The 115,343-nt window shown below is 60.9% G+C and carries 97 protein-coding genes (1 of these 97 cut by a window edge); 48 read left to right on the top strand and 49 right to left on the bottom strand.

All coding sequences use genetic code 11. The features are described 5' to 3' along the window. On the top strand, positions 1-88 hold the end of the coding sequence (gene nuoN, locus AC07Y2_RS14735) for an NADH-quinone oxidoreductase subunit NuoN (RefSeq protein ID WP_064597748.1). The gene continues 1,376 nt to the left of window position 1, outside the view; 88 of the gene's 1,464 nt are visible here — the last part of the coding sequence; its start codon lies off the left edge, out of view; the stop codon is at positions 86-88. A gap of 58 nt (positions 89-146) precedes the next feature. Here the strand turns inward: nuoN and AC07Y2_RS14730 are convergent, their stop codons facing one another. Beyond that, positions 147-620: a GNAT family N-acetyltransferase gene (locus AC07Y2_RS14730; RefSeq protein ID WP_103386163.1), complete on the bottom strand. Its 474-nt coding sequence runs from the start codon at positions 618-620 to the stop codon at positions 147-149. Positions 621-946: 326 nt separating this feature from the next. Between AC07Y2_RS14730 and AC07Y2_RS14725 the strand changes: the two genes are divergently transcribed. Both AC07Y2_RS14725 and AC07Y2_RS14720 read left to right on the top strand, forming a co-directional pair. Continuing rightward, a complete protein-coding gene (locus AC07Y2_RS14725) occupies positions 947-1,126 on the top strand; it encodes a hypothetical protein (protein ID WP_134333884.1) in 180 nt (59 codons plus the stop codon). 147 nt (positions 1,127-1,273) lie between these two features. Continuing rightward, positions 1,274-2,599: an OprD family porin gene (locus AC07Y2_RS14720; protein ID WP_103386164.1), complete on the top strand. Its 1,326-nt coding sequence runs from the start codon at positions 1,274-1,276 to the stop codon at positions 2,597-2,599. A gap of 149 nt (positions 2,600-2,748) precedes the next feature. Here the strand turns inward: AC07Y2_RS14720 and AC07Y2_RS14715 are convergent, their stop codons facing one another. From AC07Y2_RS14715 to AC07Y2_RS14695, 5 genes are all read right to left on the bottom strand, one after another. After that, on the bottom strand, positions 2,749-3,081 hold the full coding sequence (locus AC07Y2_RS14715; protein ID WP_103386165.1) for a DUF2790 domain-containing protein: 333 nt from the start codon (positions 3,079-3,081) through the stop codon (positions 2,749-2,751). A gap of 79 nt (positions 3,082-3,160) precedes the next feature. After that, positions 3,161-3,361, bottom strand: coding sequence for a co-regulatory protein PtrA N-terminal domain-containing protein (locus tag AC07Y2_RS14710; protein WP_103386166.1), 201 nt, complete (start codon positions 3,359-3,361; stop codon positions 3,161-3,163). Positions 3,362-3,495: 134 nt separating this feature from the next. After that, positions 3,496-6,648: a CusA/CzcA family heavy metal efflux RND transporter gene (locus AC07Y2_RS14705; protein ID WP_103386167.1), complete on the bottom strand. Its 3,153-nt coding sequence runs from the start codon at positions 6,646-6,648 to the stop codon at positions 3,496-3,498. Positions 6,649-6,663: 15 nt separating this feature from the next. Beyond that, positions 6,664-7,857, bottom strand: coding sequence for an efflux RND transporter periplasmic adaptor subunit (locus tag AC07Y2_RS14700; protein WP_103386168.1), 1,194 nt, complete (start codon positions 7,855-7,857; stop codon positions 6,664-6,666). Between the two features lie 49 nt (positions 7,858-7,906). Further along, the gene (locus AC07Y2_RS14695) at positions 7,907-9,154 is read right to left on the bottom strand and encodes a TolC family protein (RefSeq protein WP_085667532.1); all 1,248 of its coding nucleotides are present in this window, start codon (positions 9,152-9,154) and stop codon (positions 7,907-7,909) included. 408 nt (positions 9,155-9,562) lie between these two features. On the opposite strand from AC07Y2_RS14695, the gene AC07Y2_RS14690 reads away from it, so the two are divergent. From AC07Y2_RS14690 to AC07Y2_RS14655, 8 genes are all read left to right on the top strand, one after another. Further along, positions 9,563-10,237: a heavy metal response regulator transcription factor gene (locus AC07Y2_RS14690; protein WP_007951475.1), complete on the top strand. Its 675-nt coding sequence runs from the start codon at positions 9,563-9,565 to the stop codon at positions 10,235-10,237. Continuing rightward, positions 10,234-11,643 (top strand): heavy metal sensor histidine kinase, encoded by a 1,410-nt coding sequence (locus AC07Y2_RS14685; RefSeq protein WP_103386169.1) that lies wholly within the window; start codon positions 10,234-10,236, stop codon positions 11,641-11,643. The genes AC07Y2_RS14690 and AC07Y2_RS14685 overlap by 4 nt, the downstream gene beginning before the upstream one ends. 373 nt (positions 11,644-12,016) lie before the next feature. Next, a complete protein-coding gene (locus AC07Y2_RS14680; protein WP_256574470.1) occupies positions 12,017-12,145 on the top strand; it encodes a hypothetical protein in 129 nt (42 codons plus the stop codon). A gap of 50 nt (positions 12,146-12,195) precedes the next feature. Next, on the top strand, positions 12,196-13,419 hold the full coding sequence (locus AC07Y2_RS14675) for a YcaO-like family protein (protein ID WP_103386170.1): 1,224 nt from the start codon (positions 12,196-12,198) through the stop codon (positions 13,417-13,419). Then, positions 13,416-14,366 (top strand): class I SAM-dependent methyltransferase, encoded by a 951-nt coding sequence (locus AC07Y2_RS14670; protein WP_103386171.1) that lies wholly within the window; start codon positions 13,416-13,418, stop codon positions 14,364-14,366. Before AC07Y2_RS14675 ends, AC07Y2_RS14670 begins: the two co-directional genes overlap by 4 nt. Then, positions 14,363-15,241: an alpha/beta fold hydrolase gene (locus tag AC07Y2_RS14665; RefSeq protein WP_103386172.1), complete on the top strand. Its 879-nt coding sequence runs from the start codon at positions 14,363-14,365 to the stop codon at positions 15,239-15,241. The genes AC07Y2_RS14670 and AC07Y2_RS14665 overlap by 4 nt, the downstream gene beginning before the upstream one ends. 158 nt (positions 15,242-15,399) lie before the next feature. Continuing rightward, positions 15,400-15,831, top strand: a complete 432-nt coding sequence (locus AC07Y2_RS14660) for a type II toxin-antitoxin system Phd/YefM family antitoxin (protein WP_178082852.1) — start codon at positions 15,400-15,402, stop codon at positions 15,829-15,831. Further along, positions 15,828-16,205 carry a type II toxin-antitoxin system VapC family toxin gene (locus tag AC07Y2_RS14655; RefSeq protein WP_039767456.1) on the top strand — a complete coding sequence of 126 codons (378 nt, stop codon included), beginning with the start codon at positions 15,828-15,830 and terminating at the stop codon, positions 16,203-16,205. The genes AC07Y2_RS14660 and AC07Y2_RS14655 overlap by 4 nt, the downstream gene beginning before the upstream one ends. A 55-nt stretch (positions 16,206-16,260) precedes the next feature. Here the strand turns inward: AC07Y2_RS14655 and AC07Y2_RS14650 are convergent, their stop codons facing one another. Genes AC07Y2_RS14650 through AC07Y2_RS14625 form a run of 6 tightly spaced genes read right to left on the bottom strand, consistent with a single transcriptional unit; the run spans position 16,261 to position 22,213 of the window. Beyond that, entirely contained in the window at positions 16,261-18,003 is a 1,743-nt protein-coding gene (locus tag AC07Y2_RS14650) for an ABC transporter substrate-binding protein (protein ID WP_007951484.1), read from the bottom strand. Between the two features lie 47 nt (positions 18,004-18,050). Then, positions 18,051-18,323, bottom strand: a complete 273-nt coding sequence (locus tag AC07Y2_RS14645; protein WP_039767461.1) for a DUF2160 domain-containing protein — start codon at positions 18,321-18,323, stop codon at positions 18,051-18,053. Between the two features lie 10 nt (positions 18,324-18,333). After that, positions 18,334-19,134 carry a carbohydrate ABC transporter permease gene (locus AC07Y2_RS14640; RefSeq protein ID WP_007951486.1) on the bottom strand — a complete coding sequence of 267 codons (801 nt, stop codon included), beginning with the start codon at positions 19,132-19,134 and terminating at the stop codon, positions 18,334-18,336. A 9-nt stretch (positions 19,135-19,143) separates the two neighbouring features. Continuing rightward, positions 19,144-20,010, bottom strand: a complete 867-nt coding sequence (locus tag AC07Y2_RS14635; RefSeq protein ID WP_007951487.1) for a carbohydrate ABC transporter permease — start codon at positions 20,008-20,010, stop codon at positions 19,144-19,146. After that, complete coding sequence (locus AC07Y2_RS14630; protein WP_103386173.1) at positions 20,007-21,119, bottom strand: ABC transporter ATP-binding protein; 1,113 nt, start codon at positions 21,117-21,119, stop codon at positions 20,007-20,009. Before AC07Y2_RS14630 ends, AC07Y2_RS14635 begins: the two co-directional genes overlap by 4 nt. Beyond that, positions 21,119-22,213, bottom strand: a complete 1,095-nt coding sequence (locus tag AC07Y2_RS14625) for an ABC transporter ATP-binding protein (protein WP_064597764.1) — start codon at positions 22,211-22,213, stop codon at positions 21,119-21,121. The genes AC07Y2_RS14630 and AC07Y2_RS14625 overlap by 1 nt, the downstream gene beginning before the upstream one ends. A gap of 270 nt (positions 22,214-22,483) precedes the next feature. Between AC07Y2_RS14625 and AC07Y2_RS14620 the strand changes: the two genes are divergently transcribed. Then, a complete protein-coding gene (locus AC07Y2_RS14620; protein ID WP_103386174.1) occupies positions 22,484-24,334 on the top strand; it encodes a sigma-54-dependent Fis family transcriptional regulator in 1,851 nt (616 codons plus the stop codon). A gap of 16 nt (positions 24,335-24,350) precedes the next feature. Here AC07Y2_RS14620 and AC07Y2_RS14615 read toward each other — a convergent pair whose 3' ends face one another. The 3 genes from AC07Y2_RS14615 to AC07Y2_RS14605 all read right to left on the bottom strand — a co-directional run bounded on the left by AC07Y2_RS14615 (position 24,351) and on the right by AC07Y2_RS14605 (position 28,946). After that, a complete protein-coding gene (locus AC07Y2_RS14615) occupies positions 24,351-25,562 on the bottom strand; it encodes an MFS transporter (RefSeq protein ID WP_103386175.1) in 1,212 nt (403 codons plus the stop codon). Between the two features lie 280 nt (positions 25,563-25,842). Continuing rightward, entirely contained in the window at positions 25,843-27,225 is a 1,383-nt protein-coding gene (cysS, locus tag AC07Y2_RS14610; RefSeq protein ID WP_039767472.1) for a cysteine--tRNA ligase, read from the bottom strand. A 20-nt stretch (positions 27,226-27,245) separates the two neighbouring features. Next, positions 27,246-28,946: a glutamine--tRNA ligase/YqeY domain fusion protein gene (locus AC07Y2_RS14605; RefSeq protein WP_039767474.1), complete on the bottom strand. Its 1,701-nt coding sequence runs from the start codon at positions 28,944-28,946 to the stop codon at positions 27,246-27,248. A gap of 250 nt (positions 28,947-29,196) precedes the next feature. Here AC07Y2_RS14605 and AC07Y2_RS14600 point away from each other — a divergent pair, with 250 nt between their 5' ends. Together AC07Y2_RS14600 and lpxH are read left to right on the top strand one after the other, a co-directional pair. Continuing rightward, entirely contained in the window at positions 29,197-29,703 is a 507-nt protein-coding gene (locus AC07Y2_RS14600) for a peptidylprolyl isomerase (protein WP_039767476.1), read from the top strand. Beyond that, complete coding sequence (gene lpxH, locus AC07Y2_RS14595) at positions 29,700-30,455, top strand: UDP-2,3-diacylglucosamine diphosphatase (protein WP_039767478.1); 756 nt, start codon at positions 29,700-29,702, stop codon at positions 30,453-30,455. The genes AC07Y2_RS14600 and lpxH overlap by 4 nt, the downstream gene beginning before the upstream one ends. Positions 30,456-30,595: 140 nt before the next feature. Here lpxH and AC07Y2_RS14590 read toward each other — a convergent pair whose 3' ends face one another. The 4 genes from AC07Y2_RS14590 to AC07Y2_RS14575 all read right to left on the bottom strand — a co-directional run bounded on the left by AC07Y2_RS14590 (position 30,596) and on the right by AC07Y2_RS14575 (position 35,377). Next, on the bottom strand, positions 30,596-32,125 hold the full coding sequence (locus AC07Y2_RS14590) for a DHA2 family efflux MFS transporter permease subunit (RefSeq protein WP_102717016.1): 1,530 nt from the start codon (positions 32,123-32,125) through the stop codon (positions 30,596-30,598). Between the two features lie 92 nt (positions 32,126-32,217). Beyond that, positions 32,218-33,420 carry an HlyD family secretion protein gene (locus AC07Y2_RS14585; RefSeq protein WP_007951497.1) on the bottom strand — a complete coding sequence of 401 codons (1,203 nt, stop codon included), beginning with the start codon at positions 33,418-33,420 and terminating at the stop codon, positions 32,218-32,220. Positions 33,421-33,435: 15 nt separating this feature from the next. After that, entirely contained in the window at positions 33,436-34,905 is a 1,470-nt protein-coding gene (locus tag AC07Y2_RS14580) for an efflux transporter outer membrane subunit (RefSeq protein WP_103386176.1), read from the bottom strand. Further along, positions 34,895-35,377 carry a MarR family winged helix-turn-helix transcriptional regulator gene (locus AC07Y2_RS14575; RefSeq protein ID WP_011334990.1) on the bottom strand — a complete coding sequence of 161 codons (483 nt, stop codon included), beginning with the start codon at positions 35,375-35,377 and terminating at the stop codon, positions 34,895-34,897. Before AC07Y2_RS14575 ends, AC07Y2_RS14580 begins: the two co-directional genes overlap by 11 nt. A gap of 355 nt (positions 35,378-35,732) precedes the next feature. Between AC07Y2_RS14575 and AC07Y2_RS14570 the strand changes: the two genes are divergently transcribed. The 8 genes from AC07Y2_RS14570 (at position 35,733) to AC07Y2_RS14535 (ending at position 48,828) form a co-directional block, all read left to right on the top strand. Next, positions 35,733-36,737, top strand: a complete 1,005-nt coding sequence (locus AC07Y2_RS14570) for a fimbrial protein (RefSeq protein ID WP_146040481.1) — start codon at positions 35,733-35,735, stop codon at positions 36,735-36,737. 93 nt (positions 36,738-36,830) lie between these two features. Beyond that, positions 36,831-39,641: an ATP-binding protein gene (locus AC07Y2_RS14565; RefSeq protein ID WP_103386178.1), complete on the top strand. Its 2,811-nt coding sequence runs from the start codon at positions 36,831-36,833 to the stop codon at positions 39,639-39,641. Then, positions 39,628-40,815 (top strand): response regulator cyclic di-GMP phosphodiesterase PvrR, encoded by a 1,188-nt coding sequence (pvrR, locus tag AC07Y2_RS14560; RefSeq protein WP_103386179.1) that lies wholly within the window; start codon positions 39,628-39,630, stop codon positions 40,813-40,815. Before AC07Y2_RS14565 ends, pvrR begins: the two co-directional genes overlap by 14 nt. A gap of 87 nt (positions 40,816-40,902) precedes the next feature. After that, a complete protein-coding gene (locus AC07Y2_RS14555; RefSeq protein WP_103386180.1) occupies positions 40,903-44,064 on the top strand; it encodes a hybrid sensor histidine kinase/response regulator in 3,162 nt (1,053 codons plus the stop codon). A gap of 22 nt (positions 44,065-44,086) precedes the next feature. Continuing rightward, a complete protein-coding gene (locus tag AC07Y2_RS14550; RefSeq protein ID WP_085612682.1) occupies positions 44,087-44,734 on the top strand; it encodes a response regulator in 648 nt (215 codons plus the stop codon). Between the two features lie 109 nt (positions 44,735-44,843). Beyond that, complete coding sequence (locus AC07Y2_RS14545; RefSeq protein ID WP_103386181.1) at positions 44,844-45,431, top strand: fimbrial protein; 588 nt, start codon at positions 44,844-44,846, stop codon at positions 45,429-45,431. Between the two features lie 72 nt (positions 45,432-45,503). After that, positions 45,504-46,253 (top strand): fimbrial biogenesis chaperone, encoded by a 750-nt coding sequence (locus tag AC07Y2_RS14540; protein ID WP_103386182.1) that lies wholly within the window; start codon positions 45,504-45,506, stop codon positions 46,251-46,253. A gap of 85 nt (positions 46,254-46,338) precedes the next feature. Further along, entirely contained in the window at positions 46,339-48,828 is a 2,490-nt protein-coding gene (locus tag AC07Y2_RS14535; RefSeq protein WP_103386183.1) for a fimbria/pilus outer membrane usher protein, read from the top strand. 184 nt (positions 48,829-49,012) lie between these two features. On the opposite strand, the gene AC07Y2_RS14530 is transcribed toward AC07Y2_RS14535, so the two are convergent. From AC07Y2_RS14530 to AC07Y2_RS14520, 3 genes are all read right to left on the bottom strand, one after another. After that, on the bottom strand, positions 49,013-52,687 hold the full coding sequence (locus AC07Y2_RS14530) for a translocation/assembly module TamB domain-containing protein (protein WP_103386184.1): 3,675 nt from the start codon (positions 52,685-52,687) through the stop codon (positions 49,013-49,015). After that, positions 52,684-54,411: an autotransporter assembly complex protein TamA gene (locus AC07Y2_RS14525; protein ID WP_039767489.1), complete on the bottom strand. Its 1,728-nt coding sequence runs from the start codon at positions 54,409-54,411 to the stop codon at positions 52,684-52,686. Before AC07Y2_RS14525 ends, AC07Y2_RS14530 begins: the two co-directional genes overlap by 4 nt. A gap of 66 nt (positions 54,412-54,477) precedes the next feature. Next, a complete protein-coding gene (locus AC07Y2_RS14520) occupies positions 54,478-55,128 on the bottom strand; it encodes a GNAT family N-acetyltransferase (protein WP_085612687.1) in 651 nt (216 codons plus the stop codon). Between the two features lie 174 nt (positions 55,129-55,302). Here AC07Y2_RS14520 and xthA point away from each other — a divergent pair, with 174 nt between their 5' ends. Both xthA and AC07Y2_RS14510 read left to right on the top strand, forming a co-directional pair. Continuing rightward, positions 55,303-56,115 (top strand): exodeoxyribonuclease III, encoded by an 813-nt coding sequence (gene xthA / locus AC07Y2_RS14515; RefSeq protein WP_085667520.1) that lies wholly within the window; start codon positions 55,303-55,305, stop codon positions 56,113-56,115. A 116-nt stretch (positions 56,116-56,231) separates the two neighbouring features. After that, positions 56,232-57,566, top strand: a complete 1,335-nt coding sequence (locus AC07Y2_RS14510; RefSeq protein WP_103386222.1) for a substrate-binding domain-containing protein — start codon at positions 56,232-56,234, stop codon at positions 57,564-57,566. Between the two features lie 203 nt (positions 57,567-57,769). Here AC07Y2_RS14510 and AC07Y2_RS14505 read toward each other — a convergent pair whose 3' ends face one another. Continuing rightward, positions 57,770-58,999: an acyl-CoA dehydrogenase gene (locus AC07Y2_RS14505; protein WP_074688994.1), complete on the bottom strand. Its 1,230-nt coding sequence runs from the start codon at positions 58,997-58,999 to the stop codon at positions 57,770-57,772. Positions 59,000-59,175: 176 nt separating this feature from the next. Here AC07Y2_RS14505 and AC07Y2_RS14500 point away from each other — a divergent pair, with 176 nt between their 5' ends. The 5 genes from AC07Y2_RS14500 to AC07Y2_RS14480 all read left to right on the top strand — a co-directional run bounded on the left by AC07Y2_RS14500 (position 59,176) and on the right by AC07Y2_RS14480 (position 63,390). Further along, the gene (locus AC07Y2_RS14500) at positions 59,176-60,120 is read left to right on the top strand and encodes a LysR family transcriptional regulator (RefSeq protein ID WP_064380747.1); all 945 of its coding nucleotides are present in this window, start codon (positions 59,176-59,178) and stop codon (positions 60,118-60,120) included. Positions 60,121-60,175: 55 nt separating this feature from the next. Further along, positions 60,176-60,577: a MerR family transcriptional regulator gene (locus tag AC07Y2_RS14495; RefSeq protein WP_007951507.1), complete on the top strand. Its 402-nt coding sequence runs from the start codon at positions 60,176-60,178 to the stop codon at positions 60,575-60,577. Positions 60,578-60,606: 29 nt separating this feature from the next. Next, positions 60,607-61,506 (top strand): hydroxymethylglutaryl-CoA lyase, encoded by a 900-nt coding sequence (locus AC07Y2_RS14490; protein WP_064380750.1) that lies wholly within the window; start codon positions 60,607-60,609, stop codon positions 61,504-61,506. A 1,071-nt stretch (positions 61,507-62,577) separates the two neighbouring features. Further along, positions 62,578-62,943, top strand: a complete 366-nt coding sequence (locus AC07Y2_RS14485; RefSeq protein ID WP_039767501.1) for a DUF6124 family protein — start codon at positions 62,578-62,580, stop codon at positions 62,941-62,943. An 87-nt stretch (positions 62,944-63,030) separates the two neighbouring features. Beyond that, a complete protein-coding gene (locus AC07Y2_RS14480; RefSeq protein WP_103386186.1) occupies positions 63,031-63,390 on the top strand; it encodes a DUF6124 family protein in 360 nt (119 codons plus the stop codon). Between the two features lie 51 nt (positions 63,391-63,441). Here AC07Y2_RS14480 and AC07Y2_RS14475 read toward each other — a convergent pair whose 3' ends face one another. Next, positions 63,442-65,139 (bottom strand): AMP-binding protein, encoded by a 1,698-nt coding sequence (locus AC07Y2_RS14475; protein ID WP_103386187.1) that lies wholly within the window; start codon positions 65,137-65,139, stop codon positions 63,442-63,444. Between the two features lie 201 nt (positions 65,140-65,340). Here AC07Y2_RS14475 and AC07Y2_RS14470 point away from each other — a divergent pair, with 201 nt between their 5' ends. From AC07Y2_RS14470 to AC07Y2_RS14455, 4 genes are read left to right on the top strand one after another with little or no spacing between them, the layout of a single operon-like run. Further along, positions 65,341-66,504 carry an isovaleryl-CoA dehydrogenase gene (locus AC07Y2_RS14470; RefSeq protein ID WP_039767508.1) on the top strand — a complete coding sequence of 388 codons (1,164 nt, stop codon included), beginning with the start codon at positions 65,341-65,343 and terminating at the stop codon, positions 66,502-66,504. Between the two features lie 12 nt (positions 66,505-66,516). After that, on the top strand, positions 66,517-68,124 hold the full coding sequence (locus AC07Y2_RS14465) for a carboxyl transferase domain-containing protein (RefSeq protein ID WP_007951515.1): 1,608 nt from the start codon (positions 66,517-66,519) through the stop codon (positions 68,122-68,124). 13 nt (positions 68,125-68,137) lie between these two features. Beyond that, positions 68,138-68,953, top strand: coding sequence for a gamma-carboxygeranoyl-CoA hydratase (locus AC07Y2_RS14460; protein ID WP_103386188.1), 816 nt, complete (start codon positions 68,138-68,140; stop codon positions 68,951-68,953). Then, entirely contained in the window at positions 68,953-70,902 is a 1,950-nt protein-coding gene (locus AC07Y2_RS14455) for an acetyl/propionyl/methylcrotonyl-CoA carboxylase subunit alpha (RefSeq protein ID WP_103386189.1), read from the top strand. Before AC07Y2_RS14460 ends, AC07Y2_RS14455 begins: the two co-directional genes overlap by 1 nt. A gap of 39 nt (positions 70,903-70,941) precedes the next feature. On the opposite strand, the gene AC07Y2_RS14450 is transcribed toward AC07Y2_RS14455, so the two are convergent. Continuing rightward, the gene (locus AC07Y2_RS14450) at positions 70,942-71,598 is read right to left on the bottom strand and encodes a LexA family protein (RefSeq protein WP_039767691.1); all 657 of its coding nucleotides are present in this window, start codon (positions 71,596-71,598) and stop codon (positions 70,942-70,944) included. A 129-nt stretch (positions 71,599-71,727) separates the two neighbouring features. On the opposite strand from AC07Y2_RS14450, the gene AC07Y2_RS14445 reads away from it, so the two are divergent. Next, positions 71,728-72,066: a DUF6124 family protein gene (locus AC07Y2_RS14445; RefSeq protein WP_039767517.1), complete on the top strand. Its 339-nt coding sequence runs from the start codon at positions 71,728-71,730 to the stop codon at positions 72,064-72,066. A 163-nt stretch (positions 72,067-72,229) separates the two neighbouring features. Here AC07Y2_RS14445 and AC07Y2_RS14440 read toward each other — a convergent pair whose 3' ends face one another. Continuing rightward, entirely contained in the window at positions 72,230-72,448 is a 219-nt protein-coding gene (locus AC07Y2_RS14440) for a hypothetical protein (RefSeq protein WP_134333879.1), read from the bottom strand. A gap of 97 nt (positions 72,449-72,545) precedes the next feature. On the opposite strand from AC07Y2_RS14440, the gene AC07Y2_RS14435 reads away from it, so the two are divergent. Both AC07Y2_RS14435 and AC07Y2_RS14430 read left to right on the top strand, forming a co-directional pair. After that, positions 72,546-73,697, top strand: a complete 1,152-nt coding sequence (locus tag AC07Y2_RS14435; RefSeq protein WP_103386190.1) for a M14 family metallopeptidase — start codon at positions 72,546-72,548, stop codon at positions 73,695-73,697. Positions 73,698-73,843: 146 nt separating this feature from the next. Then, on the top strand, positions 73,844-75,052 hold the full coding sequence (locus tag AC07Y2_RS14430; RefSeq protein WP_103386191.1) for an MFS transporter: 1,209 nt from the start codon (positions 73,844-73,846) through the stop codon (positions 75,050-75,052). A 7-nt stretch (positions 75,053-75,059) separates the two neighbouring features. On the opposite strand, the gene AC07Y2_RS14425 is transcribed toward AC07Y2_RS14430, so the two are convergent. Then, positions 75,060-75,605, bottom strand: coding sequence for a cytochrome b (locus tag AC07Y2_RS14425; protein ID WP_011335009.1), 546 nt, complete (start codon positions 75,603-75,605; stop codon positions 75,060-75,062). Continuing rightward, a complete protein-coding gene (locus AC07Y2_RS14420) occupies positions 75,602-76,696 on the bottom strand; it encodes a catalase family peroxidase (protein WP_074689016.1) in 1,095 nt (364 codons plus the stop codon). Before AC07Y2_RS14420 ends, AC07Y2_RS14425 begins: the two co-directional genes overlap by 4 nt. Before the next feature lie 157 nt (positions 76,697-76,853). Between AC07Y2_RS14420 and AC07Y2_RS14415 the strand changes: the two genes are divergently transcribed. Both AC07Y2_RS14415 and AC07Y2_RS14410 read left to right on the top strand, forming a co-directional pair. Beyond that, entirely contained in the window at positions 76,854-77,360 is a 507-nt protein-coding gene (locus AC07Y2_RS14415; protein ID WP_011335011.1) for an RNA polymerase sigma factor, read from the top strand. Then, positions 77,357-78,109, top strand: coding sequence for an anti-sigma factor family protein (locus AC07Y2_RS14410; RefSeq protein WP_039767526.1), 753 nt, complete (start codon positions 77,357-77,359; stop codon positions 78,107-78,109). The genes AC07Y2_RS14415 and AC07Y2_RS14410 overlap by 4 nt, the downstream gene beginning before the upstream one ends. 5 nt (positions 78,110-78,114) lie before the next feature. Here AC07Y2_RS14410 and AC07Y2_RS14405 read toward each other — a convergent pair whose 3' ends face one another. The 7 genes from AC07Y2_RS14405 to AC07Y2_RS14375 all read right to left on the bottom strand — a co-directional run bounded on the left by AC07Y2_RS14405 (position 78,115) and on the right by AC07Y2_RS14375 (position 84,538). Continuing rightward, the gene (locus tag AC07Y2_RS14405; protein WP_103386192.1) at positions 78,115-79,086 is read right to left on the bottom strand and encodes a Csu type fimbrial protein; all 972 of its coding nucleotides are present in this window, start codon (positions 79,084-79,086) and stop codon (positions 78,115-78,117) included. After that, the gene (locus tag AC07Y2_RS14400) at positions 79,083-81,440 is read right to left on the bottom strand and encodes a fimbria/pilus outer membrane usher protein (protein WP_103386193.1); all 2,358 of its coding nucleotides are present in this window, start codon (positions 81,438-81,440) and stop codon (positions 79,083-79,085) included. The genes AC07Y2_RS14405 and AC07Y2_RS14400 overlap by 4 nt, the downstream gene beginning before the upstream one ends. 84 nt (positions 81,441-81,524) lie before the next feature. After that, positions 81,525-82,307 carry a fimbrial biogenesis chaperone gene (locus tag AC07Y2_RS14395; RefSeq protein WP_039767533.1) on the bottom strand — a complete coding sequence of 261 codons (783 nt, stop codon included), beginning with the start codon at positions 82,305-82,307 and terminating at the stop codon, positions 81,525-81,527. 24 nt (positions 82,308-82,331) lie between these two features. After that, positions 82,332-82,832, bottom strand: a complete 501-nt coding sequence (locus AC07Y2_RS14390) for a Csu type fimbrial protein (RefSeq protein ID WP_039767535.1) — start codon at positions 82,830-82,832, stop codon at positions 82,332-82,334. Between the two features lie 4 nt (positions 82,833-82,836). Continuing rightward, positions 82,837-83,373, bottom strand: coding sequence for a Csu type fimbrial protein (locus AC07Y2_RS14385; protein ID WP_039767536.1), 537 nt, complete (start codon positions 83,371-83,373; stop codon positions 82,837-82,839). Positions 83,374-83,393: 20 nt separating this feature from the next. Then, positions 83,394-83,927, bottom strand: coding sequence for a Csu type fimbrial protein (locus AC07Y2_RS14380; RefSeq protein WP_039767539.1), 534 nt, complete (start codon positions 83,925-83,927; stop codon positions 83,394-83,396). A 101-nt stretch (positions 83,928-84,028) separates the two neighbouring features. Beyond that, entirely contained in the window at positions 84,029-84,538 is a 510-nt protein-coding gene (locus tag AC07Y2_RS14375) for a Csu type fimbrial protein (protein ID WP_039767541.1), read from the bottom strand. Between the two features lie 287 nt (positions 84,539-84,825). Between AC07Y2_RS14375 and zapE the strand changes: the two genes are divergently transcribed. Next, the gene (gene zapE / locus AC07Y2_RS14370) at positions 84,826-85,959 is read left to right on the top strand and encodes a cell division protein ZapE (protein WP_103386194.1); all 1,134 of its coding nucleotides are present in this window, start codon (positions 84,826-84,828) and stop codon (positions 85,957-85,959) included. A gap of 62 nt (positions 85,960-86,021) precedes the next feature. Further along, entirely contained in the window at positions 86,022-87,335 is a 1,314-nt protein-coding gene (locus tag AC07Y2_RS14365) for a leucine-rich repeat-containing protein kinase family protein (protein ID WP_103386195.1), read from the top strand. Positions 87,336-87,373: 38 nt separating this feature from the next. Here the strand turns inward: AC07Y2_RS14365 and AC07Y2_RS14360 are convergent, their stop codons facing one another. Further along, entirely contained in the window at positions 87,374-88,078 is a 705-nt protein-coding gene (locus AC07Y2_RS14360) for a YebC/PmpR family DNA-binding transcriptional regulator (RefSeq protein WP_011335021.1), read from the bottom strand. 220 nt (positions 88,079-88,298) lie between these two features. Here AC07Y2_RS14360 and AC07Y2_RS14355 point away from each other — a divergent pair, with 220 nt between their 5' ends. After that, positions 88,299-89,705, top strand: a complete 1,407-nt coding sequence (locus tag AC07Y2_RS14355) for a type VI secretion system Vgr family protein (RefSeq protein ID WP_103386196.1) — start codon at positions 88,299-88,301, stop codon at positions 89,703-89,705. A 3-nt stretch (positions 89,706-89,708) separates the two neighbouring features. On the opposite strand, the gene AC07Y2_RS14350 is transcribed toward AC07Y2_RS14355, so the two are convergent. Next, positions 89,709-91,106 (bottom strand): FAD-dependent oxidoreductase, encoded by a 1,398-nt coding sequence (locus tag AC07Y2_RS14350; protein WP_170844910.1) that lies wholly within the window; start codon positions 91,104-91,106, stop codon positions 89,709-89,711. A gap of 66 nt (positions 91,107-91,172) precedes the next feature. Then, positions 91,173-92,498 carry an MFS transporter gene (locus tag AC07Y2_RS14345; RefSeq protein ID WP_007951542.1) on the bottom strand — a complete coding sequence of 442 codons (1,326 nt, stop codon included), beginning with the start codon at positions 92,496-92,498 and terminating at the stop codon, positions 91,173-91,175. A gap of 270 nt (positions 92,499-92,768) precedes the next feature. Between AC07Y2_RS14345 and AC07Y2_RS14340 the strand changes: the two genes are divergently transcribed. Next, positions 92,769-93,641 carry a LysR family transcriptional regulator gene (locus tag AC07Y2_RS14340; protein ID WP_103386197.1) on the top strand — a complete coding sequence of 291 codons (873 nt, stop codon included), beginning with the start codon at positions 92,769-92,771 and terminating at the stop codon, positions 93,639-93,641. 136 nt (positions 93,642-93,777) lie between these two features. Here AC07Y2_RS14340 and AC07Y2_RS14335 read toward each other — a convergent pair whose 3' ends face one another. After that, a complete protein-coding gene (locus AC07Y2_RS14335) occupies positions 93,778-94,638 on the bottom strand; it encodes a LysR substrate-binding domain-containing protein (protein ID WP_103386198.1) in 861 nt (286 codons plus the stop codon). Between the two features lie 113 nt (positions 94,639-94,751). Here AC07Y2_RS14335 and AC07Y2_RS14330 point away from each other — a divergent pair, with 113 nt between their 5' ends. The 3 genes from AC07Y2_RS14330 to AC07Y2_RS14320 all read left to right on the top strand — a co-directional run bounded on the left by AC07Y2_RS14330 (position 94,752) and on the right by AC07Y2_RS14320 (position 97,496). Continuing rightward, positions 94,752-95,861: a 2-aminoethylphosphonate--pyruvate transaminase gene (locus AC07Y2_RS14330; protein ID WP_103386199.1), complete on the top strand. Its 1,110-nt coding sequence runs from the start codon at positions 94,752-94,754 to the stop codon at positions 95,859-95,861. Positions 95,862-95,918: 57 nt separating this feature from the next. Beyond that, positions 95,919-96,746, top strand: a complete 828-nt coding sequence (gene phnX, locus AC07Y2_RS14325) for a phosphonoacetaldehyde hydrolase (protein WP_103386200.1) — start codon at positions 95,919-95,921, stop codon at positions 96,744-96,746. A gap of 195 nt (positions 96,747-96,941) precedes the next feature. Then, positions 96,942-97,496, top strand: coding sequence for a cytochrome b (locus AC07Y2_RS14320; RefSeq protein ID WP_039767559.1), 555 nt, complete (start codon positions 96,942-96,944; stop codon positions 97,494-97,496). Here the strand turns inward: AC07Y2_RS14320 and AC07Y2_RS14315 are convergent. After that, the gene (locus AC07Y2_RS14315) at positions 97,493-98,401 is read right to left on the bottom strand and encodes a 1-aminocyclopropane-1-carboxylate deaminase/D-cysteine desulfhydrase (protein WP_103386201.1); all 909 of its coding nucleotides are present in this window, start codon (positions 98,399-98,401) and stop codon (positions 97,493-97,495) included. The genes AC07Y2_RS14320 and AC07Y2_RS14315 overlap by 4 nt on opposite strands. Before the next feature lie 41 nt (positions 98,402-98,442). After that, positions 98,443-100,482 (bottom strand): NADPH-dependent 2,4-dienoyl-CoA reductase, encoded by a 2,040-nt coding sequence (locus AC07Y2_RS14310; RefSeq protein WP_103386202.1) that lies wholly within the window; start codon positions 100,480-100,482, stop codon positions 98,443-98,445. Positions 100,483-100,687: 205 nt separating this feature from the next. Between AC07Y2_RS14310 and AC07Y2_RS14305 the strand changes: the two genes are divergently transcribed. After that, a complete protein-coding gene (locus AC07Y2_RS14305) occupies positions 100,688-101,818 on the top strand; it encodes a nitrilase-related carbon-nitrogen hydrolase (protein ID WP_103386223.1) in 1,131 nt (376 codons plus the stop codon). A 3-nt stretch (positions 101,819-101,821) separates the two neighbouring features. Beyond that, positions 101,822-102,862, top strand: a complete 1,041-nt coding sequence (locus AC07Y2_RS14300) for an AraC family transcriptional regulator (protein WP_103386203.1) — start codon at positions 101,822-101,824, stop codon at positions 102,860-102,862. A gap of 320 nt (positions 102,863-103,182) precedes the next feature. Here the strand turns inward: AC07Y2_RS14300 and AC07Y2_RS14295 are convergent, their stop codons facing one another. Together AC07Y2_RS14295 and AC07Y2_RS14290 are read right to left on the bottom strand one after the other, a co-directional pair. Beyond that, positions 103,183-104,040 carry a DUF2242 domain-containing protein gene (locus tag AC07Y2_RS14295; RefSeq protein ID WP_039767568.1) on the bottom strand — a complete coding sequence of 286 codons (858 nt, stop codon included), beginning with the start codon at positions 104,038-104,040 and terminating at the stop codon, positions 103,183-103,185. A gap of 92 nt (positions 104,041-104,132) precedes the next feature. After that, complete coding sequence (locus tag AC07Y2_RS14290; RefSeq protein WP_103386204.1) at positions 104,133-105,032, bottom strand: LysR family transcriptional regulator; 900 nt, start codon at positions 105,030-105,032, stop codon at positions 104,133-104,135. 122 nt (positions 105,033-105,154) lie between these two features. Here AC07Y2_RS14290 and AC07Y2_RS14285 point away from each other — a divergent pair, with 122 nt between their 5' ends. Continuing rightward, complete coding sequence (locus AC07Y2_RS14285) at positions 105,155-106,360, top strand: MFS transporter (RefSeq protein WP_103386205.1); 1,206 nt, start codon at positions 105,155-105,157, stop codon at positions 106,358-106,360. 60 nt (positions 106,361-106,420) lie between these two features. On the opposite strand, the gene AC07Y2_RS14280 is transcribed toward AC07Y2_RS14285, so the two are convergent. The 6 genes from AC07Y2_RS14280 to tig form a co-directional block, all read right to left on the bottom strand. Then, positions 106,421-108,292, bottom strand: coding sequence for a SurA N-terminal domain-containing protein (locus AC07Y2_RS14280; protein WP_103386206.1), 1,872 nt, complete (start codon positions 108,290-108,292; stop codon positions 106,421-106,423). A 231-nt stretch (positions 108,293-108,523) separates the two neighbouring features. Next, entirely contained in the window at positions 108,524-108,796 is a 273-nt protein-coding gene (locus tag AC07Y2_RS14275) for an HU family DNA-binding protein (protein ID WP_002552737.1), read from the bottom strand. 148 nt (positions 108,797-108,944) lie between these two features. Next, positions 108,945-111,341: an endopeptidase La gene (gene lon, locus AC07Y2_RS14270; protein WP_039767614.1), complete on the bottom strand. Its 2,397-nt coding sequence runs from the start codon at positions 111,339-111,341 to the stop codon at positions 108,945-108,947. Positions 111,342-111,503: 162 nt separating this feature from the next. Then, positions 111,504-112,787, bottom strand: coding sequence for an ATP-dependent Clp protease ATP-binding subunit ClpX (clpX, locus tag AC07Y2_RS14265; RefSeq protein ID WP_007951558.1), 1,284 nt, complete (start codon positions 112,785-112,787; stop codon positions 111,504-111,506). Between the two features lie 113 nt (positions 112,788-112,900). Beyond that, positions 112,901-113,536: an ATP-dependent Clp endopeptidase proteolytic subunit ClpP gene (gene clpP, locus AC07Y2_RS14260; RefSeq protein ID WP_007951559.1), complete on the bottom strand. Its 636-nt coding sequence runs from the start codon at positions 113,534-113,536 to the stop codon at positions 112,901-112,903. Between the two features lie 92 nt (positions 113,537-113,628). Then, positions 113,629-114,939, bottom strand: a complete 1,311-nt coding sequence (tig, locus tag AC07Y2_RS14255; protein ID WP_074689056.1) for a trigger factor — start codon at positions 114,937-114,939, stop codon at positions 113,629-113,631. Positions 114,940-115,343: the final 404 nt, after the last annotated feature.

Here is a 115,343-nt window from a genome sequence, read left to right as displayed (position 1 = left end):
GCTGGCGATTGCCGTCCTGGCGTTCTTCCTCGGCTTGTACCCACAACCGTTGCTGACCCTGGTTCAGCAATCGGGCCTGGCGGGCTGATCGCTCAGCGATAGTTGGCTACAAACAGAAACGGCACCTTCGGGTGCCGTTTTTGCGTCTAGACCGTCTTGAGTTTTTTCACCATTGGCACGCAAGCCAGTTGCAGACCTGAAGGCGATTGGTAGATCGCACTCCCCTCCCCGACGTAACCGCAACGCCGATAAAAATCAGCGGCATTCAACGTCGCATCCAGACAAACCTCTGCCAGTCCCAGATCCTGTGCCAGCGCTTCCAGAAAGTGCAGCACACGCTTACCCAGACCGCGCTGCATGAAATCCGGATGGATGAAGATTGCGCCGATTTCGCGGTGCTCCAGATCGAGCATGCCGGTTGCCACGGGCTCACCCTCAACGCAACCCAGATAGAAATGCTTTTGCATGAGCGTGTCATAACCGTCTGCCGCCGAGCCCTTTGTCCAGTCGAGCATTTGCTGCTCGCTGTAGGCACCGATGCATTGATGCCGGATCGCCAGTCGCCGAATCTCGAACGCTATCCCGGCATCGTCCGGGTCGGCTCTTTTCATTTCGAACATTTCTCTCTCCTTGAGCCATGTGCGGACGGGCATGAAAAAGCCCCGTCCATTTCTGGCGGGGCTTTGGGTAACACGTCATTGACCAGACATGCATGACCTTATGGCCCGCCGGAAGCGGTCATAGAGGAGCACATCATGATCATTCGGTGTTGGGCAGTCATGGCTGGATAGTGCTGCGGATTGTTCGGTCACGTCAATTGCGAAGCTTCTTCTCTTCTTTATCGAAAGCTCTCGCCAGCATATCCGTTTCGTCCTACAGCCAGCCCAGGGGCAATACCACTATGTTGTTTGCCTGCTCAAGAGCTCAATCGAGACGAGGACGAACAATGAAACGCGAAATTTTTTCGGAACTGATGGATGGCCTCAGAGACTTGGCAGCCGCACGCGAAGGCAAAATCACTCTGAAAACCCACACGCTGAATTTGCCAAAGCGAATACCGATCACCAGTGGGGAAATAGAAATCTGCCCCAAGCTGAATAGTCGAACACCAACCAAATCCACCTAACGAAATTGTAATTCCCCAATCACCTCCGCGTTATCTGCAGCCTGCAACGATGTCACCCGGCGATCCTACCGGCGGGCCTTTGCCCGTTCGAACAATAAAACCCACGCCGAAGCTCGTTCCCGTTCTGCCGAACCCAAGGAGTGATTGATGGTTAACAACACAAAAATGTCGATGGCCGCTCTGGCAGTGGTTGTCGGCGCCGGGCCGTCCACGGTGTTTGCAGAAGAAAAACCCGAAGGGTTTATCGAAGGCAGCAGCCTGACGGTGCTCAACCGTAACCTTTACTTCAACCGTGACCACCGCAACGGCCAGTCCAGTCCCACCGGCAACAGATATTCGGAGGCCTGGGCCCACGGCATCATCGGCAAGTTCGAATCCGGCTTCACCCAGGGCACCGTCGGGGTCGGGGTGGATGCGTTTGCGATGATCGGTCTGAAACTCGACACCGGCGACGGCCGCAACGGTGGCCGCAGTTCGTTCGACGTGTTGCCAGTCAACGGCGACGGTGAAGCGCGGGACGAATACACCAAGGTCGGTGGCGCCGCCAAAGTGCGCGCTTTCGATACGGTGGTGAAAGTCGGTGATGTGTTCCCGGCCAACCCGGTGGTCGCGGCAGGCGATTCACGATTGCTGCCGGAAAGCTTTCGCGGTGTGACGGCGACCAATACCAGCGTCGAAGGTCTGTCGATCCAGGGCGGCCGGTTGCATGCGATGAGTCAACCGGTGTCCAGCGACCTGCGCGAAAACTTCGCGACCTTCTACGCCGGCCCGGTCAATTCGCCATGGATTGCTTACGGCGGCGGCGATTACGCGCTGAACAAAAACCTGAGTTTCAGCCTGTACTCCAGCCGCCTCAAAGATGCCTGGAACCAGTACTACGCCGGCACCGCCTGGACGTATCCACTGTCGGATGACCTGTCGCTGTTCGGCGGCCTGAATTACTACAAGGCTGTCGACGAGGGCAAACAATTGCTCGGCGAGTTCGACAACAACATCTGGAGCGGCCGCGTCGGCGTGAAACTCGGCGCCCACTCCGTCGCCATTTCCCACCAGCGCAACAACGGCAATGACGACTTCGATTACCTGCGTCAGTCCGACTCGATCTTCCTCGACAACTCGATCCAGTACAGCGACTTCAACTCACCGAAAGAGCGTTCCTGGATGGTGCGCTACGACCTCGACATGACTACTTACGGCGTACCGGGCCTGTCGTTCATGACCCGTTATGCACGCGGCACCGACGCCGATTACTCCAACGCCAACGCCGTGTACATGCGCCGCGATGCCGAGGGCAATCCGCTAACTGACCAGAAGCGCTGGGAGCGTGACATCGAAGTCAAATACGTGGTGCAGAGCGGTTCGATGAAAGACCTGTCGCTGCGTCTGCGCCAGGCCACGACCCGCGCCACCGCATTCGAGTCAGACCTGGATGAGGTGCGGGTGATCGTCGAATACCCGCTGGCGATTCTCTGAGTTTCACGAGCGATGCCCATTCACCTTTAGAAGCTCCTTGCTCCTTTGGTAAGAGGTGAATCTTTGGCGTCCTTCGGGGCGCCTTTTTTGCGCCCGAAAAAAAGCCCGACTCACTGCACATGAACCGGGCGTTTCAGCAGGGATTAGCGTCAGCCACCCTGCTGACGACAATTGCCCATCACGTTGTAAGTGACCGTATTGAGCTGCCCCTTGGAGTCCTCGTAAGTCATCGCAGCCGGCACGACCGCGCATTCATTTTTCGGCCGGACAACGCTCACCACCTTCTTCACATCCAGCTTCATTCCGTACTCGTATTCCTTGACCACCGGCGCCGCTTTGCCCTGACTGGCCGCGTACTGCTCCATGGCTTTGGTGTTGGCACTGAGCGCCCGGTCGAACGTTCTGTCGCCACCGCCTTCGGCCAACACATTCAAGGACATCGCCATGACAGCGGTGAACGCCAACAGCTTTAGAGTTTTCATATTCGTTTCCTTCAAAACACGACTCATAAAAAAGCCCACCATCGATGCGCGATGACGGGCTCATTCACTGGCAGCACGCTTACAGGTCTTGGGTCTTGTCGTCCTTCTTGTCGTTCACAACGACCGGATCACGGGCCTTTTCCTTCGCAGCAAACACCTCCATCGAGTGGTCATTGGCGGCCATCATTCGGTCGAAAGTGCGGTCGCCGCCACCTTCGGCCAACACCAGGGAAGACATCATCAGAGCCACGGCAAACGCGCCAATCTGTGCAAATTTCATCGTTCATTCCTCATTCAAGTCACTGACGGGATCAAGGTAACAATCCGAACCTTTCGTGACGGTGGCGCCGAAATTACATATCCGTTATGTAGAAAGGCCCGCAATGGCGGGCCTGTTGTTGAGGGAAAAATTGACTAGGCCGCCGTAGGCGCTTCCTCATCCCGACGATGCGCCAGCTGATACAACGCTGGCAGGATCAGCAGCGTGAGAATGGTCGAGGACAGAATTCCACCAATCACCACCGTTGCCAGCGGTCGCTGCACCTCGGCCCCGGTGCCGGTCGCAAGCGCCATCGGAATGAAGCCCAAAGACGCCACCAGCGCAGTCATCAATACCGGGCGCAATCGCGTCAGCGCACCTTCGTGAATCGCTTCGGACAGCGAACGTCCCTCCTCCCGCAAGTTGCGAATGAACGCAATCATCACCAGCCCGTTGAGCACCGCCACGCCGGACAGCGCGATAAACCCGACACCCGCCGAGATCGACAGCGGAATATCCCGCAGCCACAACGCCATGACCCCGCCGGTCAGCGCAAACGGAATCCCGGTGAACACCAGCAAGCCGTCCTTGAGGTTGTTGAACATCATGAACAGCAACCCGAACACCAGCAGCAACGCCACCGGCACCACGATCTGCAAACGCTTGGCCGCCGATTGCAGTTGCTCGAACTGCCCGCCCCAGGTGGTCCAGTAACCTGCCGGCACCTGCACGTCGCGCTCGATCGCATCGCCCGCCTCGGCGACAAAAGAACCGATGTCGCGCCCACGCACGTTGGCGCTGACGATCACCAGGCGCTTGCCGTTCTCGCGACTGACTTGATTCGGCCCCAGCACCAGATCGAGGCTGGCAACGTCCTTCAGCGCAATGAAGCCAATCTGACTGGAAGCATCACCACCCGCCGCCGGCACCGGAATCAGCAGTGCCGACAACCCGTCGATGTCCTTGCGCATGGCGTCGGACAAGCGCACCACCATGTCGAATCGACGGTCCCCCTCATACAGAGTGCCGGCCTTCTGCCCACCGACGGCCACCGCAATGGTGTCCTGCACATCGCCGACGTTGAGCCCGTAACGCGCGGCCTTGTCGCGGTCGATATTGATGGTCAGCACCGGCAGACCGCTGGTTTGCTCGACCTTGACCTCGGACGCGCCGTTGACCTTCTGCATCGCGACGGCAATCTTCGCCGCCGTGGCGTTGAGCACGTCCATGTCATCACCGAACACCTTGACCGCCACGTCGCTGCGCACGCCGGAGATCAGCTCGTTGAAGCGCAACTGGATCGGCTGCGACAGTTCATAGTTACTGCCCGGCAGCGTTGCCGCGGCTTGTTGCAGCTCGGCCATCAGGGTTTCGCGGGACTTGCCCGGCTCCGGCCATTGCTCTTTGGGTTTGAGCATTACGTAGCTGTCGGAGATGTTCGGCGGCATCGGGTCAGAGGCGATTTCCGCAGTACCGGTGCGGGCGAAGACGCGCTCGATCTCCGGCACTTTATTCAGGATCAACGCTTCCAGCCGCTGCTGCATGTCCACCGATTGCGTCAGGCTGGTGCCCGGCACGCGCAGCGCCTGCAAGGCAAAATCGCCCTCGCTGAGACTCGGCACAAACTCGCTGCCCATGCGGCTGGTGACCACGCCACTGAGCACAATCACAGCCAACGCCGCGCCGACCGCCATCGTCCGATGGGACATGACCCAGTTCAGCGCCGGCGCATAAACGCGACGCGCGCCGCGCATCACCACGCCCTCCTCTTCCTTGACCTTACCGGTCACGAACAGCGCAATTGCCGCCGGCACAAAAGTCACGGACAACAGCATGGCGCCAAGCAACGCGATGACTACGGTAAACGCCATCGGGTGGAACATTTTCCCCTCGACGCCGCTCAGGGCGAAGATCGGCAGGTACACCACCATGATGATCAACTGGCCGAAAATCAGCGGTCGCCGCGCCTCTTTCGCTGCTGCAAACACTTCATGGAAACGTTCGGATCGCGTCAGCAGACGCCCGTGATGCTGCTGCGCATGGGCCAGTCGTCGCAGCGTATTTTCGACGATCACCACCGCACCATCGACGATGATGCCAAAGTCCAGCGCGCCGAGGCTCATCAGGTTGGCGCTGACCTTGTTGCTGAACATGCCGGTGAAGGTGAACAACATCGACAGCGGAATCACCATCGCCGTGATCAGCGCAGCGCGGATATTGCCGAGGAACAGAAAAAGGATTGCGATCACCAGAATCGCGCCTTCGACGAGGTTCTTCTTCACCGTGGCGATGGCCTTGTCGACCAGATGCGTGCGGTCGTACACCGGCACCGCGATCACGCCGGCGGGCAACGACTTGTTGATCTGTTCGAGCTTCGCGGCGACGACCTGGGAGACCGTGCGGCTGTTTTCACCGATCAACATGAACACCGTGCCAAGCACCACTTCCCGGCCATTTTCCGTGGCGGCGCCGCTGCGCAGTTCGCGGCCGATGTCCACGGTGGCGACGTTCTTGATCCGGATCGGCGTGCCGTCGACGTTGGCCATGACGATGTTGGCGATGTCCTCGGTGCTCGCTACCTGGCCCGGCGCGCGAATCAGCAATTGCTCGCCGCTGCGCTCGATGTACCCGGCGCCGACGTTGGCGTTGTTGCGCTCCAGCGCCGTCACCAGATCGATGAGGGTCAGTTTGTAGGCCGCGAGTTTTTTCGGATCGGGCGCGATCTGATATTCCTTGGCAAAACCGCCGATGGTGTTGATCTCCGCCACGCCGGGGACGTTGCGCAGTTGCGGCTTGATGATCCAGTCCTGAATCACCCGCAAGTCGGTCGGCGTGTAGGGCGTACCGTCGTCCTTCAGTGCACCTTCCTTGGTCTCGACCGTCCACAAAAAGATCTCGCCGAGCCCGGTGGAGATCGGCCCCATCACCGCTTCCACGCCCTCGGGCAACTGCTCCTTGGCGGACTGCAATCGTTCGTTGACCAATTGCCGGGCAAAGAACAGATCGGTGCCTTCCTTGAAGATCACCGTGACCTGCGACAACCCCGAACGCGACAGCGAGCGGGTCTGCTCCAGCGCTGGCAAACCGGCCATCGCGGTTTCAATCGGGAACGTAATGCGCTGCTCGGTTTCCAGTGGCGAGAATCCCGCTGCACCGGTGTTGATCTGCACCTGGACGTTGGTGATGTCGGGCACGGCGTCGATCGGCAGTTTCTGATAACTGGCGATGCCGAGGCCGGCCATGAGCAGAACGGCGAGCAGCACGATGATGCGCTGCTCGATGGCAAACTGGATCAGGCGTTCGAACATGGGAGTCTTCCGCGATTAATGACTGTGCTCGGCCGAGGCTTTGCCCAGCTCCGATTTGAGGACGAAGCTGCCGGTACTGGCGACTTGCACGCCCGGTTCCAGTCCGGCGATGACTTCCGCCTGGCCTGCCGCGCGACTGCCCAGCTCCACTGCTTGCGCCTTGAAGCCGTTGTCGGTGCGCACAAACACCGTGGGCTTGTCCTCGACGGTCTGGATTGCGGTTTCCGGTACGGCGACTTTGGCCTGGCGGCTGTCGGTGGCGACCAGCGCGGTGACAAACAGGCCCGGGCGCCAGGAGCCTTGCGGGTTTTCCAGGGTGACGCGCACGGTCGCGGTGCGGGTCTGTTCGCCGAGCAGGCTGCCGACGTAGGTCACGGTGCCGCTGACTTCGGCGTTCAATTCCGCCGCACTGACGGTGACGGGTTTGCCCACTTGCACCTTGTTCAAGTCTTTCGGTGACACGCCGAACGTGACCCACACCCGCGACAAATCCGAGAGCGTGAACGCCGCCGTGGTTTCATCGACCACCTCGCCCGGCGTCAGGTGCTTTTCCACTACCACACCTTCGAACGGCGCCCGCAGCTCATAGCGATTGCCACCGGTGGCGACCACGCTGCCACTGAGCACGCTGATCTTTTGCCGGGCATTGCTCACGGCAATTTCGGCTTCCTCCAGGGCCTGACGTGCCTGGAGGAAATCCTGTTCGGCGGAGATCCTGTCCTGCCACAGTTTCTTCTCGCGTTCGAACGTCGTGCGGGCCAGGGCCAAGCGGCGTTGCGCGGCTGCCTGCTCGCTGCGCTGATCGGAAATCTGCTGACTGGCGATCACCGCCAGCAACTGGCCCTTCTTCACCGACTGCCCAAGATTGACCGACACTGACTCGACCACGCCCGGCACACGCGGCACCACATGCGCGGTGCGGTCTTCGTCGAAGCGCACTTCGCCGGGGAACGACAGACCGAGGCTGAAGTTCTGCGCCTGGGCGGAGGCCAGTTGAATCCCCGCCGCCGCGATCTGCTCGGCCGTCAGTTCGATGTGCCCTTCTTCGTCGTGCCCGCCGTCAGCGGCGGCGCCTTCTTCGGCATGGTCGGCGTGCTCCGCCGCTTCATCGGCATGCGCATCGACAGACGCATTGCCGCTCCACATCGAGCCGATGCCAATGCCCAGCGCCAAGGTCGCCGCAGCAACCACGATCAGTTTTTTATCCATGGAAACTCCTCTGCGCCAAACCATCGCGCAGTAATCAGAACGTTGAAATTCAAGGGTTGGCGCTGAGGTCGCCGAAGATGCGTTCGATGCGGACCCGGGCGTCGGTCGCCTCGCTCACCGCCTGGATGTATTGGCTGCGAGCGGCGATCAATGTGCGCTGGGCATCGAGCACGTCGAGGAAGCCGAACTTGCCCATTTCGAAACCGCGAGTGGCGTTGTCGACCGCACTTTGCGCGGCGGGCAGGATGGTCCGGTCGAATGCCTGGATTTCGCCGTTGGCGGTCTGCCATTGCGCCAGCGTGGTCTGGATTTCCGTGCGCAAGCGCAGTTCGGTGGCGTTGCGCAGGTCCCGCGCCTGATCGGTACGCCGCGCCGCCGCCAGCACGTTGCCCTGATTGCGGTTGAACAGCGGAATCGGCATCGACAGCCCGACCACGTTGACCCGCTCGCGCTCGGTTTCGCTGTACTGGCTGCCGATGCTGACGGTGAGATCGGGAATCCGCTGGGACTTTTCCAGCCCCAGCGACGCTTCGCGCTGGTCGATCTGCAACCTGGCCAGCCGCAGCTCCGCGGTCTCGTTCAGACGCTCAAGCAAACGGGTGGGCGGCGGTACGCTGGGCAGACTTTGAGTTGCGGTCTGCACCGTGGTCGACGTCGGCAACGGTGCGCCCATGACCTGCGCCAGCTGCTGGTACGCATTGGCCTGATCACGCTCGGCGCGGCTCAATTCCAGGCGCACTTCCGAAAGCTGCACTTGCGCCCGCGTGCCTTCCACCGGCGACGACTTGCCCGCCTCGATCCGCCCCTGAGCCACACGCAAACCGTGCTCGGCGAGTTGCAGCGACTGCCGGGCCAGTTGCAAACGTTGCTGCGCGGTCTGCGCGCCGTTGAACGCTTGAAGCACGTCGGCGCGCAGGACGTTGCGCTTGCGCTCCAGTTCGATGCCGGCGGCATCCTGGGCACGACTCGCCACATCAATCCGCGCACCCCGCTTGCCGCCCAGCTCGATCGGCTGGCTGAGCATCACCGTGGTGGTGCGTGATTCACGCCGGGTGTCTTCGGCCTCCCACGACACCTCGGGGTTGGGGATCAGCCCGGCCTGCTTGCGGTCACCTTCGGCAATGCCGATTTCCCACTGCGCGGCGGCCAGCTCCGGGTTGCTGGCGAAGGCGGTTTGCAACGCCTGATCCAGCGTCAAAGTCGACGCACTGGCAAGGCTGGTACAAGCCAGCAACAACAGGCCGCTGGCGGTTTTTTTCAGGCGTGAGCGCGCCGTCAGTTCAATTAAACCGGGCAATGGAAGACTTCCTTCAATCAAGAATCGTTGATGGCGCCACGGTAGGGTTTTGAACTTATCGACAAGGTGACGTGAACATTACAAATCCGTTATCCACGGTTAATCGAAGTTGTTTTGCTCTAGGATTCGAAGTTCGAATGGCTTTGCTGCAACACACCGAAACAAATGCATGTTAGTTATCAGCCGAACAGCACTTGCCGAAAAGGAAGTCATGAAAAATTGACCACTTCGCTGCGACAGGCTGTCGCGGATGGCCGATTTAAAGGGCTCAGGCGTTGACTCTGTAGCCACTACAGCCTTTACGGTACACGCCACTCAGCTCCAAAGTCCGTCAGGAAGTCCCTGCAAAAACTGCAACTTCCAGACTCACTTACTTAAATACCCATTCATTAAAAGTGGTGAAACATCATGCGAATCCTTGTCGTCGAGGACGAGCTTAAAGCTGCCGAATACTTGCATCAGGGCCTGACCGAAAGTGGTTATATCGTTGATCACGCGGTCAATGGCGCGGATGGTTTGCACCTGGCGCAACAACAGGTTTATGACCTGATCATTCTCGATGTGAATCTGCCGGAACTCGACGGCTGGAGCGTGCTGGAACAACTGCGTCGCACCCACTCCACCCGGGTGATGATGCTCACCGCACGCGGGCGGCTGGCGGACAAGATCCGGGGTCTGGACCTGGGCGCCGACGATTATCTGGTCAAGCCGTTCGAGTTTCCGGAACTGCTGGCCCGGGTACGCACGTTGATGCGGCGCAGTGAAAATATTCCGGTGCCGCAGGTGCTCAAGGTCGCCGATCTGGAACTCGATCCGGGCCGTCACCGGGCCTTTCGCGGCACCCAGCGCATCGACCTGACCACCAAGGAGTTTGCCCTGCTGCACCTGCTGATGCGCCAGTCCGGCGAAGTGCTGACCCGCACCCAGATCATCTCGCTGGTGTGGGACATGAATTTCGACTGCGACACCAACGTGGTCGAAGTTTCGATCCGTCGCTTGCGGGCGAAGATCGACGACCCGTTCGACAGCAAACTGATCCACACCCTGCGCGGTGTCGGCTATGTGCTGGAGGCGCGGGAATGAAGCCTGCGAGCCTGTCGCTGCGGCTGGGTCTGACGGTCAGCATTCTCGGCGCGCTGCTGGTGGTGTTCCTGGCGATCCTCGCGTATTTCGCCCTGACCCACGAGCTGAACGCGCTATCGCGCGACAGCCTGGAAAAGAAGCTGGAACAGGTCGAGCACAGCCTGACGCTGTACTTCGACACCGGCGAGATCAGCGCCAAGCCGCACATTCTGCTCGATCAGGTCATGGGGCACGACAACCTGACCCTGACTATTTATGACCTGAACAACCTGCGCACCCCGCTGCTCAAGTCCGGTTCGGGTCTGACCGATCCGCGCGTTGAACTGAAGGCGGTACGGGCGACAACCGATCAGTTGACCCACACCGACAGCGCCGATGCCGAAGGTGCGAAGTTTCTCACCGTCTCCAAGCTGATTCGCCTCAAGGACGGCAGCAGCGTACCGGTCCTGCTGTCGATGGATAACGCCCACGATCAGGCCTTGCTCAGTGCTTATTTGCGCTCGACATTGATGGCTTTGCCGTTGCTGCTGGTATTCATCGGCCTGACCGCATGGGGTGCCGTGCAGCGAGGGCTGGCACCGTTGCGCGAGTTTCGCAAAGTGGCGGCGCGAGTGACGACGCAGGATCTCGACCATCGCCTGTCGGTGCTGAACATGCCCCAGGAACTCAGCGAACTGGCGCAGGGCATCAACGTCATGCTCGATCGACTGGACAGCGGCGTGCAGCAGTTGTCGCAGTTCTCCGATGACCTGGCCCACGAGCTGCGCACGCCGATCAACAACCTGATGGGCAAGGCCCAGGTGACGCTGTCGCGCGAGCGGTCGGTCGAGGAATACACCAACGTTCTGGTGTCCTGCACCGAAGAGCTGGAGCGGGTCGCGCGGATTGTCTCGGACATGCTGTTCCTGGCCCAGGCCACCCAGCCTGCGGCGCACGCCTCGTTCGAGCCGATTGCGCTGGAAGAAGAGGCGTCCAAGGTGGCTGACCTGTTTTCTCTGACGGCGCAGGACAAACAGATCGACCTGAAAGTCATCGGCAGCGCTCAGGTGTCGGGCGACCGGCTGATGATTCAGCGAGCGATTTCCAATCTGCTGTCCAATGCCCTGCGCCACTGCCCGTCCGGCAAGACCGTTTCGCTGTTCATCGAACAGGCGCCGAACGAGGTGTCATTGCGGGTGAGCAATCCCGGTGCGGGCATCGAAGCGCAGCACCTGCCGTATCTGTTCGACCGTTTTTACCGGGTCGACAGCAGCCGCACCCGGTCACAGGGCAGTACCGGTCTGGGACTGGCCATCGTGCACTCGATCATGACCTTGCATCAAGGCTCTGCGCAGGTTCAAAGCCGACCGGGAGCGATGACGATATTCAGTCTGGTGTTTCCCGTGACGCACCCGGAACGGCACTGAACCTTCAAGCCGATTTGTGCGGTGTTTTCTCAAACCTCATGGGAAAAATCGCCGCACAAGTGCTGCATCCATCCCCGTAAATCCTTCAGCACGAATTTGCGTCGCCCCTGCGCTGAAACGTCTGACAGCGGCAAAAGACAGAACGCCTCAAACCGCTGATTCCTTTCGCGTGGCTCGCCCGTTGCAATGCAGTGCTGCCCCCTCAGAAACACGTCCTCGCGGCGTCAATTCACGTTTTATCAGTACGTATTTCGACACCGCTGAAACCCGCGACTGGAAACGTCCGGACATTTTTGACCCCGCCCTCACCGCCCTTTTAGATTCGGCTCGTGCTTGCAACAGCACTCCCAAACAACAACCAAGGAGCAACATCATGGGCTACATGGGCAGCTGGAACGCAAACCCTATCGATGAACTGGAAGAGCAGGAAGCGCCCTCGCCAGAGCAGATCGAAGCGCTGCAACTGACCGAGGAAGAACAGGCGGAACTCAACGCCGAGTGACAGAACCCGCGGGGGCCTTGCGCCCTCGCGGGCTTTCCAGGAAGGAAATCATGCACAAGACAACGTTGGCCGAGCGTGAGCTCACGGCCGATCAGGCAGAACGGCGTATTCACACCGAACTTTCACGCCTGGGCCTCACACCGCACACCCGCACCCTCGGCAGCAAAGTGGTTGCAGTTCAGGCGAGTCTTCATGGCGGCGACAACCGTCATGCCCGTGGCTCCGGCAAGGGTTATGCGGATCAGGCGCACCTGGGCGCGCTCTATGAAGCGCTCGAGCATTACTGGACGGATGAGCTCTGTACCTACGATGTTCACCACGAAACGGAACGCTATTTCAAAGACACGCCGGTGTTTGCCGATGACTCGCTTCTGCACAGGCTCACTTGCCAGCAAAACGTGCGCATCCCCTGCCGGACCTATGTCTGTCCGCCGTGGCATGACCGGTTTTCCTACCCGGTGGCGCTGACCTCGCCGAACGGCTCACGTTTACCCTCGTCACCGGGCATGGCGGACTACCGTGCCGTGCAGCGCTACGCCAGCAACAGCGGCACCGCCATTGGCGCCACTTACCACGAAGCGATGCTGCACGCCGCCAACGAATGCATCGAGCGCGACGCCGTGTCGTTGTTTCTGCTCGATCATTTTTATTATCAGAACCATCCACCACTGCGACGGGTGGCGCGTCTCACTGAACGCGACGATCTCGATCGTCTTTGGGCTGATGCCGAACAAGAGATCGACGGCGAAATCGTGCTGGTGGATATCAGCACCGAGTTCAAGACGCGAACCTTTCTGGCCTTCACCACGAAGCCGGGCGCTCACCCACAGGTATTCGGCAGCGGCAGCTCTCTCGACCCGCGTCACGCGGCGTGGCGGGCGCTTACTGAACTGGTGCAGCTGCAACTGAGTGCCGCCGAACCCGAATACCGTCAGACACTGGCCAATGCGCTGCGCAACCTGCAACCGTTCCCGCGCCTTCTGCGCTGTTCGCAGTTTGATCCGCACACGCTTCTGCATCGCTGCGTTCAACACGAGGTGAGACTGCCGGATGCCGCCAAAGACCTGTCGGTGCAAAATCAACTGCACCTGCTGACTCAAGACCTGCGGATTCATGGCCGTTCGCTGGGTGCAGCGGTCCTGCAGCGAACCGAGCTCGGCACGACCCTGCTCAACGTGGTGATCCCCGGACTGGAACGCTTCTTCGTGGTCTGCAGCGGTAACGTCGTCATACCGCAAGCCCGGGGCCGTACTCTGGAGAGGCCCGCCCCATGAGCCGACCCGATCGCAACCGGGAGCTGACACTGGCCCGATCCATGCGCCTTTACCTCAACGAGAACGGCGCTGTTGGCCACTTCCTCGAACCGCGAGGCAGCGGACTGCATCACGTTTTTTTCCTGCGGGTAAACGATGAGCTCTGGGTCGGCCGCAAGCTCCTGCAACGTGACCGGCATTTTCGATGGCAGGCCAGCAGCTCGCTCAAACCCGACATGTTGTTTGGCCCGCATCTGCATTCATTGTGGGGGGATGACGGGTTGTCGATCGGCTATCGGACGGCCTCACCCGCGGAGAAAGCGCAGGTCTTTGAACATGCATTGCATCAGGCTGACAGCGAGATCCTGGTTCCCTTCCCGCTGCTGGATGAGGCGGGCCGGGAAGCGGTCTGCCCGGCAGACTTCTGGCAATGCAACGAATCACTGGCCGAACAGCTGAACACTGACGAGCAGCACTTGCGCGAATACTGCGCCGGGCTGCTCCAGGCCATCACTGAAAAAGGCGCACTGATTTACGACCCGGCCTGTTCGACCGGCGCGTTCATCGCCCACCTCGCCCGCGCCCTGCCCGACTGTCTTTGCCTGGGCAGTGACCGTTCGGCCTCGATGATCGAACATGCCAGGCGCTGGCACAGCGGGACATCCGTCGAATTTGACGTGCTGGAGGCGAGTGAAGCTTTCAATTCCGGAATTCGCTGCGATGTCTTGATCCTGCGTTTCCTCAACGCCGAAGTCTTGACCCGCCGTGAGGCCCACGTAGCGTTCGAATCGCTGATCCGCTGCGTCAATCCCGGTGGCACGATCCTCGTCTTCGGTCACACCCCGGTGCTGATTCCGGTCACCTGGCTTGCCTCCATCCATCACCTGAAACTTGAATCCAGTGTCGCGGCACGACCAGGGCAAATCGAGCTGTTCCAGTTCTATCGTCTGACGGTTCCGGCGCCATGAGCTTTTCCCTGCATAGCCGAGGTTATTACCCGACCGGCGACGGCCATCAACTCTATTGGGAACGGCATGGTGTTCCGGGACACGAACCGGTGTTTTTCCTCCATGGCGGGCCCGGCGGACGTATCAGCCGCCACCATTTGCAGTTCTTCGAACCGGGTCGGTTCGACATCATCCTGTTCGACCAACGGGGCTGCGGGCGCTCGACGCCTTACGGCGAGCTGCGGGACAACACTACCGGGCTGTGTGTCGAAGACATCGATGCCCTGCGCCAGTATTTCGGCTTCGAAAAAATCAGCGTGCTTGGCGTGTCATGGGGTAGCTGGCTGGCGATCCAGTACCAACAGCGATATCCGCAGCACCTGCTGAAAACCACGCTGGTTTCGGTATTCGTGCCGTTTGCCGCCAATGTCCGGGCCTACGATCAGGCACTCAATGACGGGTTGGCACAATCGCCTCACATGTCGCCCGGCCACCGTGCCAGGGACATCTACCGGATCCTCGGCGAAGGCTGTCCATCGCAGCAACACCGAGCCGCCATCGAATGGTTGAACGCTGTTCTACGTCGCACAGGGCAGACGATCTGCCCCGACACTCTGGAGCGCTTTGTCGATCAGGAAGCGGTGCTCGCCATCCGTCTCGAGCTGCATTACCACCTGCAGAACTACTGCTTCACGCCAAAGGATGAAGACCTGACCCTCGATGACAACACCCTGCTGATCCAGGGCATCCGCGACACCCATGGCATGGCCAGCGTGCGCTGGCTCAGGCAACGCATGAACATCCACTGCCGGCTGCTGCACGCCGGGCACAACGCCTTTGAAAACGCCCTCCTCAAAGCGGTGCGCCGGGCGGTGAAACGTGAAATCGAAAGGTGAGCGTTATATGGCCGTAGGATCTTTTTCCGTTACTGGCCCGTCCCGCCGGGAACACAGAAAGCTCTCTCCAGAATGCCCGTCTCGTCCTACAGCCACACCAGGAAACAAGACGTTATCTTGGGTCACGGTTTACCAAGCGGCTTAGGCCAGAACGGACAATGAAACGTGAAATCTTTTTTGAGCTGGTGAGCAGCTTCGATTCATCGGTGGTCGAGCGACGGAGCAAAGTCATGCAATTTCCCTATATAGCGCGACGTGCAGGTTTGCCCCCCACCTGCACAGAAAAAATCCGGGACTTTGCGGGCCCCCTTGATTCTGGCTATATTTGTCCAGAATATGAGGAAAACATGATGATCATCGTTCCGTTGGCCGAAGCCAAAAACAATCTATCCAGACTCGTCGATGAGGCCGCCTCGGGGCAGATCATTACAATTGCCAAACATGGGCGTGCACTCGCTCGTCTGGTTCCTGTCACCAAGTCTCACGGTCCGCGCATAGGTGCGATGAAGGGCAAACTCGTGCTTCCCGAAAACTTCGACGCGCCACTATCGGATGACATGCTCGACGCATTTGAGGGTGGCCAGTCATGAGGGTATTGCTCGACACCCACATTCTGCTCTGGACGCTTTCAGACGATTCCAGACTCTCCGCAAAAGCCAGAAAACTGATTGAGAACGCCACCGAAATCTATATCAGCGCTGCGACCTATTGGGAGATGGCAATCAAGGTCGGGCTCGGTAAGTTGAATGTAGATCTCGAAGAAATAAGGCAATACAGCCTCGACAGCGGCTTTATAGAACTCCCAGTGACCTCAGAACACGCCATTGCCGTAAAGGAGCTTGAACACCACCATCGCGATCCATTCGATCGGCTTATTGTTGCAACCGCCATGATTGAGCCGATGAAGCTGCTAACCGCCGATCCCCTGGTGGCTCAGTACACAGATCTGGCTGTTCTGGTCTGAATCCCGCACAAAGAAAAACGGCACCCAAAGGTGCCGTTCCGTCCCGCAAAAGCGCTTACTTGCGTGCCGCCTCCCACGACTTGAGCAGTTCGTTGTAGCTCACGGTTTCGCCTTTCGGCTTCTCGTTGGCCAGTTTCGGTTTTGGTGCGCCCGGCTGGTCGAACCAGTATTGCGCGTCGCGCTCGGGGTTCATTTTCGGTGCGCACACCGCTTGGGCCTTGGAGCGTTCCAGACGGGTCATGATCGCGTCCTGATCCTTGGCCAGACCGTCGAGGGCCTGTTGCGGGGTCTTCTCGCCGCTGGCGGCTTCGGCGATGTGGCTCCACCACAATTGTGCCAGGCGTGGGTAGTCCGGCACGTTGGTGCCGGTCGGCGTCCATTGCACACGGGCCGGGCTGCGGTAGAACTCGACCAGACCACCGAGTTTCGGCGCCAGATCGGTCATCGCTTGCGAGTTGATGTCCGACTCGCGAATCGGCGTCAGACCGACGATGGTTTTCTTCAGCGACACGGTTTTCGAGGTCACGAACTGCGCATACAGCCAGGCCGCGAGTTTCTGTTTCTCAGGCGTGGACTTCATGAAGGTCCACGAGCCCACGTCCTGATAACCGAGCTTCATCCCCTCTTCCCAGTACGGCCCGCGTGGCGACGGTGCCATGCGCCATTTCGGCGTGCCGTCGGCGTTGACCACCGGCAGGCCCGGCTTGGTCATGTCGGCGGTGAACGCGGTGTACCAGAAAATCTGCTGGGCGATGTTGCCCTGGGACGGCACCGGGCCGGATTCGGAGAAGGTCATGCCCGCCGCTTCCGGTGGCGCGTACTTCTTCAGCCAGTCGACGTATTTGGTGGTGGCAAACACCGCCGCCGGGCCGTTGGTGTCGCCGCCGCGGGTCACGCTGGAACCGACCGGGTGGCAATCCTCGACACGAATTCCCCACTCGTCCACCGGCAAGCCGTTGGGAATGCCCTTGTCGCCGCCACCGGCCATGGAGAACCAGGCATCGGTGAAGCGCCAGCCCAGCGACGGGTCTTTCTTGCCATAGTCCATATGCCCGTAGATGCGTTTGCCGTCGATTTCCTTGACGTCTTCGCTGAAGAACTTGGCGATGTCTTCATAGGCCGACCAGTTCACCGGCACGCCCAGTTCATAGCCGTACTTTTCCTTGAACTTGGCTTTCAGGTCGGCGCGTTCGAACCAGTCGGCGCGGAACCAGTACAGGTTGGCGAACTGCTGGTCGGGCAATTGGTAGATCTTGCCGTCCGGCGCGGTGGTGAAGGAGATGCCGATGAAGTCCTTGATGTCGAGGGTCGGCGAGGTGAAGTTCTTGCCTTCATTGGCCATCAGGTCGGTGATCGATTCGGTCTTGCCGTAGCGAAAGTGCGTACCGATCAGGTCCGAGTCGTTGACCCAGCCGTCGTAGATGTTCTTGTCCGACTGCATCACCGTCTGCATTTTTTCCACCACGTCGCCTTCCTGCAGCAGGTCGTGGGTCAGCTTGATGCCGGTGATTTCGCTGAAGGCCTTGGCCAGCACCTTGGATTCATATTCGTGGGTGGTCAGGGTTTCCGAGACGACCTTGATGTCCATCCCGCGAAACGGCTCGGCCGCCTTGATGAACCACTTCAGTTCTTCGAGTTGCTGCTCGGCCGTCAGGGTCGACGGCTTGAATTCGCTGCCGATCCATTTTTTTGCGGCATCTTCGTAGGCGTCGGCCCAGGCGGACGCGCTCAAACCGCTGAGTGCCAGCATGGCTGCCAATGAAATGCTATGTCGCAGCTTATTTTTCTTATCGAACATAGAGACCTCCTGTTAGGTTTTCGGAGCACGATTGCCGAGCGATTCGACTAGCCCCAACGCATCACAGCCAACAGCCACACCAGGGACAACGCGGACGCTACCCAGATGCTCCAGTCGGTCACGCCGATTACCAGCAGATGCAGGTAGGCGCTGCCGAGAAGACCGATGAACAAACGATCGCCACGGGTGGTGGCAATCGGCAGAAACCCTCGCCGCAAGATGCTCGGCGAGCGCAATTCCCAGGTGGTCATGCCCACCAGGATCAACCCGATCACGATGAAAAACGCCGCCGTCGGGACGGTCCAGCTCATCCATTCCATCATCAGTTCCTCAGACCCGGCCCAGGGCAAAGCCCTTGGCCACGTGGTTGCGAACAAACCAGATCACCAGCATGCCGGGGAGAATAGTCAACACCCCCGCTGCCGCCAGTACGCCCCAGTCAATCCCGGATGCCGACACCGTGCGCGTCATCACCGCCGCGATCGGTTTGGCGTTCACCGAGGTCAGCGTGCGCGCCAGCAGCAGCTCGACCCAGGAAAACATGAAGCAGAAAAACGCTGTCACACCGATGCCGGAGCCGATCAGCGGAATGAAGATCTTCACGAAGAACTTGGGAAAGCTGTAGCCGTCGATGTAGGCGGTTTCGTCGATTTCCTTCGGCACCCCGGACATGAAGCCTTCAAGGATCCACACCGCCAACGGCACGTTGAACAGGCAGTGCGCCAGCGCTACGGCGATGTGGGTATCGAACAGACCGATCGACGAATACAGCTGGAAGAACGGCAGCAGGAACACCGCCGGCGGTGCCATGCGGTTGGTCAGCAGCCAGAAGAACAGGTGCTTGTCACCGAGAAAGCGGTAGCGCGAAAACGCATACGCCGCCGGCAGCGCCACGGTCAGAGAAATGATCGTGTTCAGACTGACGTAGTACAGCGAGTTGATATAACCGGTGTACCAGCTCGGGTCGGTGAAGATCACCTTGTAGTTCGCCAGCGTGAAATCCTGTGGGAAAAGGGTCAGTCCGCCGAGGATTTCGGTGTTGCTCTTGAACGACATGTTCAGCAGCCAGTAGATCGGCACCAGCAGGAACAGAATGTAGAGCAGCAGGGGAATCAGCTTTCTTTTGCTCATGGCCGGGCCTCAGCGGTTGGCATCGTTGTGGGTCATGGCGGTGTAGAACAGCCAGGACACCAGCAGGATGATCAGGAAGTACACCAGCGAGAATGCCGCCGCCGGCCCCAGGTCGAATTGGCCTACGGCCATCTGGGTCAGGGTCTGACTCAGGAAGGTCGTCGAGTTGCCCGGCCCGCCACCGGTGAGCACGAACGGCTCGGTGTAGATCATGAAGCTGTCCATGAAGCGCAGCATCACCGCGATCAGCAGCACGCTCTTCAACTTGGGCAACTGAATGTGCCGGAACACAGCCCAGGCCGAGGCCCGGTCGATGCGCGCGGCCTGGTAATACACATCGGGAATCGCCCGCAAGCCGGAAAAACACAGCAGCGCCACCAGCGAAGTCCAGTGCCAGACGTCCATCACCAGCACGGTGACCCAGGCGTCCATGGTGTTGGCCGCGTAGTTGTAGCTGATGCCCATGGCGTTGAGGCTCGACCCGAGCAGACCGATGTCGGCGCGGCCGAAAATCTGCCAGATGGTGCCGACTACGTTCCATGGAATCAGCAACGGGATCGCCAGCACGATCAGCACCACCGACGACCAGCGACCCTTGGTCGGCATGGTCAGGGCAATGGCGATCCCGAGGGGGATTTCGATCAGCAGCACACACGCCGAGTAGATGAACTGGCGCAGCAACGAGTCGTGCAGACGCGGATCGAGCAGCACCTGCTTGTACCAGTCGGCACCGACGAAGTAGCGGCTGGACTGGTCGAAAATGTCCTGCACCGAATAGTTGACCACGGTCATCATCGGGATCACGGCACTGAACGCCACCAGCAGGAACACCGGCAACACCAGCCACCACGCCTTGTTGTTCTGCACCTTGTTCATGGCTGTACCTCGCTATCGGTGGCATCCAGCAGAAACTCGTCGGCGTAGACCATCAGCCACTGCGCCGGAAAACTGATGTACGCAGTGCCCTGGGGCACCGGTTTGTCCTCGGCCAGGCGCACTTTCAGCGGTGCGCCGTCCAGATCCAGGGTCATGATCTTGTAGGTGCCGAGGTCTTCGACGTGTACGACCCGCGCCTGCATCGCGTCATCAAACGGCTCGTCCCACACATGGATGAACTCGGGACGGATGCCGACCTTCAGATTTTTCCACTGGCCGTGTTCGATATGGCGCTGCAAGCCGTCGGACAGCGGCAGATGGGTTGAATTGAAACCGACCCCGCCCGGTTGCGGTTGCACTTCGATCAGGTTCATCCCCGGGCTGCCGATGAAATAGCCGACAAAAGTGTGGCTCGGCCGCTCGAACAATTCCCGTGGGGTACCGAACTGGACGATCTGGCCGCCGTACATCACCGCGATCTTGTCGGCAAAAGTCGAAGCCTCCAGCTGATCGTGAGTTACGTAGACCATGGTGATGTTGAACTGCTCGTGGATCTGCTTGAGCTTGCGCCGCAGTTTCCATTTCAGGTGCGGGTCGATCACCGTCAGCGGCTCGTCGAACAGAATCGCCGAGACGTCATCGCGCACCAGGCCACGGCCCATGGAGACTTTCTGTTTTTCGTCGGCGGTGAGGTTGCGCGCCTTTTTGCTCAACAGGTTTTGCAGGTCGAGGACTTCGGCGATTTCCTGCACCTTGCTGTGAACTTTCGCCTCGGCCAGGCCCTGATTGCGCAGGGGAAAGGCCAGGTTGTCGAACACGGTCATGGTGTCGTACACCACCGGGAACTGGAACACCTGGGCGATGTTGCGCTTCTCCGGCGTCAGGTCGTTGACCGCTTTGCCATCGAACAGCACATGGCCCTGGGACGGGCTGAGCAGACCGGAAATGATGTTGAGCAACGTCGACTTGCCGCAGCCCGAAGGGCCGAGCAAGGCATAGGCGCCGCCCTGCTCCCAGATGTGGTCCATCTCGCGGATCGCGTAATCCTCGGGCCCGCTCGGGGCTTTACTGTAGCTGTGGGCGAGGTGCTGCAAACGGATTTCGGCCATCAGGCAACCCTCGCGACGCGCCGGCCCGGTGCCTGCACCAGACGGCCCTGCGCATCGAACACAAACAGTTTATGGGTCGGAATGTAGATGCGGATCGGCGCATCGACGTCGTATTCGTGAACCCCCGGCAAATGCAACACCAGCAGAAAATGCTCGTTGCGCACGTGCAGGAAGGTTTCCGAACCGCTGATTTCCGCCACCTCGACGGTCACCGCCAGTTCCAGGTCGTCGTCGTTGCTCGGCACCAGCGAGATATGACTCGGGCGCACACCAAAACGGAACTCGCCCTCGCCCACTGGCCGCAGATCGACGTTCAGCGGGAAGTGCACGAAGTTGGCGAAACTCACTTCGTTACCGGCGATGCGCCCCGGCATCAGGTTGATCGGCGGCTCGGAGAACAATTCGGCGGCCAGCACCGTTTGTGGCTGGTGGTAGACCTCGGTCGACGGGCCGCTCTGGATCACCCGGCCCTCGTGCAGAATGGTCGTGGTACCGCCCAGCGCCAGCGCTTCGTTGGGTTCGGTGGTGGCATAGATGGCGATGGTGTGGCGCGCCTTGAACAGCTCGCGCATTTCCTGACGCAGCTCTTCGCGCAGCTTGTAATCGAGGTTGACCAGCGGCTCGTCGAACAGAATCAGCTCGGCATCCTTGACCAGCGCCCGCGCCATCGCGGTACGCTGCTGCTGGCCGCCGGACAGTTCCAGCGGATAGCGCTTGAGAAACTTCTCGATGCGCAGCATCTTCGCGGTTTCCTGCACCTTGCTCTGGATCTGTTCGTTGGAGATCCCGGCCTGGCGCAGCGGCGAGGCGATGTTCTCGAACACCGTCATGGTCGGGTAATTGATGAACTGCTGATAGACCATCGACACGTTGCGCAAACGCACCGGGCGCTGGGTGACGTCGACGCCGTTCATCAGGATGCGGCCGCTGTCGGGCTTGTCCAGACCGGCCATCAGGCGCATCAGACTGGTCTTGCCGGACAGCGTGCGTCCGAGCAAAACGTTGAAAGATCCAGGTTCGAATTTCAGGCTCGCATCGTCGATCCAGGTCTGGCCCTCGACGGTACGGCAGACGTGCTCCAGGGTGAGTGACATGGCTCGGCCTTTTTATTATTGGAGTCAAGCGACCTGTCCTGTAGAGCGACATTCGTGCCAGAAACGGCAAGCTGTTGATTTACCGTTAGATTCGCTGAAAGCCACGCAAACCGTGGTTCGTAGCTGAACACAAGTGAACAGTCGCGACTGAACAATTGAACAGTTTGGCGATTGACAATGAACAATAGTGAACAACACTCTATGGATGCTTTTTGCTCGTCGAACGAGCCATAACAAAAACAACAAAGCACCCTTCAGAGACTGCCAATCATGGCCGCAACTGCCCCGCCGCTGTCCCACGACGCCCTCGTCCAGAGTTCCTGGCAACGTTGCCGCGCGTTCGGTCTGGATCACCAAAGCGCCCCGGCCTTTGATCAGTTGCCCGCCGCCGGCATCGCGCATCTGCTCGACAGCCATCACGCGCTGGTGCAGACCACCCACCAGGAAGTCTTGCCCTACTACGAAAACATCCTCAGCAATTCCAACTGCCTGATCATGCTCGCCGACAATCAGGGCCAGGTGCTGACCTCGTGGGGCACGCAACGCTTTATCGAGCCGAGTCTGGCGCGGGGTTTTCAACCGGGAGCGAGTTGGATCGAACGCGCCAGCGGCACCAACGCCATCGGCACGGCGCTGGCCTGCGAGCAGGCGGTGCACATCGAACACGATGAACACTTTCTCAAGGCCAACCGCTTCATGACCGGTTCCGCCGCACCGATTTTCGATGCCGAGCGCAAGGTCATCGCCGTACTCGATGTGTCCAGCGACAGCTACCTGCCGCCCTCGCACACCCTCGGCATGGTCAAGATGATGAGCCAGACCGTGGAAAACCGGCTGATCCTCAACCTGTTCCATGGCCAGCACTTTCAACTGACCTTCAACACCGGGTTGAACAATCTCGACAGCCAGTGGGCCGGGCTGCTGATCTTTGATGAGAGCGGTCAGGTGCTGTCGGCCAACCGTCGGGCCGACAATCTGCTGGGTGTGCGCTTGTCGCGGGTCAGCGTTGAAAGCCTGTTCAAGGTGTCGTTGCTGGAGTTGATCAATCAGCCGGACGGTTTGCCGTTTGCCTTGCAGACTTCCGGGCGCAATCGTTTCCAGTGTTTGTTGAAGCGACCTAAACAGGCGCCGGTTCAGGCGCGGGTCTTCACTGAAACAAGAACCGCCGAACCGAAAGTCGCCGCACCCACGGCCATCAGCCTGAGCACTTTGCACTTCGGCGACAGTCGCGTGGAGAAAGCCGTGCGCCAGGCTGAACGTCTGCTGGAAAAGGACATCCCGCTGCTGATTCACGGCGAAACCGGGGTCGGCAAGGAAGTCTTCGTCAAGGCCCTGCACCATGCCAGCTCCCGCAGCAAACAGGCGTTCATTGCCGTCAACTGCGCAGCGATCCCCGCCGAACTGGTGGAGTCAGAGCTGTTCGGTTACGAGAAAGGTGCGTTCACCGGTGCCAACCAGAAAGGCAGCATCGGCCTGATCCGCAAGGCCGACAAAGGCACGCTGTTCCTCGACGAGATCGGCGACATGCCGCTGCCGACCCAGGCCCGGCTGTTGCGGGTGCTGCAGGAGCGCTGCGTGCAACCGGTGGGCAGCAGCGAGCTGTTCCCGGTGGATCTGCGGATCATCTCCGCCACCAACCGTTCGCTTCGGGAACAGGTGCAACTGGGGCGCTTTCGCGAAGACTTGTACTACCGCATCGGCGGCCTGACTCTCGAATTACCACCGCTTCGCGAGCGCAGCGACAAGCAGGCGCTGTTCAAACGCCTGTGGGAGCAACATCGCGAGCCGTCGCAGTGGGCGGGATTGAGTCGCGAGGTGCTGGACTTGTTTGAACGGCACCCGTGGCCGGGCAATCTGCGTCAGGTCAGCAGCGTGATGCAGGTGGCGCTGGCGATGGCCGAGGAACAACCGATTCGGCCCGAGCATTTGCCGGACGACTTCTTCGTCGATCTGGAGATGGAGCCGGTGGAAGTGGCCGAGCCGTTGGGCATCGACCTGAACGATGCCGAGGCGCTGAACCGAGAGTTGCAACTGGCCGGCGGGAATATTTCCCACCTGGCTCGGCGATTGGGGGTGAGCCGCAATACGCTGTACAAGCGATTGCGGCAGCTTGAAAGCTGAGCGCCCCCATAGCCGGTCAGGCCGAAACGGTCGGCTCAACAGGCGCAGCCGATGCGGCCGCCAACGTCCGCAGGCCCATCAGCACCACGACCATCATCATCAGACCTGCAGCAATCGCGACCGCGAACCCTGCCCGTGCACCAAAAGCATCAATCACCAGCCCCGCCAGCATGCCGCCGAGCGCCACGCCGATGCTGATTCCGGTGGTCATCCACGTCAGGCCTTCGGTCATCCTCGCTGCTGGGATGATGATTGTTCCCAGCTTCATGACCACAACCATGGTCGGCGCGAACGAGATGCCGGCGATAAACAGCATCGCGGTAAGGACATAAACGTCCGGTGAGAAAATCGGCAATACGCCGGTGACTGCCGTGACCAGGATCCCGATAAAGAACTGCTTTTCAATCGCCAGCGAAACACGCAACGCGCCGAAGGTCAGGCCCGCCACCAGCGAGCCGAACGCATAGGCGGCGAGGATGAAGGTGGCGGACGCTGGCCAGCCCTGGGCATTGGCGAACGCTACAACGGCGACATCGATCGATCCGCCAATGGCGCCCATCGCCAGCAGTGCCAGGACAATGGTGCGAACGCCGGGAATCAGCAGGGTCGAACCACTGTTTTTCCGGTTGCCCGCCACGACTTTCGGTTCGGTCTGACGCTGCATGAGAAACGCCGTCACGCCGACGGCCAGCAACCCCACCGCCACCAGCGGCCCGGCTTCCGCGAAAAAACTCACGCTCAAACCGATCGCCAGTGGCGGGCCGATGATGTAGGCCAGTTCGGTGAGAACCGTGTCCAGCGAGAACGCGGTGTGCAGTTGTGGCTTGCCACGAAACAGCTGCGTCCAGCGTGCGCGGATCATGGACGGCATGCTCGGCATCGTCCCCGCCAGTGCCGCCAGCACAAAAAACAGCGCGGCCGGCGCCCTCAGGTGCACGGCAACAATCAGCGCCAGCAACATGACGATGCTGAACGCCGTGACGACGGGCAGCACGCGACTCTGGCCACGCCGATCAACCTGTTTCGAGATGCGCGGGCCGAGCAGCGCATTGGCCAGGGTAAACGTACCGGCGACTGTGCCGGCCAGCCAGTAAACGCCGGTCTGCTGCACCAGCATGGTGATGATGCCGATGCCGATCATTGCCTGGGGCAGTCGGGCAATAGAGCTCGCGAGGATCAGCCCGGTCGCGCCGGGTGTCGATACCAACTCGCGATAGTGATTAGCCATGATTCCTCCCTTCCGGATTCGCCGCTGATGAGCATCCTGCCGCGTGCGCTATCAAGACCTATGCGAATGCCAAAAGCAATCACACATTGTCTGGATCGTTCCCACGTCGAGGCGTCGAACCGTCTGCGTGGGAACGCCTCATTGGACGCTCCGCGTCCGCTTCGGCATGGGACGCGGAGCGTCCCGGGCTGCATTCCCACGCGGAGCGTGGGAACGATCAATGCGAACCGAAAAACAAAAACCCGCACAAGGCGGGTTTTGTTTGTAACAGGCGCAGCAATCAGTCAGCCAGACGCCAGGTCGTGCCGCCCTTGCCGTCTTCCAGCACCACGCCCATGGCGGTGAGCTGGTCGCGGATGCGGTCGGATTCGGCCCAGTCCTTGCCGGCACGTGCCGCCAGACGCGCAGCGATCAGCGCCTCGACTTCGGCTGCATCCACGCGCCCTTCGGCACCAGCTTGCAGGAAGTCGTCGGCTTCGAGCTGCAACACACCCAGCACGCTGGCCAGTTCTTTCAGGCGCGCCGCCAGACCGGCCGCTGCATCGAGATCGCTCTCGCGCAGACGGTTGATCTCACGGACCATCTCGAACAGCACCGCGCAGGCTTCCGGTGTGCCGAAGTCGTCGTTCATCACCGTGGTGAAACGCTCGACGAACGCTTCACCGCCAGCCGGTGCCACGTTCGGCAGGCCTTTCAACGCATGGTAGAAGCGCTCCAGTGCACCCTTGGCGTCCTTGAGGTTGTCTTCCGAGTAGTTGATCGCGCTGCGGTAGTGGCTCGACACCAGCAGGTAACGCACGACTTCCGGGTGGTACTTGTCGAGCACGTCGCGAATGGTGAAGAAGTTGTTCAAGGACTTGGACATCTTCTCGCCATTGATACGGATCATGCCGCAATGCATCCACGCGTTGGCGTAGGTCTTGCCGGTGGCCGCTTCGCTCTGGGCGATTTCGTTTTCGTGGTGCGGGAACTCGAGGTCGCTGCCGCCGCCATGAATGTCGAACGTCTCACCCAGGCAGCAGGTGGACATCACCGAGCACTCGATGTGCCAGCCCGGACGCCCGGCGCCCCACGGCGATTCCCAGCTCGGCTCGCCCGGCTTGACGCCTTTCCACAGCACGAAGTCCAGCGGATCTTCCTTGGCTTCGTCGACCTCGATCCGCGCACCGATGCGCAGGTCTTCGATCTTCTTGCGCGACAGCTTGCCGTAGCCCATGAACTTGCCGACGCGGTAGTACACGTCGCCATTACCCGGGGCGTAGGCGTAACCCTTGTCGATCAGGGTCTGGATCATCGCGTGCATGCCAGGGATGTGATCCGTGGCGCGCGGCTCCATGTCCGGCTTCTGGATGTTCAGGCGCGCTTCGTCTTCGTGCATCGCCGCGATCATGCGCTCGGTCAACGCTTCGAACGACTCGCCGTTCTCGTTGGCCCGGTTGATGATCTTGTCGTCGATGTCGGTGATGTTGCGCACGTAGGTCAGGTCATAACCGCTGAACCGCAACCAGCGGGTCACCAGGTCGAACGCGACCATGCTGCGGCCGTGGCCCAGGTGGCAGTAGTCGTACACGGTCATCCCGCAGACGTACATGCGCACCTTGTTGCCATCCAGCGGCTTGAAGACTTCTTTGCTCTTGGTGAGCGTGTTGTAGATCGTAAGCACGGTGTTTCCTTAAGACTTGATCACTGGCCCCACGAATCGCGCAGGGTCACGGTACGGTTGAATACCGGCTGACCTGGTTTCGAGTCCTTGATATCCGCGACGAAGTAGCCTTCGCGCTCGAACTGGAAACGGTCTTCCGGCTGTGCATTGCCCAGCGAGGGTTCAGCACGACAACCGGTCAGCACTTGCAGTGAGTCAGGGTTGATGTTGTCCAGGAAACTCGCGCTGTCTTCGGCCTTCTCCGGGTTCGGAGAACGGAACAGGCGATCGTACAGACGCACTTCGCACTCGATGCTGGCAGCGGCCGGCACCCAGTGGATCACGCCCTTGACCTTGCGGCCTTCAGGGTTCTTGCCCAAGGTGTCCGGATCGTAGGAGCAACGCAGTTCGACGATGTTGCCGTCGGCGTCCTTGATCGCTTCGTCGGCACGGATCACATAGCTGCCGCGCAGACGCACTTCGCCGTTCGGCTCCAGGCGCTTGTAGCCTTTTGGCGGCTCTTCCATGAAGTCATCGCGGTCGATGTAGATTTCACGGGCGAACGGCAGCTGGCGCACGCCGAGTTCTTCTTTCTGCGGATGACGCGGCAGTTCGAGGTTCTCGACCTGGTCTTCCGGGTAGTTGGTGATCACGACCTTCAACGGACGCAGCACGCACATGGCGCGCGGGGCGTTCGCGTCCAGGTCCTGACGGATGCTGAACTCGAGCATGCCGAAGTCGACCACGCCGTCGGAACGGTTGGTGCCGATCATCTCGCAGAAGTTGCGGATCGACGCCGGGGTGTAGCCACGGCGGCGGAAGCCCGACAGCGTCGACATGCGCGGATCGTCCCAGCCATTGACGTGTTTCTCGTCAACCAGTTGCTTGAGCTTGCGCTTGCTGGTGATGGTGTAGTTGAGGTTCAGACGGCTGAACTCGTACTGACGCGGGTGCGCCGGCACTGGCAGTGCGTCGAGGAACCACTCGTACAGCGGACGATGGCTTTCGAACTCCAGGGTGCAGATCGAGTGGGTGATGCCTTCGATGGCGTCCGACTGACCGTGGGTGAAGTCGTAGTTCGGGTAGATGCACCACTTGTCACCGGTCTGGTGGTGATGGGCGTGGCGGATGCGGTACATGATCGGGTCGCGCAGGTTCATGTTCGGCGAGGCCATGTCGATCTTGGCACGCAGTACGCGGGCACCGTCCGGGAACTCACCGGCGCGCATGCGGGCGAACCAGTCCAGGTTCTCTTCCACCGAACGGTCGCGGAACGGGCTGTTCTTGCCCGGCTCGGTCAGGCTGCCGCGGTATTCCCTGGCTTGCTCGGGCGTCAGGTCGTCGACGTAGGCCTTGCCGGCCTTGATCAGCTCGACGGCCCAGTCGTGCAACTGGTCGAAATATTGCGAGGCGTAGCGCACTTCGCCGGACCATTCGAAGCCCAGCCATTTGACGTCGCTTTCGATCGCGTCGATGTATTCCTGGTCTTCCTTGGCCGGGTTGGTGTCGTCGAAACGCAGGTGAGTGACGCCGCCGAACTCCTGGGCCAGGCCGAAGTTCACACAGATCGACTTGGCGTGGCCGATGTGCAGGTAGCCGTTGGGCTCAGGCGGGAAACGGGTGACGATCTGCGTGTGCTTACCCGAGTCCAGGTCCGCCTGGATGATCGGGCGCAGGAAATTGACCGGCGTAACGGGGCCGGTCTTGGAATTCGAGGTAGGGTCGACAGTGGGCTTGCTCATAGGATCCTTGAACGTACAGTGCGCGGCCGGGACACGGGCCTGACAAAACAAAGCGGCTATCATAGCCGATGCTGTCAAGCCCCTGACAGAGCAGGGCTTAAAAGGAATGCATTTAATCGCCGGGTTTTGAAAAACAGCCTCGAAATTCGCGCCTGTCACGCTAAACTGCGCACCTTGGCCCTCACGGGCTGAACCGGTACGGGGCCCAAATGTCCCAATACCCACGAATTCCTTATAAAGAGCATCGATCATGACTCAAGTTAAATTGACCACCAACTTCGGTGACATCGTCATCGAACTGAACGCTGAAAAGGCGCCTCTCACCACCGCCAACTTCATCGAATACGTCAAGAAAGGTCACTACGAGAACGTCGTGTTCCACCGCGTAATCAAAGGCTTCATGATCCAGGGCGGCGGTTTCGAGCCAGGCATGAAAGAAAAGAAAGACAAGAGCCCGAGCATCCAGAACGAAGCCGACAACGGTCTGAAGAACGACAAGTACACCATCGCCATGGCCCGTACCATGGACCCGCATTCTGCTTCGGCGCAGTTCTTCATCAACGCCTCCGACAACAGCTTCCTGAACCACACCGCCAAGACCGCTCAGGGCTGGGGTTATGCCGTGTTCGGTAAAGTGGTTTCGGGCACCGACGTTGTCGACAAGATCGAAGGCGTTTCCACCACGTCCAAGGCAGGCCACCAGGACGTACCCGCAGACGACGTGATCATCGAGAAAGCCGAGATCATCGAAGCGTGATATTGCTGATTTCAGACTTGCATCTGGAGGAGGAGCGCCCGGACATTACCCGGGCGTTTCTGGATTTGCTCGCCGGACGCGCCCGCTCGGCGAGTGCGTTGTACATTCTGGGCGACTTCTTCGAAGCGTGGATTGGCGACGACGCCATGACGCCCTTCCAGCGTTCCATCTGCCAGGCCCTGCGCGAACTCAGCGACAGCGGCACGGCGATATTTCTGATGCACGGCAATCGCGACTTCATGCTCGGCAAGGCCTTCTGCAAGCAGGCCGGCTGCACGCTGTTGAAGGACCCGAGTGTCGTGCAGTTTTACGGCGAGCCCGTATTGCTGATGCACGGCGACAGCCTGTGCACCCGCGACGAAGCCTATATGAAGCTGCGCCGCTACCTGCGCAATCCGCTGAGCCTGTTCATCCTGCGCAACCTGCCCTTGCGCACCCGGCACAAGCTCGCGCGCAAGCTGCGCAGCGAAAGCCGGGCGCAGACGCGGATGAAGGCCAATGACATCGTCGATGTCACGCCGGAGGAAATTCCGCGGATCATGCAGGAATACGGGGTGAAAACCCTGGTTCACGGGCACACCCATCGCCCGGCGATCCACAAGTTGCAGATCGGCGATCAGGCGGCGAAGCGGATTGTGCTGGGGGATTGGGATCGTCAGGGTTGGGCGTTGCAGGTGGATGAGAACGGGTTTGCGTTGGCGCCATTCGACTTCGCACCGCCGCCAGCACTGCCCGCCCCCGCCACCCTCTGATCGTTCCCACGCTCTGCGTGGGAATGCCTCAATGGACGCTCCGCGTCCGCTTCGGCATGGGACGCGGAGCGTCCCGGGCTGCATTCCCACGCAGACGGTTCGACGCCTCGACGTGAGAACGATCTTGCGGGATCCCGGACTTAGTGACCGCTGGCCGCCGGGCCTGCCTTGGCAGCGAATGGCGGCTTCGCCAGCCACACAATCAGAATCAAACCCATGAACCCCCAGCCCAGCAACGTGAAGTAATCCACGGTGGAGAGCATGTACGCCTGACTGGTGAGGATCTGATCCATCTGCGCATAGGCCGATTGGCTCGCGCCACCCAGCGAATGCAAGGTCTCGCGAGTCGCTGGCTCATAGGTGCTGATGCTCTCGCTCATATAGGCATGATGCTGATCCGCCCGGCGAATCCAGATCCACGTCGTCAACGACGCCGCAAAACTGCCGCCCAATGTCCGCAGGAACGTCGCCAGACCCGCACCATCGGCAATCTGGCTCGGCGGCAAGTCCGACATCAGAATGCTCAGGGTCGGCATGAAAAACAGCGCCACCCCAATCCCCATGAACAACTGCACCAGAGCGATGTGCTGGAAGTCCACCTCGTTGGTGAACTCCGCACGCATGAAGCAGCTCAGGCCGATCGCCAGGAACGCCAGCCCCGCCAGCAGACGCAGGTCGAACTTGTGCGCGTACTTGCCGACAAACGGTGACAGCAACACCGGCAGAATGCCGATCGGTGCCACCGCCAGCCCGGCCCAGGTCGCGGTGTAACCCATCTGGGTCTGCAACCACTGCGGCAGGATCAGGTTGATGCCGAAGAACCCGGCGTAACCCAACACCAGCACCAGCGTGCCGATGCGGAAGTTGCGATAGGCGAACAGCCGCAGGTTGACCACCGGATGCTGGTCGGTCATTTCCCAGATCACGAACACCGCCAGCGCGATCACCGAAATCGCCGCGCCGATGATGATGAAGTTCGACTCGAACCAGTCCAGGTCATTGCCCTTGTCGAGGATCACCTGCAACGCGCCCACGCCGATGATCAGCGTGATCAGCCCGACGTAATCCATCGGCTGATGGCTGGTGACCACCGGGCGTTTGGCCAGCTGCTGGCGCACCACCATCACCGCGAAGATCCCGATCGGCACGTTGATGAAGAAAATCCACGGCCAGCTGTAACTGTCGGTGATCCAGCCGCCGAGGATCGGCCCGGCAATCGGCGCCACCACCGTGACCATCGCCAGCAATGCGAGGGCCATGCCCCGCCTCGCCGGTGGATAGACCGCGATCAGCAGTGTCTGGGTCATCGGGTACAACGGCCCGGCCACCAGGCCTTGCAGCACGCGGAAGCCGATCAGTTCCGGCATCGACGTGGAAATACCGCAGAGGAACGAAGCCAGCACAAACAGGATGGTCGCCCACAGAAACAGCTTCACCTCGCCGAAGCGACGGCTCAGCCAGCCGGTGAGAGGCAGCGCAATGGCGTTGCTCACGGCGAACGAGGTGATGACCCAGGTGCCCTGCTCCGAACTCACGCCGAGGTTGCCGGAAATGGTCGGCAACGCCACGTTGGCGATGGTGGTGTCGAGCACCTGCATGAAGGTCGCCAGCGACAGGCCGATGGTGCTGAGCAACAGGCTGGGCGGCGTGAAAGAGGCGTTATTGCTCATCGCGAATCCTATGAAGCCGGGTTGGCGCCGTGTCTGTTACGGACACAGCTGCCCTTTGTGGGAGCAAGCCCGCTCCCACAGGGGGAAAGAGATCAGCGTTGCGCAGTCTTGCTGACCGCCGCGCTGTTGTCGTGGATCAACTGGGTGATCATCGCGTCGGCTTCGGCCAGTTGGCGGTCGTAGACGTTGGTGCTGAACGAGGCCTTTTGCGGCGGCTGCTGGGCCAGTACCGGGCCGCTCTGGTCGTGCAGATTGACCTCGACATTGGTCGACAGACCGACGCGCAGCGGGTGCTTGGCCAGTTCTTCGGCGTTGACGTGAATCCGTACCGGCACACGCTGCACGATCTTGATCCAGTTACCGGTGGCGTTCTGCGCCGGCAACAGGGCGAACGCGCTGCCGGTGCCCGCGCCGAGACTGTCGATGGTGCCGCTGAACTTCACGTCGCTGCCATAGATGTCCGACTCGATCTCCACCGGTTGGCCGATGCGCATGTCACGCAGCTGGGTTTCCTTGAAGTTGGCATCGATCCACAGCTGATCCAGCGGGATCACCGCCATCAACGCAGTGCCCGGCTGCACACGCTGGCCAAGTTGCACGGTGCGTTTGGCGACGTAACCGGTGACCGGTGCGATCAAGGTGCTGCGAGCATTGGTCAGGTAGGCCTGGCGCAGTTGCGCGGCGGCGGCCATCACGTCCGGGTGCGAGGAGACCACGGTGTCATCGACCAGCGCGCTGGTGGTTTTCAGCTGCTGTTTGGCATTGGCCAGGGCGTTTTGCGCCGAGGTCAGGTCATCGCGAGCGTGGGACAGTTCTTCCTGGGAAATCGCCCCGCCGGCCGCGAGGTTTTTCCGGCGGTTGAAGTTGTCCTGGGCTTTTTGCACTTCGGCCTGTTGCGCATTGACCTGGGCCTTCATGCCGTCGACGTTACTGTACAGACCGCGCACCTGACGCACGGTGCGGGCCAGATTGGCCTTGGCACTTTGCAGGCCGACTTCGGCGTCGTTCGGGTCGAAGTTGATCAGCACCTGGCCTTCATGCACCAGATCGCCATCGTCGGCACCGATGCTGACCACGGTGCCGGTCACCAGCGGGGTGATTTCCACCACGTTGCCGTTGACGTAGGCGTCGTCGGTGCTTTCGCTCCAGCGTCCGATGAATTCGTGATACGCCCAGACGCCGGCACCGGCGAGGGCAACCACAACGGCCAGCACCAGCAGCATCACCTTGCGTTTGCGCGGATTGCCAGTGTCCTGGGCGTTGTCTTGAGCTTGTGTGTTTTCGGCAGTGGCCATGACAAGTACCTTGAATTAGTTGTGCGGCGTGGCTGGGGTGGCGTTGGCTGCGGTCAGGATTTGCCCCTGGAAGCCGCCGCCCAGCGCTTGCATCAGTTGAATCGACAGGTCGATCTGCTCGGCATTCAGGTTGGCCAGCTGACGCTGGGCCTGCAGCAATTGCTGCTCGATGCTGAGCACGTCCAGGTAGTTGCCGATGCCGGAACCGTAACGCTGGACGACGGTGTTGTAAGAGTCCTGGGCAATCTCGGTCGCGTGCTGCTGGGCGCCGATCTGCCGGCCGATGTCACGCAGCTGGTTGATCGTGTCGCTGACATCGCCCAGGGCTTTCACCAGGCTTTTGTTGTACTGCGCCACGGCGAGGTCGTAATCGGCGTCGCGGGCATCGAGATTGGCGCGCAGGCGTCCACCATCGAAGATCGGCACCGAAATCGTCGGGGCAATGTTGAAGAAGCGGCTGGCGGAGCCGAACATCGCGTCCCCCAACAAGGATTCGGCACCGGCCGAAGCCGACAGGTTCAAGTTCGGATAGAAGCGGGTCTTGGCCGAATCGATGTCCTTGCTCGCCGCCTCGACACGCCAGCGCGCGGCGACCAGATCCGGGCGACGACCCAGCAGTTCGGCCGGCAGCACCGATGGCAATGCCACGGCGCTGGCTTGCAGGACTTTCGGCCGAGCGATTTCGTTACCGCGATCCGGGCCTTTGCCGAGCAGCACGGCCAGGGCGATTTTTGCGCTGTTCAGGCGTTTTTCGGCGTCGATCAGGCTGGCTTCGGAGCTGGCTTCCAGACTTTGGGTCTGCTGGAACTGGTACTGGCTGTCGATCCCCGAGCTCAAACGACGCTGGCTCAGGTCGAGCATCTGTTTGGTGCGCTTCAAATCTTCGTTGGCCAGGTCATAGACGATGTGCGCCTGACCCAGATCGCTGTAGGCCCGAGCCACGTCGGCGGCGAGGGTCAGTTGCGCGGCCTGACGGTCAACTTCGGCGGCACGGGCCTGACCGAGTGCGGCTTCCCAGGCGTCACGCTGGCCGCCCCAGAGGTCGAAGTTGTAATTGAAACCGGCGCTGATGTTGCGCACGGTGGAGTAAGCCCCACCCTGCCCCAGCGGATCCTGATCCCGGGCCAGACGCGAACGGCTGATGCCGGCGCTGGCGTCGAGGGTCGGATAACGCTCGGCATCGGCGGCATACGCGGCGGCGCTGGCCTGATGGGCGCGGGCGTCGGCGATCTGCATGTCCGGGCTGTCTTTCAGGGCTTCGCGAATCAGGCCGTCGAGCTGCGGATCGCCGAGGCTGGTCCACCAGTCGCTCTTCGGCCAGGCGGCCTGGGACAGGGTCACGCCGTTGAGCGATTGCCCGGCTTTCAGGGTTTTCGCATCGAGACTCGCGCCCTGGGTATCGAGGCCACTGTAGTTGGCGCAACCGGCGAGGATCATCGCCGACAGCACCAGTGTCAGGCTGCTGCGCAAGGTTTTACCGCTCATTGTGTTCACCTAACCGCTGGATGGTGATGGGGTCACCGGCTGCCAGCAAAATTTTCTTGAGGATGTATTCCAGGGTTTTCAACTCGTCCGGGGTCACGGCGCCGGCCAGTTCGTTCATGGCATCGGCACCGATGTGCGGCAGGCGATCGGCCAGTTGCTGGCCCTGCTCGGTGAGTTTGAGTTGCACCTGACGGCGATCGCCTTCGCTGCGTTGGCGAACCAGAAAACCTTTCTGCTCCAGACGATCGAGCATGCGGGTCATCGAACCGCTGTCCAGCGACAGGTGCCGGCACAGCTCGGCCGGGGTGTCGACGCCGAACTGGGCCATGATGATCAACACCTTGAACTGCGCGGCGGTGATGCCGTGGGGTTCCATGTGGGTGTCGATGATCTTGTCCTTGAGTAAAGCGGCACGGCCGAGCAACAGGCCGAGATGGCAATGCTGGAATTCGTCAGGGGTGAAATGCTTCATGTGCTCACCTAATAACTGCCTAGGCAGTGAATGTATGTCAAGATGTTACTGCCTAGGCAGCGAATGTCAACGTAATAGTTAGGGGGCTTGCTAATCAGATGACCAGTGGCTTTGGTTTGGGCGATGGGTAGGCGTTGGAAAGCGTTGCCTGTAGGAGTGAGCCTGCTCGCGATGAGGCCATCAGCCGCACCGTTGATGGTGAATGAAAGGACGCCATCGCGAGCAGGCTTACCCCTACAGGGGAGCGCATTCCGATGTGAAGAGCGCCGGTGCTTTCTAGGAATCGCCTGATGTCCAGCTTTGAGTGTCGCGGCTAACGTACGCCGCTCATTGGCCGATACGTAAAGCCCTCTTCATGAAGCGTTTCCAACCGCAGCGCCCTACCCCGATCACGAAATTGATTCACACGCTGTGCCTGACGCTGCTCTTCGCGTCCAGCTACGCGGGCGCGGCTAATTGCTCGTTCTACCCAAACCATCATCAAACAACTCTCACTATGCAAGTACCCGCTACACTTTCTATTCCTCGTGACACACCTAACGGCACCCTAATATATGAAAGTCCGCCAATCACACTCGGCCCTACGCCCAGCTCATATAAATGCACTAACGAGTTTTCATATGGTGTTTTGAACAACGTCGGCGTGTCTAAATCGGGCGACCTTGTTTACGCGATAGGAACCACTGGACTTGCATGGCAGTGGTCTTTCAAAGACAACGTAACCATACCCATTTATCCGGGCATTCGGCGAGAAGCGGGTGGATACGGATGGGACACCACAAGACACGTGCTACGACTATTCAAAATAGCGGATGTAATCGGTGTACAGAAAATCCCGGCAGGTACACTTGGGGTTTTCCATGCAGACGGTGTATCACCAATGACAATGGCGACCAACGGCGTAACGATCGTACCTCAATCCTGTGAAACGCCTGATATCCAGGTAGAGATGGGATCACACGACATCAGTATATTCGCCAATAACGGAGCCTATTCTGAACCGGTCAAATTCGACATAAGCCTCAACAACTGTCCATCAGGCATTAATAAAGTAACTTATACACTCAAGCCTACTTCAACTTCTCCCTCGCAAAATTCAACGAGGGGCATCGTAAAGCTGAGTGCAGATTCGACTGCTGAGGGTTTGGCCTTGCAAATACTCAACACGGATGGAACGCCTTTGGTTTTACATCAAAGCTATGTGTTCGCGGACTATCCCACTGCGGGAGGCAACTTGAAAATCCCCCTGAGCGCCCGATACTTTCGCATTGCTGAAACAGCTGGCAATGGCGGGTTTGACAAGGGCATGCGCGCCGGATCAGCCAACGCAACGATTGCCTTTGTCATGAGTTACCTGTGAATCCATTAACGCGTTGCCACAGCCGATTGTTCGCCCCCCCTCTTTAGGAATCGTCTGATTTTCGTCGTGCCCGGCCCGCCCTACTGTGCCGGGATGCGCTTGAAGAACTACCTCCATCAGATCAGCCCGGTGCTGTCCACGCCCCACGCGGCGCGACGCTTGTTGCGCATTTTCGCGCTGGTGTTGCTGGTGGGCATTCTCGGCGGCGTGTACAGCTTCCTGCTGTTCACCTTCAACAGTGAGATTTCCCAGCGGCGCAGCTACATGAGCAGCGCCATCGCCGAGGCGCATACGTTTTTCACCACCCGTGAAGCGCTGCTCGAAAGCCTGAGTCTGTCGGCGACCCGTCAGACCGCGCTGAGCGCGCCGCTATCCGAAGAGGAGATCCGTCTGCTGCTCGGACAAACACCGGGCAAGCAGTGGAGCATCTGGCTGACCCAGCGCATGCGCGACTATCTGCAAGCGCGCAAATTGAATCTGCTGTACGTCAGCAGCGGCGCCGAAGCCCAGGTCTGGCGCTTGTACAACACGACGCCCATGGCCGACGACTTTCCGCACGAGATGCTTGATCGCCTGGAAACCCTCAAGCGCGGCAACAACAGTGCCTTGAAAGAAATCTGGCTGACCCACAACTGGCAAGGGCACTCGCAGCTGTACATCTTCATTCGTCTGGATGAACGCGATCTGGAGTCCGGTTGGCTCGGCCTGGAAATGGACGACCGTGAAGTGGCCACTGCCTTGAGCGACCACAGCGCCGGCGAGTTCACCATGTTCAATTCTCAGGGCATGCCGTTATTCAGCAACAGCCACAAACCGCCGCCCGGGCAGAATCTGCCGCTGCTGCGCCAGCAGGATTTCTTCGGTTTCGTCGGAGAAGGCTGGCTGCCCGAGCAACTGGTATTGCGCAAACAACTTAAATCGTCGGATTGGCAGCTGACCTACTCCATCGACTTGCTAGCGGTGTTGTGGGCCCTGTGGCCGCAAATGCTCGGCGCGCTGGCGTTCTGTCAGGCGAGTATCAGTCTGGTGTGGCTGTTGATCCGGCGCCTGGAGCATCGCTTCATCACCCCGACCCTGCACCGGATTCAGGCGCTGGTGGAAAGCGAGTTGTTCAGCCGCGATGTGATCCAGACCGCTCCGGTGGCGCTCTGTGTGTTACGGCGCAGCGACGCTCAGGTGGTACTGGAAAACACGCTCGCGCAGCAATGGCTGGGCGCGTGCAGAGAGCAACTGGGTCGCGGCTGGATCCGCGCGGCATTTGCTGAACACGCGCCGTGCCTGACCGACTATTTCGAGACCGCCGACGGTCGCCACCTGTACCTGAGTTGCGCGCGGACCCGCTACAAGGGCGAAGACGTGTTGTTTTGCGCCTTCAGCGACATCAGCGCGCGCCGGCAAATCGAAGCGGCGCTGGAGCAGGCGCGGCAGTCGGCCGATGCTGCCAACGAAGCGAAAACCCTGTTTCTGGCGACCATGAGCCATGAAATCCGCACCCCGCTTTATGGCGTGCTCGGCACTCTCGAACTGCTCGCTCGCACTCAGCTCGACACTCAGCAGAAAAGCTACTTGCGCGCGATCGAAGGCTCGTCCGCGACCCTTCTGCAATTGATCTGCGACGTGCTCGACGTGTCGAAAATTGAGGCCGGGCAACTGGCGCTGGAACTCAGTGACTTTTCCATCGTTGCCCTGGCCCAAGAGGTTGTGCAGGGCTACGCGGCGGCGGCGCAGAGCAAAGGTTTGCAGCTCTATGCCTGCTTCGATCCGCAGCTGCCCGACAGCCTGATCGGCGACATCAGTCGTGTCCGGCAGATCCTCAACAATCTGCTGAGCAATGCGGTCAAGTTCACCGATTCCGGACGCGTGGTGCTGCGGGTCAACGTGCTGTCCCGCGAAGGCGAGCGCGTCTGCGTGCAATGGCAGGTATCGGACACCGGGCGCGGCATTGCCCACGATGATCAGACATTTATTTTCGAGCCGTTTTACCAGACCCAAGGCAACAGCCACGTCGTTGCGGGCACTGGGCTGGGCCTGCCGATCTGTCTGCGGCTGACGAATTTGATGAACGGCACCCTGCAGATGGTCAGCGAACCGGGGCTGGGCAGCAGTTTTTCCCTGACCTTGCCGCTTGAGCAGCGCACGGGCAACACGCCGCCTGAAACACAACCGAAACTGGCGGGCGACATCGTTTATTTGGTGTCGCCAGTACGCGAACTGGCCGACAGCCTCGCTGGCTGGCTGCGCCGCTGGGGCGCCCGCCCGCACGTCGGCGCGCCGGCCAGTCACGCGCCTGCCGACGGCGGCGTATTGCTTGAGCTGTATCCGGTGCCGATGGATCAGCACAGCGAACTGCGCTGGTCAGGGCCACGCGTGCTGGCCAGCGGCGCGGGCGCCTGTGAGCCGCAATGCACAGTCGACGGCTGGATAGCGAATCTGAACGATCTGGCCGCGATCCGCCAGGCTGTGTGCCAAGCTCAGGGCGGCGCCGTTATCGAGCATCAGCAGACACAGACCCAGGCGTTGGCGCCGCTGCAGCTGCACATTCTCGTCGCCGAAGACAATGCCATCAACCAATTGATTCTGCGCGACCAGCTGCAAGAACTCGGCTGCACGGTGGCGCTGGCCAGCGATGGCGAAGAGGCCTTGTCGCTATGGCAGGCCAACACCTTCGATGTCGTGCTCAGCGACGTCAACATGCCGCGCCTCAACGGTTATGAACTGGCCAAGGCCCTGCGCAGACTGGGCTGCACCACGCCGATCATCGGCGCCACCGCCAACGCCCTGCGCGGCGAAGAGGCGCTGTGTCTGGCCGCCGGCATGAATCACTGCCTGATCAAACCTTTTACGCTAAGAGCCTTGTCGATCGTCCTGGCTCCCTACCACCGAGTCGCCCATGAAGTCCCCTAGCCTGCTGATTGTCGAAGATCACCCGTTCCAGCATCTGTACTTGCAGAACCTGTTCAACGAGTTGGGCGTCTTCGATCTGGAGTTTGCCAGGGACGGCGAAGAAGCCTTGCGGCGCCTGAAAAACCGCGAGTTCGACCTGGTGCTCACCGACCTGCTGATGCCGGGCATGGATGGCGTGCAGTTCATTCAGGGCCTGGCCGCGCAGCCCTCCCGCCCGGCACTGGCGATCATGAGCGCCGCCTCACGGCGCATGCTTATGGGCGCGAGCCTGGTGGCGAGCAATCTGCAGGTCAAAGTCATCGGGCTGATTTCCAAACCGGTCAACAGCGCCGCCCTGCGTTGCCTGATCGACCAGTTGCAGGCGCTGCGTCAGGACGTGCCGATCGCCACGCAGGCTGGCATCGACCGCCAGAGCCTTGTACGGGCGTTGGATAACGGTGAGCTGCAAGCCTGGTTTCAACCAAAAAAGGCGTTGGACAATGGTCGCATCGTCGCCGCCGAAGCACTGGTACGCTGGGCTCACCCGGAACACGGCACGTTGTTGCCGGGAGTTTTTCTACCGGCGCTGATCGCCTGCGATCTCGAAGAGCACCTGCTCTGGCGGGTACTGGAACAGGCAATGGCCGCCCAAGCGGTATGGCGCCAGCAGGGCTATGACATTCCGGTGTCGATCAACCTGCCGACGCACCTGCTCAACAGCCACGACCTGCCGGATCGCATCCTCGCTTTTGTCCTGCACCACGACGGGCTGCCGGCGCGGATCTGTTTCGAGCTGATGGAGTGCTCGGTGCCCGATGACATCAGCAACTTCTACGCCGGTGCCTGCCGCTTGAGGATCAAGGGTTTCGGCCTGTCACAGGATGATTTCGGCAAGGGCTACAGTTCCTACATGAACCTGGTCTCGGCCCCTTTCACCGAACTGAAAATCGACCGCGCGCTGGTACAGGGTTGCAACCGCAACGCCGAACTGGCGCAGGCGCTGACCAGCATTGTCACGTTGGGCCGGCAACTGGGTCTGACGGTGGTCGCCGAAGGCGTGGAAACCGCGCAGGAACTTGCTCTGTTGCGTAAAATCGACTGCACTCAGGTTCAGGGTTTCCTGATCTCCCACGCCGTGTCTTCGGAACAGTTCCAGCAGTTGCTCTGTCATGACGGACCGGCGAATGTCTGGTGATCTGCAGCTCGCGGCGGACGACCACCACTTGCCATCGAGGTCAGCCGTGTTCAAACGCTTACCCAATTTTATCGACCGAGCGTATTGATGCCGCACCCCAATGCCCTGCTGGAAAAACTTGCCAACAGCTCGCAGCGCCTAAACAAGGGCTTACTGATCCTCGGCGCGCTTGCGCTGCTGTTGCTGGGTATCAGTTATCTGGGCGTGCAGCGCATGGTGGAAGAACAGCGCGATACCCTGCAGTTCCACTTCGCCCGACTGATGGAAAACATTCGCGAGCAGGAGGCCTTTCTCGACGCGATCTCTAGGGCCAGCGCCAAGGGTGTGTACTTTGCCGAGGCTGTGACGCCGCCTGTTGTCCAAAAGCTTTTGCCCGAAGAAGGGCCGAACATTTACGAAGGCCGTGGGCTGCCGTTTTCGCTGCCGTTCAGCGTAAAGATCGATCCGGAGCGAATCGCCCCCAGCCAACACCCCAAGGTGTTTGTCCTCGGCAGCTATCTGGCAGCTTACTACAGCGCCTTCTGGGCAGCCTCGCATTACCAGTCTCCGCAGGTGATCCTGCTCAACGGGCCGGACAATTACGATATCGCCGTGCCTGCCACCGGCCGTTTGCGCGGCGCCGGGCCAACGCAGGTCGGCCGGTTCGTCGAACTCATGACCCAAATGAACATGCAGCGCCACGCACAGACTTCAGAGCAAGTGCACTGGGCTCCCTACCCGTTCGAGCAGGAAAACGATGGCACCCCGAGCCTGCTGGCTTACGTGCGGATCAACCTGAGTAAACCGACGCTGAGGATTGAGGGGGCGAACTCCTGGGTGCTGCTCGGCTCGCTGTTGAAACTGTCCCAGGTCAACAATATCGAGCGTTTGATGGAGTGGTCGATCTACGACGATTTCACCCTGATCACGCCCAACGGCACAGCGTTGATCGGTGCGCTCAAGCCAGACCAAGTGCTCGATGACGGCGCGAACCTGACCCGCGACGGCCTGGTGTTCAAGCTGACCAGCCCCGGCGACCAACGCTGGACGGCGATCTATGTGATCAGCGTGCAGAGTTTTCTCGATTACGCGCTGTGGCCACTGCTATGCCTGCTGGCACTGGTGCTGGCGCTGCTTGGCAGTGGCCGCGCGCTCAATCGCTGGTACACCCAACGCGTTATCCTCCCCGCGCAAACTGCCCACGCCAGCATCGCCGAAAGCGAAGCCTTCAGCCGTGCGGTCATCGACACCGCGCCGACTGGCCTGTGCGTGATCAGCCGCCGCGATCATCAGGTGTTGCTGGAAAACCAGCTCGCCCAGCAATGGCACGACACTGGCGAACTGATCAGCCTGCTTGACCAGCAGGCAGCGACTGGCCATGGTCATGCCGAACTGGAGATAGACAGCCGGCATTTGCATGTCGCTTTCGTCGCCACTCGTTATCAGGGTCAGGATGCCTGGCTGTGTGCGCTGCACGACGTCACCCGACATGTGGAAGACGCCGCGGCACTGGAAGTCGCGCGTCAGGCCGCCGACTCGGCCAATCAGGCCAAGAGCCGGTTTCTGGCGACGATGAGTCATGAAATCCGTACGCCGCTGTATGGCGTGCTCGGCACTCTGGAGCTGCTCGGCCTGACCGCCCTCGCCCCACGCCAACAGGATTATCTGGAGACCATTCAGCGCTCGTCGGCCAGTCTGTTCAAGTTGATCAGCGATGTGCTGGATGTGTCGAAGATTGAGGCCGGGCAGATGAACCTCGAGCTTCAGCCGTTCTGCCCGCTGGAACTGACCGAAGACGTGGTGCGCAGCTACGCCGCTTTTGCCCGCGGCAAAGGGTTGCAATTGTATGCCTGCATTGATGCAGCACTGCCGGATCACTTGCTCGGTGATGCGCAGCGTATTCGCCAGATCCTCAACAACCTGCTTAGCAACGCGATCAAGTTCACCGATAACGGCCGTGTGGTCGTGCGTGTTCGTGTGCTGCAAAACTCAAGCGGTCGAGCCCGGGTGCAGTGGCAGGTCAGCGACTCGGGCGTGGGCATTTCCCAGGCGCAGCAACAGCAATTGTTCGACCCTTTCTACCAAGTCAACGAAGCCGACAGTCATGCCGGCGCGGGTCTCGGTCTGGCCATTTGCAAATGGCTGTGCGAGTTGATGCACGGCGAGTTGAACGTGGTCAGTGAACCGGGACTAGGCAGCTGCTTCAACTTGCAACTGATGCTCGATTGCGCACCGGGCAGCCTCGCCGATTGCCCGGCGATCGGCGCCGACAGCCCCGCCGTCTACGTGCGTGCGCCAGTCGCTGAACTGGCGCAACATCTGATGGCGTGGCTGAACCGCTTTGGCCTCGACTGTCGACTGGTGACCAACGAGCTGCCGCCGCCTTCGGCGCTGCTGGTCGATCTTGCACCACTGGCCAGCGCTACAGCTTTCGCTGGCCGGCGAATCGTCGCCATTGCCGCTGGCCCCAACCCGGCGCAGGTGAGCGGCAATGACTGGCAGGTCGATGCCGACGACGTGCGCGCGATCGGCTGGGCGATTGCCCTCGCCGTGCACGGCGCCGGTCAGCAGCGCACGCCGTCGCGGCAGGCAAACACCCGAGCGCTGAATCTGCGCGTGCTGGTGGCCGAGGACAATGCGATCAACGCGGCGATCATCAAGGAACAACTGGAGGCGCTGGGCTGCTCGGTGGTTGTCGCAACCAATGGCGAACAGGCTCTGGCGCACTGGGCACCGGGGCGCTTCGACTTGCTGCTGACCGACGTCAACATGCCGGTCATGAACGGTTATCAACTGGCCGCAGCACTGCGCGAGCAGGATGCGACATTGCCGATCATCGGCGTCACTGCCAATGCCTTGCGCGAAGAAGGCGAGCGCTGCGCCGCCGTCGGCATGAACGCGTGGATGGTCAAACCGCTGAACCTGGCGACGCTGCGTGCGCAACTGCAAAGCCACTGCCATATCGCTGTCGCGCCGGTCGCCGATACCCCGCCGACGCTCTCGCCGAAAATGCGCGAGCTGTTTGTCGTAACCCTGCGCCGCGACATTCACACCACCCTCAACGCGCTCGACGCAGCCGATGCCGACAGCGTCGCGCGGCAACTGCACAGCATGGCCGGGGCACTGGGCGCGGTGCAGATCCCGGCCCTGGCCAGCGCATTCGTCGAACTGGAATGTCGCCTGACCGGCATGGCCGTCACCCCGGCGCTGGGCGGTGAGGTGCGTCAACAACTGGCGCGCCTGAGCGACCTGCTCGATGCCTTTGAATAATTTCACTCTGGATAAAGCACCCATGGAAACCTTCAACGTTGTCATCGCCGATGATCATCCCATCGTCCTGCTGGGGGTGCGGGAACTGGTCGAGCGTGACCACCACTTCAGCGTAATCGGCGAAGCCGTTTGCCCCGATGAGTTAATCGATTTGCTGAAGACCCAGCCGGTGGATCTGTTGATCACCGATTTCAACATGCCCGGTGACTCGCGTTACGGTGACGGACTGAAGCTGGTGGAATACGTGACCCGGCATTTCCCCCAGGTGCGGGTGCTGGTCCTGACCATGATTTCCAATCCGTTGATCCTGGCCCGTCTGCAGGAACTGGGTGTACTGGCGGTGATTCAGAAAAGCCAGTTGCACGTTGAAATAGAAGTGGCGCTCAAAGCCATTGCCAAAGGCCATACGGTTCGCAGCAAACAACCCGCGCCCACTTCGGTGCTGGACAACAGCGCGGACCTGGATGAACGCTTTGCCCGCTTGTCGCCCAGAGAACATGAAATCCTGCGGTTGTTTGTGCAAGGACAAGGCGTCAATGAAATAGCCCGAGGACTTAACCGAAGTGCCAAAACAGTCAGTACACAGAAAGTTTCAGCCATGCGAAAACTTGAAGTAAACAGCGATCAGGAGTTAATGACTTATTGCATCGAGCGCAACTTGTTCAACTAGACAATTGCGCACTTCAGCATGACTTGCCGCGCATCTAGGAATCGTCTGATGTTCCAGCGCAAGTACGCGATTTATTGTGTTGCTTTAACCCCACCAATGGAAAAGCAACATGAAAAAGCTGTCTCGCACGCTTCTCGCCTTGTCGATCTTCGCTGCCGGTAATGTTCTGGCGGCCGATCCTGTTTCGCCAACCAAGGCTGGCAGCGGCACTATCAATTTCACAGGTAGCATCAACAACGATGCCTGCTCGGTCGAAGGCGCCGACAAGGACAAGACAATCTCGGTCAACATGGGCGAAGTGTCGATCAAGGACATGGGCACCGCCACCGCGCCGAAAGGCAACGGCACCCTGAGCGTCGAAAACTTCGACATGAAGATCAACTGCAATGCCGGGACCAAGGTGGCGATGATCTTCGAACCGACCAAGGGCGCAGGTTCAGGCATCGAAACCGGCACCAAGGTCTTGAAACTAATCGACGGCCTGGGCTCGGCAAAAGGCATCGGCATCGCCCTGCTTGACTCCAACGGAGCGGTGATCGACCTGACATCGCCAACCACCGCGCGGATTGAAAACACCCTGCAAGACAGCAACACCACGCTGAAATTCTCGGCCGCCTACGTGACCACCGTCGATCCGAAACTGGCGGTCGCCGGTCGCGGTGATGCGACCCTGCCGTTCACCCTGCAATACGAATAATCGCGCGATTCATCGAACCAGTGCGGGGCGCAACGGCCCTGCACTTCCCTTCACTTTGCGCGGTAATTGTTCATGTTCCTACGTCATTCCCTATCCCTGTGCGTCGGCCTCCTGGTCCTGTTCGCCGTCAATCAGGCCATGGCCGGCATTTCGTTGAGCAGCACCCGGCTGATTTTCGATGGCAACCACAAAGAAGCCAGCATCACAGTGCGCAACAGCGGTGCAGACGTGTTGGTTCAGTCCTGGGTCGACACCGACAGCGACGAAGCAGGTTCAGCGCCGTTCGCCGTCACCCCGCCTCTGGTGCGGGTCAGCGGCGATCAACAACAGATTCTGCGGGTTATCTACGAAGGCACCGGCATGCCCGGCGACCGCGAGTCGGTGGTGTGGCTGAATGTCCAGGAGATCCCTCAATCTGCGAAAACCGCGAACACCCTGCAACTGGCGGTGCGTCAGCGCATCAAGGTGTTCTTTCGCCCCGCCGGTTTGCCAGACAAAGCCTATCAAGCGCCGACCGAGTTGCGCTGGCGACTGATCGAGCGCGCCGGCAAAAGCATGTTGGTGGTGAACAATCCAGGGCTCTATCACGTATCGATTGCCGATATAACAATGCAAGCGGGCGCCAGCAGCGAAAAGCCATTCGATTCGATGATGATTGCGCCCGGCGAACAAAAAGAGTTCGCACTCAAACAACCTAACGCGGCCAGTTCTGCGCAACTGTCATTCAGCAGCATCAACGACTACGGCGCCCGAGACCGTTATTTCGCGAAACTTTCCGGCAGCGCCGAAGTTAGCGCCAGCCTTGATAAAGAATCGCCATAACTCGCGTGCCGCTTTATCAGCCGCACTTTCACTGTATTTCTCTTCGCTCCGTTAGTTCGTATCGGAGGTGATATAGGGTTCCTGCATGTTTTTTTTAAAGCGCGATGGATTGGCGCCGTTTTCGGTTGCACTGGTCGTCAGCACAACTTGCCTGGCCGATGGCGAAGAACAATTCAATACATCGTTTCTGCAAGGCGCGACGTCTGCCGTCGATCTGCAGACCCTCCTCGCCGGCAGCCAGGTTCTCCCCGGCACTTATCGGGTCGACCTGTATGGCAACGACACCCTGGTCGGCCGTCGCGATATCGATTTTCGCCACCATCCCGACAGCCACAAGGTCGAAGCCTGCCTGACGCTGGACATGCTCAAGCAACTGGGTGTGGATCTTGGCAAGCTGCAGGCCAGCGGCAAACTGGACAGCGCCGCCGCCGACACCTGCCTTGATCTGCCCGCGCTGATCGATCAGGCCACCGTGCGCTATGACGTGCCGCGCCTGCGCTTGCTGGTCAGCGTGCCGCAAAGCGCCATGGAGCGTGGCCGCCGTGGTTATGTCGATCCGGCGCTGTGGGACGAAGGCGTACCCGCAGCGTTCATCAACTATCAGGTGAGCAGCAACCGCAACAGCACCGACGTCGATACCACGATCGCCAATAACGTCGGCCTGCGCAACGGCATCAACCTCGGCGGCTGGCGCTTGCGCAACGAGTCCAACTTCAACAGCAGCACCGGTCGGCCGAGCACGTTCAAGAGCAATCGCAGTTATCTGCAACACGACGTCACCGCGCTGAAGGGCCAGTTCAGCGCCGGCGACATTTTCTCTGATGCCGACCTGTTCGACAGCGTGCGCTATCGCGGCGTGAAATTGGCCTCCGACGATGGCATGCGTGCCGACAGCGAGCGCGGTTATGCGCCGGTGATTCGCGGCATCGCACAATCGAGCGCGACCGTGGAGATTCGCCAGAACGATTACATTCTGTACACCGCCAACGTGCCACCCGGGCCGTTCGAAATCAGCGACATATATCCCAGCGGCTCCAACGGCGATCTGGAAATCACCGTCATCGAAGCCGACGGTCGGCGCCGGGTCACGGTGCAGGCGTTTTCCAGCCTGCCGATCATGGTGCGCGAGGGGCAACTCAAGTACAGCGTTTCGGCGGGCCGCTACAACAGCAACAGCGATGATCAGCAATCGCCGGAGTTCGTCAGCAGCACGGTGGCTTACGGTGTCAGCAGCAATTTGTCGGCGATCGTGGGCACCCAGGCCAGCGAAGATTTCCAGGCGTTTTCCGTTGGCGCCGGGCGCAACACTGCGATCGGTGCGATCTCGCTGGACCTGACCCACTCCAGCAGCCGCACATTTGCCCAGACCGTAAAGGGCAACAGCCTGCGCGCGCTGTACGCCAAGACGTTCACCGGCACCGACACCAACTTCACCCTCGCCGCTTACCGCTATTCGACCGAGGGCTATCGAACCTTCAGCGAACATGTCGAGGAGCTGAACAGCGAGGGCCAGAAGCGCACCGGCAACTCGAAAACCCGCACTGACCTGACCGTCAACCAGAGCCTTGGGCGCAACCAGCAGTTCGGCAGTATTTACCTCAATGCCAGTGACCAGCGCTACTGGGGACGAGGCAGTTCGCAAAGCCTGGCGGCTGGTTACAGCAATTATTGGGGCGATGTCAGCTACAACCTCAGCGCGACTTACACTAAGGATGTCGCCAACTATGGGCCGGCGAACAACGACACGTTGTTCAATCTCTCAGTGTCGTTTCCCTTGGGTTCGAAACCCCGCGCGCCACGCGCTTTCGTCTCGGCCAGCTCGCAGAAGGACACCAGCAGTACCCAGGTCGGCATCAACGGCTATCTGTCCGAAGACAGCGACACCTACTACTCGGTACAAGGCGGCAACAGCCGCACCGGCGGCAGCACCGGCTCGGCCAATATCAGCACACGAACGTCGGTGATGGACATCAGTGCCGGTTACAGCCAGGGCCGTGGCTACAACTCGCAGAATCTCAATGTTGCCGGTTCGATTGTCGGTCACGCGGGCGGCATCAACCTCGGGCAGACCGTCGGTGAGACGTTCGCGCTGGCACAGATCGAGGGCGTTGAAGGCGTGAAGATCGCCAGCTTCTCCGGGGTGAAAACCGCTGGCAACGGTTATGCGGTGGTGTCCAACGCGCAGCCGTATCGGGTCAACTGGATCAGCCTCGACACCCGCGATCTTGGCGGTGATTTCGAAATTGAAAACGCCACCCGGCAAGTGGTACCGCGCCGTGGTGCCGTGGTACTGGCGCGCTATGCCAGCAAGACCGGGCGTCGGGTGCAATTCGCCCTGTTCGATGTGCAGCATCAGCCAATCCCGTTTGGGGCGTCACTGGAAGACGCCGCCGGCAAGCAACTGGCGATCTCCGACCCAAGCGGCAAGGCACTGGCGCTGGTCGCGGACGCCGCCGGCACCCTGACCATCAACTGGCAAGGCCAGCGCTGCGAGGCGTCGTATGCACTGCCCGAGCGTGACAAGGCGTTGAATTACGAGCGCGCATCGTTGGTATGTCGCCCGGATCAAAACTAGGAGCGAGATTGCTCGCGAAGAGGTGTCAGCCGCCCCCTCTCTGCTGGCTGGAAAGCCGCCTTCGCGAGCAGGCTCGCTCCCACATTTGATCGGTGGCAGGCACACATTCATGTCAGCCGCAGATATCTTTGGGAGCAAGTTTGCTCGCGAAGGCCGCGCCTCGGTTCAAGTAAACAGGTGCGCTCTAGAAATCCCGCTTGTAGAAGATGTCCAGCGAACTGGCCACGCCGCTGGCGGCTTCGAGGTAAACCTTTTTGCTCAGTTTGTAACGCAAGGCGATGGTGTTGGCCGGCTCGAACACGCCGACGCCATAGCGCAGGCTGAGTTTTTCCGAGATGTTGCCGCTGGCCACCACGCTGGTGGTGTTGCCGCTGCCCTGGGTGTCGAGCTGGAAGTCCTGAATGCCCAGGTCGCTGGCCAGGCTGCTGGTGACCCCGGAACTGCCCATCAGGCCCAGGCCGAGCGCGGCCTGCGCGAGCATGTTGTTGTCCTCGCCGGTGGTGCTCAGCGGACGTCCCAGCACCAGATAAGACAGCGCCTGTTCCTGGCTCATGGCCGGTTCCGAGAAGATCTGTGTCGTCGGCTGCTCGGCGCTGCCGCTCAGGCGGATGCCTGCGATCACGTCATCGGTCTGGCGAATTGCTTCGATGTCCAGATATGGCTGATCGATCGGGCCGGCAAACAGCAGACGCGCGCGACGCACCGTCAGGCGCTGACCATAAGCGCGGTAGCGTCCGTCGTTGAGCCACAGCTCGCCACGGGTGTCCATGTTGTCGCCGATGTGCACCTGGCCTTGCAGGTTAGCGGTCAGGCCGAACCCGGCGAAGCTCAACTTGTCCTGGCCGACCACCACATCGATGTCCATTTTCATCGCCAGCGGCGGCTTGCCCTCTTCGGTCTGCGCGCCGACGATGATCGTGTCATCGGAGACTTTCACCGTCGATGGCGGCAGTTCCCGCACAGTGATTTCGCCTTTCGGTACCAGCACCTTGCCGGCAATCGCCAGCTCATCGCCGGCCATGGAAATCTTCAGGTCCGGCGCTACCTCCAGTTTCGCGTAGGGCTCGACCGTGACCGGCAATTGCGTGCCCTTGAGCGCCAGATCCACCACCAACGCCTGACCCCAGGCGATGTTGCCGTTCAGACTGCCCTGCCCGCTCTTGCCGCTTTTCCAGCCGCCATTCAATTGCACGGCCTCACCGGCGATCACCGCTTGCAGTTGCAACGCTTGCAGTTCGATCGGCAACTCCGGCCCGGACACTTCGCCGTCGCTGAGCTGCACGGTGCCGTTGACCAGCGGCGCGAGCAGGCCACCGGAAATCGTGCCGCTGCCGTTCAGGCGCCCGGTGAGTTTCTCGACCATCGGCACAAACGGCCGCGCCACCGACAGGTCAAGCCCGCTGAGGCGGAATGTACCGCTGAGCGGCTTGTTCTTCGGCAGCGGATTGAGCTGTGCCTGCACCATCAGTTCACCGAGCTTGCCGCCGACGAAATTGAGATCAGTGTCGATGCGCTTGGGCGTGAGTTTGCTGGTGAGCTTGAGGGTCTGGTACGGGAAGTCGACCCACTGATCCTTCTCGCGCATGCGCAAGGTGCCGCCGCTGGCATCGACGCTGATCTGGCCATTCGGGCCGCTGGCCGGCAGGTCCAGTTGCAGGTCGGCGTTGAGCTTGCCCTGCCAGGCGAAATCCTTCGGCAGCCATTGCGCCAGGCTTTCGATCGGGAATTGCTTGAGGTGATAACGCAGCTTCGGCTCCGGCATCAGGCGCTGATCTTCACCGCACAGGCTGGCATTGCCGGACATCCAGCAATGGGCGCCGAAGTTGATCTTGCCGTCGGCCAGACGCTCGAGTTTCGCCGGGTTTTGCAGTTTCCAGTCCTGACCGCCGGCCTGAATGTCACCGCTGGCCAGACGCCCGCGCCAGTTGCCCTTGTCCAGATTGCCGTCCAGGCCCAGCGCCAGTTTCAGCTTCGGCCCGAGCAGGTCGAGGTTGAGTTTCTGGCTTTTGATATCGCCCTGGGCGCTGGCGGTCAGGGTGCCCAGCGACGTGTCGCCGGCCTGAATCCCGCTGCCCTTGAGGTCGATTTTCGCCCGTTGCGCGCTGTCGAGGGTGGCATCGAGGTTAAGGCTTTGCAGGCGATTGTCCTGGAACGCCAGTTGCGAACCTTGCAGGCCGAGCTTGCCTTGCGGCGCCTTGAGCGTGCCGGCGACATCGACCCGCCCGTTGATCTGCCCGCGCAGTTGCGGCCAGAGCTGGGCCAGACGCGCCAGTTTGATGTCGATCTGCCCGGTGAGTTTCTGTTGCAGGCTGCCCTTGCCGTTGATGCTGTTGTCGCCGAGGCGGATTTGCAGGGCATTCAGATTCCACTGCTCGCCCGCGCCGTCGGCCTTGGCTTGCAGGATCGCCGGTTGCCCGCGCAGTTTGCCCTTCAGATCGAGGTCGGCATTCAGGCTCAGGCGCTCGTTTTTCATTTCGCCTTTGCTTTTCAATGGGCCGGCCAGGGTGCCCGGCAGCTCCGCAACCCAATACGCCGGGTTGAGCGCCGACAGCTCCAGCGCGGTGTCCCAGGCGATGCCATCGGCGAACTGCACGTTCACATGGCCTTCGGCCTTGCCCTGCCCGGCTTCGAGTTTCAGTTGCGGCAGGAAGATCTGCTTGAGATTGCCACTGAACGGACTGCTCAGGCTGAACGCCCCCGCCGGACCATCTGCAGCGGCGGCGAAGTTACCGAGGTACTGACCGTCGGTGTAGGAGACTTCGCCGGTGAAGGTACGCAACGTGACCTGCGGCTCGTCGATTTCCGGATAGAGCCGGTGCCAGGGGAAATCCAGCCAGTTGATGTTGGCCTGGGCGCTGAGGCCTTTGCTCCAGTCGACATTGCCAGTGAGCTTGAGGCTTTGCTTGTCGTTGGCCGTCAGATCGAGGCCGGCAATCTGTGCACCGTTGGCGTCGACCTTGCCTTTGAGCAACAGCGCTACCGGGCCTTTATCGGCAGGCAGCGTCGCATTGCCGAGCAATTGGTAACCGTTTTTCAGGTCGCCTTCGCCGGTCAATAGCAGTTGATTGAATTGCAGCGTGTCCGGCAGATCCGCACTCGGCTTGAACGCCTCCGAGGTGATCCGCACTTTGGCCGGCAGGTTTTCCGCCAACGGTTGCAGTTCGCCGCTCAACTGGCCGTCGAGGTAGCCACGGCTGTCGGCGTTAAGGTTGAGGGTTTTTAGCAGGTCGCCGTCGATTTTCAGCGCCAGCGTCCACGGCTCGGGCGCCGGCGACGGCAAGGTCAGATCACCGGTGATGTTCAGCGGCCAGTTGCCGGTCGGTTGTAGCAGGCCGGAGAGGTTCAGGCTCAACTCGTCGCGTTGCAGTTTCACGCTGTCGATCTGCATGCCTTTGGCCGTCCAGTGCGCCGCCAGTTGCAGGCCTTTCAATTCTTCGCTGCCGTTGAACAACAGGCTGCCGACCTGCACGTCGCCCAGCTCAATGGCCACGGGCAATTGCAGATCAGGAAGTTTGATTGGGCCGCTTTCGGTGACTTCTTCGCTCGGCGGAAATTGCAGGCTGACGGTATCGGCCTTGAGCTGTTCGATGCACAACGTCATGCGCGTCAGACACAGCGGCGACCATTCGAAGATCGGTTTGCTCAGCTCGACGCGGCTGCTGTCCTGCTGCCACAGCAGATGATCGGCGCTCCATTGCCCACCGAGACGACCCTGGAAATCGTCGACGCTCAGGCCCGGCACCAGACCCAGCACCCAACGGCTGCCGGCCTGCGTTCCGAGGACAGCGGTGATGCTCAATACAATCAGCAGCACCAGCGACAACAGCGCCAGCGCCGATATTTTCAAACCACGCTTCACAGCTCAGGCCCCATGGAAAAGTGCAGCCGGATGCCGCCATCGTCGTCCAGCGCATGGGCCAGGTCGAGGCGGATCGGCCCCACCGGCGAAACCCAGCGCACACCGATACCGACCCCGGTCTTGAGGTTCGGCAGTTCGAGTTTGTTGAAGGAGTTGCCCTGATCGACGAAGGTCGCCACGCGCCACTTCTCGGCAATCGAGTATTGGTATTCGACGCTGCCGGCCACCATATAGCGCCCGCCGATGCGGTCGCCCTCGGAGTTCTCCGGGGACAGGCTCTGATAGTCGTAACCGCGCACGCTCTGATCGCCACCAGCGAAGAAGCGCAGCGACGGCGGCACCGATTTGTAGCCGTTGGTGGCGCTGCCGCCGACCTGTACCCGACCGAGCAGACGGTGCTTGTCGAACACGGTGGTCAGGCCTTTGACCAGCGCCGTGCCGTAAACCAGGTTGTTGTCGGAGCCGAGGCCTTCTTTCGCAACCTTGCTTTCGAAGGTCAGGCGATAGCCGTTGTGCGGGTCGATGCGGTTGTCACTCTTGAGGTAGGAATAGCTGACGCCGGGCATTAGCAAGGTGCTCAGACCGGAGTCGTCTCCGAGCTGGTATTCCTCGCGCTGCCATTTCAGCGAGATCACTCGCTGCCAGCCGCTCGGCAATTTGCTGTGCCATTCCGGGCCGAAAGTCAGCAGCTTGCTCAAGGTGTCGGAACCGTCGATGTCCTCGTATTGATAACCGCCGGCCCAGCGCAGTTTGTCGGTCAGCGGCGGGTCCAGCGGGATGTCGTAGAACAGACCGACGTTCTGCCGTGGCGCCGATAGTTCGGCCTCCCAGCCATAACTGTCGCCCTGCGGGTTGACCCAGTGGCGGGTCCAGTTGGCCTTGATTCGCGGGCCGACGTCGGTGGAATAACCGAGACCGAGGCCCATGGTGCGCGGCTTGCGGGTGTCGAGTTTGACGTCCACCGGGATCACGTCGTTTTTCGCGGCGGTCGGTGCGGCGTCGACCCGTACGCCTTCAAAATATCCGCTCGATTGCAGGTCGCGGTTGAGTTCGGCGATCAGCTCGGAGTCATACGGCTCGCCGGCCTTGAACGGCACCATGCGTTGTAGCAGGTCTTCGTCGAACGGCGTGTCGCCTTCAAAGCTGACCTTGCCCAGCGCATAACGCGGGCCGCTTTCGTAGATCAGTTCGACATCGGCGACCCCGGCGCGTGGATCGACCATCAATTTCTGGCTGGTGAAACGGCCACTGAAGAAGCCATAACGCGAGGCCTGGTTCTGAATCAGGCGCTTGGCGTCTTCGTAACGCCCATGGTTGAGCACCGCGCCGGGCTTGAGCACGTCACTCTTGGGGACTCGAAAGGATTTGAGAGAGGCCGCCGGACCGTCAACACGCACGGTCACGTTGCGCAGGCGAATCGGCTCGCCGGGATCGATGTTCAGCACCAGACGCGGTTTTTCACCGCCCTTGACGTCACTTTCGATCTGCGGCTGGTAATAACCCAAGGCCTGGGCCGCCTTGCGCGCCTGTTCTTCGGCGCCGCGACTGAAGCGCTGCAAGGCTTCTTCGTCACGATCGCCGAGACTGCCGATATAGCCTTCTATATTGGCTTTCAGTTCATCGTTGGACGGTTTGATCCGCACATCCAATTCACTTTGCGCCAGCGCCGCGCAGCTGGTTAACAGCATGAGCACGCCACTGGTAAATCTTCCTGGAAACTTCATAGGCGCGGATGCTATCACGGGCTTGGGAGCGTGATAGAACAGGAAATTTCCGAAAAAGTTCGATGGTCATCCCGTTGCTGTTTGTAACACCTGCGGGTTGGCGTGGAAAAACACGTGCTCGCGAACCGGGCCGACGGCCACTTCGCCGATTTCCTCGTAACCCTGACGCTTGTAGAACTCCAGATAGCGCGGGTTGCCGGTGTCGAGAATCACGCCTTGGGAGCTTTCGTCCACCGCGCACCAGTTGTGCACCGCTTGCAGCAGTTGCTCGCCGAAATGCTTGCCCTGAAATTGTGGATGCACACCGAGCAGCGGCAGCATGTGCACCGAGTCGGTCGGCACGCAGGCTTCAACGGCAGCGTGATATTCCAGATAACGGCGGGTGCAGCGGAAGCCGGTGCTCAGCACCATGCGCAAACGCCAAGCCCAACTCTCGGTAACGCCCAGACGCCGTTGCGGCGGCGCGATCAGGGCGATGCCGATCAGGCGATCGTTGACCAGCAGGCCGATGGCCGGCAGATCCTGCAGGAAATGCTGTTTGACCAGCTCCCGCACCGTGGCCCGCACCCGCTGCTCGTAACCCGCGCGCTCGGCTTCGAACAGGTAAGCGAAGGTCGGCTCGTGGCGATAAGCCTGATAGAGAAGAGATCGCGCTTCACGGGAATAGCCGCGGTCGAGCATGTGGATGTCGGCAACGGCGGTTTGGGTTTCAGGCATGACGGTGATTCTCCCTGGACGGGACTCAAGAGGCCCCGTTCTTGTTATACGAGCCTTGGGCAGAAGGGATCGTTCCCACACCCGAAAGACATTAGCAGCGCATATGGACTACCGCCACGCTGGCCCAGATCCTACATGTCAGCTAGCATCGCCCTTTTGCCAGGACTGCCGACCATGAAGATCGTTTCCTTCAACATCAACGGACTGCGGGCCCGCCCGCATCAGCTGGCGGCGCTGATCGAAAAGCATCAGCCGGACGTCATCGGCCTGCAGGAAACCAAGGTCCACGACGACCAGTTCCCGCTGGAAGAAGTGCGGGCCCTGGGGTATCACGTGTATTTCCACGGCCAGAAAGGCCATTACGGCGTTGCCCTGCTCTCGCGCCAGGAACCGATTGCCGTACACAAAGGTTTTGCCACCGATGAAGAAGACGCACAGCGGCGCTTTATCTGGGGCACATTCGCCGACGCCAACGGCGTGCCGGTGACGATCATGAACGGCTATTTCCCACAGGGCGAAAGCCGCGACCATCCGACCAAATTCCCGGCCAAACAGCGTTTCTACAGCGACCTGCAAGCCCTGCTGGAGAGCCAGTTCCACAACGAGCAGCCGCTGGTGGTGATGGGCGACGTCAACATCTCTCCGGAAGACAGCGACATCGGCATCGGCCCGGACAACATGAAACGCTGGCTGAAAACCGGCAAATGCAGCTTCCTGCCGGAAGAGCGCGAGTGGATGGCCCGCCTGAAAAACTGGGGCCTGACCGACAGTTTCCGTCACCTGAACCCGGACGTGACCGACACGTTCAGCTGGTTCGACTACCGCAGCCGCGGGTTTGAAGACGAGCCGAAACGGGGCCTGCGCATCGATGTGATTCTGGCGTCCCACGGTTTGCTGCCACGGGTGAAAGCCGCCGGCGTCGACTATGAACTGCGCGGGATGGAAAAGCCTTCGGACCATGCGCCGATCTGGCTGGAATTGAGCTGATTCGCTTGAAAGCAGAAGATCACAGCCAGCGGTGGTGATCTTCTGTCCTGTCATCTTTCAGAAACGTCTTTGACTTAATCTCCCCGGCAATCCCCTTGGCTGCAATCGGTGCCGGCATGACCCTGCGTGTTCTGTTTGTCTTTCTCCTGAGCGCCTGGCTGCAGGTTGCGGTTGCGGCGTTGCCCATTCCCGAGAGCGGCCCGGCATTGCGCATCCAGGGTTCCAACACCATTGGCGCGGCGCTCGGCCCGGCGCTGGTGGAAGGCCTGTTGCAAGACCAGGGGCTGTTGAAAGTCCACAGCGAAACCCCGGACACCGCCAACGAACAACGAGTCGTCGGCCTGACGGCCCAGGGCCAGAGGGTCGTGGTGGAAATCGCTGCCCACGGCTCAAGCACCGGTTTCACTGCACTCAAGAACGCCAGCGCCGATCTGGCCGCCTCTTCGCGCCCGATCAAAGACAGCGAACTGCTGAACCTGCAAGCCCGGGGCGATCTGAAAAGCCCCGGCGCCGAACAAGTCATCGCCATCGATGGCCTGGCGATCATCCTTCATCCCGACAATCCGCTGAATCAACTGAACACCGAACAACTGGCGCGAATCTTCAGCGGCGAGGCGAAGACGTGGGAAGACGTCGGCGGCAAGGGGGGGACGATTCATTTATATACGCGGGATGATCAGTCCGGCACCTACGACACGTTCAAGGAACTTGTCCTCAGCCGTCGTGGGAAATCCCTGAGCAATGCCGCGAAACGGTTTGAATCCAGCGAACAATTGTCCGACGCGGTCAGTGCCGATCCTCAGGCCATCGGTTTCATCGGCCTGCCCTATGTGCGTCAGGCCAAGGCCGTGGCGATTGTCGACGGGCAATCCCAGGCGATGCTGCCACTCGCCAGCCTGATCGCCACCGAAGACTATCCGCTGTCGCGGCGGCTGTTCTTCTATCTGCCGCCCGACAGCAACAATCCCTGGGCCAAGGCCTTGGTGGACTTTGCGCAAAGCCGTCGGGGCCAGGCGATTGTTGCGGCCAACGGTTTTATTGCCCAGACCGTGCAGGCCATCGCCGTCACACCGAATGCGCTGATGCCCGAGGGTTATCAATCCCTCAGCCGCCACGCCCAGCGTCTGACGGTGAACTTCCGTTTCGAAGAAGGCAGCGCCAGCCTCGACAACAAGGCCCGCCAGGATCTGGCTCGGGTGTTCGACTATATAAAGCACCACGACAAGACTGACCGCGCGGTAACACTGGTGGGATTCGGCGACGCCAAGGACGACCCGGCGCGGGCGGATTTGCTGTCGAAGCTGCGGGCGATGGCGGTACGCAGGGAGCTGGTGAAAAACGGCGTGGTATTGCGCGAGGTGCGCGGGTTTGGCGCGCTGATGCCGGTGGCGACCAACAGCGGGGATGAAGGCAGGATCAAGAATCGGCGGGTTGAGGTTTGGGTTTACTGAGCGTCGAACCACTGATCGTTCCCACGGCGAGGCGTCAGGCCGGTGATCGTTCCCACGCTCTGCGTGGGAATGCATACCGTGACGCTCCGCGTCACAGTGGACGCAGAGCGTCCATGGCTGCGTTACCACGCAGAGCGTGGGAACGATCATCGCCCATTTGCGGTAACGCGCCAGCAATCAATGATTACTGGCGCAACCTGTCTTCAGCGCTCGCTACGCAGCATTTCCTTCGGCACATACTTGCCGATCTCGAACTTGCCGATCGCCGCGCGGTGCACCTCGTCCGGGCCGTCGGCCAGGCGCAGGGTACGTTGCATGGCGTACATGTAGGCCAACGGGAAGTCGTTCGACACCCCGGCCCCGCCATGAATCTGAATCGCCCGGTCGATCACCCGCAATGCGACGTTCGGCGCGACGACCTTGATCTGCGCGATCTCGCTCTTGGCGACCTTGTTACCCACGGTGTCCATCATGTACGCCGCTTTCAGGGTCAGCAGGCGTGCCATGTCGATTTCCATCCGCGAGTCGGCGATCTTGTCGACGTTACCACCCAGACGTGCCAGCGGTTTGCCGAACGCAGTGCGGCTCACCGAGCGTTTGCACATCAGTTCCAGTGCGCGCTCGGCCATGCCGATCGAACGCATGCAGTGGTGAATCCGGCCTGGGCCAAGGCGACCTTGTGCGATTTCGAAGCCGCGTCCTTCACCGAGCAGGACGTTTTCGTACGGCACCCGCACGTTGTCGAACAGCACTTCGGCGTGGCCGTGGGGCGCGTCGTCGTAACCGAACACCGGCAGCGGACGGAGGATCTTCACGCCGGGAGTGTCGACGGGTACCAGGATCATCGAGTGCTGAGCGTGACGCGGGGCGTCGGGGTTACTCAGGCCCATGAAAATCAGGATCTTGCAGCGCGGATCGCAGGCGCCGGAGGTCCACCATTTCTTGCCATTGATGACCCACTCGTCGCCATCGCGCACAGCACGGGCGGCCATGTTGGTGGCGTCGGAGGACGCAACGTCCGGCTCGGTCATGGCGAACGCCGAGCGAATCTCGCCGCGCAGCAGCGGTTCGAGCCAGCGCTGTTTCTGCTCTTCGTTGGCGTAACGCACCAGCACTTCCATGTTGCCGGTGTCGGGGGCGGAGCAGTTGAACGGCTCGGGACCGAGCAACGAACGGCCCATGATTTCCGCCAATGGCGCGTATTCGAGGTTGGTCAGGCCAGCGCCCAGTTCCGACTCAGGCAGAAACAAATTCCATAGTCCCTCGGCCTTTGCCTTGGCCTTGAGTTCTTCCATGATCGCCGTCGGCTGCCAGCGATCGCCCTCGGCGACCTGACGCTCGAACACGGCTTCGGCCGGGTAAACGTAAGTGTCCATGAACGCGGTCACGCGCTCACGCAGTTCTTGCACCTTGGGCGAATAAGCGAAATCCATGAGCAATTACCTTTTTTCGGCAGGTTGTTTAAGTCATGCAATCGATGCTAGAACAGCGCTGATAATTTACCTAGCCTATTCTCGGCGTGTATAAACATTCATCACCGATATATGATTGGTTGATTTTCCTGGCCGCCCTGACCCGCGCCATTCACCTATAACAAGAGAGCCGCGTAATGAATCTGAGCAAGGTCGACCTCAACCTTTTCATCGTCTTCGACGCGATCTACACCGAAGCCAACCTGACCCGCGCCGGGCAGATTGTCGGCATTACCCAGCCGGCGGTGTCCAACGCCTTGGCGCGGTTGCGCGAGACCTTCAACGACCCGCTCTTCGTACGTACGGCGCAGGGCATGGTGCCGACGCCCATGGCGCAGAACATCATTGGCCCGGTGCGCAACGCGCTGTCGCTGTTACGGGTTTCGGTTCAGGAAAGCCGCATCTTCAACCCCTCGCAAGCGGTCAAGACCTATCGCATCAGCATGACCGACCTGACCGAAGCGGTGATTCTGCCGCCACTGTTCCAGCGCCTGCGTCGTCTGGCGCCGACGGTGATCATCGAAAGTTTCCTGTCCAAGCGCCGGGAAACCACCAAGGAGCTGGCCGCCGGGCGTCTCGACTTTGCCGTGGATGCGCCGCTCAACACCGACCCGCAGGTGCGCCACGTCAAGCTGATGGAAGACCGTTACGTCTGCGCCATGCGCAAGGGCCATCCGCTGGCGACCAAGGAAAAATTCACCCTCGACGATTACCTGTCGCTGACCCACATTCATATTTCCAGCCGGCGCAGTGGCCTGGGTCACGTCGATCTGGCGCTGGGCAAGATGGGCATCCAGCGCAAGATTGCGCTGCGCTCGCAGCACTATCTGATGGCGTCCCAGGTGTTGCAGCAGACCGACATGGTGATGACCGTGCCGGAACGGTTCGCCCGGCGCCATGACCTGCATGCGTTCAATCTGCCGGTCAACGATGTGCCGCCGGTGGAAACCCATTTGTACTGGCACGAAAGCACCGATCAGGACCCGGCCAACCGCTGGATGCGCGAGCAGATGATCGAGCTGTGCCAGCAAGTGACAGCGCACGAGAAGAAGCTCGACAAGCTGCAGACGCCCGCTACTTGACGTAAACGTCAACCTGCCATTAGCTTAGCGCCAAGACCCTTCTTCGAGCGCTTTCATGAGCAGCCAGACCTACAGCATTTCCGACCTCGCCCGCGAGCTGGACATCACCACCCGGGCGATCCGCTTCTATGAAGAACAAGGCCTGCTCAGCCCTGAGCGCCGAGGCCAGGAACGCATCTATTCGCCGCGCGACAAGGTCAGCCTGAAGCTGATCCTGCGGGGCAAGCGCATCGGTTTCTCCCTGGCCGAGTGCCGCGAGCTGATCGAGCTCTACGACCCCTCCAGCGGTAACACCAAACAACTCAACAGCATGCTGGCGAAAATCAGCGAGCGCCGGGAACAGCTCGAGCAGCAGTTGCTGGACATCGAACAGATGAAGCTGGAGCTCGACACCGCCGAAGAACGCTGCGTGCAGGCGCTGGAGCAGACGCTCAAGAGTCAGCAAGTCGCGCAGTAGCCTCCCGACAACTACAACAGGTCAACGCCATGTCCCTCCCCTCCCAAGTACGCCTGATCGAAGTCGGCCCGCGTGACGGCCTGCAGAACGAAGCCCAGCCCATCAGCGTTGCCGACAAGGTGCAACTGGTCGACGCGCTGAGCGCCGCCGGCCTCGGCTATATAGAAGTCGGCAGTTTCGTCTCGCCCAAGTGGGTGCCGCAGATGGCCGGTTCCGCTGATGTATTCGCGCAGATCCAGCGCAAGCCCGGCGTGACCTACGGCGCACTGGCGCCGAACCTGCGCGGTTTTGAGGATGCGCTGGCCGCCGGGGTCAAGGAAGTCGCCGTGTTTGCCGCCGCGTCCGAAGCGTTTTCGCAGCGCAACATCAATTGCTCGATCAGCGAAAGCCTGGCGCGGTTCGCGCCGATCATGGAGTCGGCGAAACAGCACGGCGTTACCGTGCGCGGTTACGTGTCCTGCGTGCTTGGCTGTCCTTATGAAGGCGAGGTCGCCCCGGAACAAGTGGCCATGGTCGCCCGCGAGCTGTACGCGATGGGCTGCTACGAAGTATCGCTGGGTGACACCATCGGTACCGGCACCGCGGGCGCGACCCGCCGGCTGTTCGAAGTGGTTTCGAATCAGGTGCCACGCGAAAAACTCGCCGGCCACTTCCACGACACCTACGGCCAGGCCATGGCCAACATCTACGCCAGCCTGCTGGAAGGCATCGCGGTGTTCGACAGCTCGATCGCCGGCCTCGGCGGCTGCCCGTACGCCAAAGGCGCCAGCGGTAACGTCGCCACCGAAGACGTGGTGTACCTGCTCAATGGCCTGGGCATCGAGACCGGCATCGACCTCGACGCCTTGATTGCCGCCGGCCAACAGATCAGTGCGGTGCTGGGTCGCCCAACCGGATCGCGTGTGGCCAAGGCTCGCAGTGCACAGTGAGGGGATGGTGTTACCGCCGAGCGCGAAACGTGGGCACAAGCGAGTAACACGGAAACAGATTGTCTGGTTTTGCCTGAAGGAAAAATCCTTCAAAAATCTCAAGCCCTTGATTTACAAGGGTTTTGAAAAGTTGGCACGGCTTCTGCTATCTCTATGGCATAACAAGAATAAAAAGCAGCAAACCAATAAAAATAAGACGTACCGACTCTGACATAACAAAAACAACACGGCAGAGACGCAGCTAACAGATTTTTTTGGAGAAGGTGTGCTTTTCAGGGTATTCCTCGGAATGACCCGCAACCGGGCAGAGAACAATAAAACTACCTTCAGGTAGCTCCCGAATCGGTTGGATCGCTAGACGAGAAAGCAGATCAGCGCTCAAAAAAATACGTTTGCTCTTGACCCCGGATGGGGGTCGCCAAAAACAGCGGTAAAGGGCCACGGTTGCCAAAAACAACAACAGACCGCCCCTCAATAATAAAAAAGAGCACGCGACGACAAAATTAAAGGGGAGCTTCGGCTCCCCTTTGTGCTGTCTGGCGTTCTGAAATTGTCCGCGACGGATCTCCCTCCCCCATCTCCACCTTCCTACAAGCGCTCACTCGGCAAGATCTCAGTGAGGCAATTGATCTTGTGCCTCAATATCCAGCCCCCGCATACAAGTAATCCCTACAAAAACACAGAGGATTCACGGCTTTCGCTGTGTGTAAACACGACGCCGCATGCCCGTTTAAATTACACGAACCGTTACGCCATAAGGGCTACAACACCTTGCGTCGTTGCCTACGCGTACGCCAGAATCCGCCGGCTTACGCGGCTATGGGGTGGGCTATATCGTTTCCCTGTCACTGAAAAACAGTGATCGGGTTTGGTAGCCCGTCTGTAATAGCTGTATGGCAACACCGTATGCAGTCCCTTTTTGGGGCTCTGTTTTATGGTGGTCATGCGTGGGGCTCATTCGTGAGCGCCGGGTTCCTATTGCAGCCGGTCTACCAACCCGCGTATGGCCGCCACCCATCGTTTGGTAGCGTGGGTGATGGCTCCTTGAGATCTGCGATAGGAGTTACACGTATGTTCAAAGCCACACCAAACCCACCAGAAACCGATTCAATCCCCTACGACGCCGCACTCGAAGCCGAAAACATAAAAACGGCCACCGAGCGGGCGATCAATCATTACCTCGATCCTGGGGCGCAGAAGACGTCCAAGCCATCGCGCAAGCCCGGCAAGATCTATCTGGTCAATCCAACGATGGATGACGAAACGCTGCTGGTCGAAGCGTGCGAAACGCTGTCGTCGGCCAGTGACATGGCCCGGGATCTCGGCAACACCGTCGATCCGTCGCAGCGCAAGGCGATGCAGATTCTGCAGCAGGTCATCATGCTGAGTGAGCTGCTGGTCAATCGTGTGCTGGATAACCATCACGTCTCGCGGTAGTTGCCGCCTCGGTGAGGGGCTTGTCCCCTCACTGCCTGACAGCCGTCGATAAAAATCCTCAAGCGACTCTTTCCGGAGTTCCAGCTGATGTCCAAGACCGTCATTCCACCGTTAGAAGATCCGGTGTCCCCCTACGAATTTCCCGATTCAAGAAAACTCCACGACGCCGCCGAACGCGCCCTCGACTATTACTTGACCCCCGCAGCCAAGATCATGGCCACGCCCTACACCCCAAACGACATGTTCATGGTCAACCCGCAAACCGACACGGAGTCATTGCTGGCCAACGCCTGCGAATCCCTGGCTTCAGCCACGGTCATGCTCGGTGACTTTGCCGGCCTGCTGGAAGGGCCGAACCGCAAGACCCTGTTGGGCATTGCGCAAGTGGTGATGTTGGGGGAGTTAGCGGTTAATCAGGCGTTGGAAAATGTAGAAGTAAAGCAATAAGCGCCGCTTTCGAAGCCAGGGTCCGCGCCCTGGCTTCGAAAGCTCTAATCGTCAGCCCTCGTTGCTACGTAACTCCTCGATACTGATCTCACGCATCCGGAATTTCTGGATCTTGCCCGTCACCGTCATCGGAAACTCCTCGACGAACTTGAAATGACGCGGCGTCTTGAAGTGAGCGATGCGCTCCTTGCACCACGCTTGCAGTTCTTGTTCGGTGGCGCTGTGGCCGGGATGGAATTTGATCCAGGCGACGATTTCTTCGCCGTAACGCGAGCAGGGAATGCCGATCACCTGCACATCCGCCACCGCTGGATGGGTGAAGAAGAATTCTTCCAGTTCGCGCGGATAAATGTTCTCACCGCCACGGATGATCATGTCCTTGTTACGCCCGGCGATGCACACGTAACCCTCGTCGTTCATGCTCGCCAGGTCGCCGGTGTGCATCCAGCCTGCCGCGTCGATGGCTTCGGCGGTGGCCTGCGGGTTGTTCCAGTAGCCGAGCATCACGCTGTAGCCACGGGTGCACAGTTCGCCGATGGTGCCGCGCGGCACCGGATTGCCGGCCTCGTCGATGATTTTGCTTTCGAGTTGCGGCTGGGTGCGGCCGACGGTGGTGACGCGCAGTTCCAGCTCGTCGGATGGGCCGGTCTGCAGCGACACCGGGCTGGTTTCGGTCATGCCGTAGGCGATTTGCACTTCGCTCATGTGCATTTCGTTGATGACCCGGCGCATCACTTCGATTGGGCAGGTGGCGCCAGCCATGATCCCGGTGCGCAGGGTCGACAGGTCGAACTCGGCGCGTTGCGGTTGATCGAGCATGGCGATGAACATGGTCGGCACGCCGTACAGTGCGGTGGCCTTTTCTTCGGCGACCGTGCTCAGGGTCAGCAGCGGATCGAAGGCATCGTTGGGATAGATCATCGTGCTGCCGTGGGTGATGCAGCCCAGGTTGCCCATGACCATGCCGAAGCAGTGATACAGCGGAACCGGGATCACCAGCCGATCGGCAGCGGTCAGACCGAGGCTTTCGCCGACCATGTAACCGTTGTTGAGGATGTTGTAGTGACTGAGGGTCGCGCCCTTGGGGAAACCGGTGGTGCCGGAGGTGTACTGGATGTTGACCGGTTGATCGAAGTGCAGACCGTCGCTGCGTTCACGCAATTGTTCTGGAGAGACACTGGCGGCCAGATCGGCCAGTTGCGACCACGGAAGAAAACCCGAAGGCGGCTGCGGATCGAGGCTGATCAAGCCGCGCAGCTCCGGCAGGCGCTCGCTGCGCAGTTCGCCGATGGATTGCTCGGCCAGTTCCGGCAGCAAGCCTTGCAACATGCCGTGATAGTTGGAGCTCTTGAATGCACCGGCGCAGACCAGCCATTGGCAACCGGATTGCTTGAGCACGTATTCGAGTTCGGAGCTGCGGTAGGCCGGGTTGATGTTGACCAGGATCACGCCGATCTTCGCGGTGGCGAACTGCGTGATACACCACTGCGCGCAATTCGGTGCCCAGATGCCGAGCCGATCACCGGTCTGCAAACCCAACGCCAGCAGCGCTCTGGCATGCACGTCTACCGCATCGGCCAGTTGCCGCCAGGTGTAACGCAGCTGCTGATGACGCACCACCAACGCCTCGCCGTCCGGGTACTGCGCGACGGTCTCGTCGAACTTCTGCCCGATGGTCATCGCCAGCAAGGCTTTGTCCTGGGAACCACGGGTATAGCTGCGCTGCGGGTTTGCACTGGGTTGATCCATGACGACCCCTATTGTCTTTATTAGTGGGTGTTGGAACGGAGCCACGGCAGCTCCGACCATTCAGAACTGGCCCTACTCTCGCTCAAGTTGACGTTAACGTAAAGGGTGATTGACAGCCATTCGTCACAGGCTTACGTTAACGTAAAGGTGAGAACTGAAACGCCCTTCTCCCCACCCTACAAAAAAGCCAAAAGGTGACCCATGAGCTACCCATCCCTGAACTTTGCCCTCGGTGAAACCATCGACATGCTGCGCGATCAGGTTCAGTCCTTTGTCGCCAAGGAGATCGCCCCGCGTGCCGCGCAGATCGACAGCGACAACCTGTTCCCGGCCGATCTGTGGCGCAAGTTTGGCGATATGGGCCTGCTCGGCATCACCGTGCCGGAAGAGTACGGCGGCGCTGGCCTGGGCTACCTGGCGCACGTGGTGGCGATGGAAGAAATCAGCCGTGGCTCGGCTTCGGTGGCGTTGTCCTACGGCGCCCACTCCAACCTCTGCGTCAACCAGATCAACCGCAACGGCAACCACGAACAGAAAGCCAAATACCTGCCGAAGCTGATCAGCGGCGAACACGTCGGCGCTCTGGCGATGAGCGAGCCGAACGCCGGTTCCGATGTGGTTTCGATGAAACTGCGCGCCGATAAACGCGGCGACCGTTTCGTGCTCAACGGCAGCAAGACCTGGATCACCAACGGCCCCGACGCCAACACTTATGTGATCTACGCCAAGACCGACCTGGAAAAAGGCCCGCACGGCATCACCGCGTTCATCGTCGAACGTGACTGGAAAGGCTTCAGCCGCAGCAACAAGTTCGACAAACTCGGCATGCGCGGCTCCAACACCTGCGAGCTGTTCTTCGATGACGTCGAGGTGCCGGAAGAGAACATCCTCGGCGTGCTCAACGGCGGTGTGAAAGTGCTGATGAGCGGCCTCGATTACGAGCGCGTCGTGCTGTCCGGTGGCCCGACCGGAATCATGCAGTCGTGCATGGACCTGATCGTGCCGTACATCCACGACCGCAAGCAGTTCGGCCAGAGCATCGGCGAGTTCCAGCTGATCCAGGGCAAAGTCGCCGACATGTATACCCAACTCAACGCCAGCCGCGCCTACCTCTACGCCGTGGCCCAGGCTTGTGAGCGCAACGAAACCACGCGCAAGGACGCCGCCGGCGTGATCCTCTACACCGCCGAACGCGCCACGCAAATGGCTCTGGACGCGATCCAGATTCTCGGCGGCAACGGTTACATCAACGAATTCCCGGCCGGCCGTCTGCTGCGTGACGCCAAGCTGTACGAAATCGGCGCCGGCACCAGTGAGATCCGTCGCATGCTGATCGGTCGCGAACTGTTCAACGAAACCCGCTAAACGGAGCTGTCCATGGCTATCCTGCATACCCAGCTCAACCCTCGTTCAGCGGAGTTCGCCGCCAACAGCGCGGCGATGCTCGAACAGGTCGACGCCCTGCATACCCTGCTCGCCCAAGTGGCCCAGGGCGGCGGCGCGAAAGCTCAGGAACGTCACACCTCGCGCGGCAAACTGCTGCCGCGTGAGCGCATCAACCGCCTCCTTGATCCGGGCTCGCCGTTTCTGGAGATCAGCCAATTGGCCGCCCATGCCGTTTATGGCGAGGACGTGCCGGCCGCTGGCGTGATTGCCGGGATCGGCCGCGTGGAAGGCGTCGAATGCATGATCGTCGCCAACGACGCGACGGTGAAAGGCGGCTCGTACTACCCGCTGACCGTAAAGAAACACCTGCGCGCCCAGACCATCGCCCAGCAAAACCGCTTGCCGTGCATTTATCTGGTGGACTCGGGCGGCGCCAACCTGCCGCGTCAGGACGAAGTGTTCCCGGATCGCGAGCACTTCGGGCGAATCTTCTTCAATCAGGCCAACATGAGCGCCATGGGTATTCCGCAGATTGCCGTGGTCATGGGCTCCTGCACTGCCGGCGGCGCCTACGTGCCGGCGATGGCTGACGAAGCGATCATGGTGCGCAATCAGGCGACGATTTTCCTCGCCGGCCCGCCGCTGGTGAAAGCCGCGACCGGTGAAGTGGTCAGCGCCGAAGACCTCGGCGGGGCCGATGTGCATTGCAAGATTTCCGGGGTCGCCGATCATTACGCCGAAAGCGACGAGCACGCCCTCGCCCTCGCCCGCCGCAGCGTCGCCAACCTCAACTGGCGCAAACTCGGCGAAGTGCAGCAGCGCGCGCCGATTGCGCCGCTGTACGCCAGCGACGAGTTGTACGGCGTGGTGTCGGCGGACGCCAAGCAGCCGTTCGATGTGCGCGAAGTGATTGCGCGACTGGTCGACGGTTCGGTGTTCGATGAATTCAAAGCGCTGTTCGGGACGACACTGGTGTGCGGCTTCGCCCATCTGCACGGCTACCCGATCGCGATCCTCGCCAACAACGGCATCCTGTTCGCCGAAGCCGCGCAAAAAGGCGCGCACTTCATCGAACTGGCCTGCCAGCGCGGGATTCCGCTGCTGTTCCTGCAGAACATCACAGGCTTCATGGTTGGCCAGAAATACGAGGCCGGCGGCATCGCCAAGCACGGCGCGAAACTGGTGACCGCCGTGGCGTGCGCCAAGGTGCCGAAATTCACCGTGATCATCGGCGGCAGCTTCGGCGCAGGCAACTACGGCATGTGCGGGCGGGCCTACGATCCGCGTTTCCTGTGGATGTGGCCAAACGCGCGGATCGGCGTGATGGGCGCCGAACAAGCGGCCGGCGTGCTGGTTCAGGTCAAGCGCGAGCAGGCCGAACGCAGCGGTCAGGCCTTCAGTGCGGAACAGGAAAGCGAGATCAAGCAACCGATTCTCGACCAGTACGAAGAGCAGGGTCACCCCTACTACTCCAGCGCACGACTGTGGGACGACGGCGTCATCGACCCGGCGCAGACCCGCGATGTACTGGCCCTGGCCTTGTCCGCGTCGTTGAACGCGCCTATCGAACCGAGCCGCTTCGGCGTGTTCCGGATGTGATCGGGAGAACCTCATGAGCGACTTCAACACCCTCGAATTGCACAGCGATCCACGGGGATTCGCGACCCTGTGGCTGAGCCGCGAAGAAAAGAACAACGCGTTCAACGCCGAGATGATCCGCGAACTGATCCTGGCTTTGGACAAGGTCGCCAGCGACGCCAGCCTGCGTTTCCTGCTGGTGCGCGGACGCGGCAAACACTTCAGCGCCGGCGCGGATCTGGCCTGGATGCAGCAATCGGCCGAACTCGATTACCACACCAACCTCGACGACGCCCGAGAACTGGCAGAGCTGATGTACAACCTCGCCAAACTGAAAATCCCGACGGTGGCCGTGGTGCAAGGCGCGGCGTTCGGCGGCGCGCTGGGTCTGATCAGTTGCTGCGACATGGCGATTGGCGCAGACGACGCACAGTTCTGCCTGTCGGAAGTACGCATTGGCCTGGCGCCGGCGGTGATCAGTCCGTTTGTGGTGCAAGCCATCGGCGAGCGCGCGGCACGGCGTTATGCGCTGACGGCCGAGCGTTTTGGCGGCCAACGGGCGCGTGAGATTGGATTGCTGTCCGAAAGCTATCCGGCGGCCGAGCTTGAACAGAAAGTCGAACAATGGATCGACAACCTCCTGCTCAACAGCCCCGCCGCCATGCGCGCCAGCAAGGATCTGCTGCGTGAGGTCGGCAACGGCGCGCTGACGCCGGCCCTGCGCCGCTACACCGAAAACGCCATCGCGCGCATCCGTGTCAGCCCGGAAGGCCAGGAAGGTCTACGAGCCTTTCTGCAGAAACGTGCGCCGAGCTGGCAAGCCGCAACCACCACCAAGGAGCCGCGTTGATGAGCGCACCTGTTCTCACCACCCTGCTGGTGGCCAACCGTGGCGAAATCGCTTGCCGGGTCATGCGTACCGCCAAGGCGCTGGGCATGACCACCGTCGCCGTGCACAGCGCCACCGACCGCGAAGCGCGGCACAGCCGTGAAGCGGATATCCGTGTGGATCTGGGCGGCAGCAAAGCGGCTGACAGCTACCTGCAAATCGACAAACTGATCGCAGCGGCCAAGGCCAGCGGCGCTCAGGCGATTCATCCGGGTTATGGCTTTCTGTCGGAGAACGCCGGGTTTGCTCGCGCCATCGAAGCGGCCGGCCTGATCTTCCTCGGCCCACCCGCCTCGGCCATCGACGCGATGGGCAGCAAATCCGCCGCAAAAGCGTTGATGGAAACTGCCGGCGTGCCGCTGGTGCCGGGTTATCACGGCGAAGCTCAGGATCTGGACACCTTCCGCGATGCTTGCGAGCGCATCGGCTATCCGGTGCTGCTCAAGGCCACCGCTGGCGGTGGCGGTAAAGGCATGAAGGTCGTCGAGGACGTCAGTCAACTGGCTGAAGCGCTGGCCTCCGCACAGCGTGAAGCGCAGTCGTCGTTCGGCGACTCGCGGATGCTGGTGGAGAAATACCTGCTCAAGCCGCGCCATGTGGAAATCCAGGTGTTTGCCGATCAGCATGGCAATTGCCTGTACCTGAACGAGCGCGACTGCTCGATTCAGCGCCGGCACCAGAAGGTCGTCGAAGAGGCACCCGCACCGGGGCTGAGCCCGGAACTGCGCCGGGCCATGGGCGAAGCGGCTGTGCGTTCGGCGCAGGCCATCGGTTACGTCGGCGCTGGCACAGTGGAGTTTTTGCTGGATGCTCGCGGCGAGTTCTTCTTCATGGAGATGAACACGCGGCTGCAGGTCGAACACCCGGTCACCGAAGCCATCACCGGGCTCGATCTGGTGGCCTGGCAGATTCGCGTTGCTCGCGGCGAAGCACTGCCGATCACCCAGGATCAGGTGCCGCTGAACGGGCATGCGATTGAGGTTCGATTGTATGCGGAAGATCCGTCGAATGACTTCCTGCCGGCAACCGGGCGTCTGGATCTGTATCGCGAATCCGCCGCAGGGCCGGGGCGCCGTGTGGACAGCGGCGTTGAGGAAGGCGACGAGATTTCGCCGTTCTACGATCCGATGCTCGGCAAGCTGATTGCCTGGGGCGAGGATCGTGAACAGGCGCGTTTGCGGCTGCTGAGCATGCTCGATGAGTTCGCGATTGGCGGGCTGAAGACCAACATCAACTTCCTGCGGCGGATCATCGGTCATCCGGCGTTCGCGGCGGCCGAGCTGGATACTGGATTCATTCCGCGCTATCAGGAACAGTTGCTGCCAGCGCCTGCTGCGCTGAGCGATGAGTTCTGGGAGGCGGCGGCGCAGGCTTTTGCACAGAGCCTGCCGGGGATGGCTCGGGCGGATGATCCGGCTTCGCCTTGGGCGCTTCCCAGCGGTTTGCGCGCTGGGTTGCCACGGGAAATCACTCTGCATTTGAGTTGCGAGGGGCAGGACCGGGCGTTGACGCTCGGTGCTGGCAGTAATGCAAAACTGATCGGCGAGCAACTGATACTCGAGCACGACGGGCTGCGTCGGCAGCTGCGGGCGATTCGTCGTGAAGAGGTGCTGTTTCTGCAATGGGACGGCGAGTTGCGACGCGTTGAAACGTATGACCCGATCAGCGCTGTCGACGCCAGCCACAGCCATCAGGGCGGTCTGACGGCGCCGATGAACGGCAGCATCGTGCGGGTGCTGGTGGAGGCCGGGCAATCGGTTGAAGCCGGTGCGCAATTGGTGGTGCTCGAGGCGATGAAGATGGAGCACAGCATCCGCGCGCCCCATGCCGGGGTGATCAAGGCGCTGTATTGCCAGGAAGGCGAAATGGTCAGCGAAGGCAGCGCGCTGGTCGAGTTGGAGGAAGCTTGAAAGGTGGATCGATCCTACGCCTGGCGAGGATCGATCTGACTAGTATTTGGCCGTTGCCTGAACCACGACACCGATGATTCGGCACTCATCGGTCAACAAGGCTTTCGGCCAGGTCGGATTGAGCGGCACCAGGTAACGCTGGCCGCCCTCTTCGATCAGCTTGCGGAAAATCGCCTCGTCGCTGTCCGGCCACTGGGCGATCACCAGTTTTCCGGGCTCGGCTTCCAGCGCCGGGTCCACCAGAATCATCATCCCTTCGCCGATGCTCTGCCCGGTGGGCGCAGTCATCGCGTTACCCGTCACCGTCAGCCAGAACGCCGGGCCACGGGCGTGGTAATCCGTCAGTTCGAAACGTCGCTTGTCCTTGGCACTCGAATACGCTGGCTGGCTCTCGCGGGCCTCGACCGGCGCATTCCACTCGCTGACCGGATAGCGAAAGTAAGGGTTGTACTTCTGCGCCAGGGGCATTTCGTCGTCCGCATCGATCTGCGGTTCACGAATCACCACCGCGACCTCGAGATACTCCATGCCCAGCGCTTTCAGCACGCGGTTCATCTGCGTGATGCCGGGCTCGCGGCGCTTGTTCAGCCAATGGCCGATACCGCCCTGCGACATGCCGACGCGCTCGCCGAGTTCGACTTGAGTGACGTTGAGTTCACTCATTTTGGCCTTGACCAACTCAATCCATTTATCCATGTGCGGCACCATACGTGGACGCCTGCGGCCGGCAAAACACATATTGTAGTATTTAAATTCTGGTCACAAATACTGATAGTACTATTCTTGGGTCACGGATTTGAATCGACCAAGGAGTGACCTTTCACCATGAATATCACCAGCAAAGACTTGCCCGACCTGCAAATGGATACCACCTTCACCTCCCCGCAAGGGTGTGCCGCTGCGCAACGGGCGTTGGACTATTACTTGAAACCAGCTGTGTCAGAACCGGATGCAGAGGAACGCTTCTTCGGCGTGAACAGCAACCTGAGTGGCGAAGAATCCCTGGTCCACGCCTCCGACCTGCTGCGATGCGCAGCAGCCACGGCGTTCAAGGCTGCGGATGGCTTACAGGGCGTCAACCGGGATCTGGCGTTTTCGGTCGTGCACATGGTGGACATGGCACGAGCGATGGTCGATCACTCGCTAGATGGCGCGGTTCGCTGAAGACGGGAGTTCGGACGGACAGGAAAGAACTTTCCAATCGCGCAGATAAAAACATTTGACTTGCAAATGATAATGATTATTATTGCAAGCAGCTGGTCGCGAGATCAGTCGATGGACCAGAGACCTTAGGTCGGTCTTCTGGACTATCTCCTCATCAGGCTAATCACGGTTTTTGACCCGGCTTTTTGCCGGGTCTTTTTTTTGCCAGTTTTCTGGCTTGTGGCTTCAGGCTAATGAAGTCTTTGGGTGCCGCAAATTCGATGGCGCGGATAATATCAAAAGAATATTGCCTGGCAAGCGAACCCCGGCCGCATTGGGGCAAAGTAATGCCAATTAGCACTTGAGAATCAATCGCATAGCCACTAAGCTGCATCCGCGTCACGGAAGACGCCCCCCGCCGCAACCCGCAATTTCCCTCGGTTTCACCCCTGTCTTGCGTGTAAAGTAGCCGCCATAAAAATCATATTCAGGAATCGATTATGACCGTGGCCAAATCTTCGTTCGACATCAGCGCCAACTTCGACAGCGGCAACATCCAAGTCATCGACATCAGCAACCCGCTCAACCCGGTTCTGGCAATTCGGCCAGATACCCGCAGCGGCCATTTCCAGTGGTTCCACTTCAAGGCCAGCGGCCTGCACGTTCATCAGGAACACTGGTTCCGACTGGTCAACGCCAGTCAGTCCTCCTACAACAAGGCCTGGACCGGCTATCAGGCGGTCGCCTCTTACGATCACGTCAACTGGTTCCGCATTCCGACCCAATTCGAAGGCGACAGCCTGCGCTTCTGCCTCGAAGCCGAGCAGACCCACGCCTGGTTCGCCTACTTCGAGCCCTACAGCCGTGGCCGTCATGATTGGCTGATCGAGCAGGCGCTGACCAAGGCCGGCACCGAACTGCTGGCCACCGGAAAAAGCGTCGAAGGCCGCGACATTCAGCTGCTGCGCAAAGGCACTGGCGCCGAAGGTCGCCGCAAGATCTGGATCATCGCCCAGCAACATCCCGGCGAGCACATGGCCGAGTGGTTCATGGAGGGCGTAATCGAACGCCTGGAACATCATGACGATCCAGTGCTGAACAAACTGCTGGCCAGCGCCGATCTGTACCTGGTGCCGAACATGAACCCGGACGGTGCCTTCCACGGTCACCTGCGCACCAACGCCATGGGCCAGGACCTGAACCGCGCCTGGCAGAACGCCAGTCAGGAAGTCAGCCCGGAAGTACTTTTCGTACAACAGCAAATGGAAAAGCACGGCGTCGATCTGTTCCTCGACGTACACGGTGACGAAGAAATCCCCCACGTGTTCACTGCCGGTTGCGAAGGCAACCCGGGTTACACCCCGCGCCTGGAGAAGCTCGAAGAGCATTTTCGCAGCCACCTGAAACACACCACCAAAGACTTCCAGACCAAGTACGGCTACACCCGCGACGAACCGGGTCAGGCCAACATGACTCTGGCCTGCAACAGCGTCGGCCAGAAGTTCGACTGCCTGTCACTGACCCTGGAAATGCCGTTCAAGGATCACGATGACGCGCCGAACCCGCTCACCGGTTGGTCGGGCAAGCGCTCGAAGCAACTGGGCAAGGACGTGCTGACCACCATCGCGGACATGGTCGACACCCTGCGCTAATCCCCTCGGATTTTCGCTTCACGAAAGATCGCAGCCTGTCTGCGATCTTTTTTTTGCGCCGACGTTTACTCAATCAGGTTGCAAATAAAAACCGGATTACTTACCGTCATTCAAGTTTCAACTTGAAACCTGAAAGGACCCGGGACATGAAAACTGCAACACTCGATAAAGATGTCGTGCTGCTTTTTGCCATCGCTTGCGGCCTCGCGGTGGGCAACGTGTATTACGCCCAGCCGCTGCTGGATGCGATGGCCAACGCCTTTGGCCTGTCGCCGGGCAGCATCGGCATCGTCATGACCTTGACCCAGGTCGGCTACGGCTTCGGGCTGTTATTGCTCGTACCCCTCGGCGACCTGCTCAACCGCCGGCGGCTGATCGTCACGCAAACGCTGTTGTCCGCCGCAGCCTTGCTGATGATCGCTCTGGCCTCGAACAGCGCCTGGCTGCTGATCGGCGTCACTTTGACCGGCCTGCTGGCCGTGGTCACCCAGGTTCTGGTCGCCTACGCCGCAACCTTGGCCGTCCCGGCGCAACGCGGCAAGGTGGTCGGCGTGATCACCAGCGGCATCGTCGTCGGCATTCTGCTGGCGCGCACGGTGGCCGGCGGCATGGCTGATCTGGCCGGCTGGCGCTCGATCTATCTGCTGTCGGCGGGATTGACGCTGGTGATGGCCGCGCTGCTGTTTCGGGTGTTGCCCAAGGATGAAGAAGCACGACCGACCACGCGTTACGTGGCACTGATCGCCTCAGTGTTCAGCCTGTTTCGTGAAGAACCGGTGCTGCGCCAACGAGCAATCCTCGCCCTGCTCACCTTCGCCAGCGCCATGGTGTTGTGGACGCCGATGGTGTTGCCGCTGGCCGCCCCGCCGCTGTCGCTCTCCCACAGTGAGATCGGATTGTTCGGACTCGCCGGCGCGGCCGGCGCACTGGCCGCTGCCAGAGCCGGACACTTGGCGGATAGAGGATGGGGGCAATGGGTCAGCGGTCTGTCGCTGCTGCTGATGCTGGGCTCGTGGTTGCCAATCGCGCTCACCCAGTTATCACTATGGGCGCTACTGCTTGGCGTTATCACCCTGGATCTGGGCTTGCAGGCCGTGCACGTCACCAGCCAGAGCATGATCTACAGCGTCCGCCCGGAGGCGCAAAGCCGACTGACCGCCGGCTACATGCTGTTTTACTCGATAGGCAGCGCCTTGGGCTCAATCGCCTCGACCGCCATGTACGCCTGGGCAGGATGGCCGGGCGTCTGCTGGCTGGGTGCCGCAATCAACATGGTCGCGTTGCTGTACTGGTGGCGAACGCTGGCCACCCGGAAACGTGGCGAGGCGGCTTGCGCCCTCGCCACGTCGGACTGACACACGATCAACCGCGATTGCGTCCCCGCAGCATGCTGTCGAGCACTTCGTCGCGGCGCACCCAGCCATGGAACAGCGCGGCCGCCAAGTGCAGCAGCACGGTCAGGAACAACAGATACGCCAGATACCCATGAGCCTTGCGCAGCAACGCGAACACCTGCGCATCCGCCGGCACGATCGACGGCAATTGCAGGGACGTGCCGAGCATCACCGGATCCCCCGCCGCGCTGATCATCGCCCAGCCGAGCAGCGGCAATACCAGCATCAGCGCGTACAGCAACAGATGAGAGGCCTTGGCCGCCATCACTTGCCAGCCCGGCAGATCCGCCGGCAGCGGCGGCTGACGGGTGCCCAGTCGCACCAGAATGCGCACGATCACCAAAGCGAGTATCGCGATGCCCAACGGTTTATGCAGGTTGATCAACCATTCATGCCGCGCCGACACCGAGGTCACCATACCGGCGCCGATGAACAACATCGCGATGATCATCAACGCCATCAACCAGTGCAGCAACCGCGCCAGCGGATTGAAATGAGTCGGTTGCGTGCTCATGGGCGAGCCTCCTTTTTGCCGGTTGGCAGTTGGCTGACTTCGCTGGTGCGACGCAGGTAGGAATCGGCGTAACCGGCCGAGCGCGCGGCCAGCAGCGGATCGTCGGAACCCTGAATGCCGGCCGGCAGCACCAGCGGATCGTAGTTGATGTCACGGCATTCGCCGCTGAGCTGCGGCTGGGTCTTTTCCAGCACCAGGGTGCCGGCGTTCAACATCTTGCGGCCGGCGGGCCAGGTCTTGCTCGCATCGTTCACCGGATCGTCGGCGTTGGCCAAGGTGATGTTCAACTGAAAGCGCAACGGCCCTTCCGCCAGGCGCTGCACCAGGTCTTTTTCAAGGAAATCGCTACCTTCAGGCGCGGTCGCACCGGCAGCGTCCTGGGCCAGAGGCGTCATGCTCCAGCGCACCGCCTGCTTCTTGCCGCTGGCATCCACCAGATAGAACGCGTTGACGCTGTTGTAGGTTTCCGTCGCGTAACTGGCCGAGGGTTTGGCGGTTTTTATCCAGGTCAGAAACGGCACGGCCTCCGGGTGTGCGGCAAAAAATGCCGGCACCTTGGTCGGGTCCGGTTTACCGGTGGCGGGATCCGGCGATTGCGCCTGCTGCAACTGATAGAACGCCTCGGGCGTGCCAACCGGGAACACCGGCATGCTGTTCATCCCGGTGCGCCACTGCTGGCCGTTGGCCTGAGTGAAACGCAGCGCCAGACTGCGGATCGGTACGGCGCTGTCCGGCGCATACGGACTGCCGGCTGGCAACGCAAAGCGCCCGACCACCGGAGTGCGCGGCTCGTTGAACACTTGCGCGACAGAATACGAGCGAGCCTCGCCGCTGCTCTCGAAATGTCCGATCACGCACACACCTTTGGCGTGATTGCGGCGAAAGCCCGGATGCACGCCGTTGTTCTTTTCCAGCACATCGACCAGCGCTTTTGGCGTCAGGCGTTGTGGGTCAAATGAACCATGAACGTAGGCAAACGCCCCGGCCAGGGCTGCGACTACCACGGCGATTCCGCCAAGACGCAACACCAGGCTCGCGGCACTCAGTGGCGGGCGTTGTGGCCCGCCGGGCGATGAACTGCGATCAACCATGAAGCACTCCAGGGCCATCGGCCACAAGTAGGAAGAATCAGCAAGACGCACGCCATCGGGATTTATTCCACGGCCCGGTATTTATTTTTCAGAACGTGGAATAACCTCCAATGCCGGGCGTCTTCCTAGTCCACAGCGTAGCGACTAGCAGAACTTCATGAGCGAATTCGACGAACAACTGCGAGAAATAATCCCCAGATTGCGGCGTTTTGCCGTGTCGCTGACACGCAACAGCAGCAGCGCCGACGACCTGGTACAGGCCAGTCTGGAGCGCGCGCTGTCGGGTTGGGGCGACAAACGCGCCGACGGCGATCTGCGCGCCTGGCTGTTTTCGATCCTGTACCGGCAGTTTCTCGATGCGCATCGGCGTTCGCGGCGGTATGCGCGGATGCTCGAATTCTTCACCGGCCGCGATGACGCCGAGCCCTCGGTGGAACGCACCGTCATTGCCCAATCGACCTTGAAGGCCTTCGACCGACTACCCACCGAACAGCGCGCGCTGCTGCTGATGGTGTCGGTCGAAGGCCTGACCTATAAGGAGGTCGCCGAGATTCTCGACGTCCCCACCGGCACCGTGATGTCGCGCCTGTCCCGTGCTCGCCAGGCCCTGCGCCAGCTCAGCGACGGGGAAATCAGCAGCCCTTCCTTGCGGATACTCAAATGATCAGTCTGCCCCCCAACGAACGCGACCTGCACGCCTACGTCGACCACCAGCTCAGCGAGGCCGACCGGCATGTGCTGGAAACCTGGCTCGCCAGTCACCCGGACGAAGCGGCGCAGGTTCGCGCCTGGCAACAGGACGCCCAGCACCTGCGTGCCGCCCTCGGCGGCGCCTTGCAACAGCCGGCCAATCCGGACCTCGATCCGGCGCTGATCCGTCAGCGCCTCAAACGCCAATCGCGCCGCCAGTGGGCCAGCGCGGCGGTGTTGCTGATTGCCGTCAGCCTCGGCGGTGTCGGTGGCTGGAAGGCCCGGGACATGACCGTGTTTCATCCTCCGGCGCCGATGACGGATGCCTTGCAGGCGTACCGTTTGATCGCCCAGCAAGGGCTTCTGCCGGCGGACTACAAGGTCGATGGCGACGGTGACATCCAGCGCTGGCTCGACCGTTATTTCACTCAGGCCAATCGTCTGCCGGACCTGACGGCAGCCGGGTTTGCACCGGTCAGCGGTCGTCTGCTGAGCACCGATGAAGGCCCGGCGGCGATGGTGATGTATGAAGACCAGAGCGGGCACAAGGTCAGTTTCTATGTGCGTCCACCGGGACCGAAAAATACCTTCCTGCCACGGGGCAGCCGCCAGGACGGGGATCTGCAGGCCGAGTACTGGTCCGGCAAGGGCTACAACTACGCGATGGTCAGCCCGACCGATACCCCGGCGGCGAAAATGCTCAAGCAATCGCTGAGCTTCTAGCCGGTTCAGAACCCGACATCCAGCACCACATTGTCCAGGTAGGTTCCGGCGGGCGGCGTGGTCTGGTCGGTGTAGATTTTCGCGTTGTAATTGAAGATCTGGCTACCGGTGCCCAGGCCGTTGCCGGGATTGACCTCGGCATCGCTGCTGGCCCGACGAGCCGCGCCGACACTGCCCCAACGGGTGGTCCCGGCACTCTTGAAAATGTCGTAGGCCAGATAGTTGCTGCCGGAAATCATCCGCCGTCGTCCGCCGACGCTCAGCGCATTCTGCCCGTCATTCAGCCCTACGGTATAGGCACTGCCCTTGGTGCAGGCGAGGTTGATGGTTTGCCCCGTAACCTGGGTGAACGCACTGACCACCGGCGCGCTGCCGAAAGCGATGTTCGGCGCGGTGATGGTGCAATCGTTGGACACCGTCAGGTTGACCGTCAGTGTCGTGGTACCGCTGTTGATGTCGCGGCCCAGGCAAAGCCCGCCGACACCGATGCCCGAACAATAATTCCAGTTCCAGAAAATGCTCAGGGTCTCGGTATACACCCCGGCCGCCACGTTGCTGCCGATGGTGGTGCCGAAGTAGAGCGGAACGGTTTTCGGCACCGTACCGCTGAGCAAACCGAGGGCGTCGATGATGCCGTTGCGGGCGAAGTCATAGGCGGTGCCTCGGGTCAGCGGGTAACTGGTACTGTTGTTGGCGTAGATCGTGTAACCGATCACGTCGCCGGTGGGCCCGAGCAAACCGCTCTGGGTCGAAGTGACGGTGGCCCAGAAATGGTCATTGTTGGTCAACAGCGACAGCAGCGAACCGGTGCAACTCAAGCCTCCGTTCAGGGTAGAACTGGGTTGCGAGGTGGTGCGCACGGCGATCGAACTGATGTTGCCGAACCCGGCCGGTGTGGTGGTGACCACCGAACACAGCGCCTGCGCCAGCCCCGGCAGCAGCAATAACAGCCACAGAACAAGCCGCGCCCGGATCATTGGCACACCAACGGGCCGATCAGCGGCACTTCATCTTGCTGCAGATCGACGCTGAATTGCGCCTGGCAAGTCTTGCCGTCCGCGAGAGTCACCCGCAGCGAATTCTGTGCCTGGAGATTTTCCAGATAGACCAGCCCGTCCCAGCCGACCACCGTTCGCGTGCCGCTCTGTTCGTGCAGCACGCCACTGCCCAGCGGCAATTCCTTTTGCTGCGCATCCACCAGCACGATGCTCGCGGCGATCACCCGGCTCAGCGGAAACTCCAGCAGATACCCACTGCCCCGCCGTACGGCGACACGCTGTTCGACATTCGGGCTGCGCACGTTGGCCGGCAGGTTCAGCGGATCGATTTCGTACTTGCCGCGGTAATAGGCGCTGCTCCACGGCACCAGCAAGTGGCCGTTACGGTCGGTCTGGCCGACCTGCTGGTTCTCGTAGCGCACCGGAATGTCCGCGTAGCCATCGGTGCTGACCACCACGAACGCATCGTCGATGCGGTTGGCGGCGAACACTTGATCATCCATCCACACCAGCGAACCGCTGGCATCGGCCCAACGGGTTTCGGCGTCGGACGTCCCGTAGACGCCGGCCTGCAGTTGCACCGATTGCAGGCGCCAGGTCACATCGGCCTGGCGGTAATCGGCGCCGTCGCCCTTGGCGTAGCCGAGATTGAAGCCCACCCCGCCCTCGGACGGCACAGCGCGGCTGTAGTTGACCCGCTGCTGCGTCTGCCCGGTCTTGCTGCGTTCGCTGCTGACGGCCAGGCTGCCGCGCAGGTCGAACGGAATCACCAGTTGCGCCTGCACCGCCCAGTTGCTGTCGCCGATTTCGCGGTTGGCCGACAGGTAGAAACTGCTGTTGCGCCACAGCGGTTTGCTCCAGCTCAGGTTGAGCAGCCGCGTACGGGTTTCGTCCGCCGCGCGAATATCGAAATAACCGACGCCGAGACTGCCCCAGCGCTCGAGGTTGAGGCTCAGGGTCGCCTGTTCACTGCGCCGGCTGAGTGTGGTGTAGGGACTGTCCACGACCGTCAGGTCGGCATAGCGGTCACGGCGTTGCAGACGCTGATAGGAAAAGCTGTAGCGCTGGCCGCTGTATTGATAACCGAGGCTCAGCTGCTGCCCGCCGTCACCGTCGAAACGACTCTGGCTGATCGCACTGTTGAGAACCCCGAAATTGCCCAGCCGCAGGTTGCCACCCAGTCCCCCTAGGGTCAGGGTATCCGCCGCTTCGGCGTGACTCTCCAGGGTAAAGGTGTCGCTGACGCCGTAGCGCAGACTGCCCGAAGTCACGCCCGGCCCGTAGCTGAAATCCTTCAGGCCGTAATCCCGGCGCAACGTACCGGCGGCCACCGAAAAATCGCTCAGACCCTTTTGCAACAGGCTGCTGGTGACGTAGAACGGCACCGTGGTCGACACCTGCCGGCCCAGCGCATCGGTAGTCACCACCACCGCTTCGCCAGCGCCGTTGATGAACGGAATGTTGGTCAGGGTGTACGGCCCCGGCTGCAGGTCGGTGCTGCTGGACTTGTAGCCGTTGATGAACAGATCCACCGAGGACGGCACCGCCGCTTCCCCGGCGAACTGCGGCAGCGGATAGGTCACCAGATCCGGACGCACCGCAAAATCCCTTGAGAACTGCACACCGCCCAGCCGTACCGAACTGCTCCAGGGCAAGGCGCCGCTGACCACGTCCCCGGCCTCGTAGGTCAGCATCCGTTCATCATCGGAGTAGCGCCAGGTGGTGTCGTAACGCAGATAGCCGTTGTCCAGCGTGCTGACCGCATCCCCCGACAACGTACGGCGATATTGCCCGGTGTTCGACAACGTGCCCCAACTGTCGAACAGCCGCACCTCGTTCCACGCCGCGAGATAAGTGCCGGCGTCGTCGGTGTCATTGAGGTAGAGGTCATAGTTGAACAAAGCGCCGAAACTGCTCAGCGCCGGGGTGCGCGGATAGACTTCACGGTTACCGATGAACTGCTCCGGCAGCCAGTCCGGCGGCACGTCGAGCAGCAAGCGCTGGCTGACGCTGTCGTAATCGCTGTGCAGGCCCGGCAGGCCGTCTAGATCGACTTCGGCACCGGCCTCTTCCGGCAGCTTCATGCCGGTGTCGCGCAATACGCTGGCCGGCAGGAACAGGCGCCCGCCGCGCTGCTCCACCGCCACCACCCGACCGGTATTCATCTGGTTGACCACCAGTTCCAGAAACAACTGTGCATCACTCACGGCCTCCATGCCGCTGGGAGGCGGCGGCAGTTCACCGGCCCCGGATGGATGAATGAACATCAGGCACCACGCGCCGGTCATGAGCCACAACGGACGCTGAATACGTCGAGCCCATCCCGGACTCATTAGCGTGTTACGTCCGTCAATGGACTGATTCCTCCTGAAACCGCTGGCGCCGAAGCCTGATCACTTCGACATGACTCGCTATGGCTATCGCGCCGGCGGAATGCTCTGCACCTTGGCCGCGCCATTGATCCGTCCCGCCAGCTCTCCCGCCACCGGCCCCGGTGCCGGCCAGCGCATCACCGCGCCGGGCAATACGTAACCGAGCAGACCCTCGGCCAACGGTTTGCTTTGGCCACCCTGCTTGATGGCGACATCGGTCAGCCGCGCATGAACCGCGCCCTGATTGCGCACTTCCACATAAGGACGGCCCTCCACCGCCACCGTGCGCCAGCTCAATTGCGGCAGGCCGATGCCCTTGGGATCACGCTGGCGGGCGCTGTCCTCCTTGCTCCACAAACCCGCGCCATAGGCGAACAGCGGTACTGAGTAGCGCATCTGGAAGCGGATCGCCGCAGCGGTCTTGCCGTCTTCGGCGACGGGCGGCTGGGCCGAGGGGATTTCATCGATGATGATCCGGTACGCCAGCTCCTGGCCTGGCGGCACGTCCTTGGTACGGGTCAGGCGCACCAGTTGCTTCTGACCCGGCTCGATCTTCGCCACCGGCGGACTGCCGATCACCTCGCGTTGATTGCGGTATTGCTCTTCGAAACCGCTCTGGCTCCAGCCAAACACGCGGATCTGCAGGTTGGCGGTTTCCGTGCCGCGATTTTCCAGCCACAGCGCACTGGCCTGCTGATCGGCCTCCAACACCGGATCGATCGGCCAGATCAGCACCGAACTGGCGGCCTGGGCCTTGAGCGTCCCGAACATGACCAGCGCCAGCACGGCGCAACACGCGAACGAATAGCGTGACGTGAAAAACCCCATAAACCTGCTCCTTGTCATTTCACATCACCACGACAGCTGCACCTGCAACACATCGCTGTATGTCCCCCCGGGTTGATTGCCCGGCAATTGCACCTGCCCGTAGATAGGCAGACTGATGTTGTTCGCATCGCTGTAGGCCACCGCCACGCTCTGGCCGATGCCCAGGCTCTGGCTGTACGCCGCATCGCGAAACAGCGCATACGCCACCTTCGCGCTGCCTCCGCTGATCTGCATGCGTCGCCCGCCGCTGTTGTACTGGCCGCCATCGACCGTCATGTTCAGCGCCACCCCCGGCGTACATTGCAGCGTCACGCCACCGGTCAACGCGACCTGTACCGTGCCGGTGGCCAGCGCCGAGCGCGAACCGAAATTCAGCCCGCCATAATTCGATACGCCCCCCACCACCAGACAGCCCGGTGTCACCGTGGCACTGACCTGAAAACTATGACTGGTCACCGCCGCCAACGGCAGCGGCAAGCTGCCCGCACACAGCAGGAGCAGCGAAGCACAGCCATGCCGGCCCATGGCGCTAGAACGTCAGTTCAACGGAAATCGTGTCGGTGTACGTGCCCGCCGGCAGCCCGGCCTTGCCCACCGCCTGACCGTAGATGTTTACGGTCTGCGCCACACCGGTGCTGGCCGCGAGGTTGATCACCCCGTCGATGGCCAGCAATTGCGAGTGCCCGGCGTCGGTGTACAGGTCATACGGCACGTAATTGGCCACTCCGTCATACAACGCGCGAGTGCCACCCGGCGAGAGCCCGTCATGGGCGCCGGCCCGGACCTTGACCGTCGGCGTGGTGCCGGCCGAGCACAGGATCGACAGCGCCCCGCCCCCGCCGCCCAGCACCTGCCCGGTGGCCGTGGTGAACAGGCTGTTGGCGGTGCCGAAGTTCAACGCACCGAAGTTCAGCCCGGTAGAACCGCCGGAACCGTTGACCTGGCAACTGCTGATCAGGGTCAGGCTGGAAGTGATCTGGCCGGTGACCGTGGTGGCGGCATTGACGCTGGAAGCGAGCGTCAGGCCGAGCAACGACAAACCTATCCTTGATGCAATCGTACGCATGGTGTCCGTCCTCTACGGGGTTACCAGTCGAGCGTCACCGTCAGGGTGTCGGTATAGACACCGGCCGGTACCGCACGGGTGTTCGCCACCACCGAACCAAATACCGGAATGGGTATCTGTGCGCCGCTGGTGACAGCGAAATTGTGTTGTTGACCAATGCTGTAGCTCTGGCTGCCGGAGGCATCGAGAAACAGCTGATAGGGAAGTGTCTGGCGCCCGTTGCTCAGGCGGCGGGTGGTGCCGTCGCCATGGGTGCCGCCGTCGATGGTCACGGTGAACCCGGTGACCGAAGGGTTGCAGGCGACATTCAGCTGGCCGCTGCCTGCTTCGCTGAGGCTGGCCTTGATCGGTGCGTTCCAGGTCGGGCCCTGCTGGCCGAAATCAAGAGAGCCCAGCCCATCCACCGGGCTGGCGGGGCTGGAGGCGTTGGTCACTTCGCAGCCGGCGATCAACGTCAGCCGCGCGACGATCTGCCCACTGACTGCCGCTGGCGCGACCTCGGCGAACATAAGCAGCGTGGCTATGGCGATTACCCGCCCGTGTCTGCCCATCATTGAGCGCCTACTCCTTCAGGATCACTCGAACATTGCGCTCATCACTGAACGCCCTTCCCTGCGCCACCCGGATCCAGCGGATGGCTGAAAAAACGCCGCGATCACCAAGTGACCGTCACCTTCACCAGATCCGAATACCGGCTGACCCGTGGCACTTCTGCCATCCGTTCGATCCGCCCGTATAGCGGCAAGTCCACCGTGCCGCTGTCCGGCACCCGGCCACTGACCGGCACATCCACCACCAGCGGCACCCGCCGCGCAGCGTCCTGATACAGGCGATAAGGAATCGGCTTGCTGCCGGCCTCCCCCACCATATAGCGCACCTCACCGACGCCACCGTGCAGGCCGCCATCGACACGCAACTGGTACGGGGTGTCCGGGTTGCATTCCAGACGCGGCAGGCGCGAATTCGTCAGCGCCGCTCCGAGTGGCCCGTCCCGGTCGCCGAGCCGCGCCGTGGTGCCGAAGTCGAGTACGCCCAGTTGTTCGATACCGGCTTCACGTTGCTGGCCAACCAACTGGCAACCGCGCTGCACATCGACCCGCACCTCGACCTGAAGATCGGCGGCGTGGACCGGTGCCGCGAGCCCGCCCAGCAATGCCCAGACCATCCCTGCTTTCACCGCCCGCTCCCTGATCGCGACGGCGTATCTGCCGTTACAGTGTTTCAGGTTAGCAACGGACACCGATTGCGCCAGTCGATTGGATCCAGTCACCCGCCGGGAATTGTTTCGAAAGGTTGGCAACAGGTCGAGTCATAATGTTGAAAAAACCTGTACACACCGCAGATTACTGTCTGGAAAAACGATAAAGCGCAGTGGAAGCAAAACTACCCGTCTGGTTACACTACGCCGCCGCGCTCGCGGGGAGCCGGCCCGATGATGACGGAGTGACTGCAGTGCCCGCCCGACCGCCCGAACGTTCGCGTCTGACCCATCGCTGGCCAGCCTTGCGCCGCTTCTTCGGCAAACGCTCCAGTACCGCTGCGGGCCAGTGCGCTGCCAGCGCGCAATCGGTCCGCGACTACTTCCGGCAAAAGGCCCACGGCCAGGGCTACACCCTCAGCCACAGCCAGCAGCGGGTCATCGACTGCATGGCGCAGCAGGCCGGCCTGTTGTTCGGCACCCCTGCGCAAACCCCGCCCAGCCTGTATCTGCACGGTGCGGTCGGGCGCGGCAAGAGCTGGCTGCTGGACGGATTCTTCGAGGCGTTGCCGATCGCGCAAAAGCGCCGTCTGCACTTCCATGGGTTCTTCGCCCAGTTGCACCAAGGCATGTTCGAGCATCGTGACTGCGACGATGCCCTGGCCGTTACCCTCGATGCGCTGCTGATGGATTGTCGGGTGCTGTGTTTCGATGAATTTCATGTGCATGACATCGGCGATGCGATGCTCATCTCCCGCTTGTTCAAGGCGCTGTTCAAGCGCGGGATCCTGTTGCTGGTGACCTCCAACTACCCGCCCGAAGGCTTGCTGCCCAACCCGCTGTACCACGCGCGGTTCAAACCGGTGATCGACCTGATCAATGCGCGCATGCAGGTCATGGAAGTCGGCGGCCCGCACGATTACCGCAGCCAGGCGCGTCGGCATGCGCATCAGGTGTTCACCCAAGGCTATTACGTCTGGCCGGCCACCCCGGCGCAGCGCCAGGCTTTGAAGCTGCCGCCACTCGGCACCACGCCGTTGCCATTGGCAGTCGGCAGCCGCCATTTGCAGGCGCGACTGTGCGAAGACCGGCGCGTCGGTTTCACCTTCAACGACCTCTGCGAACAGCCCACCGCCGTGATGGACTATCTGGAACTGTGCCGGCGCTTCGACCACTGGATCATCGATGAGCTGCCAGAGTTGGGCGAGTGTTCGATCGCCGCCCAGCAACGCTTCATCAATCTGATCGACGTGCTCTACGACCAGGACAAACACCTGACCCTGCTCGGCCAGCTCCCGTTGCGTGAAAGCCTCGGCGGCCAGGCGATCGATCTGGCCCGCACCCGCAGCCGGCTCGGGCAATTGCGCGAAGTGCACGAACCGGGCTGATTTGCCGTTATCATGCCGCCCATTTCCGGCGCTCGGGCGCCTTCCAGATAGCGATCCTTTTCATGCACACCCTTGCACAACTGCGCGCCGGCGAACTGTCGGGCATCACCCGGCTGGATCTGGCTGAAGGCTTGAGCGAATTTCCACCGGAGATTTTCAACCTGGCCGACACGCTGGAAGTGCTCAACCTCAGCGGCAATGCCCTGAGCAGTCTGCCGGATGACCTGTACCGTCTGACGCGCCTGCGCGTGCTGTTCTGCTCGGACAATCAGTTCAAGCAATTGCCGGCGTGCCTGGGCCAATGCCAGACGCTATCGATGGTCGGATTCAAGGCCAACCGGATCACTCAGGTGCCCGGCGCGGCGCTGCCGCCGCAGTTGCGCTGGCTGATCCTGACCGACAACGCCATCGAAACCCTGCCCACGGAACTGGGCGAGCGTCCGCTGTTGCAAAAGCTCATGCTCGCCGGCAATCGCCTGCGCACGCTGCCGCCGTCACTGAGCCAGTGCCATCGGCTGGAACTGATCCGTATTGCCGCCAACCAGTTGACCGAGCTGCCGCAATGGCTGCTGACCTTGCCGAGCCTGACCTGGCTGGCCTACGCCGGCAATCCGCTGGAAACCGAAGCCGATGCCGACGCGCTCAACAACGCGCCCCTGATCGACTGGTCGGCGCTGCAGCTGGAGCAACGGCTGGGCGAAGGCGCTTCCGGGGTGATTTACCGGGCACAGTGGCAGCCTGCGAATCAGCCGGCCACGCCCGTGGCGGTCAAGTTGTACAAGGGTGAGATGACCAGCGACGGCTCGCCGCTGCATGAAATGAACGCGTGCATCACCGCCGGGCTGCACCCGAACCTGATCCGCGTCGAAGGCCGCATCGACCAGCATCCCGATGGTCAGCAAGGCCTGGTGATGCAACTGATCGATTCGAGTTACCGCAACCTGGCCGGACTGCCGAGCCTGGCGTCCTGTTCACGGGATGTGTATGCCGATGATTGCCGTTTCAGTGCCGACGTCGCCCTGCGTATTGCCCGGGGCATCGCCTCGGTCGCCGGGCATCTGCACCGTCACGGCATCACCCATGGCGATCTCTACGGACACAACATTCTGTTGAACGATCAGGGCGATTGTCTGCTGGGGGATTTTGGCGCGGCGTCATTCCATGCCACGGCGGACACGCCTGAAACCCGTGCGCTGCAACGCCTCGAAGTGCGGGCATTCGGGATTCTGCTGGGGGAACTGCTGGCGCGCATCGACTCGGGGTTGAGTGATGAACAACGTCAGGCGCTGGAGGCCCTGGAACAGCAGTGCTGTCAGCCGGACGTGCTGGCGCGGCCGGGGTTCGGCGAGATCAGCCAGGCGTTACAGCACGCCTGAAAAAAATCGCAGCCCGAGGGCTGCGATTTTTTGGGTTGTCAGCCGGCCAGACCGACGAACATGTCCTGCACGTCGTCATGGTTGTCCAGGCCTTCGAGGAACGCCTCGACTTCAGCCATCTGCTCGTCGCTCAGACCGCTGACCGGGTTCTTCGGCTGGTAGCCGAGTTTGGCCGACAGCACGGTGAAGCCTTGTTCCGGCAGGGCTTTCTGCACGGCATCGAGGTCGGTCGGATCGGTCAGGAACAGGGTCGCACCCTCTTCGCCCGCTTCGAAATCCTGCGCGCCGGCTTCGATCGCGGCCATTTCCGGATCGGCGTCCGGGGTGTCCGGCGACGCTTCGATCATGCCGACATGGTTGAAGTCCCAGGCAACGGAACCGGATGCACCCAGTTGGCCCTTGCGGAACGCCACGCGGATTTCCGCCACGGTGCGGTTGATGTTGTCGGTGACGCACTCGACAATCAGCGGCACCTGATGCGGCGCGAAGCCTTCGTAGGTCACGCGATGGTACTGAACGGTTTCGCCCAGCAGGCCTGCGCCCTTCTTGATGGCGCGGTCCAGGGTCTCCTTGGGCATCGAGGCTTTCTTGGCCTGTTCGACCACCAGACGCAGGTGTGCGTTGGTGGCGGTATCGGCACCGTTACGCGCAGCAATGGTGATTTCCTTCACCAGTTTGCCGAAGATCTTGCCCTTGGCATTGGCTGCCGCTTCTTTGTGTTTAACCTTCCACTGTGCGCCCATTACTCACTCTCTTGATCTGTGGCGCCGAGACATCTATTGGCCGACGCATGGCGGCAAGTTTATACGGCCTAAAGTCGGCAATCGACCAAAAAATCCGCTGCGGATCGACATCTTCTACGCGCCTTGTAGGGCGATTCTGAAAAACCGGTTTGCCACGTCCAATCAACGTCGCGTTTTCGTACCCTCTTTCGCCCGTATTGCCTGACAGAGCCCGACCCACATGCTCAATGACAAGGAAAGTCCGTTTTCGCTGACCCTGGCCGAAGGCGGAATTAGCCTGCCGGTCCTGCGCTTCAGCGGTCATGAAGCGTTGAATCAGCCCTATCGGTTCGAGATCGAGGTCATGGGCCTGGCGCCCGCCTGGTCACCCGGCACGTTGCTGCATCAGACGGCGTTTCTGCATCTGGACGACGACCACGGAGTTCACGGCATCATTCAAAGTGCCAGCTGCGAACATCGCGCAACGCACCGGATCGCCTACCAACTGGTGCTGATGCCGCATCTGCAAACGCTGGAGCAACATCCCGTACGCCGGGTATTCACGCAACTGAGCGTGCCGGCCATCCTTGAGCAACTGCTCAGCGAACATCACCTGCCTGCCCACAGCTACCGGATCGAGATGACCGTCGGCCACTATCCGCCGCGTCCGTTCTGCATTCAGTACGACGAAACCGATTTGGCCCTGTTGCAACGGCTTTGCGAAGAGGAAGGCATTCACTACCACTTCGAACATCAGCCGGACGGCCATGTGGTGGTGTTCGCCGATGACAGCCTGAGCCTGCCACAGCAACTGACGGCGATTCCTTTCAACACCCAACTCGATGCGCCAACCAGCGGCCTCAGCAGCCTGTCCCAGCGGCATGAGGCAATACTGCCTCCGATGCCTGCCGGCGTACGAGAGCGAGGGCAACCGATCAAGGGTCATGAGGCCGCCAATCACACGCTGGGCAGTACCGTCGCCCCACAGGAGTCTCTGCCAACTGCGCAACGTCACGCCACCCAGCGCAGTCGCCGTCTACTCGAGCGCCAACGCTGCCGGTCGCGCTCGATTCAGGGCCGCAGCGATTGTCTGCGCCTGCTCAGCGGACGCCTGTTGCAAGTCACGGAGCACCCGGTGAACGCCTTCAACGAGCAGTGGCTGATCACCGAATTGCGTCATCAGGGCCAGCAACCTTCGATTCTCGATCCGGTACCCACGGTTCGCCGGTATCACAACGACTTCTCGGCGCTGCCCTGGTCGACCCCGTTTCGCCCGCCGCCGAAACAACCGCGTCCGCGCATTCCGGGGTATCACCCGGCGCAATTGCTTGGTGCACCGGGGCAACCGGCGCAGGTGGACGATCAGGGACGCATGGCCGTCCGGTTATGGCCGGAACATTCACCTGACGGCGCAAGCGAAGGGTTGTGGCTGCCGTTGGTCATGCCCCATGCCGACGCCTGCGTACCTCGGGAAAATCTTCCCTGCGCCGGCAGCGAAGTCTGGGTCAGTTTTCTCGACAGCGATCCCGACCGACCGATCCTCTGCCTCGACGCCTGCCGCCCCCGAGCGTCGCAGCCCACGGAAGCCGAGCCCGACGACGACCTCTTGCTCGACTGGCTGCTCAACCGCTCCGCCCCACCGCGCTGACGCTCAAGCCTTGTCGGCCTTGCCCGCCGCCGCTGCGAATTTCGCCAGACGCACATCAAGATGCCGGGGCCGCCGACCGTGATCCTCGGCGCGCTCCTTGCGGCGAATGGCGTTGCGCACCATCAGCGAGCCGAGGTAGCGGATCGGCTCCGGCGGAAAGTAACCCAGCGGCCCGTTGACCAGTGGCGAACGCGTCCACGGGTTGTCGAGGCCCTGCACCAGCGAGGCGAGAATCTGCCCGCCCATGTGGCACGGCCCGACACCGCTGCCGGAATAACCGAAACCGTAGAACACATTCCCGCTGGCACTCATCCGGCCGAAGAACGGCAGGCCGGTGACCGAGCGATCCGAGGGGCCGTTCCAGGTTGCGTCGACTTTCACATCGGCAAAGGCCGGGAAGAAGTCGTCGAGGCTGCGCTTGAGCAACCCGGTATAGGGCGAGGGCTGGTCGAACACCGGCAACATCCGCCCGCCGTAAGCGAAGGTATTGCCGCCCTTGCCGAGCATGATCCGACCGTCCGGGGTGTTGTGGTAGTAGTGCACGAAAATCCGCGAATCGAGCACGGTCACGCCGCTGGTCAAACCGATTTCCTGCAACAGATCCGGACGCGGTTCGGTGATCAACATGTCGCTGGAGACGATCGCCACACTGCGCTCGAACTGCGGGAACGCGCGGGCCATCCACGCGTTCATCGCCAGCACCACGCGGTCGGCGGTCACCCGGCCGCTCGCCGTGTGAAGGCGCGCCGGCCGGCCCTCCTCCAGCCCGGTCATCGCCGTGCCTTCATGAATCCGCACGCCCAGTTGCAACGCCACCCGGCGCAAGCCGCGCACCAGTTTGCCCGGCTGCACGCTGGCGGCGGCCGGCGAGAACCAGCCTTCCAGATGTTTTTCCGATCCGGCCATGCGCTGTACATCGGCGACCGGCCGCTGGGTAAACGAGTTGATGCCATTGCGCTCCAGCGCCGCAATCACCGCATCGGTCGAGCCGCATTGCGCGCGGTTGGTGGCGGTGTAAAGCGTGCCGTCGAGGCGGTAATCGGCATCCACGCCGTACTGCTCGCAGAACTCGCCGATGGCGTGGATGCTGCGCTCGGATTCCTTGACCAGCCGCACCGCCTCCTCGACGCCGAACAGTCGTTCCAGAGTGAAGTACTTCGCCGACCACGACAGCGCACAACCGCCGTTGCGCCCACTGGCGCCGGCGCCGCAAATGTCGGCTTCGATCAGCAACACATCGAGCTCGGGGTTCTGCTGCTTGAGCATGATCGCTGTCCACAACCCGGTGTAACCGCCGCCGACGATACACACGTCGGTGCGCACATCGCCTTGCAGCGGCGGGCAAGGTTCGGACGTGTCGAGCTGCAAAGCCTGCTCCAGCCAAAACGGTCTCATGAAAATTCTCCAGTCAGTCGGCCACGGCACAGCCTGCCGCGAGTGCCGCAGCAGGCCGCGAGGCGAGGGTTTTCAGTTACGCAGGGGTTTGATCGTCAGGGCGCGGTTGGGCACGTAGGCACGTGGTTCCATGACGCCGACCGGGCGGCTGTTCCAGTGCGGAATCAGCACCAGCGCCGAAAACAGCGCGCAACCGGCGAACACGATGAACACCGTCACCGAGTCGAAGTAACCCGGCAGCAAACCACCGAGCACCGCACCGACCGAGCCGCAGCCGTTGACGAATCCGGCCGCCGTGGCGCCGGCCTTGGCCTTGCCGAAATCGATGGCGGCTGCGCCGCTGATCATCGAATCCGGGCCGTACAGGGTCAGGCCCATCACGAACAACAATGCGACCACCAGCATCACGCTGCCGGTGTGCAAGGCGCCCATGAACAGCGCGAGGGTCACGGTCAGCGCCAGCAGACTCAACACGCAGGCCGGCATGCGGCGGGCGCCGAACAGTTTGTCCGAGGCCAGGCCGATCATGATCGGACCCAGCAGGCCCGCCAGTTCAAATGCCGTTGGAATGATCGCCGCACCGACCTTGCCGACCGAAGGCATCTGCTCGAACACAATCACCGGGCCCCACAGCAGAATCGCGTAACGCGCCGGTTTCAGCAGGAAATACGCCAGACCCAGCACCAGCACCGTACGGTTGCGCAGGATTTCCTTGAGTGGCTCCCAGACGCTGAGTTTGCTGTTGGCTTCGGCCTCTTCGGCGCTGATCACCGGCTCCGGCTCCACGGCGGGCAGGCCAACATCTTCCGGTTTGTCGCGCTGGAAGATAAAGAACAAAACCGCCACCACCGCGACCACCGCCGCGCTGGAAATGAACGCCGCGTGCCACGAACCGATCAGCGTGTACGCCCACCAACCGGCGAACGGCGAGGCCACCAGACCGCCAAATGCATAACAGGAACTCCACAACCCGAGCACGCGCCCGCGTTGTTCGGAAGGGAAGAAACTGCCGAGGTTCTTGCACAACCCCGACCAACCGGTGGACTGCGCCAGGCCCTGAATCAACATGCAGGTGGCGAAGATTGGCAAGGTCGCAAAACTGCCCATCACCAGCGCTGCCGCAGCGGAAATCAGCAACCCGCCAAGCACCACGACCCGTGGGCCGAAGCGGTCGGCGAGCATGCCCCAGGTGAACTGGCCGATGGCGTAGGCCGCCAGGTAAATCGCGTCGAGGTTGGCCATGGCCATTTTGTCGAGGGTGAAACTCGGGTCTTCGGCGATGCCCAGTTTGGCCACCGAAAAGGCTTTGCGGGTGAAATAGAACGCGGCGTAAGCGAGCCAGGTGACAGCGAAGATCTGCATGCGCCAACGCGCAATGGTGCCGATGTGCTTGTTCATTGTGGTTCTGACCTCAGGGTGTGAGTGTGCCGGCAGAATCGATGAGTAAACGCCTGTGTTTTTATTGTTGAGCACTGCGATATCACCCCGTCCCTTTGGCGACACCGGTCAGATGAGTCCTGGTTTTGCACGCACAGGCTCATGGCCAGCATCGCTGCCCGACCGGGCAGTCAGCGTTGGCGTGAGCCGATCAAAGCAATTACTGTTTAATAAATAAAATCGATTTATCGTATTTCACACATAAGCTCAGCTTGTTACTGGAGTCAGAACATGTCGGTTTCACACGCACAGCTCAAAGCCTTTCACGCCGTGGCCGTGCACGGAAGCTTCACCAAGGCCGCCGAGCGGCTTTATCTGACGCAGCCGGCGATTTCCGACCAGGTGCGCAAGCTGGAAGAACGCTTCGGTGTGTTGCTGTTCCATCGCAACAAACGCTCGGTGCGCCTGACCGATTTGGGCGAGCGCTTGCTGGCGATCACCCAGCGTCTGTTTGTGGTCGAGGCCGAAGCTCAGGAGTTGTTGCAGGAGTCTCAGGCCTTGCAGACCGGCAGCCTGATTCTGGCGGTGGATGCGCCGGTGCATGTGTTGCCGCAGATCGCCCGGTTCTGCGAACGCTACCCGGGGATCAGCGTAAAGATCGAGACCGGTAACACCGATGAATCGCTGTTTCGACTGTTCAACTATCAGGCCGATCTGGCGTTGCTCGGGCGCGATGTCAGCGATGAACGCCTGCTGTGTGTGCCGCTGCGCAACGACCCGATGGTGGCGTTCGTCTCGCGCCATCATCCGTGGGCCGAGCGTGAATCGATCTGCCTGGAAGATCTGGACGACACGCCGCTGGTGCTGCGCGAACACGGCTCGGTGACCCGCCAGACCCTGGAAGAAGAAATGGCCCGCGCCGGTTTCCGCATCCGCCCGGCGATTCAGGTCGAAGGCCGGGAAGCAGCACGGGAGGCGGTGGTGGTGGGGATTGGCGTGGGGGTGGTGTCGGCGGCGGAGTTTGGTGCGGACTCACGGGTTTGCGCGCTGCCGATCACCGATTGCACCCGGCGGTTGACCGAGACACTGGTGTGCCTGCGCGAGCAGAGTTCGCGGCGGGTGGTGGCGACGTTTCTCGAAATGGTGCGCGAAAGCCTCCCGTAGATCGTTCCCACGTCGAGGCGTCGAACCGTCCGCGTGGGAATGCAGCCCGGGACGCTCCGCGTCCCATTCGAGAGCTGGAACGCGGAGCGTCCCTTGAGGCGTTCCCACGCAGAGCGTGGGAACGATCTGGTGGTGATCAGTTGGGGGCCAACCCGAAAAACGCCTGAATCAACCGTAGCTCCCGCCGCCGCTCCACGCAGCCGATCATGTGCCGGTTTACCAGCCCTTCTCCGGCAATGGGAATCGCGACGACACGGGGGTCATGACTGACCTCCACCGATGACACCACACCTACCCCCAACTCAGCCGCCACCGCTTCCGTCACCGCCTCGCGGCTGTCCAGTTCGAGCAACACCCGTGGACTGACCGACGCCTGGGCACAGGCCTGATCAAAGGTGCGCCGGGTAATCGAACTCGGCTCGCGCAAGACCATGATCACCTGATCCAGCTCCTTGAGCCTGACCTCACCGCTGCGAGCCGCCCACGGATGTCCCGCCGGCACCAGCGCGCAGATCCGCGATTCACTCAATGCTTGCAGATGCAGCCCTTTGCGCGGTTCCACCTCGGTCAGCACCGCCACATCGGCATGCTCGGACAACAACGCCGCCAACGTTTCCTGAGCGTTGCCCAACCGTAGATTCACCGTGATCCCCGGATAGTGCGCCCGCAGGCTGGCAAGCATCGGCATGACCATGTGCGGGCCGTCCGCCGCCACCTCAAGGCGTCCGGTCAGCAACTGCCGATTGGCTTCCAGCAGCGCCTGCGCCTCTTCGGCCATGCCGAACATCGCCCGGGTGATTGCCGCCAGTTTGGTGCCCTCCTCGGTCAGCTCGACCCGGCGCGCGGTGCGTCGTAACAGGGTGATTTGATAATGCTCCTCCAGCGCCTTGATGTGTCCGGTGACCGCCGGCTGGCTGATGAACAACCGCGCGGCGGCACGGGTGAAGCTGCCTTCCCGGGCCACGGCGTCGAAGGCGCGGAGCTGGAACAGGTTCATGAATAACCCTCACTGATGGCTGGCATAACAACAAACAATTTGATTGATGATCCGGCGAATTGCAACGTAGGCCCCGTAGCTTCATCCCACAGCGCTATCGCGAGGACACACGAATGAGTACTGCCGCACCCATCCTGCTCACTCCCGGCCCGTTGACCACCTCGGCCCGCACCCGCCAGGCGATGATGGTCGACTGGGGTTCATGGGATGACCGCTTCAACCAATTGACCGCCAGCCTGTGCGAGCAACTGCTGGCGATCCTCAACGGCGCCGACAGCCACCACTGCGTACCGTTGCAGGGCAGCGGCACCTTCGCCGTCGAAGCTGCGATCGGCACCCTCGTCCCCCGCGACGGCAAGGTGCTGGTGCTGATCAACGGCGCCTACGGCAAGCGTCTGGCGAAAATCTGCGAAGTGCTCGGCCGCTCGTTCAGCACCTTTGAAACCGCTGAAGACGAACCGACCACCGCCGCCGACGTCGACCGCCTGCTGCGCGCCGACGGCGACATTACCCACGTCGCGCTGATCCACTGCGAAACCAGCACCGGTATTCTCAATCCGCTGCCGGAAATCGCTCAGGTCGTCGAACAACACGGCAAACGCCTGATCATCGACGCCATGAGTTCCTTCGGCGCCTTACCGGTGGATGCACAAAAAATCCCGTTCGATGCGCTGATCGCCGCCTCCGGCAAATGCCTGGAAGGCGTGCCGGGCATGGGCTTCGTGTTTGCCCGCAAGGAATCTTTGGCCGCAGCCGCTGGCAATTCGCATTCGCTGGCGATGGACCTGTTCGACCAGCACAGCTACATGAAGAAGACCGGCCAGTGGCGGTTCACCCCGCCAACCCACGTAGTCGCGGCGCTGCACGAAGCGCTGCTGCAATACAACGAAGAAGGCGGCCTGCCGGCACGGCATGCGCGTTACGCCGCCAACTGCCAGGCATTGATGGAAGAGATGGGCAAACTCGGCTTGCGCAGTTTCCTGCCTGCTGCGATTCAGGCGCCGATCATCGCGACCTTCCACGCACCGAAAGATCCGCGCTACCAGTTCAAGGACTTCTACGAACGGGTCAAAGCCAAGGGTTACATCCTCTACCCCGGCAAGCTGACCCAGGTCGAAACCTTCCGCGTCGGCTGCATCGGCCACGTCACCCCGGCGCAGATGCGCGAAGCCGTCGCGGCGGTGGGTGAAGTGCTGTGCGAGATGGAAGTGCTCGACATCTGATTCACCCGGCCCGCTCCCTTATTTGAATTGCATCGCCCACACAGGATTCTGACCAACATGAACTACAACAACCCAACCCAGCTGCAAGCCGCCATCCTCGACTGGGCCGGCACCGTGGTCGACTTCGGTTCTTTTGCACCGACCCAGATCTTCGTCGAAGCCTTCGCCGAGTTCGACGTCCAGGTTTCCATCGAAGAAGCACGTGGCCCGATGGGCATGGGCAAGTGGGATCACATCCGCACCCTGTGCGATCAGCCGCAGGTTGCCGAGCGCTATCGCAAGGCGTTCGGTCGCACCCCGACCGACGACGACGTCACCGCGATCTACAACCGTTTCATGCCGCTGCAGAACGAGAAAATCGCAGAGCACTCGGCGCTGATTCCCGGTGCGCTGGAGACCATCGCCCACCTGCGTCAGCAAGGGATCAAGATCGGTTCCTGCTCCGGTTATCCGAAGCAGGTTATGGACAAGGTCGTGGCACTGGCCGCCACCAACGGCTACATCGCCGACCACGTCGTCGCCACCGACGAAGTGCCGAACGGCCGCCCATGGCCGGCCCAAGCACTGGCCAACGTGATTGCGCTAGGCATCGACGATGTCGCCGCCTGCGTGAAGATCGACGACACCGTGCCGGGGATTCTCGAAGGCCGTCGCGCCGGGATGTGGACCGTGGCGCTGATCTGCTCCGGCAACGCGCTGGGCCTGGATTACGAAGGCTATCGCGCACTGGGCAGCGACGCGCTGGCCAGCGAGCGCAAGCGCATTCACGCGCTGTTCGACGGCTCGCGCCCGCACTACATGATCGACACCATCAGCGATCTGCCGGAAGTGATCGCCGACATCAACAAGCGCCTGGCCAACGGCGAGATGCCGCAAAGCAGCTGATTGCATCCATCGCGGCAAAAAAAACGCCAGTGTCTGCCCGACACTGGCGTTTTTTCATGGGCGTTTTCAGTCAAATCGCTGACTCAGCTCAGTGAAAGCTTTTTTAGCCTCGGGCAAACGCGCCAAAGGGGATTACAGTTAAGGCATGCCGTCGCAGAACGGCACGCTTGAGCCCTGAACCGTGAGGAACGCCGTATGCCGTGGACAAATTCCGAATCCCGTTACAGCACCGTGTCGATCCTGTTGCACTGGCTGATGCTGGTGCTGTTGGTGCTGGTGTACGCCAGCATGGAATTGCGCGGGCTGTTTCCCAAGGGCAGTGGCGGTCGCACGCTGATCCGCGAAGTGCATTACATGCTCGGGCTGACCGTGTTCGTGCTGGTCTGGTTTCGCCTGTTCGCCCGCAGCCTGGGCCCTGCGCCGAAAATCTTCCCGGCTTCGCCACAGTGGCAAACCGCCCTCGCACGCTTGATGCACTGGGCCTTGTACCTGTTCATGATCAGCATGCCGATCCTCGGCTGGCTGATCACCAGCGCCGAAGGTCATCAGGTGATGTTCTACGGTTTCGACCTGCCGTTGCTGGTGAGTGAAGACAAGGTGTTCGCCAAAGAGGTCGAGCACTGGCATGTGCTGATCAGCACCATCGGCTACTGGCTGATCGGTCTGCATGCGCTGGCGGGGATCTATCACCATTACGTGGTGCGCGATAACACGTTGCTGCGGATGATGCCCAAGCGCAGCCAGGGTTAACCGTCGAATCCGCGCCGGCCCTGCAAGCCGCCGGTGTGGACGAAGATCAAGCGCGAACCCCGGGCAAAGCGGCCCGCCTCGATCTGTTGTTTGAGCGCCAGCAAGGCCTTGCCGGTGTACAGCGGTTCGAGGGGAATGCCGCTGGCCTGTTCGGTTTGCGCGATGAATTCAAGCAGCGCCGGATCGACTTTGGCGAAACCGCCACGGCTGGCGTCGATCAGCTCGTAGCCTCCCATCTCACCGACAATTGCCTCGACATTGGTTGCGGCCCCGTGATCGTCGGGCACGGCCATTGCGCCGTACACCGCATGTTGTCCGGCCTCGGCCAACACCAATCCCGCGAGCGTGGTGCCCGTGCCGCAGGCCAGCCACCAACCGTGGTAGTCGTCCCAGCCAAGTTTGCCGAGTTGTTCACTGACCTGATCCTTCAGCGCCTCGCACCCCAGCGCCCCCGGCAAACCGCCGCCCCCTTCGGGCACCGGATGCAGCGTCGGATATTGCGCCTGCCACGGCTGCCAGAACCCCGGCTCGTGTCGCGCCCGATAGCCGCCGTAACCAAGCCAGTGCAGTTGCATGCCGAAATCCTGCAGATCCCTGACCGTCGGCGTGTCCTGCGGATGCCCGCGCAATAACCCGACGGTTGTGAATCCCAGGCGTTTGCCCGCAGCCGCCAGTGCATGCAAATGATTGGAGTGCGCACCGCCCAGGCTGATGATGCCTTCGGCACCCGCACGGTCGGCGGCGTTGAGATGTTCGACAAGTTTGAACCACTTGTTGCCGCTGATCAGCGGATCGATACGGTCCAGGCGCAGGACCGCGACTTCAATGCCGGCGGCGGTGAGCCAGTCCAGATGAAAGGGATCGAGGGGGGCTTGAGGTAGCCAGTCGGTGGGAGGCAGAAACATGAAGGCCGGCTCTGTGCAAAGAGCCGGCATTCTAGGGTGGATCAGAGCTCGGCGGCCAGACGCGAGCCCTGATTGATCGCACGTTTGGCATCCAGCTCGGCCGCCACATCGGCGCCGCCGATCAGGTGCACGTTCTGCCCGGCTTCGACCAAACCGTCGTGCAGCTCGCGCAGCGGATCCTGGCCGGCGCAGATGACGATGTTGTCCACCGGCAGCACTTGCGGCTCGCCGGTTTCGCCGATGCGGATGTGCAGGCCTTCGTCGTCGATTTTCAGGTATTCGACGCTGTTGAGCATCTGCACCTGCTTGTTCTTCAGACCGGTGCGGTGAATCCAGCCGGTGGTCTTGCCCAGACCGTCGCCGACCTTGGATTTCTTGCGTTGCAGCAGGAACACGTCGCGCGCCGGTGCGTGCGGTGCAGCCTTGATCCCGGCCACGCCACCACGGGCTTCCAGATGCATGTCGATGCCCCACTCTTTCCAGAACGCGGCGCGATCCTGACTGGTGGCCACCCCTTCGTGGACGAGGAATTCCGACACGTCGAAACCGATACCGCCGGCACCGATCACCGCCACACGCTTGCCGACCGGTTTGCGCTCGAGCAGCACATCCAGGTAGCTCAGCACTTTAGCGTTGTCGACACCCGGAATCGCCGGAAGACGCGGCGCAATGCCGGTCGCCAGAATGACTTCGTCGTAACCGCCCTCGACCAGTTTCGCCACGTCAACGCGGGTGTTCAGGCACACCTCGACGTTGGTGGTCTGCAGTTTACGTTTGAAGTAACGCAGGGTTTCGTAAAACTCTTCCTTGCCCGGCACACGTTTGGCGACGTTGAACTGGCCACCGATTTCGCTGGCCGAATCGAACAGCGTCACCTGATGCCCGCGCTCGGCGGCCACGGTGGCGGCGGACAGACCGGCAGGACCGGCACCGACCACGGCGATCTTCTTGATCTGCTTGACCGGCAGGTAGTTGAGTTCGGTCTCGTGGCAGGCACGCGGGTTGACCAGGCAACTGGTGAGCTTGCCGCCGAAGGTGTGATCGAGGCAGGCCTGGTTGCAACCGATGCAGGTGTTGATTTCGTCGGCGCGACCTTCGGCGGCCTTGTTGACGAAGTCCGGGTCGGCGAGGAACGGCCGCGCCATCGAGACCATGTCGGCATCGCCTTCAGCAAGGATCTGCTCGGCAATTTCCGGGGTGTTGATGCGGTTGGTGGTGATCAGCGGAATTTTCACCGAGCCACGCAGCTTGGCCGTGACCTTGCTGAACGCCGCACGCGGCACTTTGGTGGCGATGGTCGGAATCCGCGCTTCGTGCCAGCCGATGCCGGTGTTGATGAGGGTCGCACCGGCCTGCTCGATGGCTTTGGCCAGGGTGACGATTTCTTCCCATGTGCTACCGCCTTCCACCAGATCGAGCATCGACAGACGGAAGATGATGATGAAGTTCGGGCCGACCGCTTCACGTACGCGGCGTACGATTTCCACCGGCAGGCGCATGCGGTTTTCGTAGCTGCCGCCCCAACGGTCGGTGCGGTGGTTGGTGTGGGCGGCGAGGAACTGGTTAATGAAATAACCTTCCGAGCCCATGATTTCCACGCCATCGTACTCGGCGGTCTGGGCCAGAACCGAGCAGGTGACGAAATCGCGGATCTGTTTCTCGATGCCTTCCTCGTCCAGCTCTTTGGGCTTGAACGGGTTGATCGGCGCCTGGATCGCGCTCGGTGCGACCTGTTTCGGGCTGTAGGCATAACGGCCGGCGTGGAGGATCTGCATGCAGATCTTGCCGCCCGCATCATGCACGGCACGGGTGACGATGCGGTGCTTGAGCGCTTCTTCCTCGGTGGTCAGCTTGGCCGCGCCGGAATACACACCGCCCTCGTCGTTCGGACCGATACCGCCGGTCACCATCAGGCCGACACCGCCACGGGCACGCTCGGCGAAATACGCCGCCATGCGTTCGAAACCACCCGGCTTCTCTTCAAGGCCGGTGTGCATCGAACCCATCAGGGTGCGGTTGCGCAACGTGGTGAATCCCAGGTCCAGCGGGGCCAACAGGTGCGGGTATTGAGTGGCGGTCATCGTTAACTCCACAGCAAGCAATCACGGAAAATGCGGGAGCTCTGCGTCCCCCGTCAGTCATGCTCGACAGATTAGGAGTCGCATCGCTGTCACTCAATGACCGTAACTGACAAGTTATTGATCCAAATGCGCAGCGCCCCTTGGCAAGCCGGGGCTGGCGCCCTACCCTGTCCGCACACCCTGTACCCGGTTGCTGTTGGATTTCATGCGCAAACTTCTGTACCTGACTTTTTCCATGGCGCTCATCGCCGCGCTCACCTTCTACGCCATGTGGGCGGCTGACCGTCCGGCCGGTCATTACCTGTCGGACCTGCGGATCAAACTCGCGGTCGATCAGGGCACCCCAGCCGATCGCGGCAACCTGCTGGGCATCCAGCCCGAGCTGTTCCCCACCGACTACCAAAGCCCCGAACGCCTGCACCGCAAGCTCGCCGCCTATTTGCAGCAGGCGCAGGATCAAGGCCTGTTGAATGAAAAAACCGTGGTCATCCTGCCGGAGCATGTCGGCACCTGGCTGATGATCAGCGGCGAGAAAGATGAGCTGTACCAGGCCGCCACCCTCGCCGAAGCAATGAACTGGCTGGCGGCGAGCAACCCGGTGCAGTTTGCTCGCGCCTGGCTCACCGCCAAGGGCAGCAGCCGTCTGGATGACGCGCACCTGCGCATGAAGTCCCGGGACATGGCCAAGGACTATCAGGCACTGTTCGGTGGCCTGGCCAAGGAATTCCACGTCACCCTGGTGGCCGGCTCGATCGTGCTGCCTGAACCGAATATCACCAACGGCCGACTCAAGGCCGGCAGTGGCGCGCTGTACAACAGCACGGTGGTCTTCGGTCGCGATGGCGCCCCGCTCGGCCAGCCACAGCGGCAGATGCGCCCGATCTTCGATCAGGACGAACCATCCGGCACTCGCGCAGCTTCCCGGATCAATGTGATCGACACCCCGGCCGGACGCCTCGGCGTGTTGATCGGCAGCGACAGTTGGTATCCGGACAACTACCGCAAACTCGACGAGCAAGGCGCGCAGCTGATCGCGGTGCCCGCGTTCGTCGTCGGTCATGGCGTGTGGGATCAACCGTGGAAGGGTTACAAGGGCTTGAGCGTGCCGGACTCGGTCAGCCTTAAACCGGGAGACGTCAGCGAAGGCCAGGCCTGGCATCAACTGACCCTGACCGCGCAACCGCCGGCCAGCAAGGCGCTGGCCGGTATGAGTGTGTTCCTGCGCGGGCAGTTCTGGGATAAACCGAGTTCCGGGCAAAGTTTCCTCAGCAGCAACGGCCAGCAATTCGCCGACAGCGAAGCCCGCGGCGCGCGCCTGCTGAACCTCTGGTTGTAACCCGTGAAACCGCAGCCGATGCGTCTCGGGGATCTGTCGGTGGGCTTTGTTCACAGCCTGGCCGATGCCGTACGCAGCCATGACGTCGATCCGCTGCCATTGCTCGAACAGTACGGTTTGGACACCGCACGACTGGCCGAAGCCGGCGCCCGCCTGTCGATCCCGCGCTACATGCGCCTGGGGCATGGCGCGATTCAGCTGACCGGCGATCCGGCACTGGGGTTGCGCATGGGCCGGCTCAGTCGCCTGAGTCAGGCCGGGCTGGCCGGTGTGACCGCCGCGCAGGCCCCGACCGTGCGCGAAGCCGCTCGCTGCCTGACTCGTTTCGAACCGTTGTACGGTTCCAACTATCGCGGCCAGTCGAGTTTCCACGAAGACGCCAGCGGTGCGTGGCTGCGCTTCTACTCGATCAGCCCGTACAACGCGTACAACCGCTTTGTGGTGGATTCGATCATTGCCGGCTGGCTGCATCAGCTGTCGAGCGTCAGCCCCGAGCCCATGCGCGCCGAACGGATCGAGATCGAATTCGACAGCCCGGATTATCGCGACGCCTATGCGGTGCTCGGCGAATGCCCGATCCAGTTCGGCGCTAAACACAATCAACTGCGCCTGAGCCTCACCAGCCTGGCCCAACGCAACCCGGAGCATTGCCCCAGCACCTGGAAACATTTGCTCGGGTTGTGTGAACGGGAACTGGAGCAATTGACCCGCACCCGCAGCCTGCGCGAACGCATCACGCAATTGCTCGGGCCGTTGCTCAATGGTGGCCGGGAACCGGATCTGGAAGAAGTGGCGGCACGCCTGAAGCTGCCGACCTGGACGTTACGGCGCAAACTGGCCGAGGAAGGCACGCAGTTTCGCGCGATCCTCAATGACACCCGCCGTGATCTGGCAATGACCTACATCCGCGACACCGAACTGGCATTCGGTGAAATTGCCTACCTGCTGGGCTTTGCCTCGGCCGAAGCTTTCCAGCGCGCCTTCAAGCGCTGGAACGGCCAGACACCGGGCGAATTTCGCCGCAGTCACCGCAAGACAGGCTGACGCCTTACAGCTCGGTGGCGTCTTCCGCAGGCTCTGGTGAATCCAGCTCAAAGGCCTGGAATTCAAGCAGTTCTTCTTGATAGTCATCCATTGCGTAATCCCCCTACTACTTGCTTGAAATGGCCTGGAACAAATGACCAGTGCCTCGAGCATAAAGTGCCCGTGTGAAGGAAAAATGAAACACGGCCTTCATGAAATAAACGTAGCAGGCGGTCAGGAATTTATCGCGGGAAATTTTTCGACGGGGCTTGCAGGAAGAAGCTCAAGGGAGACAACAAAACGCCACGCGTCCGACAGGGGTCGGAGGCGTGGCGTGAAGTTCACTGCCCGGAGGCAGGCATGGCCGGGATCGGCTCGGAGGGCGGCGGTATATCCGTCGGATTGGCCGGTGGCGTGATGGTTTCCGTGGCGGGCGCAGGCTCGGTAACCGGTGCCGGGGTAATCGGCGCCGCTTCCGCTGGCGGCGCTACCGGCTCGGAACTGGCAGGGGTCGCTTCTGCAGGCGCTGGCGTCGGTGCTGCAGCGGGCTCGGCGGCCGGTGCTGGGGCCGGTTCAGCCGCTGGAGCTGGAGCCAACGGAGCCGGTGCCGCTTTAGCCTCCGGCACACCCAGGTCGGTCTTCGGTTTTTCGGTGATGTGCGCGGCCTTCTTCGCGTCAGCCGGCAGGAACAGCTCGACCAGCGTGAAGAAACGCTCGTAGAACTTCTGCGACGACACGGTTTCGCTGGCCACCTTGACCATCGAATCGTCAGACGAGCCGATCGGCATCGAGACCGAGCCCAACACGCCAACCCCGAGGCTGGCCGAGTTGTTGGTCTTCTTCAGCGCGTAGCGGTCCTGCAGGGCGTTGGCGAACACGGTGGCGTGATGGCCGGCGCTGCCATCATCGGCGCAGACCACGTTGAAGCTGATCTCCAGGTGGGTTTCGCCGGTCTGCTGGAAGCTCTTGTGCCCGCTGACCAGTTTCGGGTCGTTGCTGGTAATGATGTAGCCCTGGCTGAGCAACGCTCGGCGGGCCGCTTCGCAACTGGCGGTGTCGGTCACCGGGTAATTGCGCGAAAAGGTGCCGGAGTCGTCGAAATTCTCATGCTCGTAGATGGGCTTGTCCTTGGAGCAGCCGGCAGCGGCGGTCAGCAACAACGCCAACCCGATGAAACGCACGGGAATAGAATTCAACATTAAACATCCTGAGGGAAAACGGTCCGGGGCGTATTGTGCAACAGATCGCTGCCCCGCGGCGTATGGATTAGTGTCTTAAAACAGTTACAACTCTATCGACCTTCAGTGGCAGGAAAAAGTCGCGCCGATAAATGATCGATGAACACCCGCAACTTGGCGGTTGCATGCCGGCTCGACGGCCACAGCACCCAGAACTGTCCGACGTGCTCCAGATGCTCATCCAGCACGCGTTGCAGGCGACCCTGCTGCTGCGCCTCAAGGATCATGAAGTCCGGCAGACAAGCGATGCCCATGCCCGCCAGCGCTGCATGCCGCACGGCTTCGATCGACGTACTGACCAGGCGTGTCGGCAAGGTCGGCTCGGGAGCGCCCTCCTCGCGTTTGAACGGCCAGGACTCCAGTTTGCCGGTGGCGTGAAACGTATGGCGCAGGCAAGCGTGCTCCGCCAGATCGGCCGGGGTGTGCGGTTCGCCGCGTTCGCGCAGGTAAGCAGGACTGGCCACCAACACCATATGAAACTCGCCCAACGGTCGTGCCATCAGTCGCGAGTCCCGAGGCTTACCCGTTCGGATCACCGCATCGAAGCCCTCTTCAACCACATCGACCATGCGATCGGTCAGGTCCAGATCCAGTTCGATCTGCGGGTACAGCGCCATGAACTCGTTCATGACCGGCATCACCAGGTCATGCACCTGGGGCAGGCTGACCCGCAACTTGCCGTGAGGCGCCGCTGCGGCATCGCACAGTTCAAATTCCGCCGCCTCCACTTCGGCGAGGATCTTGCGGCAACGTTCAAGAAACAGCGCGCCTTCACTGGTCAGCGTGATGCTGCGAGTGGTGCGGTGAAACAACCGCACATTGAGTCGTGCCTCCAGTCGGGCAATGCTTTTGCCGACCGCCGACGAAGACACGCCCTGCAGGCGGCCGGCCTCGGTAAAGCTGCGGGTTTCCGCCACCTGCACAAACACTGAAATACTGCCCAGGCTGTCCATTCATCCCTCCCTGATTCACGACATTCTTGTCCGAGATGTTCGGAACCCTAACCTGTTTTTCCCGAATGTGCAGCGCCCTACCCTATGGCCTTCGTCTCCTTTGGCAAAATGGAAACCCGCCCATGAACGATGCGCCACTCACTTCCTCCACGCTCGCCGGCACCGTCGAACCCGCAGAACGATTACCGCTGGGCGCACTGCTCGCACTGGCCACCGCCGGGTTCATCACCGTGTTGACCGAGGCAATGCCCGCCGGCCTGCTGCCGCAAATGAGCGCAGGGCTTGATGTTTCTCAGGCACTGATCGGGCAACTGGTCACGCTGTACGCCATCGGTTCGATGCTGGCGGCGATTCCGCTCACCATTGCCACCCGGGGCTGGCGTCGACGCCCACTGCTGCTGGCGGCCATTGCTGGGTTTGCCATCGCCAACAGCATCACCGCGCTGTCGGAGCTGTACTGGCTGACCCTGATTGCACGTTTGATCGTAGGCGTGTTCGCCGGGCTGCTGTGGGCTTTGCTGGCGGGGTACGCGAGTCGGATGGTGGCACCCCACTTACAAGGCCGGGCGATTACGGTGGCCATGCTCGGGGCGCCGCTTGCGCTGTCGCTGGGCATTCCGGCCGGTACGCTGCTGGGTACGGCAGTCGGCTGGCGCCTGAGCTTCGCGATCATGACCGGGCTGACGTTGCTGCTGGTGATCTGGGTGCGTTGGCAAGTGCCGGACTTTGCCGGTGAGCGCGCCGGTAAACGCCTGCCACTGCGTCAGGTGTTTACCTTGCCGGGCGTGCGATCCGTGCTGTTCGTGACCCTTTCCTACGTCGTCGCGCACAACCTGTTGTACACCTATATCGCGCCCTTTCTGCAGCCTTCGGGGCTTGGCGGAGAAATCGACCGGGTGTTGCTGGTATTCGGCCTGGCGTCGGTACTGAGCCTGTGGATCGTCGGCAGCCTGATTGATCGCTGGCTGCGTCAGCTGGTATTGGTCAGCGGCTTGTTGTTTCTGCTGTCGGCGATCGCACTGGGCTTGTGGCGCGAATGGCCGGGCGTGGTCTACACCGCCACCGCCGTCTGGGGGCTGGCATTCGGCGCGATGCCCTCGCTGTTGCAGACGGCCCTGGCGAAAACCGCCAGGGAGGCTGCCGACACCGCGCAATCAATGCTGGTGACGCTGTGGAATGTCGGCATTGCCGGTGGCGGACTTGTCGGAGGCCTGCTGCTGAACAACCTGGGCGTCGGAAGTTACCCATGGATTGTCGCGGGTCTGTTGCTGCTGACCCTTTATGCGACCGTCAATGCGCGAAGCCATGGTTTCCCGAACGCCGGATAACGCGCACAAAAAAGCCCCGGATTTTCATCCGGGGCTCGGGTCTTGCGGCTCAGCCAGGCATCAGAAACGCTTGATGTCGGCTTCGGCTTCCAGCTGCTTGCGATACGCCGCGAAGTCCTGCTGACCCACACGCGAGGCGAGGAAGCGACGATATTGCGCTTTCTCTTCATCGGTCGGAGCCGCCGCTTCGTTCACGCCATTAAGGCGCACGATGGTCAGGCTACCGTCCGCCAGCGTCACGCTGGTGAAGGTCGGCTTGTCCTTGGCGGCCGGTTTCGGCATGCGGAACAACGCTTGCAGCACCGCTGGATCAACGCCTTCCTGAGCGCGGTTCGCCGCTTCAGTGACTTTCCAGCTCTGACCGTCCACCGCTTTGTCCAGAGGGGTCTTGCCATCACGCAGACTGGCGATCAGTTGCTCCGCCTTGGTTTTGGCAGCCGCGCTGGCGTGCTCTTTGGTCAACTGGGTGCGAATGGCAGCGGCCACGCTTTCCAGCGGCAATTGAGTCGGCTTGAGGTGCTCCTTGGCGCGCAGCACGATCACGGTTTCCGGATCCAGCTCGATGGCGGTGCTGTTGGCACCCTCTTCCAGCACCTCGGTGCTGAACGCGGCAGTCACCACGGCACGGTTGGCTGCAACGCCTTCGCCACCTTCACGGCCGAACGGCTTGGAGGTGTGCACGGTCAGCTTCAGATCCTGCGCCGGCTGGGCCAGGTCGGATGCTTCGAACGAAGAGTCTTCCAGTTGCTTGGTCGCCTCGACGAAACGCTGCTCGACTTGCTGGGTTTTCAGCTCGCGAGTCAGCTTGTCTTTCAGGCTGGCCAGAGTCGGCACTTCAGGCGCCTCGACACCCAGCAGCTTGATCAGATGGAAACCGAAGTCGGTGCGAACCGGCTCGGAAACCTGATCCTTGTTCAGCGAATACAGGGCTTTCTCAAAGGCTGGATCGTAAACGCCAGGACCGGCATAACCGAGGTCACCGCCGTTGTTGGCCGAACCCGGATCCTGCGAGAACTCCTTGGCCAGCGCTTCGAATTTCTCGCCCTTGGCCAGACGCGCCTGGACTTCTTCGATCTTCACCTTGGCCTGGGCTTCGGTGGTTTTGTCGTTGACTTCGATCAGAATGTGCGCCGCACGACGCTGTTCCGACAGGTTGGCGATCTCTTTCTGATACGCCGCCTGCAGGTCTTCGTCCTTGACGGCGACCTGATCGAAGAACGAAGCCTTCTTCAGCTCCAGGTAATCGATGACCACTTGATCCGGGGTCATGAACTCCTTGGCGTGCTCGTCGTAGTAAGCCTTGACCTCGTCATCGGTCAGCTTCACGGCCGAAGGGTCAGCCTTGATGTTCAGGGTGGCGAAGTCGCGGGTCTGTTTTTCCAGACGGGCGAAGGCCAGCACCTGAGCATCGGTCACGAAACCGCTGCCCGCCACACCGGCGCGCAGTTGGCCGATCAGCATTTCCTGAGCCAGCATCTGGCGGAACTGCATGCGGCTGTAGCCCAGTTGACGGATCACCTGATCGAAACGGTCGGAGCTGAACTTGCCGTCGACCTGGAATTCAGGCGTCTGCAGGATCACTTGGTCCAGGGCCGCTTCGGAGAAAGCGAATTTCGATTGTTCCGCGCCTTGCAGCAGCAGCTTGCGATCGATCAGACCCTTGAGGGCCGATTCGCGCAGCATTTTTTCGTCCAGCAAGGAAGCGTCGAAGTCCTTGCCCAGTTGTTGCATCAGCTGACGGCGTTGCATATCCACCGCCTGGCTCAGCTCGTTCTGGCTGATTTCTTCACCGTTGACCTTGGCCGCCTCATTCTTGTGAGTCGTGGCCTGGAAAATGGCGTCGAAACCGGTCAGAGCCATCAGTGCAACGATGACCCCGATAATGGTCTTGGCAATCCAGCCTTGTGAATTGTCCCTGATATTCTGCAGCATGCGTCCCCCAGAAACGGTTGAACTTCAAAATTAGGCAACCGTGGAGCGTGGGTAGAATCCGGATAGAAGAAAGGCGCATCCGAGGATGCGCCTTCTCGTAACTGGCGGAGCGGACAGGGCTCGAACCCTCGATCCCGGTGTGACAGGCAGCTATTCCCACCGCCTGCTCTACCGCTCCGCTGCCAAGTCAGGCATAACCCCGACCCGGATGGGTAAAAACCTGAATCAAACTTAGTTGACGGCTTCTTTCAGGGCTTTACCGGCTTTGAAACCTGGTTTTTTGGCTGCCGCGATTTCCAGAGTCTTGCCGGTCTGTGGGTTACGACCGATGCGAGCTGGACGATCAGTCACGGAGAAAGTACCGAAACCAACCAGAACAACGGAGTCGCCAGCCTTGAGAGCGCCAGTGACGGATTCGATTACAGCGTCCAGCGCACGGCCAGCAGCAGCTTTCGGGATATCAGCGGATGCAGCGATAGCATCAATCAGTTCCGACTTGTTCACTCTAAGTCCCCTTATATCTATTTGAGTATGATTCTAAGTTTTTTGGTGAAAGCAAAAACGAGTGCTGAATGGCCTACAGACACTTAAGAGCCGCTTTATAACAAGGGCTCTAAAAAGCTGTCAAGGAAGCCCCCCAGGCAAAAGCGTATTAATGCGTGCTAATTCTTTCCTTAGAGTCAGACTCACGTTTTTCGTCCTTGGCAACTATCTCCGGAGCCACATCCGGCAAGGGCTCCGGCGCGTATTGCAGCGCAATTTGCAGGACTTCGTCAATCCATTTAACCGGTTTGATCTGCAGATCCTGCTTGATATTGTCAGGAATCTCCTTCAGATCACGCACGTTCTCTTCCGGAATAATCACTGTCTTGATTCCGCCACGGTGAGCGGCCAGCAGTTTTTCCTTCAGACCGCCAATGGCGAGAACTTGACCACGCAGGGTGATCTCGCCGGTCATGGCGACATCGGCGCGCACAGGAATACCCGTCAAAGCCGACACCAGTGCGGTACACATGCCTACACCAGCGCTCGGGCCGTCTTTCGGAGTAGCGCCTTCCGGCATGTGGATGTGGGTGTCGCGCTTCTCGTGGAAGTCGAGCGGAATGCCCAGGCTCTTGGCACGGCTGCGCACAACGGTCAGGGCCGCAGTGATCGATTCGACCATTACGTCACCCAGCGAACCGGTCTTGATCAGTTGACCTTTGCCCGGCACCACAGCGGCTTCGATGGTCAGCAGTTCGCCGCCCACCTGAGTCCAGGCCAGGCCGGTGACTTGTCCGATCTGATCCTGCTGCTCGGCCAGACCGTAGCGGAACTTGCGAACGCCGAGGAAATGCTCCAGCAGATCAGCTGTCACTTTTACCGAGAAGCGTTTTTCCAGCGCGTGCTCTTTGACCGCCTTGCGGCAGACCTTGGCAATCTGCCGCTCGAGGCCACGCACACCGGCTTCGCGGGTGTAGTAACGGATGATGTCGCGGATCGCTTCTTCGTCGAATTCCAGCTCGCCCTTCTTCAGGCCGTTGGCTGCAACCTGTTTGGGCGACAGGTACTTGACCGCAATGTTGATCTTCTCGTCTTCGGTGTAGCCCGGCAGACGGATGACTTCCATCCGGTCCAGCAGCGCCGGTGGAATGTTCATCGAGTTCGAGGTGCACAGGAACATCACATCCGAGAGGTCGTAATCGACTTCCAGATAGTGATCGTTGAAGTTGTGGTTCTGCTCCGGATCAAGCACTTCCAGCAATGCCGACGCCGGGTCGCCACGCATGTCGCTGCCCATTTTGTCGATTTCATCGAGCAGGAACAGCGGGTTGCGGACACCCACTTTTGTCATCTTTTGAATCAATCTTCCTGGCATCGAACCGATGTAGGTCCGACGGTGACCACGGATTTCCGCTTCGTCACGCACGCCACCGAGGGCCATACGCACGAATTTGCGGTTGGTGGCATGGGCGATCGACTCGGCCAGCGAGGTTTTACCCACGCCCGGAGGACCGACCAGGCACAACACCGGGCCACGGATTTTCTTCACGCGCTTTTGCACGGCGAGGTATTCGAGGATGCGCTCCTTGACCTCTTCGAGGCCGTAGTGATCGGCGTCGAGAATGTCTTCGGCACGGGCCAGGTCCAGACGTACCTTGCTCTGAGCCTTCCACGGCACTTGAACCAGCCAGTCGATGTACGAGCGCACCACGGTGGCTTCAGCGGACATCGGCGACATTTGCTTGAGCTTGTTCAGCTCGGCAGTGGCCTTGGCCAGCGCGTCTTTCGGCAGACCGGCAGCGTCGATGCGCTTTTTCAGGTCTTCAATTTCGTTGTGGCCTTCGTCGCTGTCGCCGAGTTCTTTCTGAATGGCCTTCATCTGCTCATTCAGGTAGTACTCGCGCTGACTGCGCTCCATTTGCTTTTTGACGCGGCCACGAATGCGTTTTTCGACTTGCAGCAGGTCGATCTCGGCGTCCAGCAAGGCCAGAACGTGCTCGACCCGGGCCGACAAATCGATGATTTCGAGGATTTCCTGCTTCTGCTCGATCTTCAGCGCCATGTGCGCAGCCATGGTGTCTACCAGGCGGCCAGGCTCGTCGATGCTGTTGAGAGACGACAGGACTTCAGCCGGGACTTTTTTGCCCAACTGCACATATTGTTCGAACTGCGACAGCAGGCTGCGCACAAACACTTCGGATTCGCGCTCGGCGGCGTCGACTTCGTCGATCAGCGACACTTCGGCACGGCAGTGGCCATCGACTTCGCTGAAGCGCTCGACAGCGCCACGCTGCTCGCCTTCGACCAGAACCTTGACGGTGCCGTCCGGCAGCTTCAGCAGCTGCAGAACGGTGGCGATAGTACCTACGCGATAGAGAGCTTCTTCACCGGGATCGTCGTCAGCCGGGTTTCTCTGGGCCAGCAGCAGGATCTGCTTGTCACCCGTCATCGCGGCCTCGAGGGCTTCGATGGATTTCTCGCGCCCCACGAACAGCGGGATAACCATGTGCGGATACACAACGACATCACGCAATGGCAGGAGAGGCAATTCGATGGTGGTCTTCATGATTTCGCCTCTACGGCGGCCATATGGCCGTAATCAGATGGAATTAAGCTTGAAACCAAGATGGGGGTTGCCTTGAAAAAAAACAAGCGCAAAGCGGATGTAAAAAACGACATAAAAAAAAGAGGCCCGAAGGCCCCTTCCTTGTTCCGGCAGGCTGGGCGCTTACGCGTCCGGCGCTGCCTTGGCAGCCGGCTCACTGTTTTCGTAGATATACAGTGGCTTGGACTTGCCTTCGATCACGCTTTCATCGATCACGACTTTGCTCACCTCGGACTGCGAGGGGATTTCATACATCGTGTCGAGCAGTACACCTTCGAGAATCGAACGCAGGCCACGGGCACCGGTTTTACGCTCCAGGGCACGCTTGGCGACCGATTTCAGCGCGTCGGAACGGAATTCCAGATCCACGCCTTCCATCTCGAACAGCTTGGCATACTGTTTGGTCAGGGCATTTTTCGGCTCGGTGAGAATCTGCATCAAAGCAGCCTCATCCAGCTCGTCCAGCGTCGCAAGAACCGGCAGACGACCGACGAATTCCGGGATCAGACCGAACTTGACCAGATCGTCAGGCTCGACTTCACGCAGGGATTCACCGACTTTCTTGCCTTCTTCCTTGCTGCGCACTTCTGCGTTGAATCCGATACCACCCTTGGTGGAACGGTTCTGAATGACCTTCTCCAGACCGGAGAACGCACCACCGCAGATGAACAGAATGTTACGGGTATCAACCTGAAGAAATTCCTGCTGCGGATGCTTGCGGCCACCTTGCGGCGGAACGGAAGCGACCGTGCCTTCGATCAGTTTGAGCAAGGCCTGCTGCACGCCTTCACCGGAAACGTCCCGGGTGATCGACGGGTTGTCGGACTTGCGCGAAATCTTGTCGATTTCGTCGATGTAGACAATGCCCATCTGGGCTTTCTCTACGTCGTAATCGCACTTCTGCAGCAGCTTCTGAATGATGTTCTCGACGTCTTCACCCACGTAACCGGCCTCGGTGAGGGTGGTTGCGTCGGCGATGGTGAACGGAACGTTCAGCAAGCGGGCCAGAGTTTCGGCCAGCAGGGTTTTACCGGAGCCTGTCGGGCCGATCAGCAGGATGTTGCTTTTGCCGAGTTCGACGTCGTCAGCCTTTTTGTCACGCTGGTTCAGACGCTTGTAGTGGTTGTACACCGCTACTGCCAGAACCTTCTTGGCACGTTCCTGACCAATTACATACTGATCAAGGATGCCGCTGATTTCTTTAGGCGAAGGCAATTTATGCGCGCTGCTTTCGGCCTGTGCTTCCTGCACCTCCTCGCGGATGATGTCATTGCACAGGTCGACGCACTCGTCGCAGATAAAGACCGAGGGGCCGGCAATCAATTTGCGTACTTCATGCTGGCTTTTGCCACAGAAGGAGCAATAGAGCAGCTTGCCGTTGTCCTCGCCGTTGCGGGTGTCAGTCATTCGTTCGATCCAAATCCGATAGGCTTGCAACACAAGATGAAGGCTATTGCGGGCTTTTTCAAGCCCGCCGCTGATCAGACGCGCCGACCAAGCCTATTTTGAGCTGCTTATTTTTAAGCTGGGCGCTGGTTGATCACTTCGTCGATCAGACCGTATTCCTTCGCAGCTTCTGCACTCATGAAGTTGTCGCGGTTGGTGTCGCGCTCGATTTCTTCAAGCGTACGGCCGCTGTGCTTGGCCATCAGCGTGTTCAGACGCTCGCGGATGAAGAGGATTTCCTTGGCATGGATTTCGATGTCCGATGCCTGCCCTTGGAAACCGCCCAGTGGCTGGTGAATCATCACGCGCGAGTTCGGCAGGCAGAAACGCTTGCCAGGTGCACCGGCCGTCAGCAGGAATGCGCCCATGCTGCACGCCTGACCGATACAGGTAGTCGATACGTTTGGCTTGATGAACTGCATGGTGTCGTAGATCGACATGCCCGCTGTCACCGAACCGCCCGGGGAGTTGATATAAAGATGGATGTCCTTGTCCGGGTTTTCCGCTTCAAGGAACAGCAATTGCGCGCAAATCAGGTTGGCCATGTAGTCCTCTACCGGACCCACCAGAAAGATCACTCGTTCCTTGAGAAGACGCGAGTAGATGTCATAGGCGCGCTCGCCACGAGCAGATTGCTCGACAACCATCGGGACCAGGCCGCCGGCGGCCTGGATATCAGAGTTCTGCTGAATATAGGAATTACGGAACATGCTCTGCAGTCACTCCCAAATAGTCATGTCTTGAATACGCATAAGCCAGCTCGAAGGCTGGCTTATGGTGTGTGCTTCTAACGCAAAAACAATCAGTCGGCTTTTGGAGCTTCTACCGGCTTGACCGCTTCTTCGTAAGAGACCGATTTGTCGGTCACGCTAGCTTTCTGCAGAACAGTATCCACAACTTGTTCTTCCAGCACAACCGAACGAACTTCGTTCAGTTGCTGGTCGTTCTTGTAGTACCAGGACACGACCTGCTCAGGCTCCTGGTAAGCCGAAGCCATTTCCTGAATCATTTCGCGAACGCGGGCTTCGTCTGGCTTCAGGTCGAACTGCTTGACCACTTCAGCCACGATCAGACCCAGGACAACGCGACGCTTGGCTTGTTCTTCGAACAGCTCGGCCGGCAGTTGGTCTGGCTTGATGTTGCCACCGAACTGCTGAACAGCCTGCACGCGCAGACGGTCAACTTCGTTGGACAGCAGAGCCTTGGGCACTTCGATCGGGTTGGTGGCCAGCAGACCGTCCATGACCTGATTCTTGACCTTGGATTTGATCGCCTGACGCAGTTCACGTTCCATGTTCTTGCGAACTTCGGTGCGGAAACCGTCGATGCCGCTTTCCTTGATACCGAATTGAGCGAAGAACTCTTCGTTCAGCTCAGGCAGTTTTGGCTCGGAAACGGTGTTTACAGTCACGGTGAACTCGGCGGTTTTGCCAGCCAGGTCCAGGTTCTGATAGTCCTCTGGGAAGGTCAGGTTCAGAACGCGCTCTTCGCCGGCTTTAGCGCCTACCAGGCCTTCTTCGAAGCCAGGGATCATGCGGCCGGAACCCAGCACCAGCTGAGTGCCCTTGGCGGAACCGCCAGCGAACACTTCGCCGTCAACCTTGCCAACGAAATCGATGTTCAGCTGGTCTTCGTTCTGGGCAGCACGATCGGCCACTTCGAAACGGGTGTTCTGCTTGCGCAGGATGTCCAGCATCTTGTCCAGATCGGCGTCAGCCACGTCAGCGCTCAGGCGCTCGACGGTGATGCCTTCGAAGCCGGCAACGGTGAACTCTGGGAACACTTCGAATACGGCTACGTATTCCAGATCCTTGCCAGCCTCGAGCGATTTTGGCTCGATCGATGGCGAACCGGCCGGGTTCAGCTTCTGCTCAACCACAGCTTCGTAGAAGGAGGACTGGATCACGTCGCCGATTGCTTCCTGGCGCGCATCAGCACCGAAACGGCGCTTGATTTCGCTCATTGGCACCTTGCCAACACGGAAGCCAGCAATCTTGGCCTTTTTGGCAGTCTGCTGCAGACGCTTGTTGACCTGAGTCTCGATGCGCTCAGCCGGCACGGTGATGCTCATGCGGCGCTCAAGAGCAGTAGTATTTTCAACAGAAACTTGCATGGATATTCCTCGTTGCACAGACGTTAGCCGGCCGTTTCCGACCCAAGAATCAAGGGCAAGCATTCTAGTAGGTCAAACTCAAGAAGTCACCCTACTGAAAACGGGTAAAAAACAGCAGGCCATTTGAAGGCGGGGACAAACGGTTGCGCCTCGCCCTGTTAGCAAATACAGCCAATTCAAGCCAGGGCTCTGCGCCAACCTCTTCTATATATAGAGGCGGTTGAATCATCTCCCTGACAGCCGACCTCGCAAGCAAGGACGCCGGGCAGCGCAGCATCATCGAGCAACATTAATACGACGAAGCACCCTGCCCTGCGACCCGAAACCTGCAGCCGCGAAAATCCGAAACCGTAAAACAAAAAAGGCGCCAGACTGTTAAATCTGGCGCCTTTCGGAATATGGGG

It is taken from the genome of Pseudomonas sp. GW456-12-1-14-TSB6 (assembly GCF_059424205.1).
This window is presented reverse-complemented; position numbering and strand designations above follow the sequence as displayed.

Bases quoted from the DNA above. Each gene is read 5' to 3' on its own strand.
- AC07Y2_RS14390 (WP_039767535.1), bottom strand. From the start codon at position 82,832: ATGGGCCGGCATGGCTGTGCTTCGCTGCTCCTGCTGTGTGCGGGCAGC.
- AC07Y2_RS14635 (WP_007951487.1), bottom strand. From the start codon at position 20,010: ATGAACAAGGTGCAGAACAACAAGGCGTGGTGGCTGGTGTTGCCGGTG.
- AC07Y2_RS14310 (WP_103386202.1), bottom strand. From the start codon at position 100,482: ATGACCGCCACTCAATACCCGCACCTGTTGGCCCCGCTGGACCTGGGA.
- AC07Y2_RS14655 (WP_039767456.1), top strand. From the start codon at position 15,828: ATGAGGGTATTGCTCGACACCCACATTCTGCTCTGGACGCTTTCAGAC.
- lon (WP_039767614.1), bottom strand. From the start codon at position 111,341: ATGAAGACCACCATCGAATTGCCTCTCCTGCCATTGCGTGATGTCGTT.
- AC07Y2_RS14730 (WP_103386163.1), bottom strand. From the start codon at position 620: ATGTTCGAAATGAAAAGAGCCGACCCGGACGATGCCGGGATAGCGTTC.
- pvrR (WP_103386179.1), top strand. From the start codon at position 39,628: ATGAAGTCCCCTAGCCTGCTGATTGTCGAAGATCACCCGTTCCAGCAT.
- AC07Y2_RS14660 (WP_178082852.1), top strand. From the start codon at position 15,400: ATGAAACGTGAAATCTTTTTTGAGCTGGTGAGCAGCTTCGATTCATCG.
- phnX (WP_103386200.1), top strand. From the start codon at position 95,919: ATGAACTACAACAACCCAACCCAGCTGCAAGCCGCCATCCTCGACTGG.
- AC07Y2_RS14430 (WP_103386191.1), top strand. From the start codon at position 73,844: ATGAAAACTGCAACACTCGATAAAGATGTCGTGCTGCTTTTTGCCATC.
- AC07Y2_RS14330 (WP_103386199.1), top strand. From the start codon at position 94,752: ATGAGTACTGCCGCACCCATCCTGCTCACTCCCGGCCCGTTGACCACC.
- xthA (WP_085667520.1), top strand. From the start codon at position 55,303: ATGAAGATCGTTTCCTTCAACATCAACGGACTGCGGGCCCGCCCGCAT.
- AC07Y2_RS14340 (WP_103386197.1), top strand. From the start codon at position 92,769: ATGTCGGTTTCACACGCACAGCTCAAAGCCTTTCACGCCGTGGCCGTG.
- AC07Y2_RS14725 (WP_134333884.1), top strand. From the start codon at position 947: ATGAAACGCGAAATTTTTTCGGAACTGATGGATGGCCTCAGAGACTTG.
- AC07Y2_RS14625 (WP_064597764.1), bottom strand. From the start codon at position 22,213: ATGTCACTCACCCTGGAGCACGTCTGCCGTACCGTCGAGGGCCAGACC.
- AC07Y2_RS14500 (WP_064380747.1), top strand. From the start codon at position 59,176: ATGAATCTGAGCAAGGTCGACCTCAACCTTTTCATCGTCTTCGACGCG.
- clpX (WP_007951558.1), bottom strand. From the start codon at position 112,787: ATGACTGACACCCGCAACGGCGAGGACAACGGCAAGCTGCTCTATTGC.
- AC07Y2_RS14525 (WP_039767489.1), bottom strand. From the start codon at position 54,411: ATGAAGTTTCCAGGAAGATTTACCAGTGGCGTGCTCATGCTGTTAACC.
- clpP (WP_007951559.1), bottom strand. From the start codon at position 113,536: ATGTTCCGTAATTCCTATATTCAGCAGAACTCTGATATCCAGGCCGCC.
- AC07Y2_RS14510 (WP_103386222.1), top strand. From the start codon at position 56,232: ATGACCCTGCGTGTTCTGTTTGTCTTTCTCCTGAGCGCCTGGCTGCAG.
- AC07Y2_RS14540 (WP_103386182.1), top strand. From the start codon at position 45,504: ATGTTCCTACGTCATTCCCTATCCCTGTGCGTCGGCCTCCTGGTCCTG.
- AC07Y2_RS14280 (WP_103386206.1), bottom strand. From the start codon at position 108,292: ATGCTGCAGAATATCAGGGACAATTCACAAGGCTGGATTGCCAAGACC.
- AC07Y2_RS14715 (WP_103386165.1), bottom strand. From the start codon at position 3,081: ATGAAAACTCTAAAGCTGTTGGCGTTCACCGCTGTCATGGCGATGTCC.
- AC07Y2_RS14315 (WP_103386201.1), bottom strand. From the start codon at position 98,401: ATGTTTCTGCCTCCCACCGACTGGCTACCTCAAGCCCCCCTCGATCCC.
- tig (WP_074689056.1), bottom strand. From the start codon at position 114,939: ATGCAAGTTTCTGTTGAAAATACTACTGCTCTTGAGCGCCGCATGAGC.
- AC07Y2_RS14585 (WP_007951497.1), bottom strand. From the start codon at position 33,420: ATGGCCACTGCCGAAAACACACAAGCTCAAGACAACGCCCAGGACACT.
- AC07Y2_RS14535 (WP_103386183.1), top strand. From the start codon at position 46,339: ATGTTTTTTTTAAAGCGCGATGGATTGGCGCCGTTTTCGGTTGCACTG.
- AC07Y2_RS14630 (WP_103386173.1), bottom strand. From the start codon at position 21,119: ATGGCCGAAATCCGTTTGCAGCACCTCGCCCACAGCTACAGTAAAGCC.
- AC07Y2_RS14385 (WP_039767536.1), bottom strand. From the start codon at position 83,373: ATGCGTACGATTGCATCAAGGATAGGTTTGTCGTTGCTCGGCCTGACG.
- AC07Y2_RS14305 (WP_103386223.1), top strand. From the start codon at position 100,688: ATGCGCAAACTTCTGTACCTGACTTTTTCCATGGCGCTCATCGCCGCG.
- AC07Y2_RS14345 (WP_007951542.1), bottom strand. From the start codon at position 92,498: ATGAACAAGCACATCGGCACCATTGCGCGTTGGCGCATGCAGATCTTC.
- AC07Y2_RS14680 (WP_256574470.1), top strand. From the start codon at position 12,017: ATGGGCTACATGGGCAGCTGGAACGCAAACCCTATCGATGAACTGGAA.
- AC07Y2_RS14710 (WP_103386166.1), bottom strand. From the start codon at position 3,361: ATGAAATTTGCACAGATTGGCGCGTTTGCCGTGGCTCTGATGATGTCT.
- AC07Y2_RS14620 (WP_103386174.1), top strand. From the start codon at position 22,484: ATGGCCGCAACTGCCCCGCCGCTGTCCCACGACGCCCTCGTCCAGAGT.
- AC07Y2_RS14605 (WP_039767474.1), bottom strand. From the start codon at position 28,946: ATGAGCAAGCCCACTGTCGACCCTACCTCGAATTCCAAGACCGGCCCC.
- AC07Y2_RS14400 (WP_103386193.1), bottom strand. From the start codon at position 81,440: ATGAGTCCGGGATGGGCTCGACGTATTCAGCGTCCGTTGTGGCTCATG.
- AC07Y2_RS14365 (WP_103386195.1), top strand. From the start codon at position 86,022: ATGCACACCCTTGCACAACTGCGCGCCGGCGAACTGTCGGGCATCACC.
- AC07Y2_RS14615 (WP_103386175.1), bottom strand. From the start codon at position 25,562: ATGGCTAATCACTATCGCGAGTTGGTATCGACACCCGGCGCGACCGGG.
- AC07Y2_RS14420 (WP_074689016.1), bottom strand. From the start codon at position 76,696: ATGGTTGATCGCAGTTCATCGCCCGGCGGGCCACAACGCCCGCCACTG.
- AC07Y2_RS14720 (WP_103386164.1), top strand. From the start codon at position 1,274: ATGGTTAACAACACAAAAATGTCGATGGCCGCTCTGGCAGTGGTTGTC.
- AC07Y2_RS14555 (WP_103386180.1), top strand. From the start codon at position 40,903: ATGCCGCACCCCAATGCCCTGCTGGAAAAACTTGCCAACAGCTCGCAG.
- AC07Y2_RS14360 (WP_011335021.1), bottom strand. From the start codon at position 88,078: ATGGGCGCACAGTGGAAGGTTAAACACAAAGAAGCGGCAGCCAATGCC.
- AC07Y2_RS14665 (WP_103386172.1), top strand. From the start codon at position 14,363: ATGAGCTTTTCCCTGCATAGCCGAGGTTATTACCCGACCGGCGACGGC.
- AC07Y2_RS14470 (WP_039767508.1), top strand. From the start codon at position 65,341: ATGAGCTACCCATCCCTGAACTTTGCCCTCGGTGAAACCATCGACATG.
- AC07Y2_RS14645 (WP_039767461.1), bottom strand. From the start codon at position 18,323: ATGGAATGGATGAGCTGGACCGTCCCGACGGCGGCGTTTTTCATCGTG.
- AC07Y2_RS14550 (WP_085612682.1), top strand. From the start codon at position 44,087: ATGGAAACCTTCAACGTTGTCATCGCCGATGATCATCCCATCGTCCTG.
- AC07Y2_RS14580 (WP_103386176.1), bottom strand. From the start codon at position 34,905: ATGAGCGGTAAAACCTTGCGCAGCAGCCTGACACTGGTGCTGTCGGCG.
- AC07Y2_RS14570 (WP_146040481.1), top strand. From the start codon at position 35,733: ATGAAGCGTTTCCAACCGCAGCGCCCTACCCCGATCACGAAATTGATT.
- AC07Y2_RS14450 (WP_039767691.1), bottom strand. From the start codon at position 71,598: ATGGATAAATGGATTGAGTTGGTCAAGGCCAAAATGAGTGAACTCAAC.
- AC07Y2_RS14295 (WP_039767568.1), bottom strand. From the start codon at position 104,040: ATGTTGAATTCTATTCCCGTGCGTTTCATCGGGTTGGCGTTGTTGCTG.
- AC07Y2_RS14705 (WP_103386167.1), bottom strand. From the start codon at position 6,648: ATGTTCGAACGCCTGATCCAGTTTGCCATCGAGCAGCGCATCATCGTG.
- AC07Y2_RS14475 (WP_103386187.1), bottom strand. From the start codon at position 65,139: ATGGATCAACCCAGTGCAAACCCGCAGCGCAGCTATACCCGTGGTTCC.
- AC07Y2_RS14505 (WP_074688994.1), bottom strand. From the start codon at position 58,999: ATGGATTTCGCTTATTCGCCCAAGGTGCAAGAACTGCGTGAGCGCGTG.
- AC07Y2_RS14650 (WP_007951484.1), bottom strand. From the start codon at position 18,003: ATGTTCGATAAGAAAAATAAGCTGCGACATAGCATTTCATTGGCAGCC.
- AC07Y2_RS14640 (WP_007951486.1), bottom strand. From the start codon at position 19,134: ATGAGCAAAAGAAAGCTGATTCCCCTGCTGCTCTACATTCTGTTCCTG.
- AC07Y2_RS14495 (WP_007951507.1), top strand. From the start codon at position 60,176: ATGAGCAGCCAGACCTACAGCATTTCCGACCTCGCCCGCGAGCTGGAC.
- AC07Y2_RS14435 (WP_103386190.1), top strand. From the start codon at position 72,546: ATGACCGTGGCCAAATCTTCGTTCGACATCAGCGCCAACTTCGACAGC.
- AC07Y2_RS14520 (WP_085612687.1), bottom strand. From the start codon at position 55,128: ATGCCTGAAACCCAAACCGCCGTTGCCGACATCCACATGCTCGACCGC.
- AC07Y2_RS14485 (WP_039767501.1), top strand. From the start codon at position 62,578: ATGTTCAAAGCCACACCAAACCCACCAGAAACCGATTCAATCCCCTAC.
- AC07Y2_RS14600 (WP_039767476.1), top strand. From the start codon at position 29,197: ATGACTCAAGTTAAATTGACCACCAACTTCGGTGACATCGTCATCGAA.
- AC07Y2_RS14685 (WP_103386169.1), top strand. From the start codon at position 10,234: ATGAAGCCTGCGAGCCTGTCGCTGCGGCTGGGTCTGACGGTCAGCATT.
- AC07Y2_RS14480 (WP_103386186.1), top strand. From the start codon at position 63,031: ATGTCCAAGACCGTCATTCCACCGTTAGAAGATCCGGTGTCCCCCTAC.
- AC07Y2_RS14675 (WP_103386170.1), top strand. From the start codon at position 12,196: ATGCACAAGACAACGTTGGCCGAGCGTGAGCTCACGGCCGATCAGGCA.
- AC07Y2_RS14410 (WP_039767526.1), top strand. From the start codon at position 77,357: ATGATCAGTCTGCCCCCCAACGAACGCGACCTGCACGCCTACGTCGAC.
- AC07Y2_RS14425 (WP_011335009.1), bottom strand. From the start codon at position 75,605: ATGAGCACGCAACCGACTCATTTCAATCCGCTGGCGCGGTTGCTGCAC.
- AC07Y2_RS14565 (WP_103386178.1), top strand. From the start codon at position 36,831: ATGCGCTTGAAGAACTACCTCCATCAGATCAGCCCGGTGCTGTCCACG.
- AC07Y2_RS14455 (WP_103386189.1), top strand. From the start codon at position 68,953: ATGAGCGCACCTGTTCTCACCACCCTGCTGGTGGCCAACCGTGGCGAA.
- AC07Y2_RS14395 (WP_039767533.1), bottom strand. From the start codon at position 82,307: ATGGGGTTTTTCACGTCACGCTATTCGTTCGCGTGTTGCGCCGTGCTG.
- AC07Y2_RS14375 (WP_039767541.1), bottom strand. From the start codon at position 84,538: ATGGTCTGGGCATTGCTGGGCGGGCTCGCGGCACCGGTCCACGCCGCC.
- AC07Y2_RS14490 (WP_064380750.1), top strand. From the start codon at position 60,607: ATGTCCCTCCCCTCCCAAGTACGCCTGATCGAAGTCGGCCCGCGTGAC.
- AC07Y2_RS14355 (WP_103386196.1), top strand. From the start codon at position 88,299: ATGCTCAATGACAAGGAAAGTCCGTTTTCGCTGACCCTGGCCGAAGGC.
- AC07Y2_RS14290 (WP_103386204.1), bottom strand. From the start codon at position 105,032: ATGGACAGCCTGGGCAGTATTTCAGTGTTTGTGCAGGTGGCGGAAACC.
- AC07Y2_RS14590 (WP_102717016.1), bottom strand. From the start codon at position 32,125: ATGAGCAATAACGCCTCTTTCACGCCGCCCAGCCTGTTGCTCAGCACC.
- AC07Y2_RS14320 (WP_039767559.1), top strand. From the start codon at position 96,942: ATGCCGTGGACAAATTCCGAATCCCGTTACAGCACCGTGTCGATCCTG.
- AC07Y2_RS14460 (WP_103386188.1), top strand. From the start codon at position 68,138: ATGAGCGACTTCAACACCCTCGAATTGCACAGCGATCCACGGGGATTC.
- AC07Y2_RS14380 (WP_039767539.1), bottom strand. From the start codon at position 83,927: ATGATGGGCAGACACGGGCGGGTAATCGCCATAGCCACGCTGCTTATG.
- AC07Y2_RS14335 (WP_103386198.1), bottom strand. From the start codon at position 94,638: ATGAACCTGTTCCAGCTCCGCGCCTTCGACGCCGTGGCCCGGGAAGGC.
- AC07Y2_RS14285 (WP_103386205.1), top strand. From the start codon at position 105,155: ATGAACGATGCGCCACTCACTTCCTCCACGCTCGCCGGCACCGTCGAA.
- AC07Y2_RS14690 (WP_007951475.1), top strand. From the start codon at position 9,563: ATGCGAATCCTTGTCGTCGAGGACGAGCTTAAAGCTGCCGAATACTTG.
- AC07Y2_RS14545 (WP_103386181.1), top strand. From the start codon at position 44,844: ATGAAAAAGCTGTCTCGCACGCTTCTCGCCTTGTCGATCTTCGCTGCC.
- AC07Y2_RS14700 (WP_103386168.1), bottom strand. From the start codon at position 7,857: ATGGATAAAAAACTGATCGTGGTTGCTGCGGCGACCTTGGCGCTGGGC.
- AC07Y2_RS14465 (WP_007951515.1), top strand. From the start codon at position 66,517: ATGGCTATCCTGCATACCCAGCTCAACCCTCGTTCAGCGGAGTTCGCC.
- AC07Y2_RS14445 (WP_039767517.1), top strand. From the start codon at position 71,728: ATGAATATCACCAGCAAAGACTTGCCCGACCTGCAAATGGATACCACC.
- AC07Y2_RS14415 (WP_011335011.1), top strand. From the start codon at position 76,854: ATGAGCGAATTCGACGAACAACTGCGAGAAATAATCCCCAGATTGCGG.
- AC07Y2_RS14405 (WP_103386192.1), bottom strand. From the start codon at position 79,086: ATGATCCGGGCGCGGCTTGTTCTGTGGCTGTTATTGCTGCTGCCGGGG.
- AC07Y2_RS14670 (WP_103386171.1), top strand. From the start codon at position 13,416: ATGAGCCGACCCGATCGCAACCGGGAGCTGACACTGGCCCGATCCATG.
- AC07Y2_RS14575 (WP_011334990.1), bottom strand. From the start codon at position 35,377: ATGAAGCATTTCACCCCTGACGAATTCCAGCATTGCCATCTCGGCCTG.